Annotated in this window: 99 protein-coding genes, 3 pseudogenes and 1 riboswitch (2 of these 103 only partly in view); of the genes and pseudogenes, 50 read left to right on the top strand and 52 right to left on the bottom strand. The window is 68.1% G+C overall.

The features are described from left to right. Positions 1–1,378, top strand: the 3' portion of a protein-coding gene (locus tag MRAB57_RS16775) for a tetratricopeptide repeat protein (RefSeq protein ID WP_077088354.1). It extends 770 nt beyond the left edge of the window; the window shows 1,378 of its 2,148 coding nt (coding positions 771–2,148); its start codon lies beyond the left edge, outside the window; it ends in the stop codon at positions 1,376–1,378. On the opposite strand, the gene dapE is transcribed toward MRAB57_RS16775, so the two are convergent. Then, the gene (dapE, locus tag MRAB57_RS16770; RefSeq protein WP_077088353.1) at positions 1,363–2,427 is read right to left on the bottom strand and encodes a succinyl-diaminopimelate desuccinylase; all 1,065 of its coding nucleotides are present in this window, start codon (positions 2,425–2,427) and stop codon (positions 1,363–1,365) included. The two genes, MRAB57_RS16775 and dapE, sit on opposite strands and share 16 nt — an antisense overlap. Before the next feature lie 36 nt (positions 2,428–2,463). On the opposite strand from dapE, the gene dapD reads away from it, so the two are divergent. Next, positions 2,464–3,426 carry a 2,3,4,5-tetrahydropyridine-2,6-dicarboxylate N-succinyltransferase gene (dapD, locus tag MRAB57_RS16765; RefSeq protein ID WP_108637955.1) on the top strand — a complete coding sequence of 321 codons (963 nt, stop codon included), beginning with the start codon at positions 2,464–2,466 and terminating at the stop codon, positions 3,424–3,426. Between the two features lie 5 nt (positions 3,427–3,431). Here the strand turns inward: dapD and MRAB57_RS16760 are convergent, their stop codons facing one another. The 5 genes from MRAB57_RS16760 to MRAB57_RS16740 all read right to left on the bottom strand — a co-directional run bounded on the left by MRAB57_RS16760 (position 3,432) and on the right by MRAB57_RS16740 (position 11,033). After that, positions 3,432–4,688 carry an MFS transporter gene (locus MRAB57_RS16760; RefSeq protein ID WP_077090639.1) on the bottom strand — a complete coding sequence of 419 codons (1,257 nt, stop codon included), beginning with the start codon at positions 4,686–4,688 and terminating at the stop codon, positions 3,432–3,434. Positions 4,689–4,959: 271 nt separating this feature from the next. Beyond that, entirely contained in the window at positions 4,960–6,381 is a 1,422-nt protein-coding gene (locus MRAB57_RS16755) for an acyl-CoA synthetase (protein ID WP_077088351.1), read from the bottom strand. Between the two features lie 38 nt (positions 6,382–6,419). Next, positions 6,420–7,328, bottom strand: coding sequence for an alpha/beta fold hydrolase (locus MRAB57_RS16750; protein WP_077088350.1), 909 nt, complete (start codon positions 7,326–7,328; stop codon positions 6,420–6,422). A 43-nt stretch (positions 7,329–7,371) separates the two neighbouring features. Continuing rightward, positions 7,372–9,576 carry a CaiB/BaiF CoA transferase family protein gene (locus tag MRAB57_RS16745; RefSeq protein WP_077088349.1) on the bottom strand — a complete coding sequence of 735 codons (2,205 nt, stop codon included), beginning with the start codon at positions 9,574–9,576 and terminating at the stop codon, positions 7,372–7,374. Then, complete coding sequence (locus tag MRAB57_RS16740) at positions 9,573–11,033, bottom strand: aldehyde dehydrogenase family protein (RefSeq protein WP_077088348.1); 1,461 nt, start codon at positions 11,031–11,033, stop codon at positions 9,573–9,575. The genes MRAB57_RS16745 and MRAB57_RS16740 overlap by 4 nt, the downstream gene beginning before the upstream one ends. A 195-nt stretch (positions 11,034–11,228) precedes the next feature. On the opposite strand from MRAB57_RS16740, the gene MRAB57_RS16735 reads away from it, so the two are divergent. Genes MRAB57_RS16735 through MRAB57_RS16695 form a run of 9 tightly spaced genes read left to right on the top strand, consistent with a single transcriptional unit; the run spans position 11,229 to position 18,996 of the window. Beyond that, positions 11,229–12,416, top strand: coding sequence for a cytochrome P450 (locus tag MRAB57_RS16735; RefSeq protein WP_077090638.1), 1,188 nt, complete (start codon positions 11,229–11,231; stop codon positions 12,414–12,416). 4 nt (positions 12,417–12,420) lie between these two features. Beyond that, positions 12,421–13,605 (top strand): acyl-CoA dehydrogenase family protein, encoded by a 1,185-nt coding sequence (locus MRAB57_RS16730; protein ID WP_077088347.1) that lies wholly within the window; start codon positions 12,421–12,423, stop codon positions 13,603–13,605. An 18-nt stretch (positions 13,606–13,623) separates the two neighbouring features. After that, the gene (locus tag MRAB57_RS16725; protein WP_077088346.1) at positions 13,624–14,169 is read left to right on the top strand and encodes an FAS1-like dehydratase domain-containing protein; all 546 of its coding nucleotides are present in this window, start codon (positions 13,624–13,626) and stop codon (positions 14,167–14,169) included. Continuing rightward, the gene (locus MRAB57_RS16720; protein ID WP_077088345.1) at positions 14,169–14,567 is read left to right on the top strand and encodes a Zn-ribbon domain-containing OB-fold protein; all 399 of its coding nucleotides are present in this window, start codon (positions 14,169–14,171) and stop codon (positions 14,565–14,567) included. The genes MRAB57_RS16725 and MRAB57_RS16720 overlap by 1 nt, the downstream gene beginning before the upstream one ends. A 3-nt stretch (positions 14,568–14,570) precedes the next feature. Further along, a complete protein-coding gene (locus MRAB57_RS16715; protein ID WP_077088344.1) occupies positions 14,571–15,692 on the top strand; it encodes an acyl-CoA dehydrogenase family protein in 1,122 nt (373 codons plus the stop codon). Further along, entirely contained in the window at positions 15,689–16,138 is a 450-nt protein-coding gene (locus tag MRAB57_RS16710) for a MaoC family dehydratase (protein WP_077088343.1), read from the top strand. The genes MRAB57_RS16715 and MRAB57_RS16710 overlap by 4 nt, the downstream gene beginning before the upstream one ends. Next, a complete protein-coding gene (locus MRAB57_RS16705) occupies positions 16,135–17,304 on the top strand; it encodes a lipid-transfer protein (RefSeq protein ID WP_077088342.1) in 1,170 nt (389 codons plus the stop codon). Before MRAB57_RS16710 ends, MRAB57_RS16705 begins: the two co-directional genes overlap by 4 nt. A gap of 10 nt (positions 17,305–17,314) precedes the next feature. Then, a complete protein-coding gene (locus tag MRAB57_RS16700) occupies positions 17,315–18,385 on the top strand; it encodes a zinc-binding dehydrogenase (protein WP_077088341.1) in 1,071 nt (356 codons plus the stop codon). Further along, positions 18,385–18,996, top strand: a complete 612-nt coding sequence (locus tag MRAB57_RS16695) for a TetR/AcrR family transcriptional regulator (protein WP_077090637.1) — start codon at positions 18,385–18,387, stop codon at positions 18,994–18,996. The genes MRAB57_RS16700 and MRAB57_RS16695 overlap by 1 nt, the downstream gene beginning before the upstream one ends. A 19-nt stretch (positions 18,997–19,015) precedes the next feature. On the opposite strand, the gene MRAB57_RS16690 is transcribed toward MRAB57_RS16695, so the two are convergent. From MRAB57_RS16690 to pruA, 4 genes are all read right to left on the bottom strand, one after another. After that, positions 19,016–20,503, bottom strand: coding sequence for an FAD-dependent oxidoreductase (locus MRAB57_RS16690; protein ID WP_077088340.1), 1,488 nt, complete (start codon positions 20,501–20,503; stop codon positions 19,016–19,018). 129 nt (positions 20,504–20,632) lie between these two features. After that, positions 20,633–21,244 carry a TetR family transcriptional regulator C-terminal domain-containing protein gene (locus tag MRAB57_RS16685; RefSeq protein WP_077088339.1) on the bottom strand — a complete coding sequence of 204 codons (612 nt, stop codon included), beginning with the start codon at positions 21,242–21,244 and terminating at the stop codon, positions 20,633–20,635. Positions 21,245–21,380: 136 nt separating this feature from the next. After that, positions 21,381–22,349, bottom strand: a complete 969-nt coding sequence (locus MRAB57_RS16680; RefSeq protein WP_077088338.1) for a proline dehydrogenase family protein — start codon at positions 22,347–22,349, stop codon at positions 21,381–21,383. Further along, entirely contained in the window at positions 22,349–23,980 is a 1,632-nt protein-coding gene (gene pruA, locus MRAB57_RS16675) for an L-glutamate gamma-semialdehyde dehydrogenase (protein WP_077088337.1), read from the bottom strand. Before pruA ends, MRAB57_RS16680 begins: the two co-directional genes overlap by 1 nt. Positions 23,981–24,063: 83 nt before the next feature. On the opposite strand from pruA, the gene MRAB57_RS16670 reads away from it, so the two are divergent. Next, a complete protein-coding gene (locus MRAB57_RS16670; RefSeq protein WP_077088336.1) occupies positions 24,064–25,659 on the top strand; it encodes a PucR family transcriptional regulator in 1,596 nt (531 codons plus the stop codon). A 9-nt stretch (positions 25,660–25,668) separates the two neighbouring features. Here MRAB57_RS16670 and MRAB57_RS16665 read toward each other — a convergent pair whose 3' ends face one another. The 3 genes from MRAB57_RS16665 to MRAB57_RS16655 form a co-directional block, all read right to left on the bottom strand. Continuing rightward, positions 25,669–26,520 carry an FkbM family methyltransferase gene (locus MRAB57_RS16665; protein WP_077088335.1) on the bottom strand — a complete coding sequence of 284 codons (852 nt, stop codon included), beginning with the start codon at positions 26,518–26,520 and terminating at the stop codon, positions 25,669–25,671. Positions 26,521–26,587: 67 nt separating this feature from the next. Then, positions 26,588–26,830, bottom strand: coding sequence for a DUF732 domain-containing protein (locus MRAB57_RS16660; protein WP_157900619.1), 243 nt, complete (start codon positions 26,828–26,830; stop codon positions 26,588–26,590). 107 nt (positions 26,831–26,937) lie between these two features. Next, positions 26,938–27,258 carry a DUF732 domain-containing protein gene (locus tag MRAB57_RS16655; RefSeq protein WP_077088333.1) on the bottom strand — a complete coding sequence of 107 codons (321 nt, stop codon included), beginning with the start codon at positions 27,256–27,258 and terminating at the stop codon, positions 26,938–26,940. Between the two features lie 281 nt (positions 27,259–27,539). Here MRAB57_RS16655 and MRAB57_RS28610 point away from each other — a divergent pair, with 281 nt between their 5' ends. The 9 genes from MRAB57_RS28610 to MRAB57_RS16615 all read left to right on the top strand — a co-directional run bounded on the left by MRAB57_RS28610 (position 27,540) and on the right by MRAB57_RS16615 (position 35,166). Beyond that, entirely contained in the window at positions 27,540–27,770 is a 231-nt protein-coding gene (locus MRAB57_RS28610) for a hypothetical protein (RefSeq protein ID WP_157900618.1), read from the top strand. A 60-nt stretch (positions 27,771–27,830) separates the two neighbouring features. Further along, positions 27,831–28,250, top strand: coding sequence for an RICIN domain-containing protein (locus tag MRAB57_RS16645; protein WP_281254376.1), 420 nt, complete (start codon positions 27,831–27,833; stop codon positions 28,248–28,250). Positions 28,251–28,344: 94 nt separating this feature from the next. Beyond that, positions 28,345–29,148 (top strand): trehalose 2-sulfotransferase, encoded by an 804-nt coding sequence (stf0, locus tag MRAB57_RS16640; protein WP_077090636.1) that lies wholly within the window; start codon positions 28,345–28,347, stop codon positions 29,146–29,148. Further along, a complete protein-coding gene (gene cysD / locus MRAB57_RS16635; protein WP_077088330.1) occupies positions 29,145–30,059 on the top strand; it encodes a sulfate adenylyltransferase subunit CysD in 915 nt (304 codons plus the stop codon). The genes stf0 and cysD overlap by 4 nt, the downstream gene beginning before the upstream one ends. Further along, positions 30,059–31,978, top strand: coding sequence for an adenylyl-sulfate kinase (gene cysC, locus MRAB57_RS16630; protein WP_077088329.1), 1,920 nt, complete (start codon positions 30,059–30,061; stop codon positions 31,976–31,978). Before cysD ends, cysC begins: the two co-directional genes overlap by 1 nt. A 56-nt stretch (positions 31,979–32,034) precedes the next feature. Then, complete coding sequence (locus MRAB57_RS29420) at positions 32,035–32,163, top strand: hypothetical protein (protein ID WP_281254375.1); 129 nt, start codon at positions 32,035–32,037, stop codon at positions 32,161–32,163. Between the two features lie 4 nt (positions 32,164–32,167). Continuing rightward, positions 32,168–33,289, top strand: a complete 1,122-nt coding sequence (locus MRAB57_RS16625) for a YeiH family protein (protein ID WP_077088328.1) — start codon at positions 32,168–32,170, stop codon at positions 33,287–33,289. Between the two features lie 80 nt (positions 33,290–33,369). Next, positions 33,370–34,038: a GAP family protein gene (locus MRAB57_RS16620; RefSeq protein ID WP_077088327.1), complete on the top strand. Its 669-nt coding sequence runs from the start codon at positions 33,370–33,372 to the stop codon at positions 34,036–34,038. Between the two features lie 51 nt (positions 34,039–34,089). Continuing rightward, positions 34,090–35,166, top strand: a complete 1,077-nt coding sequence (locus tag MRAB57_RS16615) for a PE-PPE domain-containing protein (RefSeq protein WP_077088326.1) — start codon at positions 34,090–34,092, stop codon at positions 35,164–35,166. Between the two features lie 4 nt (positions 35,167–35,170). Here MRAB57_RS16615 and MRAB57_RS16610 read toward each other — a convergent pair whose 3' ends face one another. The 7 genes from MRAB57_RS16610 to fdxA all read right to left on the bottom strand — a co-directional run bounded on the left by MRAB57_RS16610 (position 35,171) and on the right by fdxA (position 51,457). Further along, the gene (locus MRAB57_RS16610) at positions 35,171–38,182 is read right to left on the bottom strand and encodes an MMPL/RND family transporter (protein ID WP_425436814.1); all 3,012 of its coding nucleotides are present in this window, start codon (positions 38,180–38,182) and stop codon (positions 35,171–35,173) included. A gap of 54 nt (positions 38,183–38,236) precedes the next feature. Then, positions 38,237–39,655: a condensation domain-containing protein gene (locus MRAB57_RS16605; RefSeq protein WP_077088324.1), complete on the bottom strand. Its 1,419-nt coding sequence runs from the start codon at positions 39,653–39,655 to the stop codon at positions 38,237–38,239. Between the two features lie 21 nt (positions 39,656–39,676). Further along, on the bottom strand, positions 39,677–45,991 hold the full coding sequence (pks2, locus tag MRAB57_RS16600; protein WP_077088323.1) for a sulfolipid-1 biosynthesis phthioceranic/hydroxyphthioceranic acid synthase: 6,315 nt from the start codon (positions 45,989–45,991) through the stop codon (positions 39,677–39,679). Between the two features lie 243 nt (positions 45,992–46,234). Beyond that, positions 46,235–47,512 carry an alpha/beta hydrolase gene (locus tag MRAB57_RS16595; RefSeq protein ID WP_077088322.1) on the bottom strand — a complete coding sequence of 426 codons (1,278 nt, stop codon included), beginning with the start codon at positions 47,510–47,512 and terminating at the stop codon, positions 46,235–46,237. A gap of 36 nt (positions 47,513–47,548) precedes the next feature. Continuing rightward, the gene (locus MRAB57_RS16590) at positions 47,549–49,915 is read right to left on the bottom strand and encodes an amino acid permease (RefSeq protein WP_077090635.1); all 2,367 of its coding nucleotides are present in this window, start codon (positions 49,913–49,915) and stop codon (positions 47,549–47,551) included. A 73-nt stretch (positions 49,916–49,988) separates the two neighbouring features. Beyond that, positions 49,989–51,089, bottom strand: a complete 1,101-nt coding sequence (dapC, locus tag MRAB57_RS16585) for a succinyldiaminopimelate transaminase (protein WP_077088321.1) — start codon at positions 51,087–51,089, stop codon at positions 49,989–49,991. Between the two features lie 41 nt (positions 51,090–51,130). Continuing rightward, positions 51,131–51,457, bottom strand: coding sequence for a ferredoxin (gene fdxA / locus MRAB57_RS16580; protein WP_077090634.1), 327 nt, complete (start codon positions 51,455–51,457; stop codon positions 51,131–51,133). A gap of 407 nt (positions 51,458–51,864) precedes the next feature. Between fdxA and MRAB57_RS16575 the strand changes: the two genes are divergently transcribed. Continuing rightward, on the top strand, positions 51,865–52,197 hold the full coding sequence (locus MRAB57_RS16575) for a hemophore-related protein (RefSeq protein WP_077090633.1): 333 nt from the start codon (positions 51,865–51,867) through the stop codon (positions 52,195–52,197). Positions 52,198–52,302: 105 nt separating this feature from the next. Continuing rightward, positions 52,303–52,623 carry a hemophore-related protein gene (locus MRAB57_RS16570; protein ID WP_077088320.1) on the top strand — a complete coding sequence of 107 codons (321 nt, stop codon included), beginning with the start codon at positions 52,303–52,305 and terminating at the stop codon, positions 52,621–52,623. Positions 52,624–52,628: 5 nt separating this feature from the next. Here the strand turns inward: MRAB57_RS16570 and MRAB57_RS16565 are convergent. From MRAB57_RS16565 to mshB, 4 genes and pseudogenes are all read right to left on the bottom strand, one after another. After that, positions 52,629–52,841, bottom strand: a pseudogene (locus MRAB57_RS16565) (maleylpyruvate isomerase N-terminal domain-containing protein); the annotation flags it as partial. Between the two features lie 105 nt (positions 52,842–52,946). Beyond that, entirely contained in the window at positions 52,947–55,511 is a 2,565-nt protein-coding gene (locus MRAB57_RS16560; protein ID WP_077088319.1) for a bifunctional FO biosynthesis protein CofGH, read from the bottom strand. Positions 55,512–55,653: 142 nt separating this feature from the next. After that, positions 55,654–56,115: a hypothetical protein gene (locus MRAB57_RS16555; protein ID WP_077088318.1), complete on the bottom strand. Its 462-nt coding sequence runs from the start codon at positions 56,113–56,115 to the stop codon at positions 55,654–55,656. A gap of 92 nt (positions 56,116–56,207) precedes the next feature. After that, entirely contained in the window at positions 56,208–57,110 is a 903-nt protein-coding gene (gene mshB, locus MRAB57_RS16550; protein ID WP_077088317.1) for an N-acetyl-1-D-myo-inositol-2-amino-2-deoxy-alpha-D-glucopyranoside deacetylase, read from the bottom strand. Positions 57,111–57,166: 56 nt separating this feature from the next. On the opposite strand from mshB, the gene MRAB57_RS16545 reads away from it, so the two are divergent. After that, positions 57,167–57,784, top strand: a complete 618-nt coding sequence (locus MRAB57_RS16545) for a TetR/AcrR family transcriptional regulator (protein ID WP_077088316.1) — start codon at positions 57,167–57,169, stop codon at positions 57,782–57,784. Between the two features lie 4 nt (positions 57,785–57,788). Here the strand turns inward: MRAB57_RS16545 and MRAB57_RS16540 are convergent, their stop codons facing one another. The 8 genes from MRAB57_RS16540 to MRAB57_RS16505 all read right to left on the bottom strand — a co-directional run bounded on the left by MRAB57_RS16540 (position 57,789) and on the right by MRAB57_RS16505 (position 70,005). Further along, positions 57,789–59,690 (bottom strand): ABC transporter family substrate-binding protein, encoded by a 1,902-nt coding sequence (locus tag MRAB57_RS16540; RefSeq protein ID WP_077088315.1) that lies wholly within the window; start codon positions 59,688–59,690, stop codon positions 57,789–57,791. A gap of 61 nt (positions 59,691–59,751) precedes the next feature. Then, positions 59,752–61,641 carry a translational GTPase TypA gene (typA, locus tag MRAB57_RS16535; protein WP_077088314.1) on the bottom strand — a complete coding sequence of 630 codons (1,890 nt, stop codon included), beginning with the start codon at positions 61,639–61,641 and terminating at the stop codon, positions 59,752–59,754. A gap of 80 nt (positions 61,642–61,721) precedes the next feature. Further along, positions 61,722–62,453, bottom strand: coding sequence for a respiratory nitrate reductase subunit gamma (gene narI / locus MRAB57_RS16530; RefSeq protein ID WP_077088313.1), 732 nt, complete (start codon positions 62,451–62,453; stop codon positions 61,722–61,724). Next, positions 62,446–63,114 carry a nitrate reductase molybdenum cofactor assembly chaperone gene (narJ, locus tag MRAB57_RS16525; RefSeq protein ID WP_077088312.1) on the bottom strand — a complete coding sequence of 223 codons (669 nt, stop codon included), beginning with the start codon at positions 63,112–63,114 and terminating at the stop codon, positions 62,446–62,448. Before narJ ends, narI begins: the two co-directional genes overlap by 8 nt. Beyond that, positions 63,111–64,694: a nitrate reductase subunit beta gene (gene narH, locus MRAB57_RS16520; RefSeq protein ID WP_077088311.1), complete on the bottom strand. Its 1,584-nt coding sequence runs from the start codon at positions 64,692–64,694 to the stop codon at positions 63,111–63,113. Before narH ends, narJ begins: the two co-directional genes overlap by 4 nt. Further along, a complete protein-coding gene (locus MRAB57_RS16515; protein WP_077088310.1) occupies positions 64,694–68,392 on the bottom strand; it encodes a nitrate reductase subunit alpha in 3,699 nt (1,232 codons plus the stop codon). Before MRAB57_RS16515 ends, narH begins: the two co-directional genes overlap by 1 nt. 280 nt (positions 68,393–68,672) lie before the next feature. After that, positions 68,673–69,065 carry a (deoxy)nucleoside triphosphate pyrophosphohydrolase gene (locus MRAB57_RS16510; protein ID WP_077088309.1) on the bottom strand — a complete coding sequence of 131 codons (393 nt, stop codon included), beginning with the start codon at positions 69,063–69,065 and terminating at the stop codon, positions 68,673–68,675. 7 nt (positions 69,066–69,072) lie between these two features. Further along, positions 69,073–70,005, bottom strand: a complete 933-nt coding sequence (locus tag MRAB57_RS16505) for a TIGR03619 family F420-dependent LLM class oxidoreductase (protein ID WP_077088308.1) — start codon at positions 70,003–70,005, stop codon at positions 69,073–69,075. A 138-nt stretch (positions 70,006–70,143) separates the two neighbouring features. Between MRAB57_RS16505 and MRAB57_RS16500 the strand changes: the two genes are divergently transcribed. Both MRAB57_RS16500 and MRAB57_RS16495 read left to right on the top strand, forming a co-directional pair. Beyond that, positions 70,144–70,428 carry a 4a-hydroxytetrahydrobiopterin dehydratase gene (locus MRAB57_RS16500; RefSeq protein ID WP_077088307.1) on the top strand — a complete coding sequence of 95 codons (285 nt, stop codon included), beginning with the start codon at positions 70,144–70,146 and terminating at the stop codon, positions 70,426–70,428. A 105-nt stretch (positions 70,429–70,533) separates the two neighbouring features. Next, positions 70,534–71,523: an IS481 family transposase gene (locus tag MRAB57_RS16495; protein WP_077086674.1), complete on the top strand. Its 990-nt coding sequence runs from the start codon at positions 70,534–70,536 to the stop codon at positions 71,521–71,523. Here the strand turns inward: MRAB57_RS16495 and MRAB57_RS16490 are convergent. After that, positions 71,520–72,827, bottom strand: a complete 1,308-nt coding sequence (locus MRAB57_RS16490; RefSeq protein ID WP_077088306.1) for a mannosyltransferase — start codon at positions 72,825–72,827, stop codon at positions 71,520–71,522. The genes MRAB57_RS16495 and MRAB57_RS16490 overlap by 4 nt on opposite strands. Before the next feature lie 113 nt (positions 72,828–72,940). Between MRAB57_RS16490 and MRAB57_RS16485 the strand changes: the two genes are divergently transcribed. Then, a complete protein-coding gene (locus MRAB57_RS16485; protein WP_077088305.1) occupies positions 72,941–73,630 on the top strand; it encodes a hypothetical protein in 690 nt (229 codons plus the stop codon). 49 nt (positions 73,631–73,679) lie between these two features. Continuing rightward, positions 73,680–74,786, top strand: coding sequence for an Rv1157c family protein (locus MRAB57_RS16480; RefSeq protein ID WP_077088304.1), 1,107 nt, complete (start codon positions 73,680–73,682; stop codon positions 74,784–74,786). A 54-nt stretch (positions 74,787–74,840) separates the two neighbouring features. Here MRAB57_RS16480 and MRAB57_RS16475 read toward each other — a convergent pair whose 3' ends face one another. Both MRAB57_RS16475 and MRAB57_RS16470 read right to left on the bottom strand, forming a co-directional pair. Then, positions 74,841–74,987, bottom strand: coding sequence for a DUF1059 domain-containing protein (locus MRAB57_RS16475; RefSeq protein ID WP_077088303.1), 147 nt, complete (start codon positions 74,985–74,987; stop codon positions 74,841–74,843). 25 nt (positions 74,988–75,012) lie between these two features. Then, on the bottom strand, positions 75,013–75,591 hold the full coding sequence (locus MRAB57_RS16470; RefSeq protein WP_077088302.1) for an HhH-GPD-type base excision DNA repair protein: 579 nt from the start codon (positions 75,589–75,591) through the stop codon (positions 75,013–75,015). A 112-nt stretch (positions 75,592–75,703) separates the two neighbouring features. Here MRAB57_RS16470 and MRAB57_RS16465 point away from each other — a divergent pair, with 112 nt between their 5' ends. Further along, the gene (locus tag MRAB57_RS16465; RefSeq protein ID WP_077088301.1) at positions 75,704–76,243 is read left to right on the top strand and encodes a nuclear transport factor 2 family protein; all 540 of its coding nucleotides are present in this window, start codon (positions 75,704–75,706) and stop codon (positions 76,241–76,243) included. 31 nt (positions 76,244–76,274) lie between these two features. On the opposite strand, the gene MRAB57_RS16460 is transcribed toward MRAB57_RS16465, so the two are convergent. After that, positions 76,275–76,466 carry a DUF5302 domain-containing protein gene (locus MRAB57_RS16460; RefSeq protein ID WP_077088300.1) on the bottom strand — a complete coding sequence of 64 codons (192 nt, stop codon included), beginning with the start codon at positions 76,464–76,466 and terminating at the stop codon, positions 76,275–76,277. Positions 76,467–76,475: 9 nt separating this feature from the next. Next, on the bottom strand, positions 76,476–76,919 hold the full coding sequence (locus MRAB57_RS16455; RefSeq protein WP_077088299.1) for a PPOX class F420-dependent oxidoreductase: 444 nt from the start codon (positions 76,917–76,919) through the stop codon (positions 76,476–76,478). 32 nt (positions 76,920–76,951) lie between these two features. Here MRAB57_RS16455 and MRAB57_RS16450 point away from each other — a divergent pair, with 32 nt between their 5' ends. The 3 genes from MRAB57_RS16450 to MRAB57_RS16440 are packed head-to-tail and all read left to right on the top strand — an operon-like array spanning position 76,952 to position 79,198. Continuing rightward, entirely contained in the window at positions 76,952–77,473 is a 522-nt protein-coding gene (locus MRAB57_RS16450; RefSeq protein WP_077088298.1) for a DUF1697 domain-containing protein, read from the top strand. 14 nt (positions 77,474–77,487) lie between these two features. Continuing rightward, positions 77,488–78,318, top strand: a complete 831-nt coding sequence (locus MRAB57_RS16445; RefSeq protein ID WP_077088297.1) for a class I SAM-dependent methyltransferase — start codon at positions 77,488–77,490, stop codon at positions 78,316–78,318. 37 nt (positions 78,319–78,355) lie between these two features. After that, entirely contained in the window at positions 78,356–79,198 is an 843-nt protein-coding gene (locus MRAB57_RS16440) for a class I SAM-dependent methyltransferase (RefSeq protein ID WP_245835942.1), read from the top strand. 9 nt (positions 79,199–79,207) lie between these two features. On the opposite strand, the pseudogene MRAB57_RS16435 reads toward MRAB57_RS16440, so the two are convergent. After that, positions 79,208–79,572: pseudogene (locus MRAB57_RS16435) on the bottom strand (Rv1152 family transcriptional regulator). Between the two features lie 46 nt (positions 79,573–79,618). Here MRAB57_RS16435 and MRAB57_RS16430 point away from each other — a divergent pair. Beyond that, positions 79,619–80,335: an NAD-dependent deacylase gene (locus MRAB57_RS16430; protein ID WP_077088295.1), complete on the top strand. Its 717-nt coding sequence runs from the start codon at positions 79,619–79,621 to the stop codon at positions 80,333–80,335. A 3-nt stretch (positions 80,336–80,338) separates the two neighbouring features. On the opposite strand, the gene MRAB57_RS16425 is transcribed toward MRAB57_RS16430, so the two are convergent. Both MRAB57_RS16425 and MRAB57_RS16420 read right to left on the bottom strand, forming a co-directional pair. Beyond that, complete coding sequence (locus tag MRAB57_RS16425; RefSeq protein WP_077088294.1) at positions 80,339–80,992, bottom strand: class I SAM-dependent methyltransferase; 654 nt, start codon at positions 80,990–80,992, stop codon at positions 80,339–80,341. A gap of 158 nt (positions 80,993–81,150) precedes the next feature. Continuing rightward, positions 81,151–83,484: an MMPL family transporter gene (locus MRAB57_RS16420; RefSeq protein WP_077090632.1), complete on the bottom strand. Its 2,334-nt coding sequence runs from the start codon at positions 83,482–83,484 to the stop codon at positions 81,151–81,153. A 293-nt stretch (positions 83,485–83,777) separates the two neighbouring features. Here MRAB57_RS16420 and MRAB57_RS29415 point away from each other — a divergent pair, with 293 nt between their 5' ends. Beyond that, complete coding sequence (locus MRAB57_RS29415; protein ID WP_108638097.1) at positions 83,778–83,909, top strand: hypothetical protein; 132 nt, start codon at positions 83,778–83,780, stop codon at positions 83,907–83,909. A gap of 135 nt (positions 83,910–84,044) precedes the next feature. Here MRAB57_RS29415 and MRAB57_RS16410 read toward each other — a convergent pair whose 3' ends face one another. Both MRAB57_RS16410 and MRAB57_RS16405 read right to left on the bottom strand, forming a co-directional pair. After that, positions 84,045–84,797, bottom strand: a complete 753-nt coding sequence (locus tag MRAB57_RS16410) for a 3-hydroxyacyl-CoA dehydrogenase (protein WP_077088293.1) — start codon at positions 84,795–84,797, stop codon at positions 84,045–84,047. Positions 84,798–84,848: 51 nt separating this feature from the next. After that, the gene (locus MRAB57_RS16405; RefSeq protein ID WP_077088292.1) at positions 84,849–85,931 is read right to left on the bottom strand and encodes a CaiB/BaiF CoA transferase family protein; all 1,083 of its coding nucleotides are present in this window, start codon (positions 85,929–85,931) and stop codon (positions 84,849–84,851) included. 100 nt (positions 85,932–86,031) lie between these two features. On the opposite strand from MRAB57_RS16405, the gene MRAB57_RS16400 reads away from it, so the two are divergent. Both MRAB57_RS16400 and MRAB57_RS16395 read left to right on the top strand, forming a co-directional pair. Continuing rightward, positions 86,032–86,853 (top strand): enoyl-CoA hydratase, encoded by an 822-nt coding sequence (locus MRAB57_RS16400; RefSeq protein ID WP_077088291.1) that lies wholly within the window; start codon positions 86,032–86,034, stop codon positions 86,851–86,853. 65 nt (positions 86,854–86,918) lie between these two features. Then, a pseudogene (locus tag MRAB57_RS16395) lies at positions 86,919–87,968 on the top strand (SDR family NAD(P)-dependent oxidoreductase); the annotation flags it as partial. Here the strand turns inward: MRAB57_RS16395 and MRAB57_RS16390 are convergent. Together MRAB57_RS16390 and MRAB57_RS16385 are read right to left on the bottom strand one after the other, a co-directional pair. Further along, positions 87,934–88,656: a CPBP family intramembrane glutamic endopeptidase gene (locus MRAB57_RS16390; protein WP_077088289.1), complete on the bottom strand. Its 723-nt coding sequence runs from the start codon at positions 88,654–88,656 to the stop codon at positions 87,934–87,936. The pseudogene MRAB57_RS16395 and the gene MRAB57_RS16390 sit on opposite strands and share 35 nt — an antisense overlap. Next, positions 88,653–89,753 (bottom strand): SDR family NAD(P)-dependent oxidoreductase, encoded by a 1,101-nt coding sequence (locus MRAB57_RS16385; RefSeq protein ID WP_077088288.1) that lies wholly within the window; start codon positions 89,751–89,753, stop codon positions 88,653–88,655. Before MRAB57_RS16385 ends, MRAB57_RS16390 begins: the two co-directional genes overlap by 4 nt. A 151-nt stretch (positions 89,754–89,904) precedes the next feature. Here MRAB57_RS16385 and MRAB57_RS16380 point away from each other — a divergent pair, with 151 nt between their 5' ends. Genes MRAB57_RS16380 through MRAB57_RS16370 form a run of 3 tightly spaced genes read left to right on the top strand, consistent with a single transcriptional unit; the run spans position 89,905 to position 92,529 of the window. Then, positions 89,905–90,990 carry a type III polyketide synthase gene (locus tag MRAB57_RS16380; protein ID WP_077088287.1) on the top strand — a complete coding sequence of 362 codons (1,086 nt, stop codon included), beginning with the start codon at positions 89,905–89,907 and terminating at the stop codon, positions 90,988–90,990. Between the two features lie 25 nt (positions 90,991–91,015). Beyond that, entirely contained in the window at positions 91,016–91,516 is a 501-nt protein-coding gene (locus tag MRAB57_RS16375; RefSeq protein WP_077088286.1) for an isoprenylcysteine carboxyl methyltransferase family protein, read from the top strand. Then, on the top strand, positions 91,513–92,529 hold the full coding sequence (locus MRAB57_RS16370; protein WP_077088285.1) for an NAD(P)/FAD-dependent oxidoreductase: 1,017 nt from the start codon (positions 91,513–91,515) through the stop codon (positions 92,527–92,529). Before MRAB57_RS16375 ends, MRAB57_RS16370 begins: the two co-directional genes overlap by 4 nt. Here MRAB57_RS16370 and MRAB57_RS16365 read toward each other — a convergent pair. Continuing rightward, complete coding sequence (locus MRAB57_RS16365; protein WP_077088284.1) at positions 92,526–93,326, bottom strand: crotonase/enoyl-CoA hydratase family protein; 801 nt, start codon at positions 93,324–93,326, stop codon at positions 92,526–92,528. The genes MRAB57_RS16370 and MRAB57_RS16365 overlap by 4 nt on opposite strands. Beyond that, entirely contained in the window at positions 93,323–94,471 is a 1,149-nt protein-coding gene (locus tag MRAB57_RS16360; RefSeq protein WP_077090631.1) for a thiolase family protein, read from the bottom strand. The genes MRAB57_RS16365 and MRAB57_RS16360 overlap by 4 nt, the downstream gene beginning before the upstream one ends. A gap of 157 nt (positions 94,472–94,628) precedes the next feature. Between MRAB57_RS16360 and MRAB57_RS16355 the strand changes: the two genes are divergently transcribed. After that, positions 94,629–96,062, top strand: a complete 1,434-nt coding sequence (locus MRAB57_RS16355; RefSeq protein ID WP_077090630.1) for a WS/DGAT/MGAT family O-acyltransferase — start codon at positions 94,629–94,631, stop codon at positions 96,060–96,062. On the opposite strand, the gene MRAB57_RS16350 is transcribed toward MRAB57_RS16355, so the two are convergent. Both MRAB57_RS16350 and MRAB57_RS16345 read right to left on the bottom strand, forming a co-directional pair. Beyond that, positions 96,059–96,859, bottom strand: a complete 801-nt coding sequence (locus tag MRAB57_RS16350) for a lysophospholipid acyltransferase family protein (protein ID WP_077088283.1) — start codon at positions 96,857–96,859, stop codon at positions 96,059–96,061. The genes MRAB57_RS16355 and MRAB57_RS16350 overlap by 4 nt on opposite strands. A 77-nt stretch (positions 96,860–96,936) precedes the next feature. Beyond that, entirely contained in the window at positions 96,937–98,421 is a 1,485-nt protein-coding gene (locus MRAB57_RS16345; protein ID WP_077088282.1) for an aldehyde dehydrogenase family protein, read from the bottom strand. Positions 98,422–98,807: 386 nt separating this feature from the next. On the opposite strand from MRAB57_RS16345, the gene MRAB57_RS16340 reads away from it, so the two are divergent. From MRAB57_RS16340 to metE, 8 genes are all read left to right on the top strand, one after another. Then, a complete protein-coding gene (locus MRAB57_RS16340) occupies positions 98,808–99,779 on the top strand; it encodes an SDR family NAD(P)-dependent oxidoreductase (protein WP_077088281.1) in 972 nt (323 codons plus the stop codon). A gap of 64 nt (positions 99,780–99,843) precedes the next feature. Further along, a complete protein-coding gene (locus MRAB57_RS16335) occupies positions 99,844–100,998 on the top strand; it encodes an acyl-CoA dehydrogenase family protein (RefSeq protein ID WP_173814033.1) in 1,155 nt (384 codons plus the stop codon). Continuing rightward, complete coding sequence (locus MRAB57_RS16330; RefSeq protein WP_077088279.1) at positions 100,995–102,086, top strand: acyl-CoA dehydrogenase family protein; 1,092 nt, start codon at positions 100,995–100,997, stop codon at positions 102,084–102,086. The genes MRAB57_RS16335 and MRAB57_RS16330 overlap by 4 nt, the downstream gene beginning before the upstream one ends. Positions 102,087–102,094: 8 nt before the next feature. After that, positions 102,095–102,742 (top strand): nitroreductase family protein, encoded by a 648-nt coding sequence (locus tag MRAB57_RS16325; RefSeq protein WP_077090629.1) that lies wholly within the window; start codon positions 102,095–102,097, stop codon positions 102,740–102,742. Between the two features lie 138 nt (positions 102,743–102,880). Continuing rightward, positions 102,881–104,194 carry a TetR/AcrR family transcriptional regulator gene (locus MRAB57_RS16320; protein WP_077088278.1) on the top strand — a complete coding sequence of 438 codons (1,314 nt, stop codon included), beginning with the start codon at positions 102,881–102,883 and terminating at the stop codon, positions 104,192–104,194. A 103-nt stretch (positions 104,195–104,297) separates the two neighbouring features. Next, the gene (locus MRAB57_RS16315; protein WP_077088277.1) at positions 104,298–105,140 is read left to right on the top strand and encodes an SDR family oxidoreductase; all 843 of its coding nucleotides are present in this window, start codon (positions 104,298–104,300) and stop codon (positions 105,138–105,140) included. A gap of 129 nt (positions 105,141–105,269) precedes the next feature. Further along, on the top strand, positions 105,270–105,911 hold the full coding sequence (locus MRAB57_RS16310; protein WP_077088276.1) for an SDR family oxidoreductase: 642 nt from the start codon (positions 105,270–105,272) through the stop codon (positions 105,909–105,911). 52 nt (positions 105,912–105,963) lie between these two features. Continuing rightward, positions 105,964–106,155, top strand: a riboswitch (cobalamin riboswitch). Positions 106,156–106,299: 144 nt separating this feature from the next. Then, positions 106,300–108,579: a 5-methyltetrahydropteroyltriglutamate--homocysteine S-methyltransferase gene (metE, locus tag MRAB57_RS16305; RefSeq protein ID WP_077088275.1), complete on the top strand. Its 2,280-nt coding sequence runs from the start codon at positions 106,300–106,302 to the stop codon at positions 108,577–108,579. Here the strand turns inward: metE and MRAB57_RS16300 are convergent. Beyond that, on the bottom strand, positions 108,576–110,363 hold the full coding sequence (locus tag MRAB57_RS16300; RefSeq protein WP_077088274.1) for a DUF3556 domain-containing protein: 1,788 nt from the start codon (positions 110,361–110,363) through the stop codon (positions 108,576–108,578). The two genes, metE and MRAB57_RS16300, sit on opposite strands and share 4 nt — an antisense overlap. A 114-nt stretch (positions 110,364–110,477) precedes the next feature. On the opposite strand from MRAB57_RS16300, the gene MRAB57_RS16295 reads away from it, so the two are divergent. After that, positions 110,478–110,678, top strand: coding sequence for a hypothetical protein (locus MRAB57_RS16295; protein ID WP_077090628.1), 201 nt, complete (start codon positions 110,478–110,480; stop codon positions 110,676–110,678). 9 nt (positions 110,679–110,687) lie between these two features. Here the strand turns inward: MRAB57_RS16295 and MRAB57_RS16290 are convergent, their stop codons facing one another. The 3 genes from MRAB57_RS16290 to prpD are packed head-to-tail and all read right to left on the bottom strand — an operon-like array spanning position 110,688 to position 114,203. Then, positions 110,688–111,806 carry a bifunctional 2-methylcitrate synthase/citrate synthase gene (locus tag MRAB57_RS16290; protein WP_077088273.1) on the bottom strand — a complete coding sequence of 373 codons (1,119 nt, stop codon included), beginning with the start codon at positions 111,804–111,806 and terminating at the stop codon, positions 110,688–110,690. Next, positions 111,787–112,698 carry a methylisocitrate lyase gene (prpB, locus tag MRAB57_RS16285; RefSeq protein WP_077088272.1) on the bottom strand — a complete coding sequence of 304 codons (912 nt, stop codon included), beginning with the start codon at positions 112,696–112,698 and terminating at the stop codon, positions 111,787–111,789. The genes MRAB57_RS16290 and prpB overlap by 20 nt, the downstream gene beginning before the upstream one ends. Beyond that, positions 112,698–114,203 (bottom strand): 2-methylcitrate dehydratase PrpD, encoded by a 1,506-nt coding sequence (prpD, locus tag MRAB57_RS16280; RefSeq protein WP_077088271.1) that lies wholly within the window; start codon positions 114,201–114,203, stop codon positions 112,698–112,700. The genes prpB and prpD overlap by 1 nt, the downstream gene beginning before the upstream one ends. Positions 114,204–114,313: 110 nt before the next feature. On the opposite strand from prpD, the gene MRAB57_RS16275 reads away from it, so the two are divergent. Then, positions 114,314–115,343, top strand: the 5' portion of a protein-coding gene (locus tag MRAB57_RS16275) for a short-chain fatty acyl-CoA regulator family protein (protein ID WP_077088270.1). Its footprint extends 395 nt past the window's final position; the window shows 1,030 of its 1,425 coding nt (coding positions 1–1,030); it begins with the start codon at positions 114,314–114,316; its stop codon lies off the right edge, out of view.

The raw sequence follows: 115,343 nt of genomic DNA, 5'->3' as shown, positions 1-115,343 counted from the left end.
CGGCGCCCGGCGTCGCCGCACCGACCTGGTCAACCGGCTGTCCCAGCAACCGGCGGAGCACCTCAGCGACCGGCTGCGGCTGGCCTACCTGGCGCTGGACAGCGACGCCCCACAGCCGGTGGCCGAGGTGGTCGCCGCGGCCGGGCAGGCGCTGCGGCTGGGCGATCTGACGCTCGGTGAACGCCTGGCCCGCTCGGCGCTGGAACGCGCCGACGACCTGGCCGCGCGGCTGCCGCTGGCGAATGCCCTGGCGTGGCAGGGCCGCGGCCGGGAGGCCGAGGCCCTGTTGGACGCGGTCGACCCCGCCGCGCTGGGCGAACCCGACCTGATGGCCTGGACCTTGTTGCGGGCGGCCAACCAGTTCTTCATGCTCAGCGAGCCGGAGCGGGCGACCGCCTTCCTGCAGACCATCCGCAACCGCGTCCCCGACGACGGCCCACGCGTGACGCTGGACGCGCTGAGCGCCACCTTCGCGATGAACGCGGGCAACGTCGGACATGCCGTCGACATCGCCGGCGCTGTGCTGACGTCACCGGCGGCCGACGACCAGGCGGTGGCCTGGGCGGCGAGTGCCGCAACGCTGTGCGCGGCGCGGCAGGGCCGGTTCGACGAGGTCGAGTCGCTGGCGCAGCGCGTGCTGGGCGCCGAGCACCCCGGGCTGCTGCGCTTCACCGTCGGGCTCGGCCAGACCACCACACTGGTGATGGCCGGTCAGCTTGAGACGGCGGCCGAACTCGCCAGGGAATTCACGGATTTCGCCGAGTTGCAGCAGCCGGGCCGCGCGATCGGCGAGGTGCTGCTGGCGCACGTGCTGATCGCGAACGGCGAATTCGCCAGGGCCGCAACGCTGCTCGGCCCGGCCAGCGCCGCCTTGGAGCGCACCGGCTACTCCTGGGGGCCGCTGTCGCTGATGCTGCTGGCCACCGCGCTGGCCCAGCAGGGCGACATCGCCGCGGCGGCAAAGGTGTTGAGCAGGGCTGAATCTCGGCACGGAACCAAGTCGGCGCTGTTCGGCCCCGAGCTGGGCGTGGCGCGGGCGTGGCGGCTGGCCTCGGTGCGCGATCTGCACGGCGCGGTCGCGGCGGCCCGGGATGCGGCACGGATGGCCGAACGCAGCGGGCAGCACGGCGCCGCGCTGCGCGCGTGGCACGAGGCCGTCCGGCTGGGCGACGCCCGCGCAGTGGACCCGCTGACCCGGCTGTGCGGCGAGATCGACTGCGTGGTGGGCCGCACCGCCCTCGCCCACGCGCAGGCGCTGGCGGCCCGCAACGACGCGGCGTTGCGGGCGGTGTCGGAGGAATTCGCGGCGCTGGGCATGCGGGCCGCGGCGGCCGATGCCGCCGCGCAGGCTGAATCGCGCCCTCAGCCGCCCAGGTAGGGCCGCAGCATCGCGACCGCGGCGGTGATCGCCGCGACGGAGACGCGCTCGCCGCGGGTGTGCGCGAGGTTGGGATCGCCGGGGCCGAAATTGACCGCGGGTATGCCCAGCGCGGCGAACCGCGACACGTCCGTCCAGCCGTATTTCGCCCGGAACTGCCCGCCGGCGGCCTCGACCAAAGCCTTCGCCGCAGGCTGCGACAGGCCGGGCAGCGCGCCGGCCGCGCTGTCGGTCTGCTCGATCCGCACGTCGAGCCCGTCGAACACCTCGTGCACGTGTTGCAGCGCCGCGTCCGGCGACCGGTCGGGGGCGAAGCGGTAGTTGACCGTGACGGAAGCGGCATCGGGTATCACGTTGCCGGCCACCCCGCCGTCGACGCGGACCGCCGACAACCCTTCGCGGTACTCGCAACCGTCGATGTCGACGGCGCGGGCCCGGTAGGCCGCCAACCGATCGAGGACCGCGCCCAGCTTGTGAATTGCGTTGTCGCCCAACCAGGAACGCGCCGAATGCGCACGAGTTCCGGTGGCGCTGATGACCACGCGAAGCGTGCCCTGGCAGCCGGCCTCGATGTAGCCGCCGGTGGGTTCGCCCAGGATGGCCACGTCGGCGGACAACCAGTCCGGCAGCTCGCGCTCGATGCGGCCCAATCCGTTTGCCGCCGACTCGATTTCCTCGCAGTCGTACATCACCACGGTCAGGTCGTGCACCGGTTCGGCGACCGTGGCGGCCAGATGCAGGAACACGGCGTCGCCGGATTTCATGTCGGCGGTGCCGCAGCCGTGCAGTTCGCCATCGGCCAGGCGGCTGGGCAGGTTGTCGGCCACCGGGACGGTGTCCAGGTGACCCGCAAGCATGACCCGCGACGAGCGGTTCAGGTGGGTGCGGGCCAGCACGGCGTTGCCGTTGCGGACGATCTCGAAGCCGGACGTCTGGGCGCGCAGCGCGGCCTCCACCTCGTCGGCGATGCGCGCTTCGTCGCGCGACTCGCTGCGGATGTCCACCAGCGCGGCCGTCAGCTCAATCGGGTCGGCATGCAAGTCCAGCACGCCCCCAAGGCTAATGGTTGGGCCGCGGGAAGTACCGTGACGAGCGTGACTGGAGCTGCAAGTATCGGCTTGGCGACGCTGGCCGCCGACGGATCGGTGCTCGATACCTGGTTTCCCGCACCGGAACTGACCGACGGGGGCGACACCGGCACGTCGACAACACAGCGCCTGGCGCTGTCCGACGTGCCACCGGAACTGGCCGCACTGGTTGGCCGCGACGACGACCGCAACACCGACACCATCGCCGTGCGCACCGTCATCGGCTCTCTCGACGATGTGGCCGCCGACGCCTACGACGCCTACCTGCGGCTGCACTTGCTGTCGCACCGGCTGGTGGCGCCGCACGGGCTGAACGCCGGCGGCTTGTTCGGGGTATTGACCAATGTCGCCTGGACTAACCACGGGCCTTGCGCGATCGAGGGCTTCGAGGCGGTCCGCGCCAGGCTGCGCCGCCGGGGGCCGGTGACCGTCTACGGCGTCGACAAGTTTCCCCGGATGGTCGACTACGTCATGCCCACCGGCGTCCGCATCGCCGACGCCGACCGGGTGCGCCTCGGCGCGCATCTGGCGGCGGGCACCACCGTCATGCACGAAGGGTTCGTCAACTTCAACGCGGGCACCCTGGGCGCGTCGATGGTGGAAGGCCGCATCTCGGCCGGCGTGGTGGTCGGCGACGGGACGGACATCGGCGGCGGGGCGTCGATCATGGGCACGCTGTCCGGCGGTGGCAACGAGGTCATTTCGCTCGGCAAGCGCTGCCTGCTGGGCGCCAATGCCGGCGTGGGCATTTCGCTGGGCGACGACTGCGTCGTCGAGGCCGGTCTGTATGTGACCGCGGGAACCAAAGTCCTTACGCCCGAAGGCAAAACGCGCAAGGCGCTCGAGCTGTCCGGCGGCAGCAACCTATTGTTCCGCCGCAATTCGCTGAGCGGGGCCGTCGAGGTGGTGGCCCGCGGCGGCCAGGGCATCGCGCTGAACGAGGACCTGCACGCCAACTGAGCTGACTACAGCTTGGTGCCGGTGGTCTCGGGCAGCAGGTAGGTGCAGACCAGGCTGAGCAGCGCGAGCCCGGCGAGCATCGCGCCGATCGACCAGCTGCCGTAGGTGGCCATCAGCGTTCCGGCGATCATCGGCGGGACGGCTCCCCCGAGCACGCCGGCCAGGTTGATCGACAGCGCCGATCCCGTGTAGCGGTAGCGGGTGGCGAACAGTTCGGGGACGAAGGCCCCGACCGGCCCGCTCCCGATCCCGTTGACCGCGAAGGTGCCGACGATGGCGACCGCGTACAACACCGGTTTGCCCGTGTCGATCAACGGCATCACCGCGAAACACCAGGGCACCGAGGCGGCCCAGCCCACGAGCATCACCCGGCGGCGGCCCACCCGGTCGCACAACAGCGCCGAGACCACCAGGCACACCATGCTCGCGAGGGCCGCCAGCGCCCCGACGGACCAGATGAAGCTGCGTGGATAGCTCAGGTGCGAGTGGGCGTACATGGCCAGATACGTGTTGCCCATGTAGACGAACGCCATCCCGCCCACCGACGCGCCCGCGGCCAGGATGATCTCCCGGCGCTGCAGGCGCAGCACCTCGGCCAGCGGGGCCTTGGGCACCAGGTCGCGGGCCTTTTCGTCGGCGAACACCGGGGTCTCGTCGATGTTGAGCCGCACGTACAGCGCCAGCGCGATCAGCACGGCGCTGATCAGGAAAGGCACCCGCCAGCCCCATTGCAGGAACTCCGGGCTGTATTCGCCGATGGTGACGTTCACGCCGAGGAAGGTCAGGCTGCTCAACACCCCGGCGACACCCCCGCCGAGCAAGGTGAACATGCCGTACAGGCCGCGCCGGTTGGCGGGTGCGTACTCGGCGCTGAGCAGCACCGACCCGGCCCACTCGCCGCCCACTGCAAACCCCTGTAGCAGCCGCAGCACCATCAGGATCAGCGGCGCGGCCACGCCGATGGATGCGGTGCTGGGCACCAGACCGACGCTCACGGTCGACACGGCCATGATCAGCAGCGTCGCGACCAATGTCTTCTTGCGGCCCAGCCGGTCGCCGTAGTGCCCGAAGACGGCCGCACCGAGGGGCCGCGACAGGAACGCCGTCGCGAATGTTCCCATCGAGGCGACCGTGGCCACGCCGGGACTCAGGTTCGGGAAGAACACCGCGGGGAACACCAGGGCCGACGCGGTGCCGTAGATCAGGAAGTCGTAGAACTCGATTGCCGAACCGGTCAGGCAAGACAGCGCGATCCTGGCCATCGGCGCGGGGCGCGGTTCGGCCGGCATCGCTTCGGCCAAACCTGCTGGGCGGGTCAACTCACCCATGACAAACCCTTACTGTCCTCACCGCCCACCCGGGCGTCGGCGTTTCCTACCTCTCCACCCAACGAAGCTAAGCGAAGGCGTGGCCTTACGCTCGCTATCCAACCTGCCAATATCCTGCGCGCCGGGCAAATCGCCTGCTGAGGGGACCGATAGTTACTCCCGTCGCAGTGGCGCGTGTCACGATCGGCCCTCCGGCCGCGCCCACTCACCCCTCGGCGAGCAGCTGCTTCTTGATGACCTTGCCCATCGCGTTGCGGGGCAGCGAATCCACCATCCGCACCTCGCGTGGCCGCTTGTGTATCGAAAGCTCTTGCGCGACATGGTCGATCAGTGCGTCGGCGGTGAGGTCGGCCGAGCCGACGACGTAGGCGACGATGCGCTGGCCCAGGTCCTCGTCGGGCAGGCCGACGACGGCCACTTCCTGCACGCCCGGGTGCCCGAGCAGCGACGTCTCGATTTCGCCTGCGCCGATGCGGTATCCGCCCGACTTGATCAGGTCGACCGACTCGCGTCCCACGATGCGATGCATGCCGTCGCCGTCGCGCACCGCGACGTCACCGGTGCGATACCAGCCGTCGTCGCCGAAGGCCTCCGCGGTGGCCTCCGGCCGATTCAGGTAGCCGTCGAACATCATCGGACCCCGAACCTGAAGCTTCCCAACGGTTTCCCCGTCGTTCGGCACCGGATCGCCGTTGTCGTCGAGCAGGCGGGTCTGCACACCGGCGACCGGCAGGCCCACCCAGCCGGCCCGGCGTTCGCCGTCGGCCCGCGTCGACAGCGTGATCAGCGATTCGGAGGCGCCGTAGCGCTCGATCGGTTGGTGGCCGGTGAGCTCGGACAGCCGGTCGAACACCGGCACCGGCAGCGCGGCGCTGCCGGACACCAGAAGCCGCGCGCGCCGCAGCGCCTCGGCGGCCGAGGCGTCGCCCGCCACGCGCGACCACACCGTGGGCACCCCGAAGAACAGCGAGCCCCCGGCGTCGGCGCTCGCCTGGGCGTACCCCTGGGGCGTCGGTCTTCCGGTGTGCACGAAGCGATTTCCGATCCGCAGCGACCCGAGCAGGCCCAGCACCAGGCCGTGCACGTGGAACAGCGGCAGCCCGTGCACCAGGACGTCGTCGGGCGTCCACTGCCAGGCCTGCGCCAGCGCGTCCAGGTCTGCGGCGATCGCCCGGCGGCTGAGCAGCACGCCCTTGGGCAGCCCGGTGGTGCCCGAGGTGTAGATGACCATCGCGGTGGCCTCGGGCGCGGGCTCGGGGTAGCGATGCCAGGAACGGGCGTGCAGCCGGACCGGGACGTGCGGCAGACCATCCGGCTCGTCAGGCTCGGGGCCCAGCCAGGCCTGCGCGCGCGAGTCGGTGAGCATGTGCCTGCGTTCGGCGGCGCCGACGTCGGACGGCACCGGGACGAACGGGACACCCGCGATCAGACAGCCGGCGACGGCCAGCACCGTCGCCGCGGTCGGCTTGGCCAGCACCGCAACCCGCTCGGCGCCGGCGACACGCTCGGCCACCGAGGTTGCGGCGCCGACCAGGTCGCTACGACTCAAGACGGCGCCGTCGATAGTCACCGCGTCGGGGATGTCTCTGGCGGTCAGTGTGGAGGGATTCAGCGATGCCAGCAGCACGACAGCAGGCTACTCGCAGCCTGATCGCGGCGCGCTCATCAGGGCTGTTCGTCCCAGAGCTTGGTCAGCGTGGACAGGATCTCTTCGCCGCGGCCCAGCCCGCCGAGATGGCTTTCGCCGGGCAGCACGATCAGCTCGCAGTCGGGCAGCAGCGACACCACGTGCTGACCGTGGGCGAACGGAACGATGTGGTCGCTGTCGCCGTGCCACCAGCGGACCGGGCCTTTGACCTCGTCGAGCCGGAAGCCCCAGTCGCGGGTGAACAGGATGACGTCGTTGAAGGGGGCCGCCAGCTGCTTGCGGCTGCCGTTGAGCAGATCGTCGAGGAACATGGCGCCGAACTCGGGCCGGGTGAGCAGGCGCCGGTCGGCTTCGGGAGATATCGCGGCATACAGGAGCAGAGCGGTGTTCGCGACCGGACGAATCGACCGGACCAGCAGGCTGGCGCCGATGCGCAGCGGGTCACCGCCCAGCTTCAGCAGCGGCGCCACCCGCTTACCCAGGTTCATCAGCCCGCTGGTGATCCCCTCGTCGCCGAGGAACGGCGCGACGCCACCGAGCACGCCGGTCACCACCACCCGGTCCGGCATGGCCGCGGCCGACGCGAGCGCATACGGCCCGCCGCCGGACAGCCCGATGACGGCCATTTTGTCGATCCCGAGCGTGTCCGCGATGGTCTCCAGGTCGTTGGCGAACGCCCGGATGTTGCGGTACCGGTGGGGTGTCGACGAGCCGATGCCGGGACGGTCCAGCCCGATCAGCCGGATCTTGTGGTCCTCGGCGTACAGGCGGGCCTCGGTGGGAATCTGCCGGCGGGCGCCCGGGGTGCCGTGCAGCCAGAAGAACGCCCGGCCCTGCGGATCACCGAATTCGGCGAAGCCGATCTGGCGGTCTTCGCCGACGGCGACGTTTCCTTCGAGCTTGGGGCGGGCGATCTGGATGACCATGTCAGCAGCTTGGCATGGGACCGGCGGTTTACCAAAGGCGCGACTAGGTGTTCAGCGCCCGCTCGCCGATCACCCGCTCCTCGCGCAGGGCGGCGACGTCGTCATCGGAAAGATTCAGGCCGCGCAGGATTTCCTCGTTGTGCTGCCCGAGCGTGGGCGCGGGCGTGCGGTGGTGACGGCCCGGCCCGGGGGTGATGCGAAACGGCCAGCCCGGAAAGCGGTGAGCTCCGGTGATGGGACGCTCGAACTCCTCGTAGAAGCCCCGCTCGTCGAGTTGGGGTATGTCATACATGTGCTCGCCGGTGATCACCCGCTCCGCCGGAATACCTTGCGCCTGCAGGGTTTCCACGATCACGTCGGGTGTCTGCGTGCGGGTCCAGCCGGCGACCATGTCGTCGAACGCGTCGTGGTCGATGCCGCCGTCGTCGGGCAGCGACAGCGCCACCCACACCTCGTCCTCGTTGGTCGGATACACGCCCTGCAGGTAGCCGCGCCGGCGATTGCCTTCCCGGGGCTGTACGGCGCCGTTCATCGAGTACTCGATCACCGGCTCGGCGGTCACGCACGCGGCGACCTCGATCTGCGCGACCTCGATCAACCGCCCCTGCCCGGTGCGCCGGCGGTGTTCCAGGGCGGCCAGCAAGGCGACGCCCGCGTGCACACCCACTACGGGGTCGGCGGGCCCTTGCGGGTTGCACGGCGGGCCGTCGGGGTAGCCGGTGACTGCTGACATCCCCGCGGTCTGCTCGAAGTTCAGCGCCCACCCGACGTAGTCGCGCCAGGGGCCCTGCAGGCCGAAACCCGGCATCCGGACCAGGATCACGTCGGGCTTGAGCGCCACCAGCGACTCGTAGTCCAGGCCGAACTGCTCGACCACGCGCGGTGAGAAGTTCTCCACGACGACGTCGGCCTGCGCGGCCAGCCGCCGGGCGATCGCAAGCCCGCGCTCCGAGGTGAGGTCGAGCGTCAGGTCCTTTTTGTTGAGGTTGGTGGCCTGCCATAGCCCGCTGCGCTCGTACCAGTCGTCGCCCTCGAAGGGAAACGCGCCCGAGTAGCGAAAGCCGTCCGGGCGCTGGATGGATTCGACCTTGACGATGTCGGCGCCGAACGCACCCAGATAGCAGGTCAGGTAGGCACCAGCCCAAAAGGTGCTCAAGTCAAGCACTTTCAGCCCGGCAAAGGGTAGCGCCGTCCGATCGGGCTCCGGGTCAGGCTGCGCCACAGGGCCTTCGGTGAACCGAAATGGTTTTCCCGGGCTCTTAAACCCCCCGCCGTCGACGAAGAAGCGTCGGCTGGCGTATTGCGGAGAGTCCAGTATGGTCGCGCCGTCGTTGACCGGGGCGGCCGGAATGCGCATGGCCTGACTCAGCTCGACGATCTCGGCGACTGTTTGCTTTGCGATCAACGGCTCTGCGCGGGAATAGAATTCGGCGCGCTCGGGGCCGGCCATCATGATCTCGATCTGCTTCTCGGCGAACTCCGGTAGGCCGAGCATCGCGCACACGTCGAGCCAGTGCTGACCCGTCAGGCAGTTGATGCCCACCCAGCCGTCGGCCGCGCGGACCACCCCCAGCATGGGAGCCCCCCGCGCGTTGGTGGGCAGGCCGAGGCTGAGCATCTTCTGCGCCATCAGCATCGGATAGGGCAGCGTCGACAGCAGCGACTCGAATTCGGAAACGTCGACTTCCCGGACGTGGCCCTCGGGTGGCAACCGCAGCGAGGTCAGGGCGGCCAACGCGCCGTAGGCGCCGGCGACGTATTCGGCGATCCGGGCGCCGACCTGTACCGGCGGGCGGTCGGGATCGCGTGCGCTGACCCAGCCCGACGCCGCCTGCACGGTCAGCGACGTGGCCGGCCGGTCTCGCCACGGCCCGGTTTGCCCGAAGTGGGATATCCTGAGCACCAATAGGTTTGGGTTGATCTTGGCCAGGCTGTCGGTGTCGAGTCCCCAGCCGTCCAGCGTCCCGGGCGCAAAATTCTCGACGAGTAGGTGCGCCTGTTCGATCGGTTCCGTCGCATCCGCGAGGTCGGCAATTCGCTTGCCGGCGTTCAGGTATTCGAACAGCCCGCAGCGTTGCGGATCGGCGATGCCGCCGGCGAACGGCCCCCATCGTCGCAGCGGGTCTCCCCCGGGCGGCTCGATCTTGGTGACCTCGGCGCCGAGGTCGGCGAGAAGCTTTGTGGCGTAAGGGCCTGAGATTTCGGTGGCGATTTCGACGACGGACAGCCCGGTGAGGGGTCCCGTCACGCGGGAACCCCGATGGCCATCGGCTCCATGTACTGGTGCAGTCCGCCGATGCCACCGCCCTCGCGGCCGAGCCCGCTGAGTTTGAAGCCGCCGAACGGCGCGCCGCCGGGGCTGATGCCGTTGACGGCGATCTGGCCGGTCCGGACGCGGCGAGCGACGCTGACGGCGCGGTCCACGTCGCCGCCCCACACCGCGCCGGACAGCCCATACTGCGAGTTGTTCGCGATCGCTACCGCGTCGTCGTCGTCGCGGTAGCGCAGCACCGTCAACACCGGACCGAAGACTTCCTCTTGTGCGATAGTCGAATTCGGCTCGACGCCGGACAGGATCGTCGGTTCGACGTAGAAGCCGACGTCCAGGCCGGCCGGGCGGCGGCCGCCGGTCACCAGCGTGGCCCCGTCCTTGATGGCCCCGGCGATGTGCGCCTCGACCCGGTCCCGCTGCGCCGCACTGATCAGCGGGCCCATCTGGACGTCGGGGTCGAAGGGATCGCCCACCTTGACCTCGCGGGCCAGCGCGGCGAGCCGGGCGACGACATCGTCGTGCAGCGAATCGGGCAGCAGCAGCCGGCTGTGCAGGATGCAGGCCTGTCCGGCATGCAGCGAACAGGATTCGAAGAGCATCTGCCGCAGCATCTCGTCGGTGATCTCGGTGTCGTCGAGGATGATGCTCGCCGACTTGCCGCCCAGCTCCAGCAGGATTCGTTTCATCGTGTCGCCGGCGGCGGACATGACCTGCTTGCCGACGACCGAGCTGCCGGTGAAGCTCACCATGTCGATCCGCGGATCGGTGGTGAGCAGCTTGGCCGCCTCCACCCCGGACGGGGTGACGACGTTGACGACGCCGGGCGGGATGTCGGTGTGCTCGTCGATGATCCGCGCGAGCGCCAGCCCGGCCAGCGGGGTCAGCGGCGAGGGCTTGAGCACGACCGTATTGCCCGCCGCCAGAGCATGATTCAGCTTCATGACGTTGAGGCAGTGCGGGAAGTTCCATGGCGTCAGCACCGACACCACGCCCAGCGGCGCGTGGCGCAACAGCGTGGTCCCGGCGCTGATGCCGGAGACCGCTTCGTCGGTGAGCTGGGTGGCGAGCCCGGCGGCATGCATCGACATGAACCCGGCGCCGTCGATCTGCATCATGCGCTCGTTGGCGATGCAGCCCCACTCCGCCTGCGACAGCGCGAAGAAGTCGTCGGCGTGTTTGGTCAGCGCCTCGCCCAGCTGGTTCAGGCACGCGGCGCGCTGCTCGGCGCTCATCGTGCCCCACGGGCCGCTGTCGAAGGCGCGCCGCGCGGCACCGATCGCGTCGCTTACCTGGGCGACGCTCGCGTCGGGTGCGGTGGCGATGACGGCCTCGGTGGACGGGGACACATCGTCGTACCGGCCGTCGGCCGGCTCGACCCAGTTGCCGTCGATGTAGAGCTGGTAGGTCTGGACAAGAGCGGGTGAATCGGCCATGTGCATCCTCCGGTCATCTGATCACTTGGTGTACACGCCGCAGCGGCCGGGTGTCAATCATCAACCAAGCGAATTCCGAGCTATTTCAATATCTTTGTGTCGTGTTGACAGCATGCGGCGCAGCGGAGTAGACACATCACGCAAGACAGATTGGCCCAATCTGTCGGATCGGGTGTCCCGCGAGAGGTGCTTGCCGTGCAAACTCATCCGCCCCCGGATTTCCCGCTGCACTCCCCCGATTTCTATGCGGGTGACCCGTACCCCGCGTATCGGGAGCTGCGCGCGACGGCGCCGGTGTGCTGGAACGACGTCACGAAGTTCTGGGCGCTGTTGAAGTACGAGGACATCCGGTACGTGTCGAGCACCCCGGCCCTGTTCACCTCCACCCAGGGCATCACCATCCCCGATCCGGCGCTCCCGAGCCCGGTGCAGGCGGGCAACCTGATCTTTTCCGACCCGCCCCGGCACCGGCAGCTGCGCAAGCTGGTCAACTCGGGCTTCACCCGACGGCGAGTGGCCGTGCTGGAACCGAAGATCCGCGAAATCGTGCGCGGACTGCTCAACGGCATCGAACCGGGCTCGGTGCACGAGTTCGCCGAAGAGCTCGCCGCGCCGCTGCCCACCCGCATGATCGCCGAACTGATCGGCGCCCCGCCCGACGACTGGGAGCAGTTCCGCGCGTGGTCGGACGCGGCCACCGGATCCGCCGACCCCGAGATCGAACTCGACTCGCTGGTGGCGATGGGACAGCTCTTCGAGTACTTCCAGAAGCTGATCGCGGTGCGCCGCGTGGAACCCCGCGACGACATGCTGTCGGTCCTGGTCGAGGCCGAGATCGACGAACACCGCCTGACCGACGAGGACCTGCTCAACTTCGCGTTCCTGCTGCTGGTCGCGGGCAACGAGACCACCCGCAACCTGATCGCGCTGGGCACGCAGGCGCTGATCGCGCACCCCGAGCAACGCCGGCTGCTGGCGCAGGACCCCGGCCGGATCCCCCTCGCCGTCGAGGAGATGCTGCGTTGGAACAGCCCCGTGACGCATATGGCTCGCACCGCGACGGCCGATGTCGAGATCCGTGGTCAACGGATCCGCGCCGGCGAGACGGTGGTGATGCTCTACGGGTCGGCCAACCGCGACGAGGACATCTTCGGTCCCGACTCCGAGAAGTTCGACGTGACCCGGCACCCCAACCCGCACATCGCGTTCGGCTGCGGCGAACACTCCTGTGTCGGAGCGCAATTGGCGCGCCTGGAGGCGACCGTGTTCTTCGAAGAACTGCTGCGTCGCTTTCCCGACCTGGAGCTGGTCGGCAACGTCGACCGGATGCGGGCCACCATGGTGCCCGGGGTGAAGCGCATGCCGGTGCGGATGGGGGCCTGAGCCGATGGACCTGGAATACACGCCGGAGCAAGAGAAGCTGCGCGCCGAGATGCGCGCGACGCTGGAACAGGTGATGACGCCGGAACGCGTCGCCGCCGTCAGCGACCACCTGGAGGGCGGCCCCGCGGTGCGCGATTGCGTCCGCGCCTTGGCGGCGGCCGACCTGCTGGGCGTCGGCTGGCCCAAAGAGTATGGCGGACAGGGCTTCTCCGCGATCGAGCAGTTCATCTTCTCCGAGGAGGCGCGCCGGGCCAGCGCGCCGATCCCGCTGGTGACGCTCAACACCGTCGGGCCGACGTTGATGCATTTCGGCACCGAGGAACAGAAGCAGCGATTCCTGCCCGCGATCCTGAGCGGCACCGTCGAGTTCGCGATCGGCTATTCCGAGCCGGGCGCGGGCAGCGATCTGGCCTCGGTGCGCACGACGGCCATCCGCGACGGCGACGACTACGTGATCAACGGCCAGAAGATGTTCACCAGCGGTGCGGCCTATGCCGATTACATCTGGCTGGCCGTGCGCACCGACCCGGAAGCCAAGAAGCACAAGGGCATTTCGATCATCATCGTGCCGACCTCGTCGCCGGGCTTCTCGTGGCAGCCGCTGCACACCATGCCGGGCATCTCGACGTTCTACACCTTTTACGACGACGTGCGGGTGCCGGCCAGCGCGGTGGTGGGCGGCGAGAACCAGGGCTGGCAGCTGATCACCACGCAGTTGAATTTCGAACGGGCGGCCCTGGGCAATCTCGGCGCGCTGGAGCCGTTGTTCGAAAAGACTTTGGACTGGGCGATTTCCACCGAGCTCGACGGTGGCCGCGTCATCGATCAGCCCTGGGTGCAATCGGCCCTGGCCCGGGTCGAAGCCCAGGTCGCCGCGTACAAGCTCGTCAACTCGCGGGTGAACGCGGCGATGACGAAGGGCGCGCTGAGCATGGGCGAGGCGTCGGCGGCCAAGGTGTTCGGCACCGAGCTCACCCAGCAGGTCGCCCGCGAACTGCTCGAGGTGCTCGACGGCAACGGGGTGCGGCGCGGTGCCGACGCGCCGCTGCGCGGGGCGCTGGAATCCGCGTACCGCCAGGCCGTCATCAATACCTTCGGCGGCGGGGCCAACGAAATTCAACGTGACATCATCGCAATGGCCGGGCTGGGCATGCCGCGGGCACCGCGTGACCTTCGGGCCACGAATTAGTCAGGAGGACGAACCTACGTGACCGACTCAGAATCCGTCAGCGCCAAAGTGCGGGCCCTCGTCGGGCAGCCGACCGGCGGCACCGGAAAGCCCTCGCTGGCACCGGACCCGGTGAACCAGCCGATGATTCGCCACTGGGCGTACGCGATGGCCGATATGAACCCCGTCTACATCGACCCGGAGTTCGCCGCGTCGTCCCGGTTCGGCGGCATCGTGTCGCCGCCGGTGATGCTGCAGTCCTGGACCATGCCGTCACCGAAGCTCGAGGGCATCGGCGAACGCGGTGGAGCGCCCATCGAGATCCACGGCAACCCAACGGCATTCCTCGACGAAGCGGGCTACACCAGCACGGTGGCGACCAACTCGGAGTTCGACATGGAGCGCTACCCCCGCCTCGGCGACGAGATCAGCGCGACGACGGTGTACGAATCCGTCTCCGACGAGAAGACGACGGCGCTGGGCACCGGCTTCTTCCTCACCTGGCTGACCACCTACACCGACCAGCACGGCGAGGTGCTGGGTCGGCAACGATTCCGGGTGCTGCGCTTCAGGCCGGCGAACTGATGGCGGCGCGACTGGCTCCGGCGATCACGCCGGACACCGAGTTCTTCTGGAATGGGTTGCGGGAGAACAAGCTCCTGATCCAGCGTTGCGGTGGCTGCGGGCAGCTGCGCCACCCGCCGCGGCCGATGTGCCCGCACTGCCGCTCGCTGCAGTGGGATGCGATCGAGTCGTCGGGCCGCGGCACCGTCTACAGCTACGTGATGCCGCACGAGCCTAAGTTCCCGTTCTTCGAGTACCCCTACGTCGTCGCGCTGGTGGAACTCAAGGAAGGGGTGCGGCTGGTGTCCAACCTGACCGGCATCGACCCGGCCGAGGTGACCACCGGAATGGCCGTCGAGGTGTACTACCAGACCTTCGATGACGACCTGGTGCTGCACCAGTTCCGGCCGGCCGGCTGAATCATGGATTTCTCGTTCACCGAAGAGCAGGAGACGATCGCCAAGCTCGCGCGCGATCTCTTCCAGCGCCGCGCCACGCCCGACCGGCTGACCGAGCTGGAGGCCGGCGACGTCCGCTACGACGTGGCGCTGTGGAAAGAGCTTGCGGCCGTTGACCTGCTGGGCACCGCGCTGCCGGAGTCGGCCGGCGGCAACGGCGGCGGCTTCGTCGAGCTCGGCGTCCTGCTGGCCGAGGTCGGCTGGAGCGTGGCGCCGGTGCCGGCCTACGCGACGCTGGTGCTGGGCGCCGACCCGATCGCGCGGCACGGCACGCCCGAGCAACAACAGCGCTTCCTGCCGGGCGTGCTCGCCGGAACCCGCATCCTCACTGCGGGACTGGCGGAGCCCGGCCGCTCGGACCCGTCACTGCCGGCCACCACCGCGCGCCGCGACGGCACTCAGTGGCGCCTGGACGGCGCCAAGGAGCTGGTGCCGGCCGCCCAGATCGCTGACACCGTGTTGATTCCCGCGGCGATGGATGACGGCGCCGTCGGCCTGTTCCTGCTGGCCACCGATGCCCCCGGCGTCGATATTCGTCCGGTGCCGACCACCAGTCGCGAGCCGCACGCCGACGTATTACTGGACGGCGCAGTCGTTTCCGATGCCGACCGGCTGGTCGGTGCCGGGCTGGTCGAGTCGTTGCACGCCCGCGCCCTGGTCGCGCTGTGCGCGATCCAGCTCGGTGTGGTGGAGCGGGCGCTGCACATCGCGGCCGAATATACTTCCGGGCGTGAGCAATTCGGCCGCCCGATCGGTAGCTTCCAGGCGGTGCAGCAGCGGATGGCCGACGCGTTCATCGACGTAGAAGCGATCCGGTGGACCACCTGGCAAGCGGCGTGGCTGATTGCCCACGACCGGCCCTCGGAAAAGGCACACCGGGCCGCCCGCATCGCCAAATTCTGGGCCGCCGAGGCCGGCGCCCGCGTCGCCGCCACCACCCAGCACGTGCACGGCGGCATCGGCATCGACACCACCTATCCCCTGCACCGCTACTTCTTGTGGGCCAAGCACAACGAGCTCACCCTCGGTCCCGCTTCGGCGCAGCTGGCCCGGCTTGGCGCAACCTATTCGGAAGGACACGCATGACGACGACCGCCAACCGCACTCTGCAATGGCAGGACATCTCACCGGGTGACGAGGTCACGCCGCTCGAAATCCCGATCACCACAACGATGATCGTCGCGGGTGCGATCGCCACCCGCGACTTCATGCCGGTGCATCACGACCGCGACTACGCCAAGCAGCAGGGCTCGCCCAACCTGTTCATGAACATCCTGACCACCAACGGCTACTGCGTGCGCTTCCTGACCGACTGGGCCGGACCCGAGGCGATGGTGAAGAACCTGTCGATCCGACTTGGCGTGCCGTGCTTTCCGGACGACCCGCTGCGGTTCACCGGCAGCGTCACCGGCAAGACCGAGGGATCGGACGGAGAGAACTTCGTCGAGGTGGCCTTCGCCGGCGCCAACAGCCTGGGTGATCACGTGTCGGGCACCGCGGTGCTCAGCCTGCTCGACGGGTCGGGCGCATGAGCAGGACGCTGCCGGGCGCGGCGGCGATCGTCGGGATCGGCCAGACGGAGTTCTCCAAGGAATCCGGGCGCAGCGAGCTGCAATTGGCGTGCGAGGCGGTCAGCGCGGCGCTCGACGACGCGGGCCTGGCGCCCAGCGACGTCGACGGCATGGTCACCTTCACGATGGATTCCAGCGACGAGATCGACATCGCGCGCAACGTGGGCATCGGCGACCTTTCGTTCTTCTCCCGGGTGCATCACGGCGGCGGCGCGGCGGCGGGCACCGTGGTGCACGCGGCGATGGCCGTCGCCACCGGTGTCGCCGACGTCGTGGTGTGCTGGCGCGCCTTCAACGAACGGTCCGGCTTCCGGTTCGGCGGCAGCGGACGCAGCATGGCCGAAACACCGTTGTTCATGGCGCATTACGCGCCGTTCGGGTTGCTGACTCCCGCGTCCTGGGTCGCCGTGCATGCCCAGCGCTACATGTCGACCTACGGCGTCACCAACGAGGACTTCGGCCGGATCGCGGTGGTCGATCGCAAGCATGCGGCGACCAACCCCGATGCCTGGTTCTACGAACGGCCGATCACCCTGGAAGACCACCAGAATTCGCGTTGGATCGTCGAACCCGTGCTGCGCCTGCTGGATTGCTGCCAGGAGAGCGACGGCGGCGTAGCGCTCGTCATCACCAGCGCCGAGCGCGCCCGCGACCTGCGCCAGCCGCCGGCCATCATCACCGCGGCCGCCCAGGGCGCGGCCCACAACGGCGAGATGATGACGAGCTACTACCGCGACGAGATCACCGGGCTGCCCGAGATGGGCGTGGTGGGCCGCCAGCTGTGGCGCGACTCAGGGCTCAAGCCGCAAGACATTCAAACCGCCTTCATCTACGACCATTTCACGCCGTTCGTGTTCGCCCAGCTCGAGGAGCTCGGATTCTGCGGGCGCGGCGAGGCCAAGGACTTCGCCACCATCGAGCGGCTGTCGCTCGGCGGCGAGTTCCCCATCAACACCAACGGCGGCCTGCTCGGCGAGGCGTACATCCACGGCATGAACGGCATCACCGAGGGTGTGCGCCAGGTCCGCGGCACCTCCTACAACCAGGTCGACAACGTCGAGCACGTGCTGGTGACGTCGGGAACCGGCGTGCCCACCAGCGGCCTGATCCTGGCACCGGCGGGCTGAGGGGGTCGTCATGCCGAAGCTCGCAGTGTTGACCGCGATCGGGGGGCCGATCGAGCTGGCCGAGTTTCCGCTGTCCACCCCGGCGCCGGGCGCGGCCGCACTGCGGCTGCGGATGGCCGGCATCTGCGGATCCGACCTGCACATCTTCCGCGGCGAGCTCCCCCTGCCCTGCCCGTTTGCCATGGGCCACGAAATGGTGGGCGAGATCGCCGAGCTCGGCGACGGCCTGAGCACCGATGCAACCGGCAAACCGCTGGCCGTCGGCGATCGCATTGTGACGCCGTACTTTTGGTTCTGCGGCCGGTGCCACGCCTGTGCGCGCGGGCGGTCGTACGCGTGCCAGAACCTGATGGCCGGCGAATACCGCACCCACGAGCAGGCGCCGCACTTCGTCGCCGCCTACGGCGAGTTTTACTACACCAGCCGGCGGCAGCCGCTGTACAAGGTGCCCGATGATCTGCCCGACGCGGCCGTCGCGCCACTGAATTGCGCGCTGGCACAGGTGCTTTTCGCGCTGCGCGATGTGCGGCTCGGCGACACCGTCGTGATCCAGGGCGCCGGCGGGCTGGGCATCAACGCCGCGGCCGTGGCGCGCACGGCGGGGGCGGCCGAGGTCATCGTCATCGACAAGATCGCCGAACGGCTCGACGTCGCGGCAGATTTCGGCGCCACCCGCTGCATCGACGCCAGCGAGCTGTCGACTGCGGAGGTCACCGAGCGGGTACACAAGCACACCGACGGCATCGGCGCCGACTGGGTGCTCGAAGTCGTCGGCGTGCCGGGCGTCATTCCCGAGGGCATCGCATTCCTCAACAACGGCGGAACCCTGCTCGAGGTCGGCAACGTCGGGATGGGACGCACCGTGGAGCTCGACCCGAGTTCCCTGGTCTACGGCAACAAATCCGTTCGCGGCGTGATGTTCTACGACCCGGTCACCCTGGCCGTCGGGCTATCCTTCCTGCAGCACACCAGCTTTCCGTTCGAGAAACTGATGCCCAAGCCGTTCCACCTAGCCGACGTCAACGAGGCATTCGCCTCGGCCGACGCCGGGCTGGTGCCCAGGGGCGCGTTGGTTCCGTGATGACCGCGTTGAACCAGGAGACCGATACCCGCGACCTGATCGTGGAGTCCGCCTTCGCGTGCTTCGGCAAGCAGGGCTTGCAGAAGGCGACGATCGTCGACATCGCCAAGCACGCCGGCGTATCGCGCAGCACGATCTACGAATACTTCTCCGACAAGGCGTCGATCGTCGAGGCGTGTGCCGAGCACGCCTCGCAGCAGTTCTATCGCGAGATGACCAAGGCGATCGACCGGGAGGGCGGCACCCTCGAGGACAAGCTTTGTGCCGCGGCGGTATTCGTCACGCAGGCGCGGCGCGCGATTGCCTCGGAGAAATACTTCGACGAGGACGCGATCAGCCTGCTGCTGACCAAGGACGCGGCCGTGCTGCTGCGCGAATGCGTCGAGTTCTTCGCGCCCTACCTGTCGGCGGCCCGGCTCACCGGCGAGGTCCGCAAGGACCTCGACATCGAGGCCGCCGGCGAATGGTTTGCGCGCATACTCTTTTCACTGTTCAGCACGCCGTCGTCGATACTCGACATGGACGACCCCGACGTGGCGGCGGAATTCGTCCGTGCCCACGTGGTACGCGGTTTCGCCAGCGAGCGCCCGCGGACCCGCCGCGCTCAGTGACCGATCACATCGAGCATCGCTACGCGGCAGACCCGCGGCCGTGTAGATGATCCAGCGCTGCGGGCAATCCGGTCCGACTCGAATCCGGCGAGGCCCATGCGACGTAGCCGTCTGGTCTGATCAGCAGTGCCGACGGCACGTCGACCCACCCCACGACGGGTAGTCGCCACCGGCGACCCGTCTGCTGGGCTGCAACGTAGTCGACGGTCTCGGGTAGGACCGCGGGTCTTTCGGGTGTGCGCTCGAAGTCGAGCAGTACCGGGCGTTGGGAGTGCAACAGGGGAAAAACACTGCGGCATCCCGTCGCGCTTCTGATTTCAGCGTCGGGGACACGCCTGCCGATCAAGGGGTGCGGTGCGTCCGGGGCGTAGCAGACGTCCATGCTCGACATCGCCGCAGCCAGGCGCTCGTTGGCACCGTCATCACGCAGCAGCGAGGCCAGCTGTGCGCGCATCGCCGTGACGTTGTCACCGGACTCGAGCAGGGCGGACTGGGCTCGGGTGTTGACCATGACATGGGCGGCCTGTGGGTGACGTTCCTGGTGGTAGGTGTCGAGCAACGCCTGCGATGCGTGCCCCTGGATGACCGAGGCGAGTTTCCAGCCGAGATTGACCGCATCCTGCATACCCAGATTCATGCCTTGCCCGCCCAACGGCGGATGGATGTGAGCGGCGTCTCCCGCCAACAGCACACGGCCGCGGCGATATTCGCCGGCCTGACGATGGTGGTCGGTGAATGATGACACCCAGAGCGGCTTGTGCATGCCGAAATCCGTGCCGGCCACCCGAATGGCGCACTCGCGCAGCGTCGCCAGCGTCATCGGCTCGTACGAATGCTCGGGGCGATACTCCGTCACCGTGACCCGACACCACGGCTGTCCGCTGAGTGCACCCAGCGGCATCACCGACACCGTGCCGGTTGCCCTGCGGTCGCATATCAGCCAATCCGAAGGCGATTCAGCAAGGTCGACATCGCCAAGCAGGTAGGTAATGCTCCCGTCGGAGCCATCGAACGTAATACCGGCGAGCCGGCGCACGGTGCTGCGCGCACCGTCACAGCCGATGAGATAGTCCACGCGCTCTTGGGTCGGCCCGTCCGCGGTCTGCAGCTCAACGTTGACGCCGTCGTCGTCATGGTCCAGACCCTCCACCTCGGTGGACCATTCCACGGCCGCGCCCCACTCGCGCGCGAAACGCTCGAGAATGTTCTCGGTGACCGATTGCAGCACACCGAACAGGTACGGGTAGCGGGTGGGCAACGTTGACCAGTCGACGCCGATCCCGGCGAAATGGGCCACCGTCAACGGACGTCCATTCCCCAGGAATTCACCCACCATGCCCCGCTGGTCCAGCACCTCCATCGTCCGGGGATTCAATGCCGCGGCGCGAGATGCCTTGCCGCGACACGGCGCCCGGTCGACCAGCCGTACCGATATCCCCGCTCGGCGCAATTCGTACGCCAGCATCAACCCAGTCGGCCCGGCGCCGACGATCAGCACCTGCGTCATATCGGGGCAGCGATCTCGTCATCCGACACAGGAAACCGTCCTCCACGTGGGCATTCGTGCGATCACCACCGAGTTTGCCCAATAAAAAATGGAGCCTCAACTCCAAAAAAATTCGTGCGCGACGCTCGATTAGCCGGGCGCCAAGCGGCGCAGGTAGTCGATCATCGTGTCGATTGCTGCCTCCAACGGCTTGGTGTCGCGGTGTACCTGGCTGAGCAACAAGCCGCCCTGGATCCCCGCGAGCAGGGACAGCGCGATCCGGTCGACGTCAGTCCCGGGCGGGAGCTCGCCCCGTGCCATAGCTGCCGTGAGGCAGTCGGTGATCAGTGCCTGCCATCGCGCGAACGCCCCCTCCAGCCGAGCCCTCGCCGGCGGGTCGGTCTCAGCCAACTCGTTGGCCAGCGATCCGATGGGGCAACCGCCGGTGCAACCCTTGTCTCGCATTGCTTCGACCATCAAGTGTCGCCATCGCGACAGCTCCGCGATGCTGTGGACCTGCGCAAGCGCCAACTCCTGGCTACCCAGAATCTGGTCGCTCTGGCCCTCGACGACAGCGGACACCAGCTCACTCTTCTCGGAGAAGTAGTGGTACATCTGCGATGCACTCACGCCGGCCGCGGCCTGGACATCCTTGATGGTGGTGTGCGCTACCCCGTGTTCGGCCATCAACTGCGCGGCCGCGCGCACGATCCGTTCCCGGGTCGCACGACCCTTTGCCGTCAGCTTGGCGCGATGCTCCATCAAACCCCTGCGAATCAGACTGGAATGAGTACTCCAATTTCTTCAGTGTATCCAGGCGCCCGATTCAGCGGTGCGCCCAGGGCGTCCAGTGCGGCTAGGGCGACATCGGGCCGGATTTCCCGCCCGGACTACACACTCAACGGTGGCGCTGCGCCAGGGCCCTTAGGAAAAACGTCAGGTTGGCGGGGCGCTCGGCGAGCCGGCGCATGAAGTAGCCGTACCACTGCGTGCCGAACGGCACGTACACCCGGACCTGGTCACCGGCCGAGGCGAGCCGCACCTGCTCGTCGTCGCGGATGCCGTACAGCATCTGGTACTCGAATTCGCGTGTCCCGCGGCTCGATTCGCTTGCCATCGCGGGCACCGCGCCGATGATGGCCGGGTCGTGTGAGGCGACCATCGGATACCCCGTTCCGGCCATCAACACCCGCAGGCAGGCCAGATACGACTCGGTGACCTCGGCGTTGCCCCGATAGGCAACCGATGCCGGCTCGTCGTAGGCGCCCTTGCACAGCCGGATCCGGGCGCCGGACGCGGCGAATTCCTCGCAGTCGCCCAGGGTTCGGCGCAGGTAGGCCTGCAACACCGTGCCCAACCATCCAAACTCGGCCCGCAGGTCGCGCACGATGCCCAGCGTCGAATCGGTCGTGGTGTGGTTCTCGGCGTCCACCGTCACCCATACACCGGCACGCTGGGCGGCGTCGCAGATCGACCACGCGTTCTCCCGCGCGATCTTCTCCCCGTCGCGCTCCAGCGACTGCCCCAGCGCCGACAGCTTGACCGATACCTCCAGCGGCCGGCTGCCCACTGTGGCGTCATCGCCCAAGCCACCCAGCCTTTCAATCAGGTTTAGGTACGTCCGCACCGCCGCATCGGCGTCGTCGGTGTCGGACACATCCTCGCCCAGGTAGTCGATGCTGACGAAGCGACCCGATTGCCGCAGCGCGGCAACGCTATCCAGCGCCGAGTCGATCGTCTCCCCCGGCACGAAGCGGTGCACCACCCGGCGGGTGACCGACAGCCCCTCGGCGGCTCGGCGCAATCCCTCGCGCCGGCTTGCGGCCATGATGGCGGGCCGCAGCGTGTTGGCGAACAGGCCGGACATCAGTCGGATCCCATGTGCGGGTAGGTGTGGTTGGTGGCGGGCACGAACGTCTCCTTGATGGTGCGGGCCGACGTCCAGCGCATCAGGTTCAGCACCGACCCGGCCTTGTCGTTGGTGCCCGAGCCGCGCGAGCCGCCGAACGGCTGGCGGCCGACGACGGCCCCGGTTGGCTTGTCGTTGACGTAGAAGTTGCCGGCGGCGAACCGCAGCCGGTCCTGCGCGGTCAGCACGGCCTCGCGGTCGTCGGCGATGACGGCGCCGGTCAGCGCGTAGCGCGACCCGGTGTCGATGACGTCGAGGATGCGCTCATAGGAGTCGTCGGGGTACACGTGCACCGACAGCAGGGGGCCGAAGTACTCGGTCGAAAACGCCTCGTCGGTCGGGTCGTCGGACAGCAGCACGGTCGGCCGCACGAAATAGCCGACGCTGTCGTCGTATTCGCCGCCCGCGGCGATCGTGACACCGGCCGCACCCTTGGCCCGCTCGATCGCGCCGACGTTCTTGTCGAAGGCCCGCTTGTCGATCAGCGCGCCGCCGTAGTTGGTCAGATCGGTGACGTCACCGAAACTCAGCTCGGCGGCAGCGCCCAGGAAGTCGTCGCCCATCCGGTGCCACACCGAGCGCGGGATGAAGGCGCGCGACGCCGCCGAGCACTTCTGGCCCTGGTAGTCGAATGACCCGCGAATCAGGGCCGTGCACAGCACATCCGGGTTGGCAGAGGCGTGGGCGAGCACGAAGTCCTTGCCGCCGGTTTCACCGACCAGCCGCGGATAGCTGTGGTAGCGGCCGATATTGGCGCCGACCAGCCGCCACAAGTGCTGGAAGGTGGCCGTCGATCCGGTGAAGTGAATGCCGGCCAGCCGCGGATCGTCCAGTGCCACATCGGAAACCGCGATCCCGTCTCCGGTGACCAGGTTGATCACCCCGGGCGGCAGCCCGGCGGCCTCGAGCAGCTGCATGGTCAGGTAGGCCGACAGCGTCTGGGTGATCGACGGCTTCCACACCACGGTGTTGCCCATCAGCGCCGGGGCGGTCGGCAGGTTGCCCGCGATCGAGGTGAAGTTGAACGGCGTGATCGCGTAGACGAAGCCGTCCAGCGGGCGGTAATCGCTGCGGTTCCACTCCCCCGGGCCGCTGACCGGCTGCTGCGTCAGGAGCTGGCGGGCGAAGGCCACGTTGAATCGCCAGAAGTCGATCTGCTCGCAGGGCGAGTCGATCTCGGCCTGATACGGCGACTTGGACTGGCCGAGCATCGTCGCGGCGGCGATCTTTTCGCGCCACGGCCCGGCCAACAGGTCGGCGGCCCGCAGGAAGACCGCGGCACGCTCGTCGAAGGGCATCGCCGCCCAGGCGGGTTTGGCGGCCATCGCGGCGTCGATCGCCGCCGTCGCGTCGGCGTGCACCGCGTTGGTCAGGGTGCCCAGCTTCGCGGCGTGCCGGTGCGGCTGGACGACGTCGATGCGCTCGCCGTCCCCCATCCGATGCTTGCCGGCGATGACGTGCGGCAGGTCGATCGCGCGGTCGGCGAGCGCGGCCAGTTCCGCGCGCAGGCGGGTGCGTTCGGGGGAATGCGGGGCGTAGTCGTGGACCGGCTCGTTGGTCGGCGTCGGCACCTGGGTGATCGCGTCCATACGGCCAGGATCCTCGGTCCGGGGCGGCGATCTGTTGGCCAATCGGACAGGATGTTGGCGTCTAGGTAGTAAAATCGGACAATATGCGGACCTCCGGTGTTGGACTGGGTCAGCTGCTGCTTGCGCTGGACGCGACGCTGGTCGGCCTGGTCGACGCCCCGCGGGGCCTCGACCTTCCCGTGAGCTCGGCGGCGCTGATCGACTCCGACGACGTCCGCCTGGGCCTCGCGGCGGCGGCCGGCTCAGCCGACGTCTTCTTCCTGCTCGGCGTCGCCGAAGACGAGGCGCTTGGCTGGATCGCCAAGCAGGCCCACGAGCGCGCGCCGGTGGCCATCTTCGCCAAGGAGCCGTCGGACGCGCTGGTGAGCAAGGCGGTCGCGGTCGGGTCGGCAGTGGTGGCCGTGGAGCCACGGGCCCGCTGGGAACGGCTGTATCAGCTGGTCAACCACGTCCTCGAACATCACCGGCACGGCGACCCGGTGGACGACTCGGGCACCGACCTGTTCGGCCTGGCGCAGTCGCTGGCCGACCGGATTCACGGCATGGTCAGCATCGAAAACGCCCAGTCGCAGGTGCTGGCCTATTCGGCCTCCAACGACGAGGCCGACGAGTTGCGCCGCCTGTCGATCCTGGGTCGCGCCGGGCCGCCCGAGCACCTCAAGTGGATCGGCCAGTGGGGCATCTTCGACGCGCTGCGGGCCAGCGACGAGGTGGTGCGGGTCGACGAGCGCCCGGCGCTGGGGCTGCGGCCACGGCTGGCCGTCGGCATCTACCAGCCGCCGAGCGGCCCGCGACGACCACCGGTGTTCGCCGGCACCATCTGGGTGCAGCAGGGGTCACAGCCGCTGGCCGAGGATGCCGAGCAGATCCTGCGTGGTGCGGCCGTGCTGGCCGCGCGGATCATGTTCCGGCTGGCGGCGCGGCCGTCGACGCATGCGCTGCGGGTGCAACAACTGCTGGGCCTGACGGAGGGTGATCCGGCGGACGTGGCCGGCATCGCACGGGAACTCGGCCTGGCCGCCGACGGCGAGGCCGCGCTGATCGGGTGGGACACCGCCGACGCCGGGGCCCGACACGCACGGCTGACCGACGTTTTGGCATTGAGCGCCAGCGCTTTTCGCCGAGATGCACAGGTAGCCTCGCGCGGCTCACGAATCTATGTGCTGCTGCCGCAGACCGCGACGGCCCGGTCGGTCGCGTCGTGGGTCCGGGGCACCATCAGCGCGCTGCGCACCGAACTCGGCGTCGAGCTGCGGGCGGCCATCGCCGTGCCGATCGCGGGCCTATCCGGGATCGCGGTGGCGCGTGGCGAGGTGGATCGCGTGTTGGATAGCGCTGGGCGACACCCGATTTCGATCGGGCGGGTGACCTCGCTGGCCGAGGCGCGCACCACGGTGTTGCTCGACGAGATCGTCACGCTGGTCGGCGCCGACGAGCGGCTGGTCGATCCGCGGATCCGCGACCTGAGCGCCGGGGATCCGGTTCTGACCGAGACGCTGCGGGTCTACCTGGACAGCTTCGGCGACGTCGCGGCCGCCGCGTACCTGTTGCAGGTGCATCCCAACACGGTCCGCTACCGGGTGCGCCGGATCGAAAAGCTGTTGTCGACGTCGCTGGCCGATCCCGAAGTGCGGCTGGTGTTTTCACTGGGGCTGCGGGCGCTGGAACGCCCAGCCTAGGCACGAATGCTATAGGGCCGCAACCATTGTCAGGTAGCGCTCCTGGCTTGCCGCCTCCACCGCGCCTCGCTGCTCGAGCAGCATCACGCAGCGCAATGCCAGGTCGAATGATCGATAGCAGTGATGCGCGATCAGTGCCAGGTGCTTGAGCTGTTCGTCGCTCATCGAGTCCGGGTGGACGAAATCGCGGACGTAGACGAGGTCGGCCTCCAGCAGTTGGTTCATCACCTGGTTGGGATGCACGTAGGGGAAGATGGGCCAACCCTTGACCGCGGCGAAGCAGTGCGGAATGAATCCCTGGCCGCGCAGCTCAACGTCGATCTCGCCCAGGCCCGGCTGAGCTTTGTACAGCGGCACGAACGAGATCTCGGTCTGAATCGCGACGGTCTCGGCGAGCTTTTTTCGTCCCCCCTGAAAAGCCGCCAGCTCGCCGCCCTGGATGTCGATCTTCAGAAAGTCGAGGTGGCCAATCTCCGAAATGTCGTCGAGCCGTGCCGTTTCCACGGCGATGCGTTCGTTCACATTGGCGTACGTCTTGAAGTATTCGAACGTCTCCAACGCCGCGGGATCGGGTTCGAGCAGGCTCGTGCATCCGGATGCGTCGCACACATTCAGCGTGTGGGCGCCGCCGTCACCCACCGCATGCGGCAGATAATTCTCCGCGGGTCCTTTGTTGAGCTGGAGCGCGCGCAGGGCCTCGGGTTGCGGCTCGAACCCGGTCACCCGACACAGCCCCGCGGCGAGCATCGGCGCATAAGGCGGCGCGCCGTCGGTCGGATTCGCACCGACATCCACCACGTCGATAAGGCGCTGCGGGGACAACAGGTTGCGAAGGGCTTGACTGGTGTCCGGGTGGACCATGCGCGATAAGACTACACGGCTGACGAATACGGCTGTGGCCGTGGCGATTAACGCGAGAGCTCAGCCCCTATCCCGGCGCGTCCTGCGGGCAGTAGTAGGTGGTCGAATCGGCGACGAACATGGCGGCGTGCTGGCGGTCTAGACCGGAGTGCGCAGCGAGATACTGGTAGGCGCTCTCTTGGTAGTCGAGCATGTCGCACACCTCCTGAGCGTCCTTGATCAAGGCCGCATCCGGAGTGTCGACGCCGATTCCCTGTGCACGCACCTGTCTGACGAAGTCGTCCGCCCCGGTTGCGTGTGCGACCGGCATCGCGCTCCCCAACGCAATAGCACTGGCGGCCAAGATTCCTGTGGCCATGGCCCCCTTCACGGCGCCTGCAGCGTTCATGTCGTTGTGTCCTTTCGAGCTACGGGCCGCTACGTGGGCGCGTACTGCGGGCAGAAGAAGGTAGCCGAATCGGCGATGAAACTGGCGGCATGCCTCGGGCCCAGGCCCGCGTATTGCGATAGGTAGGGGTAGGCCGACTGCTGGTAGGTGAGCAGGTCACACACCTCTTGGGCGTCCTCGATAATGGCGCCGTCCGGTGCGCCGACGCCGATCCCGTCCGCCCGCACTTTTCTGAGGAAGTCGTCCGTGCCGGTTGCGTGTGCGACCGGCATCGCGCTCCCCAACGAAATCGCGATAGCCGCCAGGGCTCCGATGGCCGTGCGCCGATGCACGGTGCCCGCAATGTTCATCGCTCGTTTCCTTTCCGTTCACCTACTAGAATGCGCTTACGCCGCCGCTCCCGCAACGGTCCTGGCCTGCGCAATCGCTTGCTAATTCCTGAGAATTGACGCCCTAAATCCACAGTTTCGGCGGTTTGGCGCACCTTGTCGTCGTTGTGATCGAAACTCCGTTCGATTGATTCAGCAAAGAAAAATCCGGCGGCGCGGGCTAACGTGGTGCCACGAGCGCCGTCCCGCCGCAACCAGCGGCAATGGGGTGCCGCCGCTTCGACGAGAAAAGGAATCCCAACGTGAAGACGAGAGTCGTGATGACCACGGTCGGCGCCGCGGCGGCAGCCTTGGCCGCCGCAGTCATGTGGACCGTGCCATCGGCCTCGGCCGGCACCGACTTCTGCAATGGGCTACCCAACGCGCAGCAAGCTCGTGAATGCAACTGCGGCTTCGACTTCGCCCCGGGCAGCCAGGAGCTGCAAGATTGCATGGCCGGAAAGCCGGTTACACCCCCACCCCCGCAGCCTTAGCGGGCGAAGCGCTTGAGGCACAACGACTCCCGCCCGGTCGGCGGGCTCCGGGCGATTGTCGTGTCGAGCACAGTTCTCGGCGCCGCGGTGCTAGGCGCCGGTAACGCGAATGCGGACGGCCCCGTTCAGTTGAGGAGCCGACTGGGCGATGCGTGCGTGGACGCCGCGGGCGGGAACTGGCTCAACCCGCCGGTGATCAACCCCTGCAATGGGTCCGACGCCCAGCGCTGGAATGTCAACGCCGACGGCCGGCTCGAGAGCGTGGCCTTCCCCGGGCAGTGCCTGAATGGCGGCGACACCGCGAGGGTGGGCATCGCGGCGTGTTGGGGCAGCCGTCGTTGGAACATCCAGCCCGACGGTCGGATCACCGCCGTTCTCAGCGGCTGTCTCACCGTCCTCGGCGGCACGAATCCCGGGACGTGGCTCGGCACCCGCTTTTGCAACGGCTCACCGGAACAGGGGTGGGACAGCGTTCCATGAGCGGTCGCCGCGCCACCGGCGGCGCACGAATTATGCTCAGCGTGAATGCAATTCTGCGTGTTGCAGCCAATTTGCCTGCGGCTAGGCTTTGCTGGTGCCCGAAAGCCCGTCGTCCTATCTCGTGTTGGCCTCGCAGCGCAGCGGCAGCACGCTGCTCGTCGAATCGCTGCGCGCCACCGGCGTCGCCGGCGAGCCCCAAGAGTTCTTTCAGTACCTGCCGACCACCAGTCAGTCCCCGCAGCCGCGGGAGTGGTTCGCCGGCGTCGGGGATGACTCGATCCTGAGCCTGCTCGATCCGCTGGACGAGGGAAAGCCCGACCTGGCGCCGGCCGAGATCTGGCGCGACTACATCCGCACGGTCGGCAGGACGCCCAACGGTGTGTGGGGCGGCAAGCTGATGTGGAACCAGACGCCGCTGCTGCTGCAGCGCGCCAGCGGCCTGCCCGACCGGTCCGGCGACGGGCTGCTGTCGGCGATCCGCGACGTCGTCGGCGAAGACCCGCTGCTGGTCTACGTCTACCGGCCCGACGTGGTGTCGCAGGCGGTGTCGTTCTGGCGGGCGGTGCAGACCCGGGTGTGGCGGGGCCGGCCCGACCCGGTCCGCGACGCGCGGGCCACCTACCACGCCGGGGCCATCGCGCACGTCATCACGATGCTGCGGGCCCAGGAAGTGGGCTGGCGGAATTGGTTCGCCGAAGAAAACGTCAAACCCATGGAGATTCCGTATCCGGTGCTGTGGCGCAATCTCACCTCGGTGGTGGGCTCCGTCCTCGAGTCGCTGGGGATGGATCCCAACCTCGCGCCCGAGCCGGTGCTGGAGCGTCAGGCCGACAAACGGTCCGACGAATGGGTAGACCGATATCGGGTGGACGCCGAAAGGGAGGGGCTGCCGACATGACGGTGATCGAAGAAAGGCGCGTCGACGAACTGCGGCTGCTGGAAGCCGAAGCGGTGCACATCATCCGCGAAGTCGTCGCCGAGCTGGAGCGGCCGGTCCTGCTGTTCTCGGCGGGCAAGGATTCGATCGTGCTGCTTCGCCTCGCGGAGAAGGCGTTTCGACCGATACCGCTGCCGTTCCCCGTCATGCACGTCGACACCGGCCACAACTTCGACGAGGTGATCGAATTCCGCGACCGCCGGGTGACCGGTCAGGGCCACAAGCTGATCGTCGCCTCGGTCCAGGAATCCATCGATAAGGGCCGGGTGCCCGACCCCGGCCCGACCGCGTCCCGCAACCGCGCCCAGACCCGCACGCTGCTCGACGCACTGGAGGCCGGCGGTTTCGACGCCGCCTTCGGCGGTGCGCGCCGCGACGAGGAACGCGCCCGCGCCAAGGAGCGGATCCTGAGTTTCCGCGACGAGTTCGGCCAGTGGGACCCCCGCGCCCAACGCCCCGAGCCGTGGTCGCTGTACAACGGCCGCATCAAGAAGGGCGAACAGGTCCGGGTGTTCCCGCTGTCCAACTGGACCGAGCTGGACATCTGGCGCTACATCGAGCTGGAAGGCCTTGAAATACCGTCGATTTACTACGCACACCAGCGCGAGGTGTTCGAGCGCGACGGCATCCTGCTGGCCGTCTCCGAATACGCCAGCCCGCAAAACGGCGAGACCTCGGCGACGGAGTGGGTTCGCTACCGCACCGTGGGCGACCTGACCATCACCGGGGCGGTGCGCTCGGAGGCCACCGACATCGCCCGGGTGATCACCGAGATCTCCGCGGCCACGGTGTCCGAGCGCGGCGAGACGCGCGCCGACGACCGCACCTCGGTGGCCGCGATGGAAGACCGCAAGCGAGAGGGCTACTTCTGATGACCAGCACCGAGAAGGCTGCCGAAAAGGTATTGCCAGCCAAGGACGTAACGCGCCAGCTGCTGCGCATCGCCACCGCAGGTTCGGTCGACGACGGCAAGAGCACCCTGATCGGGCGGCTGCTGCACGACACCGACAGCCTGCCGCTCGACCACCTCGAGGCCGTCACCGACGAAGAGGGGATCGCCGACCTCGCGGCGCTGTCCGACGGGCTGCGCGCCGAACGCGAGCAAGGCATCACGATCGACGTCGCCTACCGCTTCTTCTCCACCACCACCCGCAGCTACATCCTGGCCGACACCCCCGGCCACGAGCGCTACACCCGCAACATGTTCACCGGCGCGTCCAATGCGCACGCGGCCATCCTGCTGGTCGACGCGCGCGCCGGGGTGCTGCGGCAGACCCGGCGGCACGCCCGCATCGCAAAACTGTTGGGCATCAAGCACTTTGTCGCCGCCGTGAACAAAATCGACCTCATCGACTTCGACCAGGACGGCTTCGTCGGCGTGGAAAACGAGCTGCGCCAACTGGCGGCGCGGCTGGGCGAGGTGGACATCACGGTGATCCCGATCGCGGCCAAGCACGGTGACAATGTGGTGCACCGCTCCGACCGCACGCCCTGGTACGGCGGCCCCACCCTGCTGGAGTACCTCGAGGGCATCGAACTCGCCGCGCCCAATGCCGAGCCGTCGCGGCTGCGGCTGCCCATCCAGTGGGTGTCACGGCCCACCGCCGACGTGCGGCGCCGCTACACCGGGCGGCTGGCAGCCGGAACGCTGTCCGTCGGCGACCCGGTGATCTCGCTGCCCGCCGGCACCCGCTCGACGGTCACCGCCCTGGACACCCTCGACGACGACCGCAGCACAGGCGTTGCGCCGCTTTCGGTTTCGATCGAACTGGCCGACGACATCGACGTGGGCCGCGGCGACGTGCTGGTCAGCGGCGCCGAGGACGCGGACGCGCCGGTGCTGGCCCGCGAGCTGGATGCGACGGTGTGCTGGTTCGTCGATTCCCCGCTGCGGGCCGGCGACCGGCTGGCGCTGAAGCAAACGTCCAAGACCGTCCGGGCCACCGTGCAGGAGCTGCACTCGCGCCTGGACCCCGAGACGCTCGACGAGCTCGATCAGCCAGTTGAGTTGACGCTCAACGACATCGGCACCGTGACGCTACGCACCAGCTCGGTCGTCATCGCCGACGCCTACAGCGACAACCGCGACAGCGGCGCGTTCATCCTGATCGACGAGACAACCAACGACACCGTCGGTGCCGGCACCATCATCGAGGCGCGGGAGATCAAACCGGGCAGCCACCCGCGCACCGACATCCGCTGGCATCCGTCGGCGCTGGACCGCAGCCACCGGTGGCGCACCACCGCACAGGCCGGCGCGACGATCTGGTTCACCGGGCTGCCCGCCTCCGGCAAGTCGACGGTCGCGGTGGCCGTCGAGCGTGCACTCGTCGAATCTGGGCGGGTGGCCTACCTGCTCGACGGCGACAACCTGCGCCACGGCCTCTCCGACGACCTGGGCTTCTCCCCCGGCGACCGCACCGAAAACATCAGGCGCGTCGGGCATTTGACGCGGCTGCTGGCCGACGCGGGGGTGGTCGCGCTGGCCTCGCTGGTGTCGCCGCTGAAGTCCGACCGCGAGACCGCCCGCGCCCTCAACAACGCGGCCAAGCTGCCGTTCATCGAGGTGCACGTGGCCACCTCGGTCGCCGAATGCGAGCGCCGCGACCCCAAGGGCCTGTACGCCCGGGCCCGCCGCGGCGAACTCAAGGGGCTGACCGGGGTGGACGCACCCTACGAGCCGCCGGAGGCCGCCGACCTCGTCATCGACACCACCGGCGCCGACATCGACGAGCTGGTCGCCCAGGTCATCGACCTGCTCAACGAGCGCAGTCCCCGGCCGCCAAGCTAGATTCAGGGCGATCTAATCACTTGGTCCGCGCGGCCGGTCCAGCAAATATGTGACGCGTGACGAACGGCGCAGGCGGCTGGCACGAGCGAATCGGCTCGATATCCGTGGATTGGTGGGCGACCCTGGTCGCCGGCGTGATCACCGCGCTCGCGGTGGCCGACGTGCTCCCGAAGATTCCGTGGTGACCGCGTGAGCACCACGGACATCGAGTCGGTCGAGCCCGAGGAACTGACCGACACCTTCACCAGCCGCCGGCCCCTGGACTACGTGCCGGGCATCCTGCTGCTGGTCGGGGTGGGGCTGCTGGGCAAGTACGCCCAGATCTGGTGGAACGCGCTGGCAAAACACGAGCACTGGCGGGGGCCCGACATCGAATATGTGTTGTGGGCCATCGTGATTGGGCTGCTGATCACCAACACCGTCGGCCTGCATCGGATCTTTCGCCCCGGCGTGCTGACCTACGAATTCTGGCTCAAGGTCGGCATCGTGGTGCTCGGCGCGCGGTTCGTGCTCGGCGACATCATCAAGCTCGGCGGGCTGAGCCTGGTCCAGATCCTGGTGGACATGACGATCGCGGGGACCATCATCATCCTGGCCGCCCGCGCCTTCGGGCTGTCCGGCAAGTTGGGCTCGCTGCTGGCGATCGGGACGTCGATCTGTGGGGTGTCGGCCATCATCGCCGCCAAGGGCGCGATCCGCGCCCGCAACTCCGATGTCGGCTACGCCATCGCGGCGATCCTGGCGTTGGGCGCGGTATCGCTGTTCGTGTTGCCGCCGCTGGGACACGCGATCGGCCTGACCGACGGCGAGTTCGGCCTGTGGGCGGGCCTAGCGGTGGACAACACCGCCGAGACCACCGCGACCGGCTACCTGTTCTCCGACCACGCCGGCAAGATCGCCGTGCTGGTGAAGTCGACCCGCAACGCGCTGATCGGGTTCGTCGTGCTCGGCTTCGCCCTGTACTGGGCGGGGCGCGGGCAGGCCGACGAGATCGCGCCCGGCGCGACGGCCAAGGCCGCGTTCATCTGGGACAAGTTCCCGAAGTTCGTGCTCGGCTTTTTGGCGGTATCGGCGATCGCGACCGCGCACTGGCTCAGCAAAGGGCAGACCGCCAACCTCGCCAACGTGTCGAAGTGGGCGTTCCTGCTCACCTTTGCCGGCGTCGGGCTCAATACCGACATCCGCCAAATCGCGCGCACCGGCTGGCGCCCGCTCGTCGTTGCCGTGATCGGGCTCACCGTCGTTGCAGTCGTCTCCCTCGGCATCGTCCTGCTCACCTCGCGTGTATTGCATTGGGGCATAAGCGCCTAGCGTGGCCGCAATAGCGGCACGGTAACGTGGCGCGGGTGGGGCGGCGGCAATCGACACCGATAGCCGCCTGACGCCCCGCCATGTGGATCACCATCCTGGTAATGGCCGTGGGCATGAGCCTCGAGCCGTTCCGGATCGGCATGACGGTTTTGATGCTGAACCGGCCCCAACCGATGCGCCAACTGCTCGCGTTCCTGTGCGGCGGTTTCGCGATGGGGATGAGCGTGGGCCTGGTCGTCCTGTTCCTACTGCAGCGCACCGTGCCGATCGCGTCGCACGTCAGCCTGCCGGGCGTGCAGATCCTGATCGGCTCGCTGGCCCTGCTGGTGGCCGCGGTGCTGGCCGGGCAGGTCGTGACGAGCCGACGGGCAGGCGCACCGAAAGCTGCCGCATCCGAGCGGTTCTCGCCCCGGGTGCGGCAGCTGCTCAGCGGACGTTCGCTGTGGGTGGCCGGTCTGGCCGGTGTCGGGATCGCGCTGCCGTCCGTGGACTACCTGGCCGCGTTGGCCGTCATCGTGGCTTCCGGCACCGCGGCCCTGACCCAGGTGTCCGCGCTGGTGATCTTCCTTGTGGTGGCCTTCGCGCTGGTGGAGGTCCCGCTGTTCGCGTATGTGCTGGCGCCGCGGCAGACACACGCGTCGATGACCGCCCTGCACACGTGGATTCGGTCGCGCCGCCGGCTCGAGGTTGCGTGTGTGCTGGCCGCGGCCGGCTGCGTCCTGCTCGCCGTCGGCACGGCGGGTCGTTAGGACGCGCGTGCAGTACTGTGGACGAGAGATACTCGGGGGAGACACACGCAGATGAAGCAGCTAGTCGCTGGAGCGCTCGCCACCTTGCTGGTCGGTTCGGTCGGTGGACTCGGAAGCGGCATCGCAACGAGTGACCCAGGATTCCCCTGGCTGCCCCCCACGCCATCCCCGATCGGCGACGACGCCAACGCGAAAGTTGTTTACGCACTGGGCGGTGCGCGGGCGCCGGGCATCCCCTGGTACGACTACACCAATCGCGCCGGCTCCGGATACTTCCCCAACGCCAAACGCGACCTCATCGATTACCCGGCCGGCGCGCCGTTCAGCTGGGTGCCGCAGGAGCTCTTCCCGGGCAAGCGCGACAACGTGACGATCGGCCAGGCCGCCGATCAGGCCACGAACAGCCTGGATCAGGCGATCCGCCGCGGAAACGAGCCTGCGGCCGCCGTCGGGCTGTCGCAGGGCACGCTGGCCCTCGACCAGGAACGGGTGCGGTTGGCCCACGACCCGTCGGCGCCACCGCCAGACAAGCTGCAGTTCACCACGATTGGTGATCCGATGGGAACGCACGCGTTCGGCGCCGGCTTCCTCGCCGGCATCTTCAAGCCCGGCGACTACGTGCCGTTCATCGACTACACGATGCCGCGGCCGGTCGAAAGCCAATACGACACCAACCGCGTCATCGCCTCCTACGACGGCCTCTCCGATTTCCCCGACCGTCCGGACAATCTGCTGGCCGACGCCAACGCGCTGGTCGGGTCGGCGATCGTGCACACCCCGGCCGCGTTCACCAGTCCCGGCGACGTGCCCCCGCAGAACCAGCGGACCACGGTCAACTCGCGCGGGGCGAAGACGACGTCGTATCTGATTCCGGTGAACCATCTTCCGTTGACGCTGCCGCTGCGCTACCTGGGTTGGTCCGACGGCCTGGTGAACCAGATCGACGCGATCCTGCAGCCGCAGGTCGATGCGGGCTACTCGCGCAACGACAATCTGCTCGAGCGGCCCACCTCCGTGGACCCCGTGCACGGCATGGACCCGGTGGGCAGCCTTGACCCGGCCACCCGCGATTCGATCGAGAACGCCTTCGCGCAGCTGCGCGGGATCCTGCCGCCGCCCCCCGGCTGACGGATTAGGCCTCGGCCACCGCGTCGAATACGGTCCGCTTCTTGGGTTTTCGCTTAGGCCGCCGTTCGGGCCACCAGCGCCGTTCGGGCCACCAACTCGCCCGCCCGAGCAGTGCGGCGATGGCGGGAACGGTGATGGTGCGCACGACGAACGTGTCGACCAGGATTCCCACGCCGATCACGAAGCCCGATTGGATGACGGCTCCGATGCTGGAGAACAGCAGGCCGAACATCGACGCGGCGAAGATCAGGCCGGCCGCCGTGATGACTCCCCCGGTGGAACGCACGGTACGGATGACGCCGGTGCGCACCCCGAACGCGGATTCGTCGTGCAACCGCGACGCGAGCAGCATGTTGTAGTCCGCGCCCACGGCGACCAGCACGACAAACGCCAATCCGGGTACGCTCCAATGCAATTCCTGCCCCAGGATGATCTGGAACACCACGACGCCGATGCCGACCGCCGAGAGGCACGACAGGATCACCGACCCGACCAGGTACAGCGGCGCCACGACCGCGCGCAGCAGCGCGATGAGGATCAGCAGCACGACGGCGATGGTCACCATGACGATGAGTTGGATGTCGTGGTCGTAGTAGTCCCTGGTGTCGCGCAGCGTGACCGGGTATCCCGACAGCGATATCGAGGCGGTGGACAGCGTGGTGTTCGGTTGCGCGCCCCTGGCGGTGTGCAGGATCTTGTTCACCTGGTTCATGGCGGCGGTGCTGAACGGGTCAAGGCCGGTCTGGATGAAATAGCGTGCCGAGTGCCCATCCGGCGAAATGAATGACTGAGCAAGCTTTCTGAAGTCCTCGGTAGCCAGGGCGCGAGCGGGGATGTTGAATCCGGCCATCGACGGCTGCGACGCGTCCTGGCCCATATCGATCAGAAATTCCGAGGCCCGGCCCAGCCCCACGCCCATTCGCTTGGTCTCGTCGACGAGCAGCTGCACGCCGTCGGCCACCTGACGGCCCGCGCTGGCCAGGTCGTTGGCACCCTTTTCCACCGAGGCGATCTTTGATCGCGCGGCGCCCGGGTTGTCCAGCCCCAGGTTGTGCAGCGAGCCGGCGGCGCCCTGCAGCGTTCGGCTCAGGCCGTTCACCGTCGCGGCCAGCGTCTGGGAGGACTGCGCCGATTGCAATTGCCGGAATAGGCCGGAGATCTTGGCCAGCGTGCCGTCGTCGCGCGCGGTGATCAGCTTATGGAACTGGGCGCGCGCGGAACCGCACACGGGATTGGCGTCGCAGACGAGGCTGGCGTCCAGGGCGGCGACCACGGCGTCGACCCAGTCGAAGTTGTTCATGGCGCCCGAGAAGTTGATCTGCAGCATGTCACCGAGCGCCCGGATGCTGCTGACCAGCCTTGCGGCGGTATCGATTTCGCCAAGCGTCTTGCTACCGCCGAACGCCTTCTGGACCGACGCCAGCGCGTCGACCAGGCTGGCGACGCCCCCGAGGGCCTGGCCGACTTGGGTGCGTACGTCGCCGAGCTTGTCGGCCAACTGCCCGGCCCCCGACGCCAGCCGGTTGAGATCGCCAGCGTGGTCGGTGATTTGGTTGGCCCCCGCGCCGAGCTGCTTGCCCACCTGGCCCGCCTGATACGTGGCCCTGGCCAGTTCCAGCGGCTGCCCGGTGGGCCGCGTGACACCGCGGACCGCGGCCACACCCGGGATCTGGCTGATCCGCTGCGCCATCTGCTCCAGGTCGGCGAGCGCAAGCGGATTGCGCAAATCGTCGGGAGACTGGATCAGCAGGTATTCGGGAATCGTCTGATTCACCGGAAAGTGGTGCTCCAGCGCGGCGTAACCGACCGAGCTCCCGGCGGCGGCGGGCAGCTGCTTGCGGTCGTCGTAGTTGAAGTGCGTCAACGCGGTACAGCTGGCCAGCGCGATCAAGATTGCCAAGCTGGCGGCCAGATACCGGGCCGGCCACCGCACGATGCGCACCCCGGCTCGCCGCCAAAACGCGGCGCCGTGTTCACCGCGTGGCCCCACCCAGCCACGCCGCCCGGCCACCATCACGATCGCGGGCAGCAGCGTCACCGCGGCCAGAAATGCCACGCCGATCGCGATGGCCAGCGCCGGGCCGACGGTGGAGAACAACCCGAGCTTGGCGAAACCCATGCCGAGGAACGTGATTCCGACCGTCCCGGCGGAGGCGGCGATCACCTTCCCGATCGAGACCACGGCCCGTTTGACCGCGCGATCCGAATCGTCGCCGAGCCGTAGATAATCGTGATACCGGCCGATGAAGAATACCGCGTAATCCGTTCCGGCGCCTGCGATCATCGCGGACAGCAGCACGATCGTCTGGTTGGACACCGCCATCCCGGTCAGCGCCGAGACACCGGAGACCACCGCCTGCGCGATCACCAGGGCCGCACCGATGGTGGCCAGCGGCAACAGCATCGTGACCGGGCTGCGGTAGATGACGATCAAGATCACCACCAGCAGCACCATGATCGCGAGCTCGATCGCGACCCGATCGCGCGCCCCGGCGTCGGTCAGGTCCGCGACGGTGCCGGCCGGCCCGGTCAGGTTGGCCCGCAATCCGTTTGGGCCATGTTTCAGGGTGTCGTCGACCATGCCCGCGACGTCGTTGTAGGCACGGTAGGACTCGGGTGTGCCCAGCTCGCCGGAGAGGCCGACCGGAAGGATCCACGCCTTGTTGTCCTTGCTGGCCAACAGGTCATGCAGCGGCGGGGTGCTGATGAAATCCTGCAGCATCACGACATCTTTGGTGTCGTGACGCAGGCGATCCACCAGGCCGCGGTACACGTTCTCGTCGGCCGGGCTCAACCCCTTGTCGTCGGTCAGCAGCACGATCAGCACGTTCTCCGACCCGGCTTCGCCGAACGCCTTGCTGATCTTCTTCGCCGTCACGACCGACACCGCATCGGCCGGCAGCAACGCGGCCGGGTGCCGCTGCGACATCTGGGTCAGCGAGGGCACCGCCATGGGCAGCACCAGGGCCAGCGCTATCCAGCACCCGATCACAATCCACGGCCGCCGTGATACCAGCTCGCCTAGCCGACCAAAGATGACTACACCTCCGGCCGTTCGTACTGCGTTCTGTCAGGCGACATTCCGCCGCCAGTGCCCGCTCTCGGCCACACGGGAGAACACGGACTTCAACGCCTCCAGGTAGCGCGCCACCGACTCCTGCGCCTCCGGGTTGTCCGGGTACATCACCGTCACCGCGGTCTCCTGCTCGACCCGGATCACATAGATCGACATCTGGTACGAGTAGCGACCGTCGCTGTAGACGCCGATGTTGAGCCCGTCCAGTTCCGCGGTCAGCAACACCGAAAGAGGGGCGGTGCCCGCGTCGAGGAAGTTGATCACCGGGAAGTTTGGCCGCGGCTTGTGCACCGTCGGCGCCAGCTCCATCACGCGCTCGTAGGGCACCTCGGCCAAATGCACGTCGGCGTCGAACGATTGCTGCGCGGCGCGCGCGGCTTCCTCAAACGAGGAATCCGCGATGGGGACCGTGATCGGGATCAGGCCGGTAAACCAGCCCTGGGTGAGCGCGTCGGCCGCGGTCTTACGAGTGTCGCGCGGTGTGAGCCCGTAATACGTGTGCGCTCCGGTCAATTCGTGCTCGGCCAGGCCGCAGCAGGCCAGCACGCCGCCGATGAATCGCGCACCGGCATCCCGGCAGATCGATTCGAACTGCGCGGTCTGCTGCTCGTCCAGCATCGTCATGGTGACGATGTCGGCCTGGCTGGGCTGCGACGGGTCCCCCAGCGGCAGGGCGAACTCGGGCAGGCTACCGCCGTTGCTCTCGGCGAACTGCGTCCACGCGCGAACCTGCGGGGACTGCGCGGTCAGCGACTCGGTGAAATGCCGCTGCCGGAGGCAGAATTCGTCGTAGCTGCCCGCCGGCGGCAGCTCGATGGGTGCGCCCCCGCCGACCAGCGAGCCGTACATCATGTGGAACTCCATCAGCGTGACGCCGACGATCATCGCGTCCACGTGCACGTGGTCGACACTGGCGTAGAAGGTGAAGTGGTCGTCGCTCTGGATGACGCCGAACTGAAAGCAGCCCCACTGCAACGGGTCCGGTGTGGCCACCGCGAGGTCCCGAATTTCGTCCAGCGTCAGCTTGCCGTGTTTGGTGGGCACGAATTCGATGTCCGCCGGATCGGCGAGGGTGCGCCGGACGATGCGGTCGTCGTCGGTGTGCTCGAACCAGCTGCGATACGTGTCGTGCCGCCGAAGATGGGCGTTGACAATGTAATTCACTGCGCGCAGGTCGCACCGGCCGGGTTGGTCGCTGCTGATGATCATCAGCCGCGAATAGTCCAGCCCCTTGGACTTCTGCTCGACGTAGCCGCGGATGTGCTGCGCCTGCATGTAGCTGACCGGTACCGAACTGACCGGCGCGGCGGCCACCTTCTCGAGCGTCGCCGGCGTCGGCTGCCACGAGATGGTGTCACCCGGGACGGGTTCCCAATCGAACAGCGTTCCAACTGTCAGCGGCCCTACCCGCAATGTGCTCTCCCTCGCCTCGCGTCAGCTGGTCGCCAACGCAGCTTCCGTTGTCGCCAACTCCTCGCAGAGGTGCTCTGCCAGACCACGAACGGTGGTGATCTTCGTGGGACTGATACGCACTCCGGTCTCCGTTTCGATCCGGGTGCGCAATTCCAGGTTGCCCAGCGAGTCCAGGCCGTACTCGGATAGCGGCCGGTCCGGATCGATGGTGCGACGCAGCAGCAGGCTGATCTGATCCGAGATCAGCCGCCGGATCATGCCGGGCCACTCGTCTTGCGGCGCCGCCTTCAGCTCGGCGAGGAACTTTCCTTTATCCGCTTGGCCGTTCGCCATGGACTGGAACGCTTCGGCGAAGCGGCTGCGTTGTGCGAACGAGTTCAGCCACGCTGAGCCCATAATCGGCGCGTAGCAGGAGTACGGGCGGCTGTAGCGCACCAACTCCTGGAATGCGCGATAGCCCTCACCGGGCGCGATCGCCACGCCATACTCCTCGGCCATCTCCTTGGCGCGCACGTGGCCGACCTCGGCCCACGCCCCCCAGGCGATCGCGGTGCTCGGCAGGCCCTGGGCGCGGCGCCAGTGCGCAAATGAATTCAGCCAGCTGTTGGCCGCCGCGTACGCGCCCTGCCCCGGCGAGCCCACCAGCGCGGCCGCCGCCGAGAACGTGCAGAACCAGTCCAGCGGCTGCTCGGCGCTGGCCTTATGCAGGTTCCACCCGCCGTAAGCCTTTGGCGCCCAACACCTGTCGATCAGGTCTTCGGTGACGTTGGACAGCGTCGCGTCCTCGACCACCCCCGCCGAATGCAGCACGCCGCGCAGCGGCAGGCCGGACTCGGTCGCCACCGTCACCAGGCGTTCGGCGAACCCGGGGTCGGCGACGTCACCGCACTCCACCTGGATGTCGGCGCCCTGCGCGCGCAGCGACTCGATGGCCTCCTGCGCCTGTTCGTTGGGCTTCGAACGCGAATTCAGCACGATGCGTCCGCAACCGGTCGCGGCCATCTCGCCACCCAAATACAGCCCGAGGCCGGTCAATCCGCCGGTGACGATGTAGGCGCCGTCGCGGCGGAACACCGGCTTTTCCTCCGGCGGAACCACGGCCACGCTGGATCCGGTATGCGGAATGTCGAGCAGCACCTTGCCGGTGTGCCCCGCGGCCCCGACCAGGCGGACCGCCGCGGCGGCATCGGCAACCGGGTAGTGCGTGATCGGTGGCAGCGGCAACAGCCCGTCGGCCGTGTGCCGGTAGACCGTGGTGAGCAGCCGCTGGACGACCTCCGGGTGGGTGTGCGTCAGCAACGCCAGGTCGACGGCGTACAGAGAAAGGTTGCGCCGGAACGGGAACAGCCCCAGCCGAGTATCGCCGTAGATGTCGCGTTTGCCGATCTCGACGAACCGCCCGCCGAAGGCCAGCAATTCGACCCCCACGCGCTGCGCGGCACCGGGCAGCGAGTTGAGCACGACGTCGACGCCGTAGCCGTCGGTGTCCTCGCGGATCTGCTCGGCGAAATCGGTGCTACGCGAGTCGTAGACATGCTCGATGCCCATGTCGCGCAATATCTCTCGGCGCTGCGGACTGCCCGCCGTCGCGAAGATTTCACACCCCGCGGCGCGGGCGATCGCGATCGCCGCCTGCCCGACCCCGCCGGTGCCCGAGTGGATCAGCACCTTCTCGCCCGACGCTATCCGGGCCAGATCGTGCAGGCCGTACCAGGCGGTCGCGGCCGCGGTCGGTATCGCGGCGGCGTCGGCCAGTGGAACCTCGTGCGGTAGCGCGACGGCGAGACGGGCGTCGCACGTCACGAACGTGCTCCAGCAACCGTTGCGGGACAAGCCCGCTACGCGCTCGCCGACCCGATGCCCGGTGACGCCCGGCCCGACCGCGGTCACCACACCGGCGAAGTCGATGCCCAACTGCTGCCGATATCCCTCGAAGGTGGGATACCGGCCGAAGGCGACGAGCACGTCGGCGAAGTTGACGCTGGACGCGCTCACCGAGACCTCGATCTCGCCCGGCCCGGGTGCGACCCGGTTGAACGCGATGAACTCCAGCGACTCCAGGTCGCCGGGGGCGCGGACCTGTAACCGCATCCCGTCACGCTCGTGGTCGACGATCGTGGTGAGCCGCTCGCCGGGCCGCAGCGGGCCCGACCGCAGGCGCGCGGTGTACCAATCCCCACTGCGCCAAGCGGTTTCGTCCTCTTCCGACCCGCCCTGCAACTGCCTGGACAGCTGCGCGGCGTCGGCGTCGGCGTCGTCGTCCACGTCGATCTGGGTGGCGCTCAGATGCGGATACTCGGAGTCGATCACCCGGATCAGGCCGCGCAGCCCGGCCTGCTCGAGGTTGGCCAGGTCCTCGTCGAGCACGGTGGCCGCGTTCCTCGTCACGACGAACAGCCGCGGCACCTCCCCCGGCAGCTCCGCCAGCTCCCGGGCGATCCCGACCAGCTGCGAGACGTAATCGCGGCCGCGCCGCAACTCGTCGGCGTCGTCGGCGGGCGGCGCGGTCACCACGACCACGCCGGTGACACCGCGCCGGGGTCCCTGCGGTCCGTCACCATCGAGCAGCGCACGCAGCGTCGCCGTGTCCGCCGACTCCAACGGCCCGATCGGCAACGGCGCGGTAGTGCATTGCGCACCATCGGAATTCAACGTCTCGGCGAGTCGCGCGGTCAGCGAATCATCCTCGGACGCACCGAGCAGCAGCCAGGAGCCCGGCTCGAACTGCGTCGCCTCCGGCAGCTCGCGCGGCTCCCATTCGATCGTGAACAGCCGCTCGTTCATCAGGCGATTGGCGTGCTCGTGCTCCGAAACCCCGGCCGACAGCTCCAGCCCCTCGACGCTCAACAGCACCGTTCCTGACTGGTCCAGGATCTCCAGGTCGGCCTCGCACTCGCCGGCCGGCGAGGCCGTGACCCGGGTGAGGCAGTAGTGCGCGTTGCGGGTCGAGTGATAGTTGCGCAGCCTGCGCACCCCCACCGGCAACAGCAGACCACCGGCGCCCGCCTTCTGCACCTGGGGATGCACGATGACCGACTGGAAGCAGGCGTCGAGCAGCGCGGGGTGCGCGACGTAGGCCGACTGCTGGGAGCGGATGGCCCCGGGCAGCGCGACTTCGGCGATCGCCGTGCTGACTTGGCCGTCGGTGCCGTCGATCCCGTCGGCGGTGTAGACGGCGGTCAGCCCCGAGAAGGCCGGACCGTACTGGATGCCGACGCTGTCGAAGGCCTCCCGCAATTCGGCGCCGTCCACCCGGGACGGGTGGCTGGCGAACAGCGCGTCGATGTCGTGGACCGGCGGCGGCTGCACGTCCGTGCCCGCATGCAGGACGGCGCTCGCCCGCCGAACGCGCTGGCCCTCCTCGTGCGTGTCGACCGCGAACTCGTGCGCGCCGGACGCCGAGATCGTCGCCGCCGACGATGCGACCGTCTGGTCGTCGAGCAACAGCGTCGCCTCGAACGCGATGTCGTGCACCTCGGAGACCTCCCCGAGAATCGTGCGCGCCGCGGTCAGCGCCATTTCGCAGTAGGCGGCGCCGGGAAGCGTTGCCACGCTGTGCAGTTGGTGGTCGGCGAGCCACGGGTGTACCTCGATGCCGACCTGGCCCTGCCAGACGTGGCGCTCCGGCTCCTCGCGCAGATGCACGTGCGCACCGAGCAGCGGGTGCACGGCCTGAACCGAGGCGCCGGCGAGCTGCTCGGTGGATTCCCGGCTCAGCAGCAGCTTGCGGCGAGTCCACGTCGGCAGCGGCGCATCGACCAACCGCCCGTCGGGGTATTGCGTGGCGAAGTCCACTGCGGCGCCGGCGCTGTGCACGTCGGCGACGAACCCGCGCAGGCCGGACGGCAGCTGCTGCTCGCGGCGGATGGCCGCCAGCGCCGCGATCGGCATGTCCAGGCTGGCGGCGTTCTGCTCGACGGCGTAGGTGAGCAGCGGGTGCGGCGACAGCTCGCCGAAGACGCGGAACCCGTCCTTGAGGGCCGCCTGCACGGCGGCCGCGAAACGCACCGTGTAGCGCAGGTTTTCGGTCCAGTAGTCGGCGGTGAAGGACGGCTGTTCGCGCGGATCCCACAGGGTGGCGGAGTAGTACGGGACCTCGGGCGCCCTGGGCTGGATGTCGGCGAGGACCTCGACCAACTCGTCGAGGATCGGGTCGACGTGCGGGGTGTGCGAGGCGACGTCGACGGCCACCTCGCGCGCCATCACGTCCTGCTGCTCCCACATCGCCACCAGGCTGCGGATCGACTCGGTGTCGCCGCCGACGACGGTCGACGTCGGCGAGGCGACCACCGCGAGCACGACGTCGGACACGCCGCGCATGGACAGCTCCGACAACACCTGTTGCCCGGGCAGTTCCACCGACGCCATGGCGCCGCTGCCCGAGACGCGCTTCATCAACCGCGAGCGGCGGCAGATCACCTTCAGCCCGTCTTCGAGCGACAGCGCGCCCGCGACGACGGCCGCGGCCGCCTCCCCCAGCGAGTGCCCGATCACCGCGCCGGGGTGCACGCCGTAGGACTTCATCGTCTCGGCCAGCGCCACCTGCATCGCGAAGATCGTCGGCTGCACGCGGTCGATCCCGCTGACCGTCTCGGCCGCCGACATGGCCTCGGTCACCGAGAAGCCCGACTCCCTGGCGATCACCGGCTCGATCGCGGCGACGGTCGCGGCGAAAACCGGCTCCGTGGCGAGCAATTCGGCGCCCATCTTCGACCACTGCGAACCCTGCCCGGAGAACACCCACACCGGGCCGCGGTCGTCCTGGCCCACGGCGGGCTGATAGGGCAGCTCGCCGTCGGCCACCTCGCGCAACGCCGCGCTGAGCTCACCGAAGCTGCCCGCCGGCAGCACCGTGCGCACCGGCCGGTGCGCCCGGCGGCGCGACAGCGTGTAGCCCAGGTCGCGTAGCTCGGCAGCGTCGCCGTGCTCGTCGACCCAGTCGGCCAGCCGGGCCGCCGTCGCCCGCAGCTGCTCGGCCGAGGTCGCCGAGACACAGAACAGCAGCGGCCCCTCCGGGTGCGCGGGCACCGGCGCCGGCGCGGATTCCGGCGCCTGTTCCAGCACGGCGTGCACGTTGGTCCCCGACATTCCGTACGACGAGACCGCCGCGCGCCGCGGGTGCTCGCCGTCGGTCGGCCACGGCGTATTGGCCTGCGGCACGAAGAGTTCGGTGCTGATTCCGGCCACCTGCTCGGGCAGCCGGTTGAAGTGCAGGTTCTGCGGCACCACGCCGTGTTGTAGCGCGAGGATCGCCTTCATCATCCCCAGCGCGCCCGACGTCGACTGCATGTGGCCGAAGTTCGTCTTCACCGACGCCAGCGCGCAGGGTCCCCCGGTGCCGTAAACCGCTGCCAGGCTGGCGTATTCGATGGGGTCGCCGACCGGGGTGCCGGTGCCGTGCGCCTCGACCATGCCGACCGTGGCGGGGTCGACGCCGCCGACGGCCAGGGCCTTGCGGTAGGCCGCGACCTGCGCCTGCTCCGACGGCGCCGCGATGTTCGGGGTGCGACCGTCCTGGTTGGCCGCGGTGCCGCGGACGACGGCGAGGATGCGATCGCCGTCGCGCTGCGCGTCGGGCAGCCGCTTGAGCATCAGCACCACGCAACCCTCACCGGACGTGAATCCGTCGGCGGCGGCGTCGAAGGCGTGGCAGCGGCCGGTGGGCGACAGCATGCCCTGCAGGGATCCGGCGACGGACTTCCGCGGCTCCAGGATCACCACCACGCCGCCGGCCAGGGCCAGGTCGCTCTCGCCGGTGTCCAGGCTGCCGCACGCCTGGTGTACGGCCATCAACCCCGACGAGCAGGCGGTATCCACCGTGGACGCGGGCCCATGCAGGCCCAGCGTGTAGGACACGCGACCGGAGGCAAAGCTGTTGCAGGTACCGGTGAATCCGTACGGCCCCTCGGCGGCGCCGCAGTCGGCGGACAACAGCTCGTAGTCGCCGTGGGTCAGCCCCACGAAGACGCCGGTCTGCGAACCGACCAGGGCCGCCGGGTCCAGACCCGCGTGCTCGATCGCGTCCCACGACGTCTCCAGCAGCAGGCGATGCTGCGGGTCGATCGCGGTGGCCTCGCGCTCGGTCAGGCCGAAGAAGTCGCAGTCGAAACCGCCGACGTCGTCCAGGAAGGCGCCCCATCGCGATACCGACCGGCCGGGCACGCCGGGCTCGGGGTCGTAGTACGCGTCCGCGTCCCAGCGGTCAGCGGGGATCTCGCCGATGAAGTCGTCGCCGCGTAGCAACGCTTGCCACAAACGTTGCGGAGAATCGACTCCTCCGGGAAGTCGGCAGGCCATTCCGATAACAGCAACAGGTGTGACAGTTGCGGAAGGCAAAACGCAATCCCCCATCTTCGCCCACGCGTATTGGGCAATCAGCTAACGACCACGCGAATGCGAGGGAAGCCCCGAGCGCGATCACCCGCGCCATCCCCCGTGCATCCGCCCCGGATTCACAATTTGTGGGGCCAGCGTACTGACCCAAGCCGAACAAGCTTAGCGGCTATAAGCTAGCGTGTCGCGGCGACCCTACGTGACACGGGCATGCTGAAACCTGTGTTGTCAGTTTGCAATTGCTACTCAGTGCCCCGCGGCCGGTGTCGACTGTGTTTGCTCGGCGGTAACCCGCCGGCTATAAATCTCGGCGAGGAATTGCTCGACCGCAACCGCGGCGTGTGCGGCTCGCGCCGAGCCGAAGATATCGAAAGCGTGCTGCGCCCAAGGCAATTCGGCATAAACCACCGGCTGGCTGCTGACTTCGCCCAGCCGCGCGACGAAATCGCGGGCCTGCGGAACCGGGACCAGCGAGTCGTTGGTGCCGTGCAGCACGAAAAAAGGTGGTGCGTCGGGGTTTACGTGCGCGACCGGCGAGGCCTGCCGGAACGGCTCGGCGATCTCGGTGCGCCTTAGCTTGAAAACGTTCTTGGCCACCATCGCCGCCATCATCGGATGGATGGCGTCGCCGGTTGCTGTGAAGTCGTACACACCGTAGAACGGCACGGCCACGTCCACCCGGGTGTCGGCGTCTTCGAAGCCCGGCTGAAACCGCGGATCGTTGGGCGTCAGCGCGGCCAGCGACGACAGGTGCCCGCCCGCCGAGCCGCCGGTGATCGCGATCCAATCGGGATCACCGCCGTAGGCCGCGATGTGCTCCTTGGTCCAGGCGATCGCGCGCTTGACGTCGACGATCTGGTCGGGCCAGGTAGAGCGCGGGCTGAGCCGGTAGTTGATGGCCACGCAGATCCAGCCCAGCTCGACCAGGTGGCTCATCAACGGATGTGCCTGTCCGCGTTTGTTTCCCGTCATCCACGCACCCCCGGGCACCTGCAGCAACACCGGGGCCCGCCCGTTGCGGTCCAGGTCGGGCCGTCGCCAGATGTCGAGAAAATTCCGCGAACCGAACTCGCCATAGCTGATGTCGCCGTCGTGCGCGTAGGCGCGATAGATCCGCAGCATCCGGGCCGCGCCCGGTTTCTTCGCGGTGGCGGCCCCCGGCAGCGGACGCTTCCACAGGTCGCCCGACTCGCGGCGGCGTTGCGGACCCAGGCCGGCATCCAGCGCGGCGGTCAGCGGCTCGTTGGCCCGCCGGCCGAGCTGCCGCAGGCCCAGCAGGCCCAGCCCGGACAGCGCCGTCAACGCCCAACAGAATCGGCGCAGCGGGGCCGGAAGCCGACGCGACAGCGCCGCCAACGCGGTCACCTGGACTCCCAAGCTCTGCATCGGAAGTTCCGACGCGAACACGCCGTCGGCAAACGCGTATACCGAGCCGTACCCGTTCTTACTCAACGGCCGGTACCCGTTGAGCGTGAACACGACACTCACCACGGACACCAGCACGGCCGCCAGTCGCTTCAGCACAGTCTTCTCGTCCCTTTCTCACGCCGTCTTCCCACGTTACGTCGCGCCGTCGTGGCCGCCGTCGCCCGAATCACCCGGTCCCCCAGCGTTAGCCGGATCCTCGACGATGTGGTAGGTCGGGTCGACCATCGACATCGGCCGGTTGCCGGTCTGCCTGGGCTTGCCGGTGATCCGCAGCAGCTGACCCGGCACGACATCGGCGCCGCCATGCCCGGGCCTGAACGTCACGCTGATCTCGCCGCTGTGGTCGCTGACCAGGATTGTGCGCAAGGTGCGTCGGCCCTTGGCGACGTCCTCGACCTCGCTGACCCGCCCCTCGAAGGTGGCGCGGTTTCCCGGGATCAGGCCCGCCACCGTGATCACCGACGACCGGGGATGCTCGTACGCCTGCACGTCCTGGTCTTCGCCGCGGGTCACCCATTCGCCGAACTTCTCGAGTTCGCGCGCGACCCGCTGCTCGAAGCGGTCCGGGTAGGCCTCCTCGATCCGCGACTGGACGTCGTAGGGCACGATCGTCGCGGCGGCGTCGGGGATCAGGCTGACCGCCCTGGCGATCTTGTCCGCGGTGCGGTCGTGCAGCAACCGCCCGATCAGCGGCGCGTAGGTACGGCGCGGCAACAGCACGGTGACGTTGGCGTTGGGATGTTCGGACTGCGCCTTGGCGACAAACAGCTGCGCGGCCCGGATGATCCGGCGGTCCGGGCAGTCGACGACGCGCAGCCGGGTATCCAATTCGAAGTGGTCCCAACGCTTTCGGATCTGCGCGGCAAGCGCCGGGTCGACCATGAAGTGCACCGCGATGAGTTCGTCGGCCCGCAATCCCCTGCCGTAGCGCAGCGCCTCGAGCAGCGAAAGGTCCACGGAGTTCACGAAAACGAACACCCGGTGCCGGGAATACTTCACCAACTCGGGTCGGTCGGTGCGGAACATCTCGAGAATGGCCGCCTCGGCGCGATATTCGCGGTTGAGTCGGATCAGCAGGAACACCAGAATCGGAAAGACGACAACGACCAACCACGCACCCTCGGTGAACTTCGCCACCGCGAAGATTCCGACCACGATGGTGGACAGGATGCCTGCGGACAGGTTGATCGCCAGGCGGCGCCGCCAGCCCGATTCCCGCTCCGTCAGATGGTGTTTGGTCATGCCGTAGCCGGCCATCGAGAATCCGGTGAACACGCCGATCGCGTAGAACGGCACCAGCGCGTTGACCGAGCCGCCGGTTACCAGTAGCAGCGCCACGGACATCGCGGCCAGGGCGATGATGCCGTTCGAAAACACAAGGCGATGACCACGTTTCATCAATTGCCGCGGCAGGAAGCGGTCCTCGGCGACGAAGCTCGCCAGAGCCGGGAACCCGTTGAAGCTGGTGTTCGCGCCGGTGAAAAGGATTGCTGCCGTTGCGGTCTGGACGAGCACGAAGAAGATGTTGCCGATCGTCCCGTTGCCGAACACGGCGCGACCGATCTGCGACAGCACCGAGGGATACTCACTGAGGTAGGGCGTCGCGTGCGTCATGTAGGCCAGGAACGCCACGCCGGCCAGCAGCACCCCGAGGATGGTGGCCATCGCGGTCAGCACCCGGCGCGCGTTGCGGCCCTGCGGCTTTCGGAAGAGATCGACGGTGTTGGAGATGGCCTCCACGCCCGTCAGCGACGAGCCGCCGTTGGCGAAGGCGCGCAGCAACGTCAGGATCGTCGCGCCCATCACCAGTCCGTTGCCCTGGTGCACGGGCACGGCGCCGGCCAGGTGCGTGGGGTCGTAAACGGGTAGGTCGCCAAGGACGACGCGAGTGACACCGACCACGATCGTCAGCCCGACCATGATGATGAAGAAGTACGTCGCGAAGGCGAACTGCCATCCCGCCTCCCTCAGACCGCGCAGGTTCGCCAGGCAGATCAGCAACACCACGGCGACCGTGATCTGCAGGCTGTGCGGGCCCAGTGCGGGGATCGCCGAGACCACCGCAACGGTCCCGGCCGCCGACTGCACCGCCACCGTGACGACGTAGTCGATCAGCAGCGCCGCTGCGGCCACCTGCGCCACCCGGGGACCGAAATTCTCCCGCGCCACGATGTAGGACCCGCCCGCCCGCGTGTACGCCATCACGACCTGCCGATACGACGCGGCCACCAGCACCAGGATCAGCAGGATGACGCCCGTGACCGGCAGCAACAACGCGAACGCCGCCAGCCCGGCGTGCGGCAACAGCTCGATCAGGATCTGCTCGGGGCCGTACGCGGTGGACGAGATCGCGTCCGGTGAAAGGGCGCCCAGGGCAACGGGATTCGACAGCTTCTCGCCCGACAGATCCTCGGTGATCAGTGGCTTGCCCAGGAAGATGCGCTTGGCGATGTCCTCTACCGACAACGGGATGCGCGATCTGCTCGCCGAAGTTGTCACGACCACATCCTTTACGGGACGGTGTAGCGCCTAGGAAGCAGGTGGGTGTGCCTCCCGATGCATTCTGCCGTGCCTAGGGTGCCGTGGGTATGGCGAGCCGCTCGACCGCGGCGGCGATGCGGTCGTCGGTCGCGGTGAGCGCGACCCGGACGTGCCGGGCACCGCCCGGGCCATAGAAGTCGCCGGGCGCCACCAGGATGCCCCGCGCGGCCAGCCACGCGACGCTGTCCTGGCAAGGCTCGCCGCGACTGGACCACAGATACAGGCCGCCCTCGGAAAGGTCGATGGTGAAACCGGCCGAGCGCAGGGCCGGTGCCAGCATCCCCCGTCGCCGCGCGTAGCGCTCCCGCTGCACCTTTTCGTGGTCGTCGTCGTCCAGTGCGGCCACCATCGCGGCCTGCACCGGCGTCGGCACGATCATCCCGGCGTGCTTGCGCACGGCCAGCAACTCGGCGACGACGTCGGGGTCGCCGGCGACGAAGCCCGCGCGGTATCCCGCCAGCGACGAACTCTTCGACAGCGAATGCACGGCCAGCAAGCCGGTGTGGTCGCCGTCGCACACCGAGGGGTGCAGCACCGAAAGCGCCTCAGCGTCCCAGCTCAAGCCCAGGTAGCACTCGTCGGACGCGACCAGGACGCCGCGTTCGCGCGCCCAGCCGACGACCTTGCGCAGGTGGTCGATGCCCAGCACCCGCCCGGTGGGGTTGCTCGGCGAGTTCAGGTAGATCAGGGCCGGCGACTGTGGGCCCAGCTGGGTCAGCGAGTCGGCGCGGACCAGTTGCGCGCCCGCCAGCCGCGCGCCGACGTCATACGTCGGGTAGGCCAGCTCGGGCACCACGACCGCATCCGCCGGCCCCAAACCCAGCAGGGTCGGCAACCAGCCGATCAGTTCTTTGGTGCCGATCACCGGCAGCACGGCCGCCTCGGGCAGGTCGGTGATGCCGAAGCGGCGTTCCAGCGCGGCGACCACCGATTCGCGCAGCCGGGGGGTGCCGGCCGTCGCCGGATACCCGGGCGCGGAGGCCGCGGCGGCCAGCGCGTCCTGAATCAGCGGCGCGACCGGGTCCACCGGGGTGCCGACAGACAGGTCGACGATTCCACCGGGATGCGACGCGGCCAGCGCTTTCGCATCGGCCAGCGTGTCCCACGGGAACTCCGGCAAAGACGCCGACACACTGGGCCGGCTCACGGGGCGCTGCCGCAGCACCGGCCCGCTCAGTCGCCTTCGCCCTGGGGCGGCAGGTCCTTGACCGCTTGCGGGTCGTGCTCGGTCATGCCGACCTTGGCCGCGCCACCCGGCGATCCCAGCTCTTCGAAGAAGTCGGCGTTGAGCTGTGTGTACTGGCTCCACTGCTCGGGCACATCGTCTTCGTAATAGATCGCCTCGACGGGGCAGACCGGTTCACACGCACCGCAGTCGACGCATTCGTCCGGATGGATGAAGAGCATCCGGGCGCCCTCGTAGATGCAATCGACGGGGCACTCCTCGATGCACGCCTTGTCCTTGATGTCGACGCAAGGTTCGGCGATCGTGTAGGTCACGTGGGTCTCCTCAACGTTTCCTCTGATGTACTGCGTGTTCAATGTGGGCTGCTGCTCGCTTCGCCGCGGCACTTCCCAGGCCGCGCAAACAAAGCTTTCGGTTACTGATACTAGACGTCGCACATACACGTCAACTACTTGCCACGCCAGGAGGATTGCGCGGCGCGATGCGTCAGGGCAACCGACGCGGCGATCCCCCCATGCTGCTCTACAAGACTGCCAGTATAGGCAGATGTGACCAACGTCACCGCGCTGTTGACCAGCGCATAGTTACGTTCGGGCGGACGTTTCCGAATTACAGAGAAATAGAAGCGAGTTAGTGGCGGCTGGTAGCCTCGACGAGGACGGCAGCCACCGCCACGGGGCGGCCGTCGATGACGGTGCATTAGGGGAAGGTGTCCACAATGGTGAGGCAATCGTTGGCCAAATTGGCTGCTGGGATCGGCGGTGCGGCTTTGGCGTTGAGCGCTGCAACCGGGGTGGCGTCTGCGGACCCCATGGACGCGATCATCAACACCACGTGCAACTACGGCCAGGTGATGGCCGCGCTGAACGCGTCCGACCCGGCCGCTGCCCAGCAGCTGAACTCGTCGCCGGTGGCGCAGTCGTACATCCGCCAGTTCCTGGCGTCGCCGCCGCCGAAGCGCCAGCAGATGGCGCAGCAGGTGCAGGCCATGCCGTCGGCGCAGAAGTACTTCAGCACCATCGAGAACGTCGCGGTCAGCTGTAACAACTACTGAGCGCGCGTCGTTCGGTAATCGCTGAACAACTGTCGTACGCGGCACCAGCAGCGACACCGGCAAACATTGTCGCGGCGGCGCATTAATCGAGGAAGGTGTCTACGAATGACGAAACTGTCGTTGGCCAAAATGGCCGCTGCGGTGGGCGGTGCGGCGTTGGCGTTGACCGCGGCGACGGGAGTCGCGTCCGCGGACCCCATGGACGCGGCCATCAACACGACCTGCACTTACCCGCAGGTCATGGCGGCGCTCAACGCGACCGATCCGGCGTCCGCGGCGAGGTTCAACAGCAGCCCGATGGCGCAGAACATGTTGAACTCGTTCCTCAATTCGGGGCCGGAGCAGCGCCAGCAGCAACTGCAGTCGCTGCCGCCGAAATACGCCGGAATCGTGGAGCGCGTCGCGGCGGTCTGCAACAACTACTGAGCGGCTCAGTAGCCGCTGAGCAGCTGGCGAACGCGGCCTAACGTTTCAGGCCCCACGCGGCTGCAGATTCGCGACGGGTCCGCCGGTCTGCGTCCCCACAGCAACAGCACCCGCGCGGCGGCATCGGTTTCCAGCGTGGCCGGACCCTCGGGGTCGGCGAGCTCGATCGTGGTCCGGTCCGCTTCCGCATGCACGACGACGTCGTCGGTGCCGGTGTCGGGCCTGCGCTGCTGCACCGCGTCGACGAAGGGCCGCCATTCGGGGAATCGTTCGTCGTCGATGTCGTGCTTCCCGGCCTCCGGTATACCCGGGACCGGTGACAACTACGCGGCGAGCGGGCTGTAGTCGGTGGTGCGCTGCCGGGCCGGGCGGCCGATGCCCTCGGCGATCGCGGTCAGCTCCGCCACCGTCTTGGCCGAGCCGTGTTCGGAGCCGGCCATCCGCGAGATGGTCTCTTCCATCAGCGTGCCGCCCAGGTCGTTGGCGCCACCGTTGAGCATCACCTGCGTGCGCTCGATGCCGAGCTTGACCCAGCTGGTCTGGATCTGGGAAATGCGGCCGTGCAACATGATTCGCGCCAGCGCGTGCACCGCCCGGTTGTCGCGATGGGTGGGCCCGGGACGCGATGCTCCGGCTAGGTACAGCGGCGAGCTCTGGTGCACGAACGGCAGAGGCACGAACTCGGTGAAACCGCCGGTGCGGTCCTGGATTTCGCGCAGCACGTTGAGGTGGCCGACCCAATGCCGCGGGCTGTCGACGTGTCCGTACATCATCGTCGACGACGACCGCAGGCCCACCTCGTGCGCGGTGGACACGATGTCGATCCACATCGACGTCGGCAGCTTGCCCTTGGTGAGGACCCAGCGCACCTCGTCGTCGAGGATCTCGGCGGCCGTGCCCGGGATGGTTCCCAGTCCGGCCTCGCGCAGGCTGATCAGCCACTCGCGCACGCTCAACCCGCTCTTGGTCACGCCGTTGGCGATCTCCATCGGCGAGAACGCGTGCACGTGCATCGACGGCACCCTGGCCTTCACGGCGCGCACCAGGTCGGCGTAGCCGGTGACCGGCAGTTCGGGATCGATGCCGCCCTGCATGCAGACCTCGGTCGCGCCGTCGACGTGCGCCTCCCAGGCCCGGTCGGCAACCTCCTGCGCCGACAGTGAATACGCGTCAGCGTCACCCTTGCGCTGCGCGAAAGCGCAGAACCGGCAACCGGTATAGCAGATGTTGGTGAAGTTGATATTGCGGTTCACCACAAACGTCACGTCGTCGCCGACGGTGTCGCGGCGCAGCGAATCGGCAAGCGCGGCAACGGCTTCCAGCGCGGCCCCGTCGGCGGTCGCCAGTGCCAGGTATTCGTCGTCGGAGCAGCCGGCGGGATCGCGTTCAGCCGAGGCCAGCGCGGCGAGCACGTCGGTGTCGATACGCTCCGGGGCCCGGGCGGCCAGCTCGTGCACGCGGTCGCGGATCGACTCCCAGTCGCCGAAGGCGCTGTCCAGATCGCTGCGGGCCTCGGTGTTGCGGCCCTCGGTGTCGATCGCCGCGTTGAGGTCGACGCGCCCGCTCGACTGCGCATCATCGGGTTCCTGCCAGGGCAGGCCGCTGGGATTGACGTCGCGCGCCAGGCCGGTCTCCGGATCCGCCAGCGCCACAACGTGTCCGCGCACCCGCGGGTCGATCCACGCGGCGCCCGCCTGGACGTATTTTGGTTGCGCGGTCAGCCGCTGCATCAGGTCGTAGCCGGCTTCGGCGGTGACCGCCTCCAGCTCCTCGAGGGCGGGCCAGGGCCGTTCCGGGTTGACGTGATCCGGGGTCAACGGCGATACCCCGCCCCAGTCGTCGACCCCGGCGGCGACCAGCGCCAGGCATTCTTCGCGCGACACCAGGTTGGGCGGCGCCTGAATTCGCATGCCGGGCCCGAGCACCAGACGCGAAACCGCCACCGTCGCCAGGTAATCCTCGATCCCGGCATCCGGGACGCCGGCCATCACGGTGTGCTGCTTGGCCCGGAAATTCTGCACGATCACTTCTTGGACGTGCCCGAACTCCTTGTGCGACTTACGAATAGCGTGCAGGGTGTCGGCGCGTTCGGCCAGTGTCTCACCGATACCGACCAGCAGGCCGGTGGTGAACGGAATGGACAACCGGCCCGCGTCGGTGAGCGCCCGCAGCCGCACCTCCGGGTCTTTGTCCGGGCTGCCGTAGTGCGCAAGCCCTTTCGTCTCGAACAGCCGCCGCGATGTCGTCTCCAGCATCATGCCCATCGACGGCGCGACCGGCTTGAGCCGCGACATCTCCGACCAGGTCATCACGCCGGGATTCAGGTGCGGCAACAAGCCGGTTTCCTCCAGCACCCGGATCGACATGGCGCGAACGTAGGACAGCGTGGAATCGTAGCCCCGTTCGTCGAGCCACTCCCTGGCCTCCGGCCAGCGGTCTTCGGGCCGGTCACCGAGGGTGAATAGTGCTTCCTTGCAACCGAGTTCGGCTCCGCGCCGGGCGACGTCCAGGATCTCGTCGGGCTCCATGTACATGCCGGCGCCCTGGGCGCGCAGCTTGCCCGGCACGGTGACGAAAGTGCAGTAGTGGCAGTTGTCCCGGCACAGGTGGGTCACCGGGATGAAAACCTTGCGCGAGTAAGTGATCGGCAGCCGGCCGTTCGGGCCGCGGCGGCCTGACGAATCCAGGCCGGCGTCGCGGACCCGTGCCGCGCTGGCGCACAGCTCGGCCAGGTCGACGCCGCGGGCGGTCATCGCCAGTGCCGCCTCGTCGATGTTGAGCGCCACGCCGTCGCGGGCCCGGCGCAGCACCCGCCGCAGCGCGGACGGGCTCGCCTTCGGTGGGACGGCAGGACTGGGCAATGCGGTGGGCTCCGGTGTCAGCGGCACTATGGTGTAACTTTCCCGCGATTGAATTTCATCCGCGCGTCCCGAGAAATATTGGTGACAGGGGCGGGCGACATACGCAAAACAGTAGCTCCCACGCCCGGCCCCGACGCGGTCGACCGTCCCGGCGAGTGCGCCGAAAACCTCAGCCGTAGTGCCCGTGCCGCCATAACACCCACACCGGAGGCACCACCCCCAGCACGATCAGCACCAGGGCCCCGTACGCGAGCACGCCCTGACCGCCCAGGATGATGTCGTCGCCCGGGCCCCCCATGCTGAGCACGGCCACGGTCAACAGCCACGTCCAGAGCGGCAAGGCGGCCAGTCGCGGCGACTTGGTCCAGCGCGCGGCGGCCCACACCAGCGCGGCGTTGACCAGCCCGCTGATCAATCCGCTGATCGGAAACGGCACGGAGCCGATGTAGAACGGCAGCAGCAGCGCTCCGGCCAGAGCGGAGAGGATCCCATCGACGGCCAGCAGAGTCAGGACGACACCACGAATAGCCGGATCTGTTACGCCGACGTCTTCGAGGGGCGCGACGCGTGGCTTGGTTTCGATCAGGTCGGGACGCTGTCGATATTGGACATGATCGAGCCGATGACCCACTGCAGGCTGTCCAGGCGGTCCTGCCAATGCTGCTGGTTAGGGTCCAGGTCGGGGTCCATGCGAAATCCTTCCGTGGCTGCCTCTTAGGCAGCCTACCGCGCGCCGGGAGCGGCGAGGTCGAGTCCCGCGAGCAGATCCGTCTCCCAACCGCGCTCGTCGCGGTCCCCCGCCGAGCCGGCGACCAGCACATAGTGCTCGTCGCCCAGGATCGGCAGCGCCATGTTGTTCGACAGCGCGCAGGCTCGACCGGTCGGGCCGACCACCACCTGGGTTGCATGTGCGGCAAGCGCCGCCGACTTCGCCGCGCGCGCGTCCGCACCGGTTTCGACGACGGCGTCGATCTTGTCGTCGGCGTAGCCGAAGTCGAATTCCTCGCGCGGCGGGATCGCCCACCCGGGCAGCATGTCGTCGCTGCCCAGCGCGGCCCAGCCCGCGTCGAATGCGCTGTCGGCCAGGACGGTCCAGTAGAACTTCGGCACCTGCCACGGCTGGCCCGGATAATCGTCGCCGCCCGCGGCGGCGATCGCGGCGGTGGTGACCTCGTGGGCGTGGATGTGATCGGGGTGGCCGTACCCGCCGTTGGGGTCGTAGGTGACGACGACGTGCGGGCGCTGCTCGCGGATGATCGCGACCAGCGCCCCGACGGCCTCGCGGTCGTCGGCGTCGATGAACCGTTGCCAGCGGCGCTTTGGGGTGCCGGCCATACCGGAGTCGCGCCAGCGGCCTGCGCCGCCGAGATAGTTGGGCGCGCCGACCCCGAGCACCCGCAACGCCGCGGTGAGCTCGCCGATTCGGTAGCCGCCCAACTGATCTGCGCGATCGAAGGCGAGCTCGGCCCAGCGGTCGCCGATCACCTCGCCCTCCTCGCCGAGCGTGCAGGTGACGACCCGCACCTGCGCCCCGCGGGCGGTGTAGTGCGCGATGGTGGCCCCGTTGCTGAGACTCTCGTCGTCTGGATGTGCGTGCACGAACAGCAGCCGGGGGGTCTCAGGCATCACTGAACCCTACCGTCGGCGCAGCAAATAGGAACGGCGATGGCTACTATCGTGAAATGCCGCACGCCACCCAAGCCGCCCCGAAGTGCAGCCGCAGCCGCCGGCGCGGCGAGGTGCTCGAACGTGCGCTCTACGAGGCCACGTTGGCCGAGCTCGCCGAAGTCGGCTACGGCGGCCTGACGATGGAGGGGATCGCCGCGCGCGCCCACACCGGCAAGGCGGCGCTCTATCGGCGCTGGGGCAGCAAGCACGACCTGGTGCACGCCGCACTGGTTTTCGCGCTGCCGCCGGTGCCCGAGCCGCGTGCGGGTCGCTCCGCCCGAGACAGCCTGCTGACCGTGTTCACCGCGCACCGCGATGTGTTGGCCGGCAAGACGCTCTTCCCCAGCCTGGACACCATCCATCAGCTGCTGCACGAGCCCGAAATGCGCATCATCTTCGCCGACGCCGTGGTGGGCCCGCGCCTGCAACTCGTCGAATCGATCCTGCAAAACGCCATCGCCGCAGGCGAACTCGACCCGGCCACCGTGACCCCGCTGACCGCGCGCGTCGGTCCGGCGTTGATCAACCATCACTTCATGCTCACCGGGGAACCGCCCAACAAGCGCGACCTGGCGGTGGTGGTCGACACGGTGATCCCGCCGCGGGCAACCACCCGCGCGTCGGCCAACTGATCCGCTAGGGCCCGGTCTTAGTCCACTGGCCGGCGTCGCCGACGATGCCGACCGGCACCGCGCCCGACAGGCTGACGTTCTGCACGCTGGGGCCTGCCCCGACGATCGTGGTGTCCTGCAGGATCGGCAACACCGTCGACATGTTCCACAACCGCGGTTCGACCGCGGTGATCACGTCGCTGATGTTCTTGGTGCCGTTGAGCGCGGCGTCGATGTTCGACTGGATGCTGCGGTCGCAGATACCGGTCAGGTTCGACGGCGCCTGCACCAGCGCGCCGGGATCCGGCGGGCGGCTGGGCGGGCTCGGCGACGGCGGCGGCGCGGACGGCGGCGCCGACCCGGGCGGGGTGCCGGGCCGCGTCGACGCCGGCCCGCTCGACGGCGCATTGGCGGTCGGCACCGCCGTCGCCTCGATGGCGGGGCAGCCGTACCGCGAGGCCAGCAGCGTCGCCAGGTTGCCCCCGGCCTGATGCCAGCCGACGATGGCGTCCACCTGGTGGTTGTTCAGGGCGTCGCGGTACAGCGTCACCGGGTCCAGGGCCGACACCGACGCGGCGATGCCGACGTTGCGCAGCTGGTCGGCGGCGGTGTTGGCCACGGCCACCGCGGTCGGGTCGTTCGCCGCCACCCCGATGACCAAGGACAGTTGCTTGCCGTCCTTGCTGATTCGGCCCCGGGTCGCTTCCGGCGGCCCGGTACCCGGCGCGGGCGTCGACTCGGGAGTGGGTGAACCCGAGGCGGTGCTCTCGACCTGGTACCCGGCCTCTGCGAACAACGCGAGCGCCGCCGTCTTCGTCATCGCTGGTGGCGCGGTCGGCACGTAGCCCGGGTCGCTGGGCGAGCGAATCTGGGCCTGGTCCAGCGTCACCGTGTTGTCGCTGCCGGCGCCCACCGCGGCGAGCAGGTCCACGTCCAGCAAGCCCAGCAGCGCCTTACGAACTTGCGTGTCAGCCAGTTTGGGCTCGATGGCGCGCAGCGTGAGCTGCATGACCCGCGGCGTCACGATCCGGGCGGTCCGCACGTCCGGGATCGCGGACAGCTGGGCGAAGGCCGCCGAGCCGCCGTGCACCTGGGCCACCTGGGTGTCGCCGTTGCGCACTGAATCGGCCAGCGCGGCGGGCGCACCGGCCCGGCGGAACAGGATCAGCGCGGGCTTGGCGGGCGGGCCCCAGTAGCGGTCGTTGCGGGCGATCAGGATCTCGTCGCGCTGCGGGTCGATGTTCTCGGCCCGGAATTGCCCGCCGGTGACCGGCAGCGCCCGCGCCAGCCCGGCGGCGAAGCCGCCCGGCACGTCCTTGACGATGTGGGCCGGCAGCAGGTTGCTGAACAGTTCCTTCCACGCCGGGTACGGCTGCGCGAAGGTGACGACGGCCTGCTTGCCGCCCTCAAGCGACTGCACGCCGGTGATCAGGTCATAGCCGGCCGGGTCGACCACGCCCGGCTGCGTGACCATCTGGTGCCACAGGTACCAGAAGTCGTCGGCGCCGATCGGGGCGTTGTCGGTCCACTGCGCCTCGGGCCGGATCTTGTAGGTGACGGTGAACGGGTTCTGGTTGGTCACGTCGGCGGACACCAGCAGGGTCGGGTCCAGCTCCCAGCGCGACCCGGTCGCGGTGGCGGGATCCGGCACCGGCCGAAACGCGCTGGGCAGCACCAGCGCGCTGATTGCCGCGTTCACCGGCGACAGGTCGGACAGCAGATGCGGGTTGAACCCGGCGCCGATCGAGTCGATGCCCATGATGATCTGGCTGACCCGGGCCGGCGGCGGCGGCGCGTTGTGCGGCGTATCGGTGCTTTGCGGCGCGGGCGGCGGGTTCGCCGTGCAGGCCGCCAGCGTCAGGCCCACCGCGGCGAGCAGCACGCCGATCGTCGCGATGACGTGACGGGCTCGATGTAGCACGACCAAGACGTTATCGAGCGCCGCAGATGCGGCTCGGCGAAACCCGCGGGCGTAGCGAGTCACCAAGCTAGCTCCGAGCCTTTTCTCTCGCCTTGCTGCGGGCCCGGGAGGTGGCGTCCAGCTGCACCTTGCGGACCCGCACGATCTCTGGCGTCACCTCGACGCACTCGTCGGCAGCGCAGAATTCCATGGCCTGTTCCAGATCGAGTTCCAGCGGACGGGCCAGCGTCTCCATCACGTCGGCCGTCGAGGACCGCATGTTGGTCAGCTTCTTTTCCCGGGTGGCGTTGATGTCGAGGTCTTCGGCGCGCGGATTGATGCCGACGACCTGGCCCTCGTAGGTGTCCTGGCCGGGTTCGACGAAGAACTGGCCGCGATCGGCAAGCTGGATCATCGCGAACGGCGTGATGGTGCCGGTGCGGTCGGACACGAGCGACCCGGTGTGGCGGGCCCGGATCTCCCCCGCCCACGGCCGGTAGCCGTCGAACACCGCGTTGGCGATGCCGGTGCCGCGGGTGAGGGTGAGGAAGTCGGTGCGGAACCCGATCAGGCCGCGGCTGGGCACGATGAAGTCCATCCGGACCCAGCCCGCCGCGTGGTTCGTCATCTCCTCCATGCGGCCCTTGCGGCCCGCCATCAGCTGCGTGATCGCGCCGACGAATTCCTCCGGGCAGTCGATCGTCATCGCCTCGAACGGCTCGTGCAGCTTGCCGTCGACGGTCTGCGTGACCACCTGCGGCTTGCCGACGGTGAGCTCGAAACCCTCGCGACGCATCTGTTCGACCAGCACCGCCAGCGCCAGCTCGCCGCGGCCCTGTACCTCCCACGCGTCGGGCCGGTCGATGTCGACGACCTTGATGGAGACGTTGCCGACGAGTTCGGCGTCGAGCCGCGACTTCACCATGCGGGCGGTCAACTTGTGACCCTTCACCTTGCCCGCCAGCGGCGAGGTGTTGGTGCCGACGGTCACCGAGATGGCGGGCTCGTCGACGGTGATGCGTGGCAGCGCGTGCGCGTGGTCAGGGTCGGCGAGGGTGTCGCCGATCATGATCTCCGGGATGCCCGCGACGGCGACGATGTCGCCGGCGATGGCCTCGTCGGTGGGCGTGCGTTCCACGCCCTCGGTCACCAGCAGTTCGGTGATCTTCGCGTTAGTGATGACGGGATGGCCGTCCACTTCGCGCATCCAGGCGACCTGCTGGCCCTTTTTGATGCGGCCCTTGTAGATGCGGATCAGCGCGAGCCGCCCGAGGAAGGCCGACGCGTCCAGGTTGGTCACCAGGGCCTGCAGCGGGGCCTCCGGATCGCCCTGCGGGGGCGGGATGTGCTCGAGCAGGACGTCGAAGAGCGGGTCGAGGTTGTCGCCCTCGGGGTTCTGGCCGTTGGCCGGTTCCGTCGTGCTGGCGATGCCGGCCCGGCCCGAGGCATACAGCGTCGGCAGGCCGAGCGCGTCCTCGGCGGCCTTCTGCGCTTCCTCGTCCAGGTCCGACGCGACGTCGAGCAGCAGGTCGTGGCTCTCGGAGACGACCTCGGAGATCCGGGCGTCCGGCCGGTCGGTCTTGTTGACGACCAGGATCACCGGCAGGTGCGCGGCCAGCGCCTTGCGCAGCACGAACCTGGTCTGCGGCAGCGGCCCTTCGGACGCGTCGACCAGCAGCAGCACGCCGTCGACCATGGACAGCCCGCGCTCCACCTCACCACCGAAGTCGGCGTGGCCCGGGGTGTCGATGACGTTGATGACCGTCGTCGTCCCGTCCGCATGCCTGCGATGCACGGCCGTGTTCTTGGCCAGGATCGTGATGCCCTTTTCCTTCTCCAGGTCCCCGGAGTCCATCAGCCGCTCGACTGCGTCGTCACCTCGGTGGTGCAGCGCGCCGGACTGGCGCAGCATCGCGTCTACGAGGGTGGTCTTGCCATGGTCGACGTGGGCGACGATGGCGACATTGCGGAATGGCACGTCGGTGATTGTGGCAGCGGGGGGGCCTAGAAGGCGAACTGGCTACCGAACCGGCAGGTGCCGGAGCCCAGGACGCGGACTCACCAGCCCCGGCGGCGCGGTGCCGATCCGACCATCTGCCCCTTGTCCGTCGCCTCGCGGCTGCGGTAGACGATGTAGGGCCGGAACAGGTAGACGACCGGGGCGCTGAACGCGTGCACCAGCCGGGTGAACGGCCACAGCGTGAACAACACCATCCCGATCAAAGCGTGCAGCTGGTAGTCCAGCGGGGCGTTGATCATCACCTCGCCGTGCGGCTGAAATATCCAGATCCGCCGGAACCACATCCCGACGGTGTAGCGGTAGTGGAACTCCCCGCCGTGCGGCCCGGTGCCGATCAGGTCGCAGTACAGCCCGACCAGAATCGCCAGCACCAGCACCACATACATGACCTTGTCGCTGCGCGAGGTGGCCATGGTCACCGCCGGGCGGGTGATCCGCCGGTAGATCAGCAGCCCAATGCCGATCAGCGTCGCGATGCCCGCCATCGAGCCCGCGGCGACCGCCTGCATGTGATAGAAGTGGTCGCTCATCTTCAGCATCTGGGTGACCTTCGGCGGGATGAACAAGCCCATCACATGGCCGGCGAACACCGCCAGGATGCCGAAATGGAAGATCGGGCTGGCGATGCTGAGCAGCCGCGACTCGTAGACCTGCGACGAGCGCGAGGTCCAGCCGAATTTGTCGTAGCGATAGCGCCACCAGGTGCCGACGATCAACACCGTCAGAGTGACGTAGGGCGCGATGTCCCAGAACAGGACGTTGCTAAACACTTGACGTTCCTTTCCGGGGCGGCACGGTCAGCTGAAATGGTTGCAGCCCAACGGATTCCGCGGGGGGCCCGGCCTTCGCCAGCCGCTGGGCGCGGCGCACCTCCTGATCGGTGGCCACCGGCAGGGTCGCGCAGACCGCCGCCACGGTGGGCTCGTACGGCGAGCCGGCGTCGGCCAGCGCGCCCCGCAACACGTCGATGGGCACCCGGTGCTCGGTCAACAGCCGCCGCCCGACCGCGGGGTCGACGGTCGCGGCGAATTCCAGCACGACGGGCAGATGATCGGGCGCCTCGCTGCGCGGGGGCTGCACACCGGCCTCGCGGTAGGCGGTCGCGAACTCGAGCATTTCCCGGCCGCGGTTGCGGGTGTCCCCGGCGGTCCAGTAGGTCAGGTACATGGTCGCGCGGCGGCGCATGTCGAACGTCGCGACGTAGTCCATCGCGGCGGCCATTGGCTCGCGGGTGCGCAACGCGACGACCGTCCGTTCGAGCAATGCGGCCACCGGCCGGTCGATATGGCTGATCAGTTCGTCGACGTTGTCCAGCCGCGTGGCCAGCTCGTCGTCCGGGTAGGCCAGCAGTAGCGACGCCGCCTGCCACACCAGCCGGTCCTGAATCGTCCGGTTTCCGACGCGGTCCCGGAACGGGGACAGCAGCTTCATGTCCGATGCTCCTCGGGGAACATTCCGGCGGGCACCTTGTGGCCGTCCCAGTTGAGCAGGTTCACCCGGGAGCGCTGCTGGGCGTGGAACGTCTCGACGGACACGGGCGTCGGTTCCGGCTCGTACATGCCGGGGCCGCCGTCGCTGTCCAAGGAGCAGCCCATCTGCTCCAGGTCGCGCGCCTGCGGGTTGAACGCGGTCGGAATGACATAGCGGTCTTCGTATTTCGCGATCGCGAGCAGCCGGTACATCTCGTAGATCTGCTCTTCGGTCATCCCCACCGCGTGCGGTATGTGGGCCTGGGGTTCGCGCCCGAGGTTGATGTCGCGCATGTACGAGCGCATCGCCGCCAGCCGCTGCAGCACGCCCTCGACCACGCCGGTGTCGCCGGCGGTGAACAGCTCGGCCAGATACTGCATCGGGATGCGCAGCGCGTTCAGCGCGCCGAACAGGTTGCCCACATCCTCCCCGTCGTGGCCGTCGCGGCTGACCGCGTCGACCACCGGCGACAGCGGCGGGATGTACCAAACCATAGGCATGGTGCGGTATTCCGGGTGCAGCGGCAGCGCCACCTTGTATTTGTGGATCAGCGCGTAGACCGGTGAGCGCTGCGCGGCCTCGATCCATTCCTCGGAGATGCCGCCCGCGCGCGCGGCGGCGATCACCTCGGGGTCGCTGGGGTCCAACAGGATTCGGCACTGCGCCTCGTAGAGGTCCTTCTCGTCTTCCACCGAGGCCGCCTCCAGCACCCGGTCGACGTCGTAGAGCACCAGGCCCAGGTAGCGCAGCCGTCCCACGCAAGTCTCCGAGCAGATGGTCGGCAGGCCGACCTCCATCCGCGGGTAACACAGCGTGCACTTCTCTGCCTTGCCGGTCTTGTGGTTGAAATACACCTTCTTGTAAGGACATCCGGACACGCACATCCGCCAGCCGCGGCAGCGGTCCTGGTCGACCAGCACGATGCCGTCCTCGCTGCGCTTGTACATCGCACCCGACGGGCACGACGCCACGCAGGACGGGTTGAGGCAGTGCTCGCAGATGCGGGGCAGGTAGAACATGAAGGTCTCTTCGAGCGAGAGCTTGACCTCCTCGCTGACCTTCTTCAGGATCGGGTCTTTGGCAAGAGTTTCCGGCGAGCCGGCCAGGTTGTCGTCCCAGTTCGGCCCCCAGGACACCTTCATCGGCTTGCCGGTGAGCTGGCTGCGGGGCGCGGCCGTCGGGAAGGTGTCACCGGCTGGCGCGTTGGTCAGGTTCTCGTAGTCGTAGGTCCACGGCTCGTAGTAGTCCTCGATGATCGGCAGCCGCGGATTGGCGAAGATGCGCAGCAGCTTCGCGATGCGGCCGCCGTCACGCAGCCGCAGCCGGCCCCGCTTGTCGCGGATCCAGCCGCCGCGCCACCGCTCCTGGTCCTCGTAGGTGCGCGGATAGCCTTGGCCGGGGCGGGTTTCCACGTTGTTGAACCACACGTACTCGGTGCCGGAGCGGTTGGTCCACGCCTGCTTGCAGGTCACCGAACAGGTGTGGCAGCCGATGCACTTGTCGAGGTTCATCACCATCGCCAGCTGCGCCATGACTTTCATCAGTAAGTCACCTCCTGGCTGCGACGACGCACGATCGTCACCTCGTCGCGCTGGTTGCCCGTCGGGCCCAGGTAATTGAACGCGAACGCGTGCTGGCCGTAGCCGCCGGCCAGGTGACTGGGCTTGATCCGCACCCGGGTCAGCGCGTTGTGGTTGCCGCCGCGCTTATTGTTGATTTCGCTGCGTGGCGTGTCCACGGTGCGTTCCTGCACGTGGTAGACGAACACCACGCCGTCGGGCATGCGGTGGCTGACGATGGCCCGGCACACGTAGATGCCGTTGACGTTGACCGCCTCCACCCAATCGTTGTCCTGCACTTGCAGTTTGGCCGCGTCGCCCGGGCTCATCCACATCGTCGGGCCGCCGCGCGACAGTGACAGCATGTACAGGTTGTCCTGATAGGTGGAGTGGAACGACCACTTCGAGTGTGGCGTGAGATACCGCACGGTCAAACCGATCCCGTCCTCGGTGGGGCCGAGTGCGGGCTGGCCGAACAACCGTTTCATGTCCAGCGGCGGCCGGAAGACCGGCAGGTGCTCGCCGAGTTCCTCGATCCAGTCGTGGGCCAGATAGAAATGCATCCGCCCGGTCAGGGTGTGGAACGGCTTGAGGTTCTCGATGTTGATGGTGAACGGCGCGTAGCGGCGGCCACCCGTTTCGCTGCCCGACCATTCCGGACTGGTGACCACGGGAACCGGCCGCGCCTGGGTATCGGCGTAGCTGATGCGCCTTTCCTCACTGCCCTCGGCCAGGTGCACCAGCCGCTGGCCCGTGCGCTTCTCCAGCTCGTGGAAGCCCTCGACGGCGAGCCGGCCGTTGGTTGTTCCGGACAGCAGCAGCAGGACGTCGGCCATCCGCGCGGCGGTGGTGATGGCCGGACGACCCGCTCCCACACCGGTATTCATCACCCCGAACTTCGCGGCCAGCTCCTCGACCTCGCGGAAGGGGTGCACCGTGACGCCCTTGGTGGTCAGCCCGAATTTCTCCACCAGCGGCCCCAGCGTGATCCATTTGTCGTAGATCGCGCCGTAGTCGCGCTCCACCACCGTGAGCTTGCCCATCGACCGCCCCGGCACCGGGATGGCGCCGGTGTGCAGCCAATCGTCTTCGGTGCCATCGGGATACGCCATAGCGTCCGGCGTATCGTGCTCCAGCGCGGTCATCACCACATCGCTGCGGGTGCCCAGGTGGTCCTTGGCCATCGCGCTGAACGCGCGGGCGATCGCACCGAAAGCGTCGAAGTCCGAACGGGTTTCCCACGGCGGGTCGGTCGCGGCGCTGAACGCGTGCACAAACGGGTGCATGTCGGTGCTGGAGATGTCGGCCTTCTCGTACCAGGTCGCGGCGGGCAGCACCACGTCGGACACCAGCGTCGTCGAGGTCATCCGGAAGTCGATCGACATCATCAGGTCGAGCTTGCCCTCCGGCATGTCCCCATCGCAGACCACGTCGAGGGGCCGGATCCCGTCCTCCGGCGGCTGCGCCATGATGTTGGAGTCGGTCCCCAGCAGATGCCGCAGGAAGTATTCGCCGCCCTTGCCCGACGAACCAATCAGGTTGGCGCGCCACACGGTAAGCACCCGCGGCCAGTTGTCGGGGTGGTCGGGGTCGGTCACCGAGAGCTTGAGCCGGCGCTGGCCGAGCTGCTCGGCGACGTAGTCGGCGACGTCGCGCCCGGCGGCGCGCGCCTCGTCGGCGACGTCGAGGCTGGAGCGGTCGAACTGCGGGTAGAACGGGCTCCACCCCATGGCGACCGCGGACGCCAGCAGATCCATGGTGTGCTTGCCCGCGAACCTGCCCCGGCCCACCGGGCTGGCCAGCTTGTCGGCGCCGTACCCGTCGTAGCGCCATTGGTCGGTGTGGGCGTACCAGTACGAGGCGCCCGGCACCTGCCGGGGCGGGCGCGTCCAGTCGGTGGCCATCGCCATGGTCTGGAATCCGGTGAGGGGCCGCACCTTTTCCTGACCGACGTAGTGGGCCCAGCCACCGCCGTTGCGGCCCATCGACCCGGTCAGCATCAGCAGTGCCAGCACCGCGCGGTAGATCGCGTCGCTGTGGAACCAGTGGCAGATGCCGCCACCCATGATGATCATCGAGCGGCCGCCGGACTCCTCGGCGCTGCGCGCGAATTCCCTGGCCACCCGGATGGCCTGCGCGGCAGACACTCCGGTGATCGCCTCCTGCCAGGCCGGGGTGTTCTGGTGGGTCGCGTCGTCGAAGCCGGTGGGCCAGTCACCGGGCAGTCCGGGCCGCGCGACCGCGTACTGGGCGAGCATCAGGTCAAAGACGGTGCACGCCAGGTGTTTACCGATGCGGCGAACCGGGACGCCACGCGCCACGGTTTGGCCCTCGCCGTCGACCGTGTCGAAGCTGGGCAGGTGAACCAGCGCAGTTTCGTCATTTTCGTTGGCGCCGTGCGCATCTCGCACGCTCAGCGCCGGGGCCAGACTCCCGAGATCCAGGTTCCATTTCCCCATGCCGTCCTCGCCGTAGCGGAATCCCAGCGAGCCGTGCGGCACCACGATCTTGTTGGTCGCCTCGTCCAGCAGCGCGGGCTTGAGCGCCGCGTTCTCGACGGCCTCCCCCAGATCCGCCGCGGTGAGGTTCTTGCCGGGCACCAGCATGTCGCCGCGTTGTTCCAGCTTGATCAGGAACGGCAGGTCGGTGTAGCGGCGCGCGAAGTCGGCGAAGAACGGAACCTGTTTCTGCACATAGCATTCCGAGAGGATGACGTGGCCCATCGCCATGGCCAGCGCTCCGTCGGTACCGGCCGCGCACGGCATCCACTCGTCGGCGAACTTGGTGTTGTCGGCATAGTCGGGGCTGACGGTCACCACCTTGGTGCCGCGGTAGCGCGCCTCGGCCATCCAGTGCGCGTCAGGCGTGCGGGTGATCGGGACGTTGGAGCCCCACATCATCAGGTAGGCCGCGTCCCACCAGTCGCCGGATTCGGGCACATCGGTCTGGTCGCCGAACACCTGCGGCGAGGCCACCGGAAGGTCGGCATACCAGTCGTAGAACGACGTCATGGGGGCGCCGATGAGTTCGTAGAACCGCGAGCCAGCGGCGTAGGACACCATCGACATCGCCGGAATCGGCGAGAACCCGGCGACGCGGTCGGGGCCGTAGGTCTTGATGGTGTGCACATGGGCGGCCGCGATCATCTCGGTGGCCTCGGCCCAGGTGACCCGCACCAGGCCGCCCTTGCCGCGGGCCTGCTGATAGCGGCGCCGGCGCTCGGGGTCGGCCTGGATGTCGGCCCAGGCCAGCACCGGGTCACCGAGCCGGGCCTTGGCCTCGCGGAACATCTCGATCAGCACGCCGCGCGCATACGGGTAGCGCACCCGCGTCGGCGAATAGCTGTACCAGGAGAACGAGGCGCCCCGCGGGCAACCGCGCGGCTCGTATTCGGGGCGGTCCGGGCCCACCGACGGGTAGTCGGTCTGCTGGGTTTCCCAGGTGATGATCCCGTCCTTGACGTAGATCTTCCACGAGCACGATCCCGTGCAGTTCACCCCGTGCGTGGACCGGACGACCTTGTCGTGGCTCCAGCGGTCGCGGTAGAAGACGTCGCCCTCGCGTCCACCCTGCCGGGTGACGGTGCGCAGGTCCGCCGAGAACTCGCCGGGCGTGAAGAACCGCCCGCTGCGTTCCAGCAGTTCCTCGAGAGCTCCACCCACATGCGGCGTGACCGTCAAAGCATCAGCCTCCTACTCGTTAACGTCGTGCCTCGGTCGCCGGGTTCAGGCGCATCGATTCCGTTGCGCTGGAGAGGTGTTGGCTGCCCGTCAGTCCAAGCCCGCCTGATCCGGCGTCGACGCCGTCGCCACGCCGCCGAGACATTCATCGCGATCGTTATCGGCATGTACTTACGAGGTTAGGACTGTTGGCTGCAATTAGCTCCCAGTTTCACGCGTGTCCGCTGCCATGGCGCTGGACGTTGGCTGAGGGAAAACTGTGGACTTGTCGAGAGCCAGCTCAGAGGGCTGCGGCCAGGTCGTTCAACCAGCCGCGATCGGCGGGTACCCAGTCCACGCCGGGCAACTCCTGCGCGCTCACCCAGCGCAACGCGCGGTGGTCGTGCGGGTGCGGTTCGCCCCGAATAAGCCGCACCCGGTAGGCCCGCAACGTCACCGCACCGTCCAGGGCGATGTCGGCGCCCAGGCGGTCCCCCACGACCACGTCGTCGGCGCGTAGGCCCAGCTCCTCGGCCAGCTCACGGGCCAGCGCGTCGGGCTCCGATTCCCCCGGCGCGACCTTGCCGCCGGGCAGTTCCCAGCGGCCGGCCAGCTCGGGCGGGCGGGTGCGCTGCGCCACCAGGAGGGTGGAGCCGCGGATGACGGCCCCGGCGACGACGATCTGCGTGGGCACGGCCGCGTCAGCCCCCGACGGCGCTCTGCACCGCCTCGACGAATGCGCGCAGGTCGCGCTCGCGGTTCTCCGCGGCCAGCGGCCAGTAGGTCACCCGCAGATCGGTCACCCCGGCCTTGGCCTGGGCCGCCGCGGCCGTCGCGACGGAGGCCAGGTCGGGCCGGCCGTCCGCGCCGGCCTTCACGCGCAGCGCGCCGCTGACGCCGAAGCCGTCCGGGTCGCCGCCGGCGCGTTCGACCTCGGCCCGCATCCGCCCGATCCCGCCTGCGATGTCGCGGGCGTCGGCGCCCCACGGGATCCAGCAGCTGCCGAAACGGGCGAGCCGACGGGCGACGCGCCGGTTGACCGTCCCGCTCACCCAGATCGGCACCCCGCCGGGCTGGGCGGGCTTGGGCATCTGATGGATCCGGTCGAAGCTCAGCCGGGCCGAGCTGTGGCTCACCTCGTTCTCGCGCCACAGCCGCTGGCACACCTCGAGCGTCTCGTCCAATAGGGCCCCGCGGCCGTCGAAGTCGACGCCAGCGGCTTCGTATTCCTCGCGCTGCCAGCCGACGCCGACACCGAGGTCGACTCGGCCGCCGGATAGGACATCAAGGGTCGCAACGGTTTTCGCGAGGACCGCGGCGGGCCGCAACGCGGCGAGCAGGATGTTGGTGCCCAACCGGATGCGATCGGTGCGCGCCGCAAGAAAGGTCAGCACGGTCAGCGGCTCCAGCCAATGCCCGTCGGGCCCGGTGGGCTGGCGCCCACCCTCGGTTCCGCCCGTCGCGGGGTTGGCGTAGGCGTCCATGTTCATGCCGAACGCGATGTGCTCGGACACCAGCACGCGGTCGAACCCGCAGCGCTCCAGCAGCTGCGCCCAGTCGGTGAGATGGTCCCAGCTGGGGGGCGCCTCGGCCGAGAAGGAGGGAATTCCCATGGACAGCTGTATGGAGGCCATGCGGTAGGTTAACCGACCACCGCCGCCCGGCCGCCGGTCATACCGGTGAATTTTTGGAAATGGCTGCCGTGCAACGACTTCCGTCGAACACCCGCGGGCGGGGAGCTATCCCGCGCCCACAGCGGTACCGTTGGGCCTATGGCTGTGTTAACGGATGAACAAGTGGACGCCGCACTGCCCGAACTCGACGGCTGGGAGCGGGCCGACGGCGCCCTGCGCCGCTCGATCAAGTTCGATAGTTTCCTCGCCGGCATCGACGCGGTGCGCCGGGTGGGCGAGCACGCCGAGAGCAAGGATCACCATCCGGATATCGATATTCGTTGGCGGACGGTGACTTTCGCACTGGTCACGCACTCCGAGGGCGGCATCACCAAGAACGACGTCGAGATGGCCCGCGACATCAACGGCATCGTCGCGGGCTAGCTGTACTGACCACGGACGTTGGTGACGGCGTGGCGTGGTGACATGACGAAGACCTCCGAGTGAAGTGCGAGCTGTCTAGGAAAGCACTCACTACCGGAGGTCTTCGTGTCCCACCGTAATGCCCCATTGTCAGAAACGGGTCGGCTGCGGCTTGCTCGTTGTGTTGTCGAGGACGGTTGGCCGCTGCGCCGGGCCGCCGAACGTTTCCAGGTCGCGGTAACCACCGCGGCGCGCTGGGCAGGCCGTTATCGCGCACTTGGGGAGGCCGGCATGGCCGACCGCAGCTCTCGGCCCCATCGCAGCCCGAATCGCACACCCACTCGTAGGGAGCGGCGCATTATCAAGGTCCGCGTTACGCGGCGATGGGGGCCTGCGCGAATCGGCTACTTGCTTGGCCTTCATCCCTCGACCGTGCACCGCGTGCTGGCCCGCTACGGGTTGGCCAAACTGCGTTGGCTAGATCGCCCCACCGGCCGTGTCGTTCGCCGCATCGAGGCAACCCAATGCGGCGAAATGGTCCATGTCGATGTCAAAAAGCTCGGCAAGATCCCCGCTGGCGGCGGGTGGCGGATGCTGGGCAAAGCCGTCGGCAAGCGCAACAAACAGGCCGACAAAAGCGGCGGCATCACAACCCAATACCGCAATCCGCGGCGCGGCTATCACTTTCTGCACACCGCCATCGACGGGTACTCCCGGCTGGTCTACAGCGAACTGCTGACCGACGAGCGCAAAGAAACAGCTGCCGCGTTTTGGATCCGCGCGCAATCGTGGTTCAGCGAACGCGGCATAACAGTACGAAAAGTATTGACCGACAACGGCTCCTGCTATCGATCACACGCATTCAGCGATGCGCTGGGCACCGTTGAACATCGCCGGACCCGCCCGTATCGACCCCAGACGAACGGCAAAGTGGAGAGATTTCACCGCACACTGGCCGACGAGTGGGCCTACGCCCGGCTCTACCGCACCGATGCCGAACGCTGTGAGCAATTCACCACCTGGCTACACATCTACAATCATCACCGCGGCCACACGGCACTCAAAGGTCAACCACCCGCTAGCCGCGTACCTAACCTCTCAGGTCAGTACAGCTAGCCCAGCGGTGAGGCCGCCTTCGCGGCGGGCTGCCCGGGACCAACCGGTTCCGCGGCGCGTCCGCGGCCGGCGGCGATCACAACCAGGGTGGCCAGCGTCGCCACGATGTAGATCAGCCCGGCCCAGGCCAGGTACCAGGGACGGCTGATCTGCCAGATGGTCGGCTGCGCGAACAACAGCAACCACGGCACGCCGATGACGGTGAGCGCCAACCAGCCCCAGCCGGCGATCCGCGCGGCGCGCCGCACGCGCAGCGGGCCGTGCAACAGCCAGATCATCAGCGGCACCAGCCACACCCAGTGGTGCGTCCACGAAATCGGCGACATCAGCAGGCCGAACAGCTCGACCACCAACAGCTTGCCCAGCCGGTCGGCGGGATCCAGGGCGCGCCAGGCCAGGATGGCCAGCACGGCGGTGACGGCGATCCCGATCAGCACCGGCGCGCCGAAACCCGCATCGTGGCCGACGATCCGCGACACGCCGCCGCGCCAGGACTGATTGATCGACGTGGCGATGGGCCCGACGCGATGCGCGTCGCCCAGCAGCTTGGTGAAGTAGTAGCGGGTCTCGTCGCCGGCGATCAGCGCCGACACCCCGACCGTGGCAAAAAAGACGACGGCCGAGAACACGGCCGCGCCGAAACGCCGGACGCCGACGAGATAGACGCCGCCGATCGCCGGCGTCAGCTTGATGCCGGACGCCACGCCGATCAGCAGCCCGGCCAGCCACCAGCGCGTGGTGTAGGCCGCCCAGAGCACCGCCAGCGTCACGAAGACATTGACCTGCCCATAGTCGAAGTTGCTGCGCAGCGGCTCGATCCAGATCGCGATCGCCGTCCACGCCATCGCGACACGCCGGCCCGCCCCCTGCGGCACGCCCATCAGCCGCTGGCTGACCCGGACCACGCCGTACAGCGCGGCGATCATCGCGACCTGCCATCCGAAGGCCGCCGCGCCGAACGGCAGCAGGTGCAGCGGATAGAACACCACCGCCGCAAAGGGCGGGTAGGTGAACGGCAGCGGGAAGTCCGCCGTCTGCTCGGAGTAGACGTAGTTGTACAGCGCGCCCGGATGGTCGAGCTGCCCCGCCCCGCCGAAGTAGACGTGCAGGTCGACGAAGTTCGCGCCGTGCGGGGCCAGGTACGTCCAGCCGAGCCGCGCGGCCACGCTCACGATCAGCAGCAGCGGCGCGGCCGTATTGAGCAGACTCGCCAGCCGCCGGGTCGTGGGTGCCGCCGGGGCGGCCGAAATGTTTTCTATCCGCCCGACTTTAGTGCGACGGGCATTTCGCGGGTGTTGGGTCACCGCTGCCGCTCGGATCCGTAACGATCAAATAAATGCCACACGTGTCACTTGAGTCCCATCAGCATCAAAGTAGCTTCGGGTCAGTCACCTGTTGTCGATCCCTTGGGGGAGCAATGCCAACCATTTGGACTTACGCGAAAGCCGCCGCCGTTGTTGTCGGCTCATCCGCAGCGCTACTGACGGGCGGCATCGCCCACGCCGATCCCGTTCCGGCGGTTCCGGACCCGATGCAGAACATTCCGCAGCAACTCATCGCTTCGGTGGCCAACGCGCCGCAGATTCTGCAGAACTTCGCGACTGCGCTCGGCGCGCAGCCGCCCGCCGCACCGGCCAGCCCCGGCATCACCTTCCCGGGCCTGACCCCGGCCTCGGCGGGGACAGCGACGTCTCCGGCGGCGGTCCCGTCGATCCCCGGCCTGTCGCCGGCCACCCCGGCGGCGCCCGCGGCTCCGTCGATCCCCGGACTGAACGCGATCCCGGGGCTGGCTCAGGCCACCACGCCGGCGGCGCCGGCCGCTCCCGCGGCTCCGTCGCTTCCGGGGCTGAACGCGATCCCGGGACTGACGCAGACGGCTCCGGCCGCCGCGCCCGCACCGACGTCGAACCTGCCCCAGGTGGCGAAGGTCGACATGCCGGCGCTGCCCGGCATGCCGCTGAACGTGCCGCCGAAGCTGTCGTTGCCGGGTGATTTGTCGGCGCTCACCTCGGGTCTCATCCCCGGGGCGGCGACGGCACCTGCCGCGGTCGCACCCGCCGCGCCTGCGCCGCTTGCGGCGCCGGGGCTGCTGTCCGCACTGCCCTGACCGGCAGCCCGTTAGACGACTAACCCACTACCGAGGACCGGAGGACATCGTGGGAAGCACTTGGAATCTGTCCAAAGGTGTGGCCGCTGTCGTCACGGCATCGGCTGCCGCGTTCGGGCTCTGCCCGAGCGCGGCGGCCGATCCGGGGGCACCGCTGCCGGCACCGCAACCGAACCCCGCCCAGCAGCTACCGGGCCTGCCCGCGCTATCGCAGCTGAGCCCGATCATTCAGCAGGCGGCCGGCGATCCCGGCCAAGCCACCCAGCTGCTGATGGCCGCCGCACAGGCGTTCGCTCACACCCCGGCGGCACCCGCCGAGTCCAAGAACGTGGCGGCGGCGGTGAATCAGTTTGTCCAGGAACCGGGTTCGCCGCTTCCCGGCGCGCCCGCCGCGGCACCCGCCGCCGCGCCCGCGGCCCCGACCTTGCCGGCCGAGCATGTACCGGCGGTCGGCATCGAGCCCGGCTTCCAGTCCCACCTGCCGCAGGGGGTCGACCCCGTCCACGCGGTCGGTCCCGCGCCCGCCGCGGCGCCGGGACCCGCACCTGGCCCCGCTCCGGCGGCGGCTCCCGCACCTGGTCCCGCGCCGGCCGCGGCTCCCGCAACGGGACCGGCACCTGGGCCCGCGCCTGCGGCGGCTCCCGCAACGGGACCGGCACCTGGCCCTGCCCCGGCGGCGGCACCCGCACCCGCCGCTCCCGCTCCGGCGCCCGCGCCGGCCGCCGCGGCTCCGGGCTTCGGCCCTGACGCCCCGGTCACGCAGGACTTCATGTACCCGTCGATCGGCACGAATTGCCTTGCGGACGGCACCAGCGCGATAGCGACGGCGCTATCGGTGGCCGGGCCGGCCAAGATTCCGACGCCCGGCCCCGGACCCGGCCAGACCGCTTATGTGTTCACCGCGGTCGGCACACCCGGACCGGCCGAGACGCAGAAGCTGCCGCTGAACGTCACCTGGGTCAACCTGACCACGGGCAAGTCGGGCACCGTGACGCTCAAGCCGCGCACCGACATCAACCCCGAGGGGCCGACGACATTGACCGCCATCGCCGACACCGGCCCGGGCAGCATCATGTCGACGATCTTCGGTCAGGTCACCACCAAAGAAAAGCAGTGCCAGTTCATGCCCACCATCGGCTCGACGGTGGTGCCGTAAGCCCCTCCCCTGGTGCGAGCGGGTGTCCGATCCCCGGCACCCGCTCGCTTCAGGTCAGTAGGCCATGAACAGGATCGCGTCGCGGTCGTAGTCCAGGCCCGGATGCACTTTGGAAAGGTGATCCTGGGTCAGCTCGACCAGCTCGTCCTCGTCCTTGCCGACGATGGCTTCTCCGCACGGACACGTGATGTGTGTCTTCACGTTGGTGCCTTCCCTTCTGGTGAATCTACTTGGCCGCCTTGGCCGCGGCTTTCATCTGCTTTTTATACGCTCGCACTTCGCTCATCGACTGGGCGTCGACGATGTCGGCGACCGAGATGTGCGTGCCGGCCTTGCCGAACTGCCCGGCCGCCGCGCGCCAGCCCTTCGGGGTGACGCCGTACTGCTTGCCCAGCAATCCGAGAAAGATCTGCGCCTTCACCTCGCCGAAGCCGGGCAGCCCCTTGATGCGCCTCAGCAGCTCGTCGCCGTCGGGGTCGCCCGCGGTCCACAGGCCGGCGGCGTCACCGTCGTAGCGGTCCATGACGATCTGCGCCAGGGTCTGGATGCGCTTGGCCATCGACCCCGGAAACCGGTGTATTGCAGGCCTTTCAGAGCACAGCGCGGCGAACTTGTCGGGGTCGTAGTCGGCGATCTCGGCGGCCGAGAGACTCCCGCCGCCCATCCGGTCCGCGATCTTCTTCGGTCCCGCGAAGGCGGTCTCGAAGGGCACCTGCTGATCGAGCACCATCCCGATGAGCAGGGCCAGCGGATTCTCGTCCAGCAGCGCGTCGGCCTCGGGATCTTGAGCGAGCCACAGTTTCACTGTCTACAACCAACCCTTCCGCAGAACACCCTAGGACCGATGGGCCATGGTTGGGAGAGTACTCACCGCGACGGTGGCGGCGACCAGCAGATAACCACCCGGTTATGGTGGCGTGGTGGTCGATGACGCCAAACTGGAGCTGATGCTGGCCCGCGACGAACTGCATCAGCTCGTCACGTCCTATTGCCGGGCCGTCGACCGCTCCGACTATGCGGCGCTGCGGCAGCTGTACCACCCCGACGCGACGGACTCGCACGGCTCGTTCTCGACGGGCGGCGTCGAGCAGTTCATCGCGCAGCTGCAAGCGGCCGAGCCGTATGTGCGTGTCTCCCAACACAACATCACTACGACGAACTTCGTGGTCGAGGGCCCTGACCATCAGACCGCCCGCGGCGAGGTCTACTGCCTGGTGTTCCACACCTTCGCCGGTCCCGGCCACGACATCGACGTGATCATCGGCGGGCGGTACCTGGACAACTACACCAAACACGACGGCCGGTGGAAGTTCAGTGCGCGCACCATCGTGGCGGACTGGTCATACCAGAACGACCCGTCGCAGGTGAACTTCGAACACCCCAGCACCCGGGGCAGCCTGCGCGGCCAGCCGGGTCAGGCCGACCCGTCGATCGGCTTCTTCGCGCCCCAAGCCTGAATCCCGACGAAAGACCCTGCGTCCCAACGGGTTAACCGCTCTTGCGGCGGAACTCCCGGTGGTTGCCCGCGGCGCCGTGCGCCCGCGACTGCTTGCCGCCGGTGTCTTTGTGGTCGGACGCGCCCGACGACTTGGACATCTTGCGATCCAGGGCCTCGCGGAACTTGCGCTTGTTATCGTCCTCTGCCCCCGCAGCGTCCTGCTTGGACTTCGATTCAGCCATACCGGCAGCCTAGCGCTTGCCCGGCGGCATGCCGTACACGTGCGAGATCGGCAGCGTCAGCAGCACCCGGCGATCGGTGACCATCGCCTGCCGGTACTCGTCCCAGTCCGGATGCTCGCCAGCGATGTTGCGATACAAGGCAATCAGCGCCTCGACGGTGTCGTCGCCGGGGGCGGCCGCCGGGGGCGTCAGCTCCGCGATGCCCTCGGCGACCGCGTACGACCAGCCGTCGTCGGCGTCGACCAGGATCGAGGCCCGGGGGTCGCGGCGCAGGTTGCGGGTCTTTGCCCGCGGCTCGGTGATCGACACCCGCACCACCACCTCGCGCGGGTCGAAGTGATAACTCACGTTCGACAGTTGGGGCCGGCCGTCGCGTTTGATGGTGGCCAGCACCCCGAGGGAGTTTCCGCTGATCACGGCCAACAGCTTGTCGTCGAAGACTTGGCGTCCCATGTAACGAGCCTACGTCGTGGTGAAATCGAAATATGACCACGTACGCGGCATTTCTGCGCGGCGTCAACGTCGGCGGCGTCAACCTCAAGATGGCCGACGTGGCCGCCGCATTGACCGCCGCGGGGTTCACCAACGTGCGCACCGTCCTGGCCAGTGGGAACGTGGTGCTGGACTCGACGGCCAAGGTGGCCGGTGTGCGCAAGAAGGCCGAGGCGGCGCTGCGCGAAAACTTCGGCTACGACGCCTGGGTGCTCGCCTACGACCTCGAGACGGTGCGTGCCATCGACGCCGCGTACCCGTTCGAACGCGAGGTCGACGGCTACCAGTCCTACGTCACGTTCGTTGCCGACGCCGCGGTGCTCGGCGAGCTCGCCAAGCTGGGCGACCAGGCTGGCGCCGAGGAGAAGATCCGTCGCGGTGACGGCGTCATCTACTGGCAGGTGCCCAAGGGCGCCACGCTGGACAGCGCCATCGGCAAGACGATGGGCAAGCCGCGCTACAAATCGTCGACCACGACCCGCAACCTGCGCACCCTCGCCAAAGTGCTGAGGTGAGTAAGTTTGTACCGGTGACCGCACAACAGCCCGCGAAAGAGTCCGTGTCCCTCGGCGGTGTTTCCGAGACGGCCCTGCTAACGCTGAACGCGCGGGCGCAGGCGGCCCGATGGCCCGAGCCGCCCATCGACGACCCGCTGGCGATTGCGCTGGTCGACTCGATCGACTACGACTTCGCGAAGTTCGGCCGCGCGCGGCAGGACACCGCGCTGCGCGCGCGGCTATTCGATATCGAGACCCTTTCGTACCTGGCGGGGCACCCGGACGCGACGGTGGTCGCGCTGGCCGAAGGCCTGCAGACGAGCTTCTGGCGGCTCGACGCGGCCATTCCAGATGCTCAATTCCCTTGGCTGACAGTCGATTTCCCCGAAATCGTCGACCTGCGGGCCCGGCTGCTCCCGGTTTCTCCCCGGGCTTCGACGCGCGCCCAGTCGGCCCTGGACTACAGCTGGATGGACTCGGTGGACCCCAGCCGGGGCGTGTTCATCACCGCCGAGGGCCTACTGATGTATCTGCAACCCGAGCAGGCGCTGGGGCTGATTAGCCAGTGCGCCAAGCGATTTCCGGGTGGCCGAATGATGTTCGACCTGCCGCCGGCGCTGTTCGCCCGATTGGGCAGGCGCGGCTTGCGGACCTCGCGGCGGTACCGGGTGCCCCCGTTGTCGTTCAGCCTGTCGGCGCCCCAGGCCGCCCGCCTGGCCAGCCTGCCGGGGGTGCGTGAAGTTTACGATCTGCGGCTGCCGCCCGGACGCGGCCGGGTGTTCAACGCCTGGGTATCGCTGATCTATCGCGCCCGATTCCTGCGGGCGCTGCGGCCGTGCCTGACGGTGCTGGAGTTCGGCTGACGCACACGCGAACAGCATGGTAGGTAAGTTTGTTCAGGTGACCTCCGCACAACAGCCCGCAAAAGAGAACGTCACCCTCAGCGGCGTCTCCGAGACTGCCTTGCTGACGCTGAGTTCGCGCGCATCGGAGGCCCGGCGCCCCGACGCCGTCATCGACGATCCCGTGGCGGTCGCGCTGCTCGACGCCATCGACTTCGACTTCGCGAAGTTCGGTACGGCCGGCAGCCAGGGCATGGCACTGCGGGCCCGGGTCTTCGACATCCATACCCTGTCGTATCTCGATGCGCACCCGAAGGCCACGGTGGTCGCAATCGCCGAGGGCTTGCAGACCAGCTTCTGGCGACTCGACGCCGCGCGCCCCGACGCCCAATTCCGTTGGCTGACAGTCGACCTGCCGCCCATCATCGACGTCCGCACCCGCCTGCTGCCGGCCTCACCGCGGGTAACACTACTGGCCCAGTCCGCGCTGGACTACAGCTGGATGGATTCGGTCGACGCGTCCGACGGGGTGGTCATCACCGCCGAGGGCTTGCTGATGTACCTGCAGCCCGAACAGTCACTTGGGCTAATCGCCGAGTGCGCCAAGCGATTTCCGGGGGGCCGGATGCTCTTCGATGTACCGCCGGCCTGGTTCTCAAGAATGACCCGCTGGGGCGCCATGCGTCCCTCGCGGCGGTACCGGGTGCCGCCGATGCCTTTCAGCCTGTCCGCCCGCGAGGCGGCCGACCTGGTGAACACGGTGCCGGGGGTGCGCGCGGTGCGCGACCTGAAGCCGGCCCCGGGACGGGGGGCGTTGTTCAACGCCGCGGCTACGGTCGTCTATCACACGCCGTTCTTCGAGCCGGTGCGTCCGACCGTGACGATGCTGGAGTTCGGCTGACGCCGGTTCTCACTCGTCGGGCACGTTGGTGAGTAGCGCATCGCGTCCGACTTCGTCAGGCCAAGCGCTTTCGCCACTTCCACGTATTCCTTGGCCGCGGCCGCCATCGCGGCGTCGGTCGGATCGAAGCGGGAGATGAAAGTGCCGAAGCGCCCGCGCGTTTCGACGATCGCCGCGGATTCCAACTCGCGGTAGGCGCGAGCCACGGTGTTGGCCGCGACGCCCAACTGCCCGGCCAGGTCGCGCACCGTGGGCAGCCGGCTGCCGGGCGGCAGCGCGCCGGCCCGGACCCCGTCGATCACCTGCGTTCGGAGTTGATCGAACAGCGGCTTGCCCGCTTTGGTGTCGACCCGTAGCCAATCGCGCAGCTCCACGTATCCAGTATCACCCAGCTCGCGCGGGCCCGACTATGTTTGAGCAATGCGGGTGGCGGTACTCAGCGGCGCGGGGATCTCCGCGGAAAGCGGCGTGCCGACGTTTCGCGACGACAAGAACGGACTGTGGGCCCGCTTCGACCCCTACGAACTGTCCAGCACACAGGGCTGGCGCGACAACCCGGAACGGGTGTGGGGGTGGTACCTGTGGCGTCACTACCTGGTGTCCACCGTCGAACCCAACGACGGGCACCGCGCGATCGCCGCATGGCAGGCCGACGTCGAGGTCAGCGTCATCACCCAGAACGTCGACGACCTGCATGAGCGGGCCGGTAGCTCCCCCGTGCACCACCTACACGGCAGCCTCTTCGAATTCTGCTGCGCCAGTTGCGGTTTGGCCTACAACGAGCCGCTGCCCGCGATGCCCGAGCCCGCGCTGGAGGTAGAACCCCCGGTGTGCCAACGGTGTGGCGGCCTGATCCGGCCCGACATCGTCTGGTTCGGCGAGCCGTTGCCCGACGGGCCGTGGCAGCGTGCCGTGGAGGCGACCCGCGCGGCCGACGTGATGGTGGTGGTGGGTACCTCGGCCATCGTCTACCCGGCGGCCGGCCTGCCCGACCTGGCGCTGGCCAGCGGCGCGGCCGTGATCGAGGTCAATCCCGAGCCCACCCCGCTGTCCGCAAGCGCCACGATCAGCATCCGGGAATCCGCCAGCCAAGCGCTGCCGGGTCTGCTGCAGCGGCTGCCCGCCCTGCTGAAGTAGGGCCTAGGGCCTGCGGGCCCGGCCGATTGCCAAGTCGGATACCACCGGCCGGATCGACCAGAGGGGCAGCGTGCGTTCGCGCCGGGTGGCCTGCACCTCGAAGCCGGCCTCGGCGATCAGGCGCTCGGTATCACGGTGGGTGTGGCAATTGCCCAGCAGCGCCGGCCACACCGTCGCGTCGGCGAACCGCTGCAACCGGCCCCGCGCGCCTGGGCTGGCGACGTGCTCGAGGTAGCGCAGCTGCCCGCCCGGAGGAAGAAACGACATCAGGTCGCTCAGCACGCCTACCGGGTCGTCCACCGAGCACAGGACCAGCGAGCACACCACCGCGTCGAACAGCTCATCGCAGCGGAACCCCTCCGCCGTCGCACCGATCACCTGGACCGGAACCGGGGCGGCCGCGGCCGCGGCGCGGGCCCGGGCGGCCAGGCGCGGTTCGGGCTCGATGGCGATCACCTGCTCGACGGAATCGGGGTAGAGGTCGAAGTTCGTTCCGATGCCCGCGCCGACTTCCAGCACGCGGCCGGTCAGCCCGGCCAGATTCTCCTCCCGAAGACGGCGAACCGATAGGGCTTCGTGGTTGACGGCAACCGGCCACACCCGAGCGAAGAATGGGTGGTCGACCCTCTGAGCCGCGTAAACCGCCCCCCGCGTCATACCCGAGACTCCTTAGCAGATCAGTGTGGCTCTGTGAGCTCAGCCCGGCCCCCACCAGGCATCGCGTGAAACCAGCGGAACCGGTCAGCACGCGTCCACTCAAGACCGGACACCACAACCTTATCGACAAATCCTGAATGCCAGGAGCGGTTTTTTTGTCAGAAGATCTGCGGTACCGGCTCGCCGATCGGTTCGTCGTCGTCGTGCTTCAGTGAAATCTCGACGGGGCTGATCGGTTCGACGGGTTCGCCTTCTTCGATGCCGAACCGATCGTGTATCCAGACCAGCGGCTTGGGCGCCCACCAATTCCATCGGCCCATCACGTGCATGAACGCCGGGACCACGACCATTCGCACCAGCGTGGCGTCGGCGAACACCGCCAGCGTCAGGCCCAGGCCGAACATCCGCATGAACGACACGTGCGCGGCGATCAGCGCGGCGAACGACATCGACATCACCAGTGCCGCCGCGGTGATGACCCGGCCGGTGCGCGCGACGCCGTGCGCGACGGCCTCGTCGTTGGCGGCGTGCGCTTGCTTGGCGATCGCATTCGCCGGCCGGTAGCGCAGCCAGTACTCGCGGATGCGGGCGAGCAGGAAAACCTCGTAGTCCATCGACAGGCCGAACGCGATGCAGAACAGCAGCACCGGCATGTTGGCCACCAGCGTGCCGCTCGGCGTGGTGCCCAGCGCACCGAGATGTCCGTCCTGGAAGATCCACACCAGCGCGCCGAACGCGGCGGTCAGGGACAAGACGTTGCACAGCAGCGCCTTGACGGGCAGCAGCACGCTGCCGGTGAGCAGGAACAGCAGCACGAACGTGATGACGGCCATCACGCCGAGCACCAGCGGCAGCCGGTCGGTCACGGCGTCGACGCTGTCGCGGTTGACCTGCGCGATACCGGCCATCTCAACGGATCGGCCACCCGGCCCGGCCACCTGGTGCAGGCGTTTGAGCTGAGTGTCGGAGGCCTGCGAGAACAGCGTCGCGGTGCTGCCCACCGTCACGAAGGCGCTGCCGTCGGCCAATCCGGTGGCCGCCGCCGGGGGCCCCACCCGGTTTCCGCCGACGAAGGTCCCGCCCGGCGCCGATACCGCCGACACGTCGGGGACCCGCGACAGGTCGGCCGCGTACTTGTCGAGATCCGCCGGGCTCAGGCCGCCGGCGTCGGGAACGACGACCGGCACCGACGTCGCGAAGTCGTGCACGAAGTTTTCGCGCATCTGGTCGCCGACCTGATGCGAGGACGTCGACGGCGGCAACACCCGGTCGTCCGGGAAGCCCCACTTCACCGAGGTGAACGGCAGCCCGAGCAGCACCAGCAGCGTGACCACGACCAGGCCGGTCGCCGCCCAGTGCCGCATCACGAACTTGCTGGACCGGTACCAGAACAGCTGCTCGACGGGTTTGTGCACCGGCTCGGAGCGGCCCAGCAGCCGCCGCCCCAGCCTGCGCACGTTCAGCGAGTCGAGCCGCGGGCCCAGCAGCGCGATCGCAGCGGGGGTGAGCACGATGGACGCGACCGCGACGAAGGCCACCGTGGCCACGCCGGCGTAGGCGAACGACTTCAGGAAGTACATCGGGAACAGCGCCGTCGCCGACATCGACAACGCGACGGTGATCGCGGAGAACAGCACGGTGCGACCCGAGGTCGCCATGGTTCGGATCAGCGCCTCTTCCCGATCGCTGCCCTCGGCCAGCTCGTCGCGGTAGCGGCTCACGATCAACAGCGTGTAGTCGATGGCCAGGGCCAGGCTCAGCGCGGTGCTCAGGTTCAGCGCGAAGACCGACACCTCGGTGGTGAACGTGAACAACCGCAGCACCGACATGGAGCCCACGACCGCCAGCGCACCGAGGGCCATCGGCAGCGCCGCGGCCAGCAGCCCACCGAATACCCAGATCAGCACCAGGAAGCTCAGCGGGAGCGCGATCATCTCCATGACCAACAGGTCGTCCTGGTTCTGCGTGTTGATCTGGGCGTACTCCATCGCGGAGCCGCCGGCGCGGACGGTGACGCCGTCACGGTCGTGGCCGAATTGGTCCGCCAGGGTCTGCGCGTTGTTCTGCGCGTTGTTCTCGCCGCCCTTGAGGTTGACGACGATCAACCCCGACTTGCCGTCCTTGGTGACCAGGTCGTCCGAAGCCCCCGGGGCGAGCGGAACGGGCCGGGTCCACGGCGAGGTCGCGTTGTAGACAAGCGGTGAGTGTTGCAACCCCGCGACGAGGTCGGTGCCCACGGCGCGGGCTTGGTCGCTGGTGGCGCCGCCGGGCGCGGTCACCAGGAGCAGCAGCTGCTGGCCGCTCTGCCCGAACTTGTCGCTGAGGACCGAGATGGCCCGCGCGGACTCGGACTGGGGATCTTGGAAGCCGCCCGGTGCCAGGCTCTTGGCGACGGGGATACCGAAGACCGCGGCGGCGATGAAGACCAACACGCCCACGGCAAGGATTCGACGCGGTGCGGCGATGGCCAGTCGAGCGATCCGTTGCAACAACATAGTTGCGTCCTCCCCCGGTGGCGGCCACCGGCTGGCGCCGCCCCGCGGGAACCTATCAGCGCTTTCTTACAGGTGTCAAACAGTTTCTCTGCAGGTACGAGGCGTGCGCCCGAATGGTTCAATGCGGCCAGCAAAGAAGTTGACCGCTGGTCGCAACGGGACGCGCGGGACCGTCGCGAGGGCCGAAAATCCGCGTATTACCGGCGGGAAACCTACCCGCCAGTAAATTGCCACGATTTTCCGAACCGTGGCTCAAAGATTCCTTAATGGTTGCTCTTACGCTCAGTGTCATGTGGATCGACGACACGAGTGCAGACGTCATCAAGGCGGACTTCGAGGCTCTCTACCACGGCGACATGTTGGTCGAGGGTGAGACCTCCGAGCAGCTCGACGACTGGCACCCCCTGCAAACGGCAAGCTGACCGATCATGAGCATGCTCGCGCGGCTACTCATGGCCGAACCCGCAGTCAGTCGATGGTTCCGTCGATCCCACTGATCGTGACTCAATAACGAAAGCCCCCGCCACGGCGGGGGCTTTCGTTTTGTCGTCCGGCGCTCAGCGCGGCGCCATGCGGATGGCGCCGTCGAGACGGATGACCTCGCCGTTGATCATCGGGTTCTCGACGATGTGCACGGCCAGCGCGCCGTACTCGTCGGGGTCGCCCAACCGGGCGGGGTGCGGCACCTGCTTGCCCAAGGACTTCTGCGCCTCCTCGGGCAGCGAGCCCAGCAGCGGGGTCTTGAACAGCCCCGGCGCGATGGTCACCACGCGGATGAATTCGCGCGACAGGTCGCGGGCGATCGGCAGCGTCATCCCGACGACCCCACCCTTGGAGGCCGAGTAAGCGGCCTGACCGATCTGGCCCTCGAACGCGGCGACCGAGGCGGTGTTGATGATGACGCCGCGCTCCTCGCCGACCGGGTCGGTCTTGGCGATGCGCTCGGCGGCCAGCCGCAGCACGTTGAACGTGCCGATCAGGTTGACCCCGATCACCTTCTTGAAGCCGTCCAGCGGGAAGGGCCCGTCCTTGGACAGCGTCTTGATGGCGTTGCCGATGCCGGCGCAGTTGACGTTGATGCGCAGCGTGCCCATCGACTCGGCGGCGTCCAGCGCCTTGCCAACGGCGGCCTCATCGGTGACGTCGGCCTCGACGAAGCGCGCACGGTCCCCCAGCTCGCGAACCGCTTCCTCGCCGCGGAGGTCGATCACGACCACCTGCGCGCCGCGGTCGAGCAGCCGCTTGGTGGTGGCCAGGCCCAGGCCCGACGCTCCTCCGGTGACGACTGCTACGGCGTCCTTGATCTCCATCGAAGAGTCCTTTCCTGCTTGCGATCCTGCCGACCAACCTGTTGGTCGGGACTATACCCAGTCCTTGAGCACATCCTGGCCGTCGGGCACCGACACCGCAGGACTGGGCAGGTCGTTCGCGGTGCGGGAGAACCGCGGCGCGGGCCGCGGCTGCAGGTGGCCGTCGATTTCGTAGAAGGTGTCCCGCTCGGTGTTGTGCGGCTCGGTCTGCACCTCGCCGAACGCCAGCACCGGGGTCACGCAGGCGTCGGACTGGGCGAACACCTTGGCCCAGTGGTCGCGGTCGTGGCCGGCGAAGGCCTCGGTCAGGGCCGCCCGCAGCTCCGGCCACCTACTGGCGTCGTTCTGGTCCGGCAGGTCGGCGCCGTCCAGGCCGAGCCCGGCCAGCATCGCCGCGTAGAACTGCGGCTCGATCGCACCCACCGAGACGTAGCGTCCGTCGGCGCACTCGTAGGTGTCGTAGTAGGGCGCACCGCCGTCGAGCATGTTGGTGCCGCGCTCGTCGGTCCACATGCCCGAGGCGCGGAACTGCCACATCATCTGGGACAGCACGCTGGAGCCGTCGACCATGGCGGCGTCCACCACCTGCCCCTTGCCGGAGGTCTGTCGTTCCCATAGCGCGGCGAGGATGCCGACGAGCAGGAACATCGAGCCGCCACCGAAGTCGCCGGTCAGGTTCAGCGGCGGCACCGGCCGCTCGTTCACCCGGCCGATGGAATGCAGGATGCCGTTCAGCGAGATGTAATTGATGTCGTGGCCGGCCTGCTGGCTGCGCGGGCCCTCCTGCCCCCAGCCGGTCATCCGGGCGTAGATCAGCCCCTCGTTGACCTTGGCGCAGTCCGCGGGGCCGAGGCCCAGCCGCTCGGTGACGCCGGGACGGTAACCCTCGATCAGGACGTCGGCCTTGGCGATCAGGTCGAGCACCAGCTTGCGGCCCTCGTCGGATTTGAGATCCGCGGCCACGATGCGCCGGTTGCGGTTGGTGCTGTCGCGCACGGCGGCAACGGGATTCACCGACGGTCGATCGATGCGCACCACGTCCGCGCCCAGATCCCCGAGAATCATCGCCGCGTGCGGCCCCGGCCCGATGCCGGCCAGCTCCACTACCCGCAGTCCCTTGAGCGGTCCCGCCATGACCCACCGACCTTTCGTCTGCTCTGACGCGTGTCAACTCAGTTGGCATCTTCGCAGCTGCGCGGAATGGCCGCGCAACCCGGTCACCTAGGGTGAGCCCATGCCGGAATCCGCAGTCGCCACGCTCGCTCCCGTTGCAGGCCTCGACGTCACGCTCGCCGAGGGCGTGCTGTCGGTCACGATCAACCGCCCCGACAGCCTGAACTCCCTGACGACTCCGGTGATCAGCGGGCTCGCCGACGCGATCGAGTGCGCCGCGAACGACCCAGACGTCAAGGTGGTGCGGCTGGGCGGCGCCGGTCGAGGCTTCTGCTCGGGAGCCGGCATTAGCGCCGACGACATGTCCGGCAGCGGCGGAGTCCCGCCGGACGAAATCATCATCGAAGTCAACCGACTGATCCGGGCCATCACGGCGCTCCCGCACCCGGCGGTCGCCGTCGTTCAGGGACCGGCGGCGGGCGTCGGTGTTTCCATCGCACTGGCCTGCGACATCGTATTGGCTTCTGAGAAAGCATTTTTCATGCTCGCCTTCACCAAGATCGGGTTGATGCCCGACGGTGGCGCGTCGGCGTTGGTCGCGGCGGCGATCGGGCGGATCCGTGCGATGCGCATGGCGATACTCGCCGAGCGGTTGCCGGCGGCCGAGGCGTTGTCCGCGGGCCTGGTTACCGCCGTCTATCCGGCCGACGACTTCGACGCCGAAGTGGACAAGGTGATTTCGACGTTGCTGACCGGTCCAGTGGTCGCCTTCGCCAAAACCAAAGACGCGATCAATACGGCCACGCTGACCGAGCTGGATGCCGCCTTGGAGCGGGAGTACCGCGGACAGTCCATTTTGTTGCGGTCGAACGACTTAAGGGAGGGCGCAACGGCATTCCAGGAGCGGCGCACTCCCAACTTCACCGATCAACTGCAGGCTTAACTCCCGCCGAATTGGCCATCCTTCTATGCGTCGGTTCCGAATGACTGACAAGCACGGGAGGGGATTTGGTGGTGGGACAGGTTCATGCCCTGGTGACCGGGGCGACCGGTTACATCGGAACGCGGTTGGTGCAGCGGCTGCTCGACGAAGGCCACCGGGTGCGCGCGTTGGCCCGGAACCCGGACAAGTTGGCGAACGTGCCGTGGCGGGACCGGGCGGAGGTCGCGCGCGGTGACCTGGCCGACCTCGATTCGCTGATCGAGGCGTTCGACGGAATCGACGTCGTCTACTACCTGGTCCACTCGATGGGAACCGCGAAGAATTTCGCCGCCGAGGAGGATCGCTCCGTCCGCAACGTCGTGACGGCCGCCCGTCGCGCCGGGGTGCGCCGGGTGGTGTATCTGTCCGGGCTGCATCCGGACGGCGAGCACCTCTCGGCCCATCTCGAGTCGCGCCGGGCGGTGGGCGAAGCCCTGATCGACTCGGGCCTAGAGGCGGTGGTGCTGCAGGCCGGCGTGGTCGTCGGCTCAGGGTCGGCGTCGTTCGAGATGATCCGCCATCTCACCGATCGGTTGCCCGTGATGACCACACCGAAGTGGGTGCACAACAGAATTCAGCCGATCGCGATCGCCGACGTGCTGCACTACCTGGCCGCGGCGGCGACGGCGACGGTGCCGTCGTCGCGCACCTGGGACGTCGGCGGGCCCGACGTGCTGGAGTACGGCGACATGATGCGGGTGTACGCCGACGTCGCCGGGCTGCACCCGCGCCACCTGATCGCGCTGCCCTTCCTGACACCGACGATCGCCAGCCTGTGGATCGGGGCGGTGACCCCGATGCCGCCCGGGCTGGCGCGCCCGCTGATCGAGTCGCTGGAATGCGACGCGGTGATGCGCAACGCCGACGTCGACTCCGTCATCGAGCCGCCCGCGGGCGGCCTGATCGGCTACCGCGATGCCGTCGCGCTGGCGCTGCAGCGCGCGGCTCAGGGCCTGTCCGGGGCGGCTTGGGAATCGGTGGGCTCTCGCCCGGCCGACCCACTGCCCAGCGACCCGGACTGGGCCGGCGCGCGGTGGGCGCTCAGACGCCGAACAGCGGCGGCAGCGCCAGCACCATGATCAGGCCCCACACGAAGTGGGTCAGCACCGGCGCGAGCACGCCGCCGCTTGCCCGTCGCTCCAGCGCGCAGACCAGCCCGAGCAGGATCGCAGCGAAGCCGAGCATCGGGTTGCCGCTGGCCATCGTCGCGAAGGTGTACAGAATCGTCGAGATCAGCACTGGATAGCGCCGGCCCAATGCGGTGTACAGCGCGCCGCGGAAGAACACCTCTTCGGCGATCCCGTTGATCAGCGTGATCACCACGACGAACAACAGCGTTCCGCGGCTTTCGAATTGCAGCACCCGCACGATCAACGCCGCGACGGCCGGGATCTCCCTGGCGATCAGGCCGCCGGCCACGAAGATGCCCCCGAGCAACAGGCCGATGGTGACCCCGGAGATAACCGGGCGCTGGTTGCGGCCGCGCCAGTTGATGCCGCCCAGGTGCAGCGGCCCGGAGGCGAAGGCGCCCACGATCCACACCGCGGCCAGCGCCAGCGTCAGCCAGTAGAAGCTCGACTCGCCCGGCGTGCGCCGCAGCGAAAACCCGAGCACCGCAGCGCCGAGCACCAGCGTGATGGCGACCACGACCCGCCTGCGGCGCAGCACCGCGGGCGGTTCATGGTGTGGCACAGCGATATTGGTCACTGCCCGGCGCAGCTCCGACGACACGCTGGTGCGGTACGGCGCCGCCGGCTGGCTCATGCGGGCAACACCTTGAGCGCCAACGCAATCAGCGGATTGCGCTTGGGCCGGGCCGGGCCACCGAGCGACCGGGCCAACCGCCGCGCGCGCAGCGCGTCACCGCCGGCCCACTCCGGATCGGTGTCGGCGAGGTCGTGCGGATCGGCTAGCGCGTTGACCGGCCGGGGCGGGTTAGCGCGTCCCGCCAGCGCCAGCGTGATCGACTCCTCGACGCCGAGCAGGCCGCCGGGCGGATCGGGCACCCGATCCCGCAGGTTGCTGACCGAGGCCACCATCGGGTGATCCAGCGAGTCGACCAGATCCCCGGCCAGCCCGTAGGGCACCGGCAACGTCAGGGCGAGCAGCCGCGCGGTCACCGCCGTCTGGAATCCGGGCACCCGGAAGCTGAGCTGCCAGCGGCCGGACACGCGCGCATACGTCTTGAGCAGCCCCCGGTATGACGTGGTGTCGGGGCCGGAGATGTCGTAGGCTCCCTCGGGCACCCGCTCCGGGTCGGCCGCCGCGACGAGATAGTGCAGCACGTCGCGGATCGAGATCGGGTCGATCGGGTTGTCCAATCGCGGCGGCGTCGGGATGACCGGGAATCGGTCCGCGACGTAGCGCAGCATTTCGAACGACGTCGAGCCGGCGCCGAGGATGATCGCGGCCCCCAGCCATACCAGCTCCGGTCCGCCCTCGACGGTCAGGGCGTAGGCCACCTCGGCCCGGCTGGTCAGGTGCTCGGACAGCGCCTCGTCGCCGGGCACGAAGCCGCCGAGGTAGACGATCCGCCGCACCCCGGCGTCCCGGGCGGCGGCTGCGACGTTGGCCGCGGCGGCGTTGTCGGCGTCGCGAAAGTCCGGCTGACCGATGGCGTGAACCAGGTAGTACAGCACGTCGATCGGGCCTTCGGCGTCCGTGATGCTGGCCACAGCGGCCCGCGCCGACGCCGCATCGGAGGCGTCCAGCCGCACCGGTGTCACCTGGTCGAACCAGCCGAAACGCTTGAGACGCTCCGGGTTTCGAGTGGCCGCGACCACCTGGTGCTGAGCCGCCAGCAGGGCCGTGACCAGTCGCGATCCGACATACCCGGTGGCTCCGGTGACCAAGATGCGCATACCTCGACCCTAGCCGGGCCGCGCGGAATACGACGGTGCACGCGGCCAACTTCGTTCGTCGGGGCCGTGAACCAAACAACCTACGGTCCCGTAACCGGATAACAGAGGTACCGCCGCAGGGGGCGAGGTACCACTACGGGGGGCTAATCCAGTGCGCACACATTCGACGACAACCACGACCTACGCAGACCCGTCCATCGCGGCCACCGCGGTGCAATTCCCGGAGCACCTGTACAGCCAGGAAGAGCTCATCGGGGCGTTGACCGACTTCGCCGGCCCGGAGTTCCGGCGGTTCGCGCTCAGCAGCGGGGTGGCGTCTCGTCACACGGCGCTGCCGCTGCCGCGATACCGTGATTTGGGGGGCTTTACCAGCGCGAACGAGGCCTACCTCGAGGTTGCCCTCGACCTGGCCGAGAAGGCGCTGCTGGCGGCGCTGGACAAGGCCAACATCGAGCCGTCGGAAGTCGACATCGTGTTTTCCACGACGGTGACCGGCCTGGCCGTGCCGACGGTGGAGGCGCGGTTGGCCGCGCGGGTGGGGTTGCGTGAGGACGTCAAACGCATCCCGTTGTTCGGTCTCGGCTGTGTGGCCGGCGCGGCCGGCGTGGCACGCATGCACGACTACCTGCGCGCGTTTCCCGACCAGGTTGCCGCGCTGCTAGCGGTCGAGCTCTGCTCGTTAACCATTCAGCGCCAAGACAATTCGATCGCCAACCTGGTGGCGACCAGCCTGTTCGGTGACGGCGCGGGCGCTGTCATCGCCGAGGGCGCCGACCGCGCCGCGGACCGATCCACCGGGCGCAGCGGTCCTCGCGTGTTGGCCACGCGCAGCCGGCTCTATCCCGACACCGAAGGGGTGATGGGCTGGAAGATCGGCGCCGACGGCTTCCGGATCGTGTTGTCGGCCGACGTCGCGACCGTCACCGAGAAATACCTGGGCGACGACGTTCGCAAATTCCTCGCTGACCACGGGCTGACGCCACAAGACGTGTCCCGGTGGGTCTGCCACCCCGGCGGACCGCGGGTGATCGAGACGGTCGAGGAAGCGTTGGACCTTCCCGACAACGCTCTGGACCACACCCGAAACTCATTGCGCAACAACGGCAACTTGTCTTCGGTGTCGGTGCTCGATGTGCTGCGGGCCAATTTGGCCGATCCGCCGCCTGCTGGTTCGATTGGTCTGATGATCGCGATGGGCCCGGCTTTCTGCTCCGAACTCGTCCTGCTGGCCTGGTAGGGGCCGGACGAGAGATAGTGAAGACATGTATTACCTGCTGATCCTCGCGGTCGGGATTGAACGCGTCGTCGAGCTGGTGCTGTCCAACCGCAATGCGCAGTGGTCATTTACCCAGGGCGCCAAGGAGTTTGGCCGGCCGCACTACGTGGTGATGGTGATCATCCACACCGCGCTGCTGATCGGCTGCGTGGTCGAGCCGTGGGCACTGCACCGGCCGTTCATTCCGTGGCTGGGCTGGCCGATGCTGGCGGTGGCGGCGGCCAGCCAGGTGCTGCGCTGGTGGTGCATCACGACGCTGGGGCGACGGTGGAACACCCGGGTGATCGTCCTGCCGGCCGAGCCGCTGGTGAACGCCGGCCCCTACCGGTGGTTGCACCACCCGAACTATGTTGCAGTGGTGGCCGAAGGGATCGCACTGCCGCTGATACACACCGCGTGGCTGACGGCGGCGATTTTCACGGTGGCCAACGCGATCCTGCTCAGTGTCCGCATCCGGGTGGAGAACTCGGCGCTGGGCTACACGTGAGCACTTTCGACACCGACCTGTTGATCGTCGGCGGCGGCCCGGGCGGGCTCGCCACGGCATTACACGCTCGGCGGCTTGGGCTTTCGGTCATCGTGGCCGAGCCACGGGAGGGCCCCATCGACAAGGCGTGCGGCGAGGGCCTGATGCCCGGCGGGCTGGCCGAACTCACATCGCTGGGCGTGGATCCGGCCGGCATGCCGTTTCACGGGATCGCGTATCTGGATGAACGCCGCCGCGCCGAGGCGCGGTTTCGCGGCGGCCCTGGCCGCGGCGTCCGGCGCACCACCTTGCACGCGGCTATGGCTGCGCGCGCCAAAGAGCAAGACACCGAGTGGATCCGGACGCGGGTCAACACCGTCGAGCAGGACGCGCACGGCGTGACCGCCGCCGGCGTGCGCGCGAAGTGGTTGGTGGGGGCCGACGGGCTGCATTCGTCGGTGCGGCGTGCGGTCGGGATCGACGTCACCGCCGGAACCCCGCGACGCTACGGCGTGCGCCGGCATTTCAAGGTGCCGGCGTGGTCGGAGTTCGTCGAGGTTTATTGGTCCCGCTGGGGTGAGGCCTACGTGACGCCGGTGGAGCCGGATCTGGTGGGGGTGGCGATCCTGTCGCGCGGACAGCCCGACCTCGCCTGGTTCCCGCGGCTATCCCGGCAGCTGGCCGGCGGCGAACGTGGGCCCGCGCGCGGCTGCGGCCCGCTGCGGCAGGTGGTATCCCGCCGCGTCGCGGGCCGGGTGCTGCTGGTGGGCGACGCCGCGGGCTACGAGGACGCGCTGACCGGTGAGGGCATCAGCCTCGCCGTCAAGCAGGCCGGCGCGGCGGTCACCGCCATCGTCGAGGGCGCCCCGGAGTCCTATGAGGCGGCCTGGCACCGGGTCACCCGCAACTACCGGCTGCTCACCCGCGGCCTGGTGCTGGCCAGCACGCCGCGCCCGGCGCGCCGGGCGATCGTGCCGGCCGGCCGGCTGTTGCCCTCCGCGTTCCGCTTCGGGGTCAACATCCTCGCCAGTTAGCGCGCCTTCCAGACCGGCTCGCGCTTCTCCGCGAACGCGATCGGCCCTTCCCTGGCGTCCTCGGATCGGATCAGGGTGCGCATCTCGTTCATCGTGCGCTCCCAGCCGACGACTTCGTCGGTGATCACGCCGTCGTCGACGCCGTAGGCGATGCGCTTGCTGGCCTGCACCGAAAGCGGTGCGTTGACCGTGACGCGCGCCGCCAGCGCCAGCGCCGCGTCCAGCACCGAGCCCTCCTTGACGACCTGGTTGATCAGGCCCCACTCCCAGGCGTCGTTGGCGGTCAGCGGCTCGCCGGTCATCAGTAGTTCCATCGCCACCTTGCGCGGCAGCTGGTTCATGATCCGGAAGACGCCGCCGGCCGCGGCGACCAGCCCGCGCTTGACCTCGGGCAGGCCGAACTTGGCGAACTCGTGGGCCACCACCAGGTCACTGGCCAGCGCCAGCTCGGTGCCACCGCCCAGGGCGGTGCCGTTGACCGCCGCGATGGTCGGCTTGTCGATGAAGTGCTGGACGTAGCCGGCGAAACCCCACTCCGGATGGTCGGGGTGGTAGATGTTCTCGCGCCGCGCGATCGCCTTGAGATCGGCTCCGGCACAGAACGACTTGTCGCCCGCGCCGGTGATCACCACCGCCCGCACCTCGGGGTCGTTCTGCGCTTGGTCCAGCGCCTCGCCCAGCCCGATGCTGACGGCGGCGTTGATCGCGTTACGCGCCTCCGGTCGGTTGATCGTCAGGATCAAGACGTTGCCGGAGCGCTCGACAAGAACCGCCGGCTGCTCGACGGGATCCGTCACAGGAGCTCGACGATGGTTGCGTTGGCCTGACCGCCACCCTCACACATCGTCTGCAGACCGTACTGAATTCCCTTGTCCCGCATGTGATACAGCAGTGTGGTCATGATCCGGGCCCCCGAACCGCCGAGCGGGTGGCCGAGCGCGATCGCGCCGCCGTTGGGGTTGAGCTTCTTCTCGTCGGCGCCGATGTCCTTGAGCCAGGCCAGCGGAACCGGCGCGAACGCCTCGTTGACCTCGTAGACCCCGATGTCGCCGATGGAAAGCCCCGAGCGCTTCAGCACCTTCTGGGTCGCCGGGATCGGCGCGGTCAACATGATGACCGGGTCGGCGCCGGCCAGGGTCGCGGTGTGCACCTTGGCAAGTGGCTTGAGGCCCAGCGACTTTGCCTTCTCCGCGGACATGAACAGCAGCGCGGCCGCGCCGTCGGAGATCTGCGAGGAGTTGCCGGCGTGGATCACGCCGTCCTCTTTGAAGGCCGGCTTCAGCGAGGCCATCTTCTCCATCGGCGTACCGCGGCGGATGCCTTCGTCCTTGAGGACCACGTTGCCCTCGGAATCCTTGATCCCGACGATCTGGTCGTCGAAGGCACCGGAATCCTGTGCGGCAGCGGCTTTTTCGTGTGAGTCGAGGGAGAACTGGTCGAGCGCGGTCCGGTCCAAGCCCCACTGCTCGGCGATCATCTCGGCGCCAATGCCCTGGTTGGGGACCTGGCGGTCGTAGCGGTCCAGGAACGTGTCCGGGTAGGGCCGCCCGCCGTTGGCCAGCGATGCGCCCATCGGGGTGCGCGACATCGACTCCACGCCGCCGGCCACGACGACGTCGTAGTGCCCGGCGACTACACCGGCCGCAGCGAAGTGGATGGACTGCTGGCTCGACCCGCACTGTCGGTCAACGGTCACGCCCGGGACGGTCTCCGGCCAGCCCGCCGTCAGCAGCGCGGTGCGGCCGATGTCGAGGGCCTGCTCGCCGGCCTGCATCACGCAGCCCCAGATCACGTCGTCAACGATTCCGGGGTCGATGCCGGTCCTGCTGACCAACCCGTTGAGCACCTGCGCGGACAAATCGGCGGGGTGTACCCCCGACAGCCCCCCGTTGCGCTTGCCGATAGGTGAGCGCACTGCCTCGACGATGACGGCTTCAGCCATGATGATGTCTCCTTCGACAGTCGGTGGGCTGCGAAACACTTCTTGACGATTGTCAACCAAGGGGTTGGGCGGTTGCTGACCGGGGTGGCCCTAGCGCGGCGCACCCGTGAACCAGAACTTTGTTTCCACCGGCCTCCTGCGCGGCCATAATGAACGGGTGAAGCGGCTCAACGGCATGGACGCGATGCTGCTCTACAGCGAGGCGCCGAACCTGCACACGCACACGCTGAAGGTCGCGGTCGTCGACGCCACTGAGAGCGAGTTCGGCTTCGAGCTGTTCCGCCAGACCCTCGTCGACCGCCTGGGACGGCTGGATCCGTTGCGCTACAAGCTGATTGACATTCCCTGGCGGCTGCATCACCCGATGTGGATGGAGAACTGCGACGTCGACATCGACTACCACCTGCGCCGGGTGCAGGTGCCCGCGCCGGGGGGCCGTCGCGAACTCGACGAGGTGATCGGCCGCATCGCCAGCACTGCGCTGGACCGCGCCCGCCCCCTGTGGGAGTTTCACTTCGCCGAAGGCATGGCCGGAAACCGGTTCGCGATCATCGGCAAGATGCATCACGCCCTGGCCGACGGGGTGGCCTCGGCGAACCTGTTGGCCCGGCTGATGGACATGGACCCGCGGGCCGACATCGGCGGCCCTGTCCCCGGCGGCTGCGCCGAGCCGTCGAGGGCCGAGTTGCTGCGGGCCGCCGGGCGTGACCACGCTCAGCAGGCCGCCACGCTGCCCGGGGTGCTCGTCGACACCTTCGCCGGCCTACGCCGGCTGCGCCGCCGGTCCCGCGAGCGGGGTAGGCAGCCCGAGCTGGCCCGGCTGCTCGCTGCGCCGGCGACGTTCGCGAACCACGTCGTCTCGCCCGGGCGCACGTTCGCGACCACGACGCTGTCGCTGCCCCAGGTGAAGCAGACCAGCAAGCGACTCCAGATCACCATCAACGACGTGGTGATGTCGATGGCCGCGGGCGCACTGCGGGAACTGCTGCTGCGCTATGACGGCCGTGCCGACCGGCCCATCGTGGCGTCCGTTCCGGCGAGTACCGACCGTTCGCCGGACCGCATCAGCGGCAACGAGCTTGGCGGCATGGTGGTCTCGCTGCCGACGCATATCGGCGATCCGCTGGAGCGGGTGCGCCTGACGTCGGTGGCCAGCTCGATCGCCAAGGAGAACAACGAGCTGTTCGGCCCCGAGCTGTACGGCAGGTTGATCAACTACCTCCCGCCGATCGCGGCGCCGCCCGTGTTCGACTGGCTGGCCTGGCGCAACGCAAAGAACAGGCTCTTCAACATCCCGGTGTCCAACGTCGCCGGGCCGCGCGAGCGCGGTCGGCTGGCCGGCGCCCCGGTGAGCGAGATCTACTCGGTCGGCCCACTGATCGCCGCCTGCGGCGTCAACATCACCGTGTGGAGCTACGTCGACCAGCTCAACATCTCGGTGATCGCCGACGACCGCACCCTGACGGACACGCACGAAGCGACCGACGCCATGGTGCACGCCTTCCGTGAAATACGCTCCGCCGCAGGCCTTTACGATGACCTCAGCACGGTCGACTCGGCGATGCCACCGGCCGCCGCGCTGACGAACTAACCGAGGACGGGAAACCGCCGCTCGTTCGCGAGCCGGTCCAGCGCCGCCTGCATCACCGCGCGGACGTGCGCGTCGACGTCGGCGACGTCCGGTTCGGCGCCGAACCGGGCGGCGAGGTCGATCGGTTCGGTGACCTCGGTGACGATCTTGGTCGGCAACGGGAGATTCGGCGGCATGATCACGCTGAACCCGAACGGGATGCCCCACGTCAGCGGCAGGATGTCGGAGCGAAACCTGTTCAGCCCCAGCCGCTTTGCCAGCCAGGTTCCGCGCGTCAGGAACAGCTGGCTCTCCTGGCCGCCGATGGAGACCGCGGGGACGATCGGCACGCCGGCCGCAACCGCGGTCCTGACGTAGCCGGTCCGGCCGTTGAAGTCGACGACGTTTTCGGCCAGCGTCGGTCGGTACGCGTCGTAGATACCGCCGGGAAAGACCAGCACCACGCCGCCGGAGCGCAGCGCCTCGACGGCGTTGGAGGTGCTGGCGCGGATCACCCCCAGCCGGGTCATCAGGCTTGCCACCGGGCCGGCGAACATGCCGTCGTGCCCCAGCGTGTACAGCGGCCGGTCGTAGCCGAACCTGTCGTAGAAGGCGGCCGCATACAGCAGCACATCGGGGGTCAGCATGCCGCCCGAGTGGTTGGCGACGATCAGCGCGCCACCGTCGGCCGGAAACGAGTCCAGCCCAAGCACTTCGAAGCGGAACCAGCGCTTGGCGATGGGGCGCGCCGCATCGACGAGCCGCTTGGTGAAGGCCGGATCAAACTCGGCAGTCTGACTCAACGAGCCCCCCAACATCCACCCGCCGAGATCGCCGCCATGGTGGTCATCCGCGCGAAAAGCACTGCCATGGCGGCAATCTCGCCGCACCAGACTTACCCCGCGGGGTAAGCCACGGACTTGATCTCGGTGTACTGGTCGAATCCAGCGATACCGTTCTGGCGACCGATGCCGCTCTCCTTGTAGCCACCGAACGGCGTGTCGGCGGCGTACCCAGCACCACCGTTGACGCCCATGAAGCCGGCCTTGATCCGGCGGGTCACCGACAGCGCACGCTCGAGCGAACCGGCGAACACGTTGCCGGCCAAGCCGTACACGCTGTCGTTGGCGATCCGGATCGCGTCTTCCTCGTCGTCGAACGGGATGACCGAGAGCACCGGGCCGAAGATCTCCTCCTGCGCGATGGTCATCTTGTTGTCGACGTTGGTGAAAAGCGTTGGGCGCACGTAATACCCCTTGTCGAAGCCGGTCTCCGCGCCGGGGCCACCGACCAGCGCCGTGGCACCCTCGTCGACGCCCTTCTGGATGTAGCTGTTCACCCGCTCGTACTGCCGCTGCGAGATCACCGGACCGCACAGGGTGCCCGGGTCCTGCGGGTCGCCGCAGGTGACGTTTTCGTAGATGTTCTTGAGGATTTCCACACCCTCGTCGTAGCGAGACCGCGGCAGCAGCAGCCGGGTCGGGTTGGCGCAGCCCTGACCGGCGTGCATACACGGCGCGATGCCGACCATGCACGCCGTACCGAAGTCGGCGTCCTCCAAGACGATGGTGGCCGACTTGCCACCGAGCTCCAGGAACAGCCGCTTCATGGTGGCCGCACCCTTCTCCATGATCCGCTTGCCGACCACCGTCGAGCCGGTGAACGAGATCAGGTCGACCTTGGGCGACAGCGTCAGCTCCTCACCCACGAAGTGGTCCGAGGCGGTGACGACGTTCACGACACCGGCTGGGATGTCGGTCTTTTCGGCGATCAGCCGGCCCAGCCGGTTCGCGTTGAACGGGGTGTTCGGCGCCGGCTTGAGCACGACGGTGTTGCCGCTGCCCAGTGCCTGGCCGAGCTTGTTGAGGGTGACCTCGAACGGGAAGTTCCACGGCACGATCGCGCCGACCACCCCGACCGGCTCGCGCCACACCTTGATGGTGGTGTTCGCGCCGGTGAGGCTGATAACCCGGTCGCCGAGGTCGGTCTCCCAGGCGTACGAGTCGATCAGCCGGGCGGGGTATTTCAGGCCATCCGCCAGCGGGGCGTCCAGCTGGGGGCCGAACGTGATGGCCCGGGGCGAGCCGACCTCGAGGATGAGCTCCTCGCGCAGGTCGTCGATCTCGGACTCGATCGCCTCGTGCAGCTGCAGCAGGCAGCGCTTGCGCAGCTCCTTGTTGGTCGACCAGTCGGTGTCGTCGAACGCGCGCCGGGCCGCATCGATGGCCCGGTGCATGTCCTCCCTGGAGGCGTCGGAGACCTCGCCGAGGGACTCCTCGGTAGCCGGGTTGATGTTGGCGAAGCTGCCGGCCTGGCCCTCGACGAGCTTGCCGTCGATCATCATCTTCGGCTCGAAGCGGACCTTTACAGTGTCAGACATTTTTGTCGCTCTCTAATTTTGACGGGGCTTTCCGCGGGTCATCTTACGGAGAGCCTTACGGGTAACTAGCCGATTGGCAACCCGCAACATGCTGACGTGGGCTTTGCCGCGGCTCGGTGCGGATTTGGCAGCTGTCACCGAGCCCCCCGGCGAGCCTTTCGGCGTAGCCGATCTGCGGTGCGACGCTCTCGTGGAACAAACCCATCTCCGTGACACGGCTTGCAGAAACCTAAGATTTGTTCGCACCCTAGCGCGGCGGCCACCCGGCCGTCAATCGCGCCGGCGCGGGCGGCCGGGGAGCCCGCTGCGTCAGTTGACCAAATATCTGTTCCGCCGTAAAGTCCGGCTCTGCAGCACCCAACAGCGTCGGCTAGCAGGAGCGCATCGTGATCGACTTCACCGGCCAGGTGGCCGTGGTTACCGGCGCCGGCCGCGGGCTGGGCCGCCTCTACGCGCTGGATTTGGCCCGCCGCGGCGCCGCGGTGGTGGTCAACGACCTCGGCGGCTCGATGCGCGGCGAGGGCACCGATGCAAAAGTCGCGGACGAGGTGGTCGACGAGATCACGACGGCCGGCGGGCGGGCGGTCGCGTCGTACGACTCGGTGGACAGCCCGGCGGGCGGCCAGGCCATCGTCGATGCGGCCGTGGGCGCATTCGGGCGCCTGGACGCGGTCGTCAGCAACGCCGGAATCTTCGGCAGCGTGCCGTTCGAAGACCTCTCGGTCGACGACTGGACGCGCATGCTGCGAGTCCACCTCGATGGCGGCTTCTATTTGTCGCAGCCCGCGTATCGCGTGATGAAAAAGAATGAGGGCGGGCGGTTCGTGTTCATCTCGTCGTCCGCCGGCATCTTCGGCCAGCCGATGGAGGCGCACTACGCGGCGGCCAAGGCTGGTCTGGTGGGACTGACGAACGTGATCGCGATCGAAGGCGAAGCCCACGGCATACTCGCGAACTCGGTTATGCCGACCGGCTTTTCGCGCATGGTCACCGAGACGGTCGGTGACGAGAAGTTCCTGGCCGAATCCGGTTTCATGCAGGCCATCCGGCCCGAACTCGTCGTGCCCCTGGTGACGTTCCTGGCCAGCCGCGCCTGCACGTTCAGCCACCGCAACTATTCGGCGGCCGCCGGACGCTACGCGCGGATATTCGTCGGGCTCAGCGAAGGCTGGCTGGCAGACGCCGACACGGAACCGACGGCAGAAGACATCGAGGAACACCTCGAGCAGATGTCCGCCACCGAGCGATTCCTGGTGCCCGGCTCGATCGTCGACGAGGTGCTGGAGGTCTGCGAGCGGCGGGGCGTCAGCGCGATGCCGGGTAACGCCGAGGTCGAATTCCCGCAAGGCTCCCGATAAGCGTTATTGACCGCCAAAATGCCTCACCGTAAAGTCCGGCTAAGTCGCAGTTAGCCACGATCAGATTCAAGGAAAAGTGGACTTCTCTTACCCGCCGGAGCTGGAACAGTTCCGCATCGAGCTGCGCGAGTGGCTGTCGGAGAACCTGACCGACGAGTTGGTGGCCGCCCGCCGGAACCTGGGTCGCGACGACGCGACATTCGAGATGATGCGCGCGTGGAACGCGACAATGGCCGACGAGGGCTGGGCCGCCGTCTCGTGGCCCCGCGAATACGGCGGTCGCGGAGCGACAGTTCTCGAGCAGCTGGTCTACACCGAGGAGACCACGCGCGCGCGAGCCCCTATGCCGCTCAACGTCATTGGTATGAACAACATCGCCCCCGCGATCATGCAATACGGCACCGAGGACCAGAAGAAGACGCTGCTGCGCCGGATGATGCGAGCCGACGACATCTGGTGCCAGGGAATGTCGGAACCCGAGGCGGGATCCGATCTGGCGTCGTTGCGCACCCGCGCGGTGCGCGACGGTGACGACTTCGTCGTCAACGGCCAGAAAATCTGGACGTCGCTGGGACACCGGGCGAACTGGTGCCAGCTGTATGTGCGCACCGATCCCGACGCCCCGAAGCACAAGGGCATCTCCTGCCTGATCGTCGACATGTCACTGCCCGGCATCGAGGTCCGCCCGCTGGTGACACTCAACGGCGATGCCGATTTCGCCGAGGTGTTCTTCCACGACGTGCGGGTGCCGGCCGACGCGCTGCTCGGACCACTCAACGGCGGGTGGCAGGTCGCCACCACCACACTCAGCCACGAGCGAGCCGGGGCCGCACGGCTCTACGCCGAAATGCAGGCGCGGCTGGAGGAGCTGGTGGATGACATGGCCGCTCAGGCCGAGGCTGGTGACGACCCGGTGACGCTGCGGCGACTCGGCGAAATCGCCCTCCGCATCAAGTATCTCGAGGTGCTGTGCCAGCGATCGATCTCGGCGACGCTGCACGGAGGTGACGCATTCGGTTCGGCCAGCCTGGCCAAGACGGTGTGGGGCGAGATCGGGCAGGACATGGCCGCGCTGGCGTTCGACGTGCTGGGCAGCCGCGGCGCAGGGGCGTGGGCGAACTACCGCCTCACCTCACGCTCGCTGACGATCGCGGGCGGGACCTCACAGATCAACAAGAACATCACCGCCCAACGGGTACTCGGATTGCCGCGCAAATGAACCTCGAACTCAACGACGAACAGGTCGCACTGCGCGACACCACGCGCCGCTTTCTCGCCGAGAAGGCACCGATTTCGGGCCACGTGCGCGAACTGCTCGACGATCCGACCGGTGTCGACGACACGGTCTGGCGCGGCCTGGCCGACCTCGGCACCACCGGGCTGTTGGTGCCGGAGGAACACGGCGGCGCCGGCATGACGATGGTCGAGGCCGGCGTCGTGGCCGAGGAGCTCGGCGCCGCCCTGCACCCGGGGCCGTGGTTGTCGACCGCCGTCGCCGCGCCGCGCACCTTGACCCGACTCTGCGACAGTGAGAGCGCCACAACGATTTTGGCCGGAATCGCCGACGGGACCACGGTGGCCACCGTCGGCTTCCTGGGTTCCGAAAGCGTCGCAGCGGAATCGGGCGGCGTCCTGCGGGGCGAGCTCGGCGATGTGCCCGACGCCGCGGCGGCGAACGTCTTGCTGGTGCTGGCCGAAGACGCCCACGGCACCGGTCTTTTCGCGGTGAGCACCGACTCCCCCGGGTTTTCCGTGCAGCCCGAGCGCGGTATCGATGCGACCCGCAAACGGTTTCGCGTTCAGCTCGACGAAACCCCCGCCCAGCGGCTGGCCGGCGCCGCGCCGGCCGATGTCGCGGCGGTCATCGACGACCTGCTGATCGCCACCGCCGCCGACGCGCTCGGTGCGGCGCGGGCCGTCATGGACCTCGCCGTCGAATATGCAAAAGTCAGAAAGCAATTCGATCAGGTCATCGGATCGTTTCAGGCAGTCCAGCATCTGTGCGTCGACATGTACGAGACGGTGGAGCTGGCGCGCAGCGGCGTAATCCACGCGCTGTGGGCCGCCGATGCGGAACTTCCGTCCGACGAACGGCACCTTGCCGCGCTGCGGGCGAAAGCGTTCGCCGGGCGGCTGGCCACCGTGGGAGACACCGCGATCCAGGTTTTCGGCGGCATCGGCTACACCTGGGAGCACGACGCGCACCTCTACCTCAAGCGCCTCCTGAGCTGGAGCGAACTCCTGGGCGGACCCGACGGCTATCTCACTGAACTCGGTGCACGCCTTACCAAGAGAGGTCCCCGATGAGCCCCGCGATGGACATCGAATACCTGCTCACCGCCACCCGTTCGGCGCGCAAGACGCTCGACCTCGACGCGCCCGTCGACCTCGGCGACATTCGCGAGTGTTTGCGCATCGGCCTGCAGGCCGCCAACGGCTCCAACCAACAATCGTGGAAGTGGCTGGTGGTCGCCGATCCCGCGCTGCGGGAAAAGATCAGCGAGCTCTACCGCGAGTCGTATCTGCTGCGCGTCGGCGGGCAGCTGCTGGCCGACCTGCTCCCGGCCGGCACGCCGGAGGGCAGGCTGATGTCCTCGACGGAGTGGCTGGTGGAGAACATGGCGCGGGTGCCGTTGCTGGTAATCCCTTGTTACGAGGCCTACCTGCCGCGCATCGACGGCGACGAGTCGTTCCATCAGGCCACGCTGTACGGCTCGATCTTCCCAGCGGTGTGGAACTTTCAGCTGGCCCTGCACACCCGCGGCTACGGCACGTGTGTCACCACCCTGCATTTGCACCGCGAGGAGGAGATCCGGCAACTGCTGGGCATCCCGCCGGGTTATTCGCAGGGCTGTCTGCTGCCCGTGGGCCGACTGCGGGCCGGGCACACGTTCCGGCCCGCCCCGCGACGCCCGCTCGACGAGGTCGTCGCGCTCGATGGCTGGGACGGTCCGGCCCTCTAGAATGGACTCATCAGCGCGGTATGCAGCGAATTTGTCGCCGGCAGTCTGATAGCCTCTAACAAAGATTTGGTTCGGTTTGGGAGGACGATTGCATCTGTTTGCAGAGCCACGGTCCTCCAGGCTTGCGCACCTTTAGTCATGGCTAAAGCCGAGTCGCTGGCAAAGGGGCGGTCGCCGACGAACGGCCGCGTGCGCTCGGGCGCCGAAGCCGACGATGCCGGCACGCGGCGCACCGAGATCCTGCAAACCGCAGCGTCATTGATCGCGTCGTCGGGCTTCCGAACGTCGTTGCAGGAAATCGCCGACGCCGCGGGGATTCTCCCCGGCAGCCTCTATCACCACTTCGAGTCCAAAGAGGCGATCCTGGTCGAGCTGACCCGTCGCTATCAGGACGACCTGGATCGCATCGGGCGCACCGCCCAGGCGCGACTGGACGAACCCGATGCGCGGCCCGTTGCCGAAAAGATCATCGGGCTGGGCACGGCGATCGCCGACTGCGCGGTGCGGCACGGCGCGGCCCTGCAGATGTCGTTCTACGAGGGGCCCAGCACCGACCCCGAGCTGATTAAGCTGACCGGGAAGCAGCCCGTTGCGATTCAAGAGGCGATGCTGCAGACGCTGCGCGCCGGGAGGTGGAGCGGCTACATCAAGCCCGACATCGACCTGCCCACGCTCGCCGACCGGATCTGCCAGACCATGCTGCAGGTCGGGCTCGACGTGATGCGCCACAATTCATCGACCGACCAGGTCGCCGAGGTTTTGTGCCGAATCATCTTGCAGGGCTTGGCGGTTCGCCCCCCCACGGACTCGTTGCTGGACCGGTCTAGCGCGTTCATGGCAGCCAGCGAAGTGATCGAGACGTGGGCCGACGACAGCGACGCCGACCCCAGCGACAAGGCCGCGCACGTGCGCGCGGTGGCGCGAGCGGAGTTCGGGCGCAAAGGGTATGAGGTCACCACGATCAGGGACATCGCGTCGGCCGCGGGCCTTGGCACCGGAACCGTCTACCGGGTGATCGGATCCAAGGACCAGCTTCTCGACTCGATCATGGAGTCCTTCGGGCGCAAGGTCGAGGCGGGGTGGGTCGGCGTCCTGCGCTCGGATGCCACGGCCATCGAGAAACTGGACGCGCTCAGTTGGGTCAATGTCAATGCGCTGGACCAGTTTCCCGACGAGTTCAGGATCCAGGTCGCCTGGATGCGTCAATCTCCGCCGACCGCCAACCCGGGCTGGTCGTACACGACTCGCTTGCGGCAGATGAAATCACTGCTCTCCGAAGGAATCCGCTCCGGCGAGATTCAGACCGACGCGCCATCGGCCGCGATGCTGGCCCGCTGCGTCATCGGTCTGCAGTGGATACCGCACAACATTCTGCGCGCCGTCGGCAAACGGGAAGCGCTGGTACATACGCGTGACACGGTCCTGCGCGGCGCCGCCGTCCGCGGCAAGTAAGACCACCTAAATTCAATACGGCCCCGGTATTGAACCAAAAAACTGTTACCCATACAGTTGAGCAGTTAGAACCGCGTTGGCATTATCCGAGAAGGGGATTTCCATGACCATTGTCGATCGGTTGCGCTACGACGGCAAGCGCGCTCTCGTTGTTGGTGGCGCGACTGGCATGGGCGCCGCGGCGGCCAAGTCAGCTGCCGAGCTGGGTGCCGAAGTCATCGTGCTGGACTACGCGCCCGTGGACTACGACGTCGCCCAGTCCATCCAGGTGGACCTGCGCGACCCCGCCTCGATCGACGCCGCGCTCGAGCAGGTGAAGGGCCCGATCCACGCCGTGTTCTCCGCCGCCGGTGTCGCCGACGGCACGATCGACCTGATGAAGATCAACTTCATCGGCCACCGCCACCTGATCGACCGGCTGCTGGAGAAGAACCAGCTTCCCAACGGCTCGGCCATCTGCTTCATCTCCTCGGTCGCCGGCATGGGCTGGGAGAACGACCTCGAAACGATGAACGACTTCCTTGCCACGCCGGACTTCGCGGCGGCCGAGGCGTGGTGCCAGGCGCACGAGGCCGAGGGCATCAACCACTACGGCACCAGCAAGAAGATCATCAACACCTACGTGGCCAACCAGGGCTACCCGCTGGCGAAGAAGGGGATCCGCATCAATGCGATTTGCCCCGGACCGACCGACACCCCGCTGGCCCAGGCCAACGCGGACCTGTGGCTGAGCTTCGCCCAGGACTACCGCGACGAGACCGGGGCCAAGGTGCACACCCCGGAGCAGATGGGTGACACCATGGCGTTCCTCAACAGCGAGGCGGCGTGCGGCATCAGCGGGATCACGCTGCTGGTGGACTCCGGCCACACCATGGCCTCGATGACCGGCTCCTACGCCCCGGGCAAGATGATCATCGACATCATCATGGGCAAGGTAAAGCTCTAGCGACGATCGCAAGCGCGGCCGTGGCGATCGCAAGCGCGGCGTAGCCGGGCGCGGCGGGTCGCCACCGTAGGACGTAGCCGGGCGCAGCGGGTCGGCGCCATCGCCTAGGCGCGCGCTACCGTCGGAGGAATGGCACGAGTCATCCTCATCGGCGGGCACGGCAAGGTCGCACTGCAGCTCGCACGCATCCTGACCGAACGCGGCGACGAGGTCAGCTCGGTATTCCGCAATCCCGAGCACTCCGACGACGTCGCGGCCACCGGCGCCAAGCCGGTGGTGGCCGACATCGAGCAACTCGACACCTCGGCGCTGGCCGAGTTGGTGGCCGGGCACGACGCGGTCGTCTTCTCCGCCGGGGCCGGCGGCGGCAACCCGGAGCGGACCTACGCTGTCGACCGCGATGCCGCGGTCCGGGTGATCGACGCCGCCGCGCAGGCCGGGGTGCGGCGCTTCGTGATGGTCTCCTACTTCGGCGCCGGGCCGAATCATGGTGTCCCGCGCGACGATCCGTTCTTCGCCTATGCCGAGGCCAAGGCCGCCGCCGACACCCATTTGCGTGCCAGCGATCTGGATTGGACGGTGCTGGGGCCCGGCCGGCTCACCTTGGAGCCGGCGACAGGCAAGATCGTCGTCGGCCAAGGCAAAGGTGAGGTATCCCGGGCCGACGTCGCGCTCGTCGCGGCCGCCGCGCTGGCGGACGACTCGACCATCGGGCGGACCATCGAATTCAACAATGGCGACATCCCGATCGCCGAGGCCCTGGCGGGCTGATTAGACTCATTCTCGCAGCTGGTCTGCCGTCGCCGCACTACGCGGCGCCGGCATCGAGCGAAGCACCGTTAGTAACGCTTCGCGAGAGGGAACCCGGTGAGAATCCGGGACTGTCCCGCAGCGGTATGCAGGAACGAAAGCCGTCACAAGCACTGGTCACCCGACTGGGAAGCGACGGCCGGTAGGAGCACCACCGGAGTGCGTGCCTGTGAGTCCGAAGACCTGCCAGCTGTGCCGGACGCACCCGCGTCCGGCGGCTTACCGCCTCGTGGAATGGGCGTTTGGCTGCAGCCGTTGCGGTTTATGTACCAAAGGTGCGAACCGCATCCCGATCGGCTGCACGTCCGCCGGCGGTGACCACCACGCCGATTGAAGGACGAATAAAACCGTGACCCCCCAACCTTTCTCCGCAACCATTGTCGGCTCGCCGCGCATCGGCCCGAAGCGCGAACTCAAGCGCGCCACCGAGGGCTACTGGGCCGGACGCACCAGCCGAACCGATCTGGAAAACGTCGCCGCCACGCTGCGCCGCGACACCTGGAAGAGCCTGGTCGATGCCGGGCTGGACTCGGTGCCGGTGAACACGTTCTCCTACTACGACCAGGTTCTCGACACGGCCGTTCTGTTGGGCGCGCTGCCTGCCCGGGCGACGCAGGTCGCCGACGACCTGGACCGCTACTTCGCCGCTGCGCGGGGAAACAAGGACGTCGCGCCGCTGGAGATGACCAAGTGGTTCGACACCAACTACCACTACATCGTTCCCGAGATCGGGCCGTCGACGAAGTTCAGTCTCAACCCCGACAAGGTGCTCTCCGAGCTGAAAGAGGCTCTCGAGCAAGGCATTCCGGCCCGTCCGGTGATCATTGGCCCGGTCACCTTCCTGCTGCTGAGCAAGGGTGTCGACGGCGGCGGCGCCCCGATCGAACGGCTGCAGGAACTGCTGCCGGTCTACTCCGAGCTGCTGAGCCTGCTGGCCGACAACGGCGCGCAGTGGGTGCAGATCGACGAGCCCGCGCTGGTCACCGACATCTCCCCCGACGCGCCCGCGCTGGCCGAGGCCGTCTACAACGCGCTGGGCAAGGTGACCAACCGGCCCGCCATCTACGTGGCGACCTACTTCGGTGACCCCGGCGCTTCGCTTGCGGGCCTGGCACGCACGCCCGTCGAGGCGATCGGAGTCGACCTGGTCTACGGCGCCGACACGGCGATCGCTTCTATTTTTGGGGCGCCCGGCCTAGCCGGCAAGACGCTGGTCGCCGGCGTCGTCGACGGACGCAACATCTGGCGCACGGACCTGCAGGCGGCGCTGGGCAAGCTGGCGAGCCTGCTGGGTTCGGCCGCCAACGTCGCGGTCTCGACCTCGTGCTCCACGCTGCACGTGCCGTACTCGCTGGAGCCGGAGACCGACCTGGACGACGCGCTGCGCAGCTGGCTGGCGTTCGGTCAGGAGAAGGTCGCCGAGGTGGTGGCGTTGTCTCGTGCGCTGCACGAGGACCGCGAGGCGGTCGCCGATGCCATCGAGGCGTCCAACGCGGCCGTGGCCTCACGCAAGAGCGACCCACGGCTGCACAACGACGATCTCCGCGCGCGCATCGACTCGATCGTTGCGACCGGAACGCACCGGGGTGAGGCTGCGCAACGTCGCGCCAGCCAGGACGAGCGGCTGAACCTGCCGCCGCTGCCGACGACGACGATCGGCTCGTTCCCGCAGACCGTGCAGATCCGCAAGGCCCGCGCCGCGCTGGTCGCCGGCGAGATCGACGACGCCGAATACAACAAGCGGATGAAGCAGGAAGTCGCCGACGTCATCAAGCTGCAGGAGGACCTCGGGATCGACGTGCTGGTGCACGGCGAGCCGGAGCGCAACGACATGGTGCAGTACTTCGCCGAGCAGCTCGACGGCTTCTTCGCCACGAAGAACGGCTGGGTGCAGTCCTACGGCAGCCGCTGCGTGCGGCCGCCGGTCCTCTATGGCGACGTCACCCGGCAGCAGCCGATGACGGTGGAATGGGCCAAGTACGCGCAGTCGCTGACCGATAAACCGGTCAAGGGCATGCTGACCGGTCCGGTCACGATCCTGGCCTGGTCGTTCGTCCGCGACGACCAGCCGCTGGCCGACACCGCCAACCAGGTGGCGCTGGCCATCCGCGACGAGACCGTGGACCTCGAGAAGGCCGGCATCGCGGTGATCCAGGTCGACGAGCCGGCGCTGCGGGAGCTACTGCCGCTGCGCCGCGCCGACCAGGACGACTACCTGAAGTGGGCCGTCGGGTCGTTCCGCCTGGCCACCTCCGGTGTCGCCGACTCGACGCAGATCCACACCCACCTGTGCTACTCGGAGTTCGGCGAGGTGATCGGGGCGATCGCTGACCTGGACGCCGATGTCACGTCCATCGAGGCGGCGCGCTCGCACATGGAGGTGCTCGACGACCTGAACTCGGTCGGCTTCGCCAACAGCGTGGGCCCGGGCGTCTACGACATCCACTCGCCGCGGGTGCCCAGCACCGGCGAGATGGCCGAGTCGCTACGCGCGGCGCTGCGGGCCGTCCCGGCGGAACGGCTGTGGGTCAACCCCGACTGCGGGCTGAAGACCCGCAACCCCGACGAGGTGAACGCCTCGCTGCAGAACATGGTCGCCGCCGCGCAGGAGGTTCGCGCGGGGGTCTAGTCTTCGCGCGCCTCGACGGCCGCTTCAGCCTCGTCGACGGGCGTCGCCTCGTCGATCGCGGCGGCCTCTCCCGACAGCACCTGGACCGGCACATCGTCGGCCCAGGGCTGTCGGGTCACCATGTCGGCGACCTTGACGATGCCGCGCTCGAATTCACCGGTCGCGGCGTCGACCAACCGGTAGGCCTGGGTCTGCCGGTGGATCGGCTGCGCGTCGAGTAGCACGATGCGCACCTCACCGGGCGCGAAGCGGCAGCGCTGCTGCAGCGCGGCGATCAGCTGCTCGTTGTGCATGTGGCCGTCGCCGAAATTCCAGCCGATGGCGGTGCTGCAGATTCGTTCCCCGTCGGTGAGGACGTAGTCGTCCTCGTTCTCGCCGGCCATCGCCCGGTGCGCCAGCGTGAACAACGCCCGGCCGTGAGTGTTCATGGCGCGGAACGCATATCCGAGATACATCGGGATCTGTGCCCGGTCCTTGCCATACGTCTTCTCCAGCTGGGCCGCGGGCATGCTGGCGATCGAGACGATGTTGTGGGCGATCTTCTTGTCCGCCGACGGCTTGATGCACCACAGCGTGGTGTCCCAGTTGCCCGCGTAGTACCGCATGCCCGGCAGGAACGAGATCTTGCGCGGGAACAGGTTGCCCAGGATCACGATGCCGGCGAGGAAGCCGATGAAAATCGCTACCGGCACAGGGTTTTTCAGGTCGGTCAGCACGGCGTGCCGATGGCCGACGAACATCGCGAACACGCCGAAGATCATGAACACGTTCCACTCCAGCGGCACCCCCATCGGGATGGCCGTGAGGATGCCGAGGTGGAAGGCCACCATGATCGCGGCGGCGACGGTCAGCGGCCAGCCGCCGTGCACGACGAAAAGTGCGATGGGCACGCACATCTCGATGAAGGTGCTGACGTGAGCGAACACCCGCGACAGGCGTCCGGGCCGCAGGTCGTCGGGGAACTTCTCGAAGAACGCACGCTTGATGAAGCGCGGCCGGAACAGCGGGTTGTTGGACATCATCGTCGACATCACGAACGGGAAGTGCTTGTTGAGCTTCGACGTGGCCGCGCCGATCCAGATCACCAGGAACACCAGCCTGGCGGCGACGACCATGTCGGCGCCGAACAGGAAGGTCACCGCGAAGGACGCGTAGACCTCGCCGCGGGCGGCCAGAAAGATCACCTTGTCACGCAACCCGAGCACCCCGAGCAACACCAGGATCAGCACGATCCGCCATTGCGGTATCAGCCCGACGTGGGTGCCCAGCTCCGGCACCGGCCCGGTGCCGTCGGCGAACAGCGTCAAGAAGATCAGCAACAGCAGCAGGGCGTACAGCGCGTTGTCCACCAGGGTCCGGACGGTGCCCTTGGTGCCCGGGACCACCCTCGGCCACGGGGGCAGCCGGATGGTGTCGGGCCGCAGCCAGTACAGGATCGAGCCCATCGGCGGGTTGACCCGGTTGTTCAGCGGCCCGAAGCCACAGCCCAGCCCGATCACCTCGAACAGCATCGTGTAGAGCACGACCTTCTCGAACACGATCGGCTCGGCGTACCAGGACATGACGTTGGTGAACGCCAGTCCGCGGGTGGTCGCCACGGCCAGCACCCAGCCGAACAGGATGTAGAGCAGGATCTTGCCGACGTAGAACAGGTGCAGGACCACCGGCGTTCCGAAGCCCACCTCGGCCCAGTGCCTGGCCATTGGGCGGATGCGCTCGCTGCGAGTGCCCTTGCTCCACTCTTCGACGTCGACCTGCGGCAAGTCGGGCTGCAGAAATCCCATGGCCACAGACTAGAACGCGTTCTAACCGAATGCGCCCGGGACCACACACCAATTGCTTTGCCCGCCGGTTCTTTGCCGGATAGCGTGAGCGTCAGGGCTTAGGAGATGTCGGTCATGAGCAGACTCGTCACAGCGGTCGCCGCGCTGGCAGTGGCCGGCGTACCGCTCGCGTATGCCCAGACGCCCACGCCCGGTGACTCGTGCACGGTGTTGCATTCGACCACCCAGGACGCCAACGGCCGCACGATGTGGTGCAACGCCACCATGACCGGGGACCACAGCCTGGTGTGGCAGTACGGCGGCCCCGGCGAGTAGGTCGCCGGGCTACCGGTGCGCCAGGGCCCGCTGCTCGCGCCCCGAGTAGGCGCTCAACGGACGGATCAACGAGTTGGATGCCGCCTGCTCCATGATGTGGGCGGTCCACCCCGTGATCCTGCTCATCACGAAAATCGGCGTGAAGCTGCCGATGTCGAACCCCATCAGGTGATACGCCGGACCGGTCGGGAAATCGAGATTGGGCAAGACAGCGGTGGCGCCGAACATCTCGGCCTCCAGGATGTTGTAGGTGTCCAGCCAACGCTGGCCGTTGCGGATGACGGCGACATCGGCCAACGCCCGCTTCATCGTCGGCACCCGGGAGTCGCCGTTCTTGTACACCCGGTGCCCGAAGCCCATGATCTTTTCCTTGCGATCAAGCTTGCCGCGCAACCATTCTCGCGCATTGCGTGGGTCTCCGATTTCGATCATGTCGTGCATGACAGCCTCATTGGCGCCGCCGTGCAGGGCTCCCTTGAGGGCACCGATCGCTCCGGTCACCGCGCTGTAGATGTCGGACTGGGTCGAAGTCACCACCCGCGCGGCGAAGGTGGACGCGTTGAAACCGTGTTCGGCGTAAAGGATCATCGACTGCTCGAAGGCCTTGACGACCGCGGGTTCGGGCACTTCGCCGAAGCACATCTGCAGGAAGTTCTCGCTAAAGCCCAGCCCGCTGTGCGGCGCGATCGGTGCCAGCCCCCGCCGGCGCCGCATGTCCACCGCCACGATGGTCGGCAGCACCGCGAGCATGCGCAGCGACTTCGCCCGGTTCGCCGAGTCGTCGTCCTCCTCGGGATCCTCGGCGCCCAAAAAGCTGATGGCGGTGCGTACCACGTCCATTGGGTGGCAGTTGTCGGGCAGCTTGGTCAACAGCGACAGCATCGACCGATCGAGCCGCCGGCTGGCCCGCTCTCGTTGGCAGAACAACGCGAGTTCCGCATCGGTGGGTAGCTCACCGCGCCACAGCAGGAAGGCGACCTGCTCGAAGCTGCAGTGTGCCGCCAGGTCCTGGACCGGATATCCGCGGTAGGTCAACGAATTGGTCTCCGGCACCACCTTCGAGATGGCGGTGGTGTCCACAACGACGCCGGCGAGGCCCTTCTTGATGTCAACTGTCGGCGCGGTCATGGCTGTTCTCCTTCACCGTGAAGTTGTAAATGTTGGTGTCGAATTCGTTGTAGTCCTCGTAGCGGAGCAGCTCGTAGAGCCGGTTGCGGTGTTGCATCCGATTCAAGAGAGCGGATTGTGTTCCCGCTGAATCGATTTCGCGCAGCCCCGCCTCGATCGCGAACATCGCCAGTCGCAGCGCTGTGACCGGATAGATGACGACGTTGTAGCCGATGTCGGCCAGTTGGCGCGCAGTCAGCAGCGGACTCTTGCCGAACTCGGTCATATTGGCTAGCAACGGCACGTCGACGGCGGCGCGGAACGCTTCATAGTCGGCGGCTTCGGTCAGCGCCTCGGTGAAGATCACGTCGGCACCCGCGTCGGCGTACGCACGAGCCCGATCGATTGCGGCGCTGCGCCCCTCGACGCCGAACGCGTCGGTGCGTGCGCAGACGACGAAGTTGGGGTCGCGCCGCGCGGATACCGCTGCGCGCAAACGCTTTACCATGTCCTCGGTCGGGGCGACGCCCTTGCCGTCCAGGTGGCCGCACCGCTTCGGATTGACCTGATCCTCGAGATGACACCCCGCGAGTCCGCCGTCCTCGAGGAGATTCACGGTACGTGCGACGTTGAGCGGCGCGCCGAATCCCGTGTCGGCGTCGATCAGCGTGGGCAGATCGGTGGCCGCCGCGATCTGCGCGCCGCGGGCCGCGACCTCGGTCAGTGTGGTCAGCCCGATGTCGGGCAGAGCCAGCTCGGCGGACAGGCCCGCGCCGGAGACGTACACCCCCTCGAATCGTGCATCGGCGACCGCCCTGGCCACCAGTGGCGAAAAGGCGCCTGGAAGCCGTTGCAGTCGACCGGAATTCAGGCCGGCGCGAAAGGCAGTGCGCTTGTCGGCCGCGCTCGTCATCAGAAGATCCCCGGCGGGATCGTCGGCGCCTTGTCGAGCACCAGTGGGGCGACCGTGATGTTGAGGGCGCCCAGCGCGCCCGCCTGCAGTTCCGGCAGCGCTTCGACCGCCGACAGGAACCGATGCTGCTCGGTCTCGGTGACGACGCCGTCGGCCAGTTCGGTGAACTTGCCGATGTACTGCTTGCGTTCAAAGGGCCTGGCGCCCAACGGGTGCGCGTCGGCGACGGCAAGCTCGTCGATGATGACTTCGCCGCTCTTCAGCGTCACCTCGGCGCGGGCCCCGAACGCCTTCTCCGCGGGGTCGTTCGAGTGGTAGCGCCGGGTCCACTCGGCGTCTTCGACCGTGGAGATCTTGTGCCACAGCTCGACGGTGTCGGGGCGGTGCGCCCGCTCGGGTGCGTACGACCGCTCGTGATGCCAGGTGCCGTCCTGCAGGGCAACCGCGAAGATGTAGGGCAGCGAGTGGTCCAGCGTCTCGCGCGATGCGTCGGGGTCGAACTTCTGCGGGTCACCGGACCCGGTGCCGATGACGTAGTGGGTGTGGTGGCTGGTGTGCAACACGATCGTCGCGATCTGCTCCAGGTCGCCGATGCGCTCGCGCAGCCGCCGGGCCAGGTCGATCGGTGCCTGGCTCTGGTATTCGGCCGAGTGCTCCTTGGTGTAGGTGTCCAGGATGGCCCGCTTGGGCTCCCCCGCCTCGGGCAACGGCACCTGATAGGTGCGCTCGGGGCCGCCCAGCAGCCAAGCGATCACGCCGTCCTCGCCCTCCCAGATCGGCGCCGGGGCACCCTCGCCGCGCATGGCGCGGTCGACGGCCTCGATGGCGATCTTGCCCGCGAAGGCGGGCGCGAACGCCTTCCAGCTCGAGATCAGGCCCTTGCGAGATTGGCGCGTGGCGGTGGTCAGGTGCAGCGCCTGCCCGACGGCCTGATAGATGACCTCGGGGTCGAGCCGCAGCATCGTCCCGAGCCCGGCGGCCACCGACGGGCCGAGATGGGCGACGTGGTCGATCTTGAACTCGTGCAGCGAGATCCCCTTGACCAGGTCGACCTGGATCTCGTAGGCGGTAGCCAGGCCGCGGATCAGGTCGGCACCGCCGATGCCGAGGTGCTGTGCGACCGCAACCAGCGCCGCGATGTTGTCCCCCGGATGGGAGTACTCCGCGGCCAGGAAGGTGTCGTGGAAGTCGAGCTCGCGCACCGCGACACCGTTGGCCCACGCCGCCCACTCCGGCGAATAGTCGCCCTCGACGCCGAAAACCTTCGCGCCCTTGAACGAATTCGGGTGCGCCATCGCCTGGGCCCGCGCGGTGGTCACCGGGCGGCGGGTGAGCGACGCGGCCGAAACCGCGGCGTTGTCGATGACGCGGTTGATCACCATCGCCTCGGTGTCCGCGGGCACGGCGACGGGATCGGCCGCGACCTGGGCAACCTTCCAGGCCAGGTGCTCGCTGCGGGGAAAGTCGTCTGCGCTGCGCCGGGTTCGAACATCGTGGATCCGCATAAATCGCACAGTACGCAGGCATGGATATGGCGTAAATCCCCTAAAAGGGCGTAATTTTGTGTCCTTAGGCGAAGATTTTTGCGAATGTTGTGAAAGCAGGTGGGCGTAGCGTGACGCAGGTGGCGAAGACGTTCGCCGGCGCCCGGCTACGGCGGCTACGCGAGGACCGTGGGCTCACCCAGGTGGCGCTGGCGCGCGCCCTGGGATTGTCGACCAGCTACATCAACCAACTGGAAAACGATCAGCGCCCGATCACCGTCTCGGTGCTGCTCACGCTTGCCGAGCGTTTCGACCTACCGACCCACTACTTCGCGCCGGAGTCCGACGCCCGGCTGGTCGCGGACCTGCGCGAGGTGCTCGCCGAGGGGCCCGCGACCGCCGCGCAAATCGAGGAGCTCGTCGCCCGGATGCCCGAGGTCGGCCAGACCCTGGTCAACCTGCACCGGCGCTTGCACGACGCGACGGCCGACCTCGAAGCGCTGCACAGCCGGGCCAACGTCGACATCTCGGCGGTGGCCCAGCAGCCCATGCCGTTCGAAGAGGTCCGGGACTTCTTCTACGACCGCAAGAACTACATCGAACAGCTCGACGTAGCGGCCGAGGAAATGTTCAACCAGAACGGTTTACGGCTGGGCGGGCTCGACGGCCAGCTGGCCCAGCTTCTCGACGACAAGCTCGGCGTCAACGTCGTCATCGATGACGGCCAGGTCTTAAAACCCAACTCCAAGAGGATGTTTCACCCGGAGTCGAGCACCTTGTACCTGGCGCGGTGGCTGCATCCGGGTCAGCGGGCCTTTCAGTTGGCGACGCAGATCGCGCTGTTGACCCAGGCCGGGTTGATCGCCGGTATCATCGCCGCCGACGACCAGCTCAGCGACGACGCGCGCGGCGTGGCGCGCATCGGCCTGGCCAACTACTTCGCGGGCGCCCTGCTGCTGCCATACCAACGATTCCTCGAGGCCGCCGAGGCCATGCGCTACGACATCGACCAGCTGGCAAGGCGATTCGAGGTCGGCTTCGAAACGATCTGCCATCGGCTGTCCACGCTACAGCGCCCCAGCGCGCGTGGGGTTCCGTTCATCTTCGTCCGCACCGACAGCGCCGGAAACATCTCGAAACGCCAGTCCGCCACGGCATTTC

This window comes from Mycobacterium rhizamassiliense (assembly GCF_900157375.1).
Lineage (GTDB): Bacteria > Actinomycetota > Actinomycetes > Mycobacteriales > Mycobacteriaceae > Mycobacterium > Mycobacterium rhizamassiliense.
Note: the sequence above shows the minus strand (reverse complement) of the source record. Positions and strands in the feature narration are given on the sequence as shown.

What these genes read in the sequence shown, in the direction of transcription:
- MRAB57_RS16760 (WP_077090639.1), bottom strand. Translation starts at nt 4,688, where the DNA reads ATGGCCAGGATCGCGCTGTCTTGCCTGACCGGTTCGGCAATCGAGTTC.
- MRAB57_RS16750 (WP_077088350.1), bottom strand. Translation starts at nt 7,328, where the DNA reads ATGGTCATCCAGATCGCCCGCCCCAAGCTCGAAGGAAACGTCGCCGTC.
- MRAB57_RS16740 (WP_077088348.1), bottom strand. Translation starts at nt 11,033, where the DNA reads ATGGCCGATTCACCCGCTCTTGTCCAGACCTACCAGCTCTACATCGAC.
- MRAB57_RS16730 (WP_077088347.1), top strand. Translation starts at nt 12,421, where the DNA reads ATGGACCTGGAATACACGCCGGAGCAAGAGAAGCTGCGCGCCGAGATG.
- MRAB57_RS16720 (WP_077088345.1), top strand. Translation starts at nt 14,169, where the DNA reads ATGGCGGCGCGACTGGCTCCGGCGATCACGCCGGACACCGAGTTCTTC.
- MRAB57_RS16715 (WP_077088344.1), top strand. Translation starts at nt 14,571, where the DNA reads ATGGATTTCTCGTTCACCGAAGAGCAGGAGACGATCGCCAAGCTCGCG.
- MRAB57_RS16710 (WP_077088343.1), top strand. Translation starts at nt 15,689, where the DNA reads ATGACGACGACCGCCAACCGCACTCTGCAATGGCAGGACATCTCACCG.
- MRAB57_RS16705 (WP_077088342.1), top strand. Translation starts at nt 16,135, where the DNA reads ATGAGCAGGACGCTGCCGGGCGCGGCGGCGATCGTCGGGATCGGCCAG.
- MRAB57_RS16700 (WP_077088341.1), top strand. Translation starts at nt 17,315, where the DNA reads ATGCCGAAGCTCGCAGTGTTGACCGCGATCGGGGGGCCGATCGAGCTG.
- MRAB57_RS16695 (WP_077090637.1), top strand. Translation starts at nt 18,385, where the DNA reads ATGACCGCGTTGAACCAGGAGACCGATACCCGCGACCTGATCGTGGAG.
- MRAB57_RS16690 (WP_077088340.1), bottom strand. Translation starts at nt 20,503, where the DNA reads ATGACGCAGGTGCTGATCGTCGGCGCCGGGCCGACTGGGTTGATGCTG.
- MRAB57_RS16685 (WP_077088339.1), bottom strand. Translation starts at nt 21,244, where the DNA reads ATGGAGCATCGCGCCAAGCTGACGGCAAAGGGTCGTGCGACCCGGGAA.
- MRAB57_RS16680 (WP_077088338.1), bottom strand. Translation starts at nt 22,349, where the DNA reads ATGTCCGGCCTGTTCGCCAACACGCTGCGGCCCGCCATCATGGCCGCA.
- pruA (WP_077088337.1), bottom strand. Translation starts at nt 23,980, where the DNA reads ATGGACGCGATCACCCAGGTGCCGACGCCGACCAACGAGCCGGTCCAC.
- MRAB57_RS16670 (WP_077088336.1), top strand. Translation starts at nt 24,064, where the DNA reads ATGCGGACCTCCGGTGTTGGACTGGGTCAGCTGCTGCTTGCGCTGGAC.
- MRAB57_RS16665 (WP_077088335.1), bottom strand. Translation starts at nt 26,520, where the DNA reads ATGGTCCACCCGGACACCAGTCAAGCCCTTCGCAACCTGTTGTCCCCG.
- MRAB57_RS16660 (WP_157900619.1), bottom strand. Translation starts at nt 26,830, where the DNA reads ATGCCGGTCGCACACGCAACCGGGGCGGACGACTTCGTCAGACAGGTG.
- MRAB57_RS16655 (WP_077088333.1), bottom strand. Translation starts at nt 27,258, where the DNA reads ATGAACATTGCGGGCACCGTGCATCGGCGCACGGCCATCGGAGCCCTG.
- cysD (WP_077088330.1), top strand. Translation starts at nt 29,145, where the DNA reads ATGACGGTGATCGAAGAAAGGCGCGTCGACGAACTGCGGCTGCTGGAA.
- cysC (WP_077088329.1), top strand. Translation starts at nt 30,059, where the DNA reads ATGACCAGCACCGAGAAGGCTGCCGAAAAGGTATTGCCAGCCAAGGAC.
- MRAB57_RS16620 (WP_077088327.1), top strand. Translation starts at nt 33,370, where the DNA reads ATGTGGATCACCATCCTGGTAATGGCCGTGGGCATGAGCCTCGAGCCG.
- MRAB57_RS16615 (WP_077088326.1), top strand. Translation starts at nt 34,090, where the DNA reads ATGAAGCAGCTAGTCGCTGGAGCGCTCGCCACCTTGCTGGTCGGTTCG.
- MRAB57_RS16570 (WP_077088320.1), top strand. Translation starts at nt 52,303, where the DNA reads ATGACGAAACTGTCGTTGGCCAAAATGGCCGCTGCGGTGGGCGGTGCG.
- mshB (WP_077088317.1), bottom strand. Translation starts at nt 57,110, where the DNA reads ATGCCTGAGACCCCCCGGCTGCTGTTCGTGCACGCACATCCAGACGAC.
- MRAB57_RS16545 (WP_077088316.1), top strand. Translation starts at nt 57,167, where the DNA reads ATGCCGCACGCCACCCAAGCCGCCCCGAAGTGCAGCCGCAGCCGCCGG.
- narJ (WP_077088312.1), bottom strand. Translation starts at nt 63,114, where the DNA reads ATGAAGCTGCTGTCCCCGTTCCGGGACCGCGTCGGAAACCGGACGATT.
- narH (WP_077088311.1), bottom strand. Translation starts at nt 64,694, where the DNA reads ATGAAAGTCATGGCGCAGCTGGCGATGGTGATGAACCTCGACAAGTGC.
- MRAB57_RS16505 (WP_077088308.1), bottom strand. Translation starts at nt 70,005, where the DNA reads ATGGCCTCCATACAGCTGTCCATGGGAATTCCCTCCTTCTCGGCCGAG.
- MRAB57_RS16500 (WP_077088307.1), top strand. Translation starts at nt 70,144, where the DNA reads ATGGCTGTGTTAACGGATGAACAAGTGGACGCCGCACTGCCCGAACTC.
- MRAB57_RS16485 (WP_077088305.1), top strand. Translation starts at nt 72,941, where the DNA reads ATGCCAACCATTTGGACTTACGCGAAAGCCGCCGCCGTTGTTGTCGGC.
- MRAB57_RS16460 (WP_077088300.1), bottom strand. Translation starts at nt 76,466, where the DNA reads ATGGCTGAATCGAAGTCCAAGCAGGACGCTGCGGGGGCAGAGGACGAT.
- MRAB57_RS16455 (WP_077088299.1), bottom strand. Translation starts at nt 76,919, where the DNA reads ATGGGACGCCAAGTCTTCGACGACAAGCTGTTGGCCGTGATCAGCGGA.
- MRAB57_RS16450 (WP_077088298.1), top strand. Translation starts at nt 76,952, where the DNA reads ATGACCACGTACGCGGCATTTCTGCGCGGCGTCAACGTCGGCGGCGTC.
- MRAB57_RS16430 (WP_077088295.1), top strand. Translation starts at nt 79,619, where the DNA reads ATGCGGGTGGCGGTACTCAGCGGCGCGGGGATCTCCGCGGAAAGCGGC.
- MRAB57_RS16425 (WP_077088294.1), bottom strand. Translation starts at nt 80,992, where the DNA reads ATGACGCGGGGGGCGGTTTACGCGGCTCAGAGGGTCGACCACCCATTC.
- MRAB57_RS29415 (WP_108638097.1), top strand. Translation starts at nt 83,778, where the DNA reads ATGTGGATCGACGACACGAGTGCAGACGTCATCAAGGCGGACTTCGAG.
- MRAB57_RS16410 (WP_077088293.1), bottom strand. Translation starts at nt 84,797, where the DNA reads ATGGAGATCAAGGACGCCGTAGCAGTCGTCACCGGAGGAGCGTCGGGC.
- MRAB57_RS16405 (WP_077088292.1), bottom strand. Translation starts at nt 85,931, where the DNA reads ATGGCGGGACCGCTCAAGGGACTGCGGGTAGTGGAGCTGGCCGGCATC.
- MRAB57_RS16400 (WP_077088291.1), top strand. Translation starts at nt 86,032, where the DNA reads ATGCCGGAATCCGCAGTCGCCACGCTCGCTCCCGTTGCAGGCCTCGAC.
- MRAB57_RS16390 (WP_077088289.1), bottom strand. Translation starts at nt 88,656, where the DNA reads ATGAGCCAGCCGGCGGCGCCGTACCGCACCAGCGTGTCGTCGGAGCTG.
- MRAB57_RS16385 (WP_077088288.1), bottom strand. Translation starts at nt 89,753, where the DNA reads ATGCGCATCTTGGTCACCGGAGCCACCGGGTATGTCGGATCGCGACTG.
- MRAB57_RS16375 (WP_077088286.1), top strand. Translation starts at nt 91,016, where the DNA reads ATGTATTACCTGCTGATCCTCGCGGTCGGGATTGAACGCGTCGTCGAG.
- MRAB57_RS16360 (WP_077090631.1), bottom strand. Translation starts at nt 94,471, where the DNA reads ATGGCTGAAGCCGTCATCGTCGAGGCAGTGCGCTCACCTATCGGCAAG.
- MRAB57_RS16350 (WP_077088283.1), bottom strand. Translation starts at nt 96,859, where the DNA reads ATGTTGGGGGGCTCGTTGAGTCAGACTGCCGAGTTTGATCCGGCCTTC.
- MRAB57_RS16345 (WP_077088282.1), bottom strand. Translation starts at nt 98,421, where the DNA reads ATGTCTGACACTGTAAAGGTCCGCTTCGAGCCGAAGATGATGATCGAC.
- MRAB57_RS16330 (WP_077088279.1), top strand. Translation starts at nt 100,995, where the DNA reads ATGAACCTCGAACTCAACGACGAACAGGTCGCACTGCGCGACACCACG.
- MRAB57_RS16325 (WP_077090629.1), top strand. Translation starts at nt 102,095, where the DNA reads ATGGACATCGAATACCTGCTCACCGCCACCCGTTCGGCGCGCAAGACG.
- MRAB57_RS16320 (WP_077088278.1), top strand. Translation starts at nt 102,881, where the DNA reads ATGGCTAAAGCCGAGTCGCTGGCAAAGGGGCGGTCGCCGACGAACGGC.
- MRAB57_RS16315 (WP_077088277.1), top strand. Translation starts at nt 104,298, where the DNA reads ATGACCATTGTCGATCGGTTGCGCTACGACGGCAAGCGCGCTCTCGTT.
- MRAB57_RS16310 (WP_077088276.1), top strand. Translation starts at nt 105,270, where the DNA reads ATGGCACGAGTCATCCTCATCGGCGGGCACGGCAAGGTCGCACTGCAG.
- MRAB57_RS16300 (WP_077088274.1), bottom strand. Translation starts at nt 110,363, where the DNA reads ATGGGATTTCTGCAGCCCGACTTGCCGCAGGTCGACGTCGAAGAGTGG.
- MRAB57_RS16295 (WP_077090628.1), top strand. Translation starts at nt 110,478, where the DNA reads ATGAGCAGACTCGTCACAGCGGTCGCCGCGCTGGCAGTGGCCGGCGTA.
- MRAB57_RS16290 (WP_077088273.1), bottom strand. Translation starts at nt 111,806, where the DNA reads ATGACCGCGCCGACAGTTGACATCAAGAAGGGCCTCGCCGGCGTCGTT.
- prpB (WP_077088272.1), bottom strand. Translation starts at nt 112,698, where the DNA reads ATGACGAGCGCGGCCGACAAGCGCACTGCCTTTCGCGCCGGCCTGAAT.
- prpD (WP_077088271.1), bottom strand. Translation starts at nt 114,203, where the DNA reads ATGCGGATCCACGATGTTCGAACCCGGCGCAGCGCAGACGACTTTCCC.